Annotated in this window: 106 protein-coding genes (2 of these 106 only partly in view); 54 read left to right on the forward strand and 52 right to left on the reverse strand. The window is 67.3% G+C overall.

The annotated features are described in order from the left end of the window. The 5 genes from V7S63_RS15475 to V7S63_RS15495 form a co-directional block, all read left to right on the forward strand. Positions 1-36: the end of a Bug family tripartite tricarboxylate transporter substrate binding protein gene (locus V7S63_RS15475; protein WP_336530858.1), read on the forward strand. 939 nt of this gene lie to the left of the window's left edge; only the last 36 of its 975 coding nucleotides appear in the window; its start codon lies beyond the left edge, outside the window; the stop codon is at positions 34-36. Between the two features lie 8 nt (positions 37-44). After that, a complete protein-coding gene (locus V7S63_RS15480; RefSeq protein WP_336530859.1) occupies positions 45-638 on the forward strand; it encodes a histidine phosphatase family protein in 594 nt (197 codons plus the stop codon). Positions 639-663: 25 nt separating this feature from the next. Further along, the gene (locus tag V7S63_RS15485) at positions 664-1,968 is read left to right on the forward strand and encodes an NAD(P)H-dependent oxidoreductase (protein WP_336530860.1); all 1,305 of its coding nucleotides are present in this window, start codon (positions 664-666) and stop codon (positions 1,966-1,968) included. Positions 1,969-2,044: 76 nt separating this feature from the next. Then, positions 2,045-3,031, forward strand: coding sequence for a phosphatase PAP2 family protein (locus tag V7S63_RS15490; protein WP_336530861.1), 987 nt, complete (start codon positions 2,045-2,047; stop codon positions 3,029-3,031). 94 nt (positions 3,032-3,125) lie between these two features. Beyond that, positions 3,126-4,244: a PQQ-dependent sugar dehydrogenase gene (locus tag V7S63_RS15495; protein WP_442896471.1), complete on the forward strand. Its 1,119-nt coding sequence runs from the start codon at positions 3,126-3,128 to the stop codon at positions 4,242-4,244. Between the two features lie 3 nt (positions 4,245-4,247). Here V7S63_RS15495 and V7S63_RS15500 read toward each other — a convergent pair whose 3' ends face one another. From V7S63_RS15500 to V7S63_RS15515, 4 genes are read right to left on the reverse strand one after another with little or no spacing between them, the layout of a single operon-like run. Beyond that, on the reverse strand, positions 4,248-4,550 hold the full coding sequence (locus V7S63_RS15500) for a hypothetical protein (RefSeq protein ID WP_336530863.1): 303 nt from the start codon (positions 4,548-4,550) through the stop codon (positions 4,248-4,250). 32 nt (positions 4,551-4,582) lie between these two features. Then, a complete protein-coding gene (locus V7S63_RS15505) occupies positions 4,583-5,344 on the reverse strand; it encodes a class I SAM-dependent methyltransferase (RefSeq protein WP_336530864.1) in 762 nt (253 codons plus the stop codon). A 3-nt stretch (positions 5,345-5,347) separates the two neighbouring features. Then, positions 5,348-5,704 carry a DMT family protein gene (locus V7S63_RS15510; RefSeq protein ID WP_091831451.1) on the reverse strand — a complete coding sequence of 119 codons (357 nt, stop codon included), beginning with the start codon at positions 5,702-5,704 and terminating at the stop codon, positions 5,348-5,350. 41 nt (positions 5,705-5,745) lie between these two features. Next, on the reverse strand, positions 5,746-6,006 hold the full coding sequence (locus V7S63_RS15515) for a SemiSWEET family sugar transporter (protein ID WP_091831449.1): 261 nt from the start codon (positions 6,004-6,006) through the stop codon (positions 5,746-5,748). Positions 6,007-6,150: 144 nt separating this feature from the next. On the opposite strand from V7S63_RS15515, the gene V7S63_RS15520 reads away from it, so the two are divergent. After that, positions 6,151-7,332 carry a lytic murein transglycosylase gene (locus V7S63_RS15520; protein WP_336530865.1) on the forward strand — a complete coding sequence of 394 codons (1,182 nt, stop codon included), beginning with the start codon at positions 6,151-6,153 and terminating at the stop codon, positions 7,330-7,332. A gap of 80 nt (positions 7,333-7,412) precedes the next feature. Continuing rightward, positions 7,413-8,522, forward strand: a complete 1,110-nt coding sequence (gene leuB, locus V7S63_RS15525) for a 3-isopropylmalate dehydrogenase (RefSeq protein ID WP_091831445.1) — start codon at positions 7,413-7,415, stop codon at positions 8,520-8,522. A 179-nt stretch (positions 8,523-8,701) separates the two neighbouring features. Here leuB and V7S63_RS15530 read toward each other — a convergent pair whose 3' ends face one another. Next, a complete protein-coding gene (locus V7S63_RS15530; protein ID WP_336530866.1) occupies positions 8,702-10,426 on the reverse strand; it encodes an ABC transporter ATP-binding protein in 1,725 nt (574 codons plus the stop codon). Between the two features lie 175 nt (positions 10,427-10,601). Between V7S63_RS15530 and V7S63_RS15535 the strand changes: the two genes are divergently transcribed. Next, the gene (locus V7S63_RS15535; RefSeq protein ID WP_336530867.1) at positions 10,602-10,874 is read left to right on the forward strand and encodes a hypothetical protein; all 273 of its coding nucleotides are present in this window, start codon (positions 10,602-10,604) and stop codon (positions 10,872-10,874) included. Between the two features lie 4 nt (positions 10,875-10,878). Here the strand turns inward: V7S63_RS15535 and V7S63_RS15540 are convergent, their stop codons facing one another. The 4 genes from V7S63_RS15540 to V7S63_RS15555 all read right to left on the reverse strand — a co-directional run bounded on the left by V7S63_RS15540 (position 10,879) and on the right by V7S63_RS15555 (position 16,139). Continuing rightward, the gene (locus V7S63_RS15540; protein ID WP_442896472.1) at positions 10,879-12,837 is read right to left on the reverse strand and encodes a bifunctional 2',3'-cyclic-nucleotide 2'-phosphodiesterase/3'-nucleotidase; all 1,959 of its coding nucleotides are present in this window, start codon (positions 12,835-12,837) and stop codon (positions 10,879-10,881) included. Between the two features lie 155 nt (positions 12,838-12,992). Then, positions 12,993-13,826: an HTD2 family dehydratase gene (locus tag V7S63_RS15545; RefSeq protein ID WP_336530869.1), complete on the reverse strand. Its 834-nt coding sequence runs from the start codon at positions 13,824-13,826 to the stop codon at positions 12,993-12,995. A 5-nt stretch (positions 13,827-13,831) separates the two neighbouring features. Next, entirely contained in the window at positions 13,832-14,989 is a 1,158-nt protein-coding gene (locus V7S63_RS15550; protein WP_336530870.1) for an acyl-CoA dehydrogenase family protein, read from the reverse strand. A 7-nt stretch (positions 14,990-14,996) separates the two neighbouring features. Beyond that, positions 14,997-16,139 (reverse strand): CaiB/BaiF CoA transferase family protein, encoded by a 1,143-nt coding sequence (locus tag V7S63_RS15555; RefSeq protein WP_336530871.1) that lies wholly within the window; start codon positions 16,137-16,139, stop codon positions 14,997-14,999. Between the two features lie 225 nt (positions 16,140-16,364). Between V7S63_RS15555 and V7S63_RS15560 the strand changes: the two genes are divergently transcribed. From V7S63_RS15560 to V7S63_RS15590, 7 genes are all read left to right on the forward strand, one after another. Continuing rightward, the gene (locus V7S63_RS15560; protein WP_100965433.1) at positions 16,365-17,660 is read left to right on the forward strand and encodes an ABC transporter substrate-binding protein; all 1,296 of its coding nucleotides are present in this window, start codon (positions 16,365-16,367) and stop codon (positions 17,658-17,660) included. Positions 17,661-17,822: 162 nt separating this feature from the next. Further along, entirely contained in the window at positions 17,823-18,728 is a 906-nt protein-coding gene (locus V7S63_RS15565) for a branched-chain amino acid ABC transporter permease (RefSeq protein ID WP_336530872.1), read from the forward strand. Next, complete coding sequence (locus V7S63_RS15570) at positions 18,728-19,678, forward strand: branched-chain amino acid ABC transporter permease (RefSeq protein WP_100965434.1); 951 nt, start codon at positions 18,728-18,730, stop codon at positions 19,676-19,678. Before V7S63_RS15565 ends, V7S63_RS15570 begins: the two co-directional genes overlap by 1 nt. Continuing rightward, positions 19,675-20,424 carry an ABC transporter ATP-binding protein gene (locus tag V7S63_RS15575; protein WP_336530873.1) on the forward strand — a complete coding sequence of 250 codons (750 nt, stop codon included), beginning with the start codon at positions 19,675-19,677 and terminating at the stop codon, positions 20,422-20,424. The genes V7S63_RS15570 and V7S63_RS15575 overlap by 4 nt, the downstream gene beginning before the upstream one ends. Before the next feature lies 1 nt (position 20,425). Continuing rightward, complete coding sequence (locus tag V7S63_RS15580) at positions 20,426-21,121, forward strand: ABC transporter ATP-binding protein (RefSeq protein ID WP_336530874.1); 696 nt, start codon at positions 20,426-20,428, stop codon at positions 21,119-21,121. Positions 21,122-21,159: 38 nt separating this feature from the next. Beyond that, positions 21,160-22,593, forward strand: a complete 1,434-nt coding sequence (locus V7S63_RS15585; protein WP_336530875.1) for an aldehyde dehydrogenase family protein — start codon at positions 21,160-21,162, stop codon at positions 22,591-22,593. Positions 22,594-22,699: 106 nt separating this feature from the next. Further along, positions 22,700-23,428: a class I SAM-dependent methyltransferase gene (locus V7S63_RS15590; protein WP_100965438.1), complete on the forward strand. Its 729-nt coding sequence runs from the start codon at positions 22,700-22,702 to the stop codon at positions 23,426-23,428. Positions 23,429-23,431: 3 nt separating this feature from the next. On the opposite strand, the gene V7S63_RS15595 is transcribed toward V7S63_RS15590, so the two are convergent. Then, positions 23,432-23,986 carry an Lrp/AsnC family transcriptional regulator gene (locus tag V7S63_RS15595; protein WP_091831419.1) on the reverse strand — a complete coding sequence of 185 codons (555 nt, stop codon included), beginning with the start codon at positions 23,984-23,986 and terminating at the stop codon, positions 23,432-23,434. Between the two features lie 48 nt (positions 23,987-24,034). Between V7S63_RS15595 and V7S63_RS15600 the strand changes: the two genes are divergently transcribed. Continuing rightward, positions 24,035-25,228, forward strand: coding sequence for an MFS transporter (locus V7S63_RS15600; protein ID WP_336530876.1), 1,194 nt, complete (start codon positions 24,035-24,037; stop codon positions 25,226-25,228). 3 nt (positions 25,229-25,231) lie between these two features. On the opposite strand, the gene V7S63_RS15605 is transcribed toward V7S63_RS15600, so the two are convergent. Beyond that, entirely contained in the window at positions 25,232-26,356 is a 1,125-nt protein-coding gene (locus V7S63_RS15605; RefSeq protein ID WP_336530877.1) for a zinc-dependent alcohol dehydrogenase family protein, read from the reverse strand. Between the two features lie 73 nt (positions 26,357-26,429). Then, positions 26,430-27,392 (reverse strand): LysR family transcriptional regulator, encoded by a 963-nt coding sequence (locus tag V7S63_RS15610; protein WP_336530878.1) that lies wholly within the window; start codon positions 27,390-27,392, stop codon positions 26,430-26,432. A gap of 189 nt (positions 27,393-27,581) precedes the next feature. Between V7S63_RS15610 and V7S63_RS15615 the strand changes: the two genes are divergently transcribed. Further along, entirely contained in the window at positions 27,582-28,568 is a 987-nt protein-coding gene (locus V7S63_RS15615) for an MBL fold metallo-hydrolase (RefSeq protein WP_336530879.1), read from the forward strand. Here the strand turns inward: V7S63_RS15615 and V7S63_RS15620 are convergent. Next, entirely contained in the window at positions 28,535-28,873 is a 339-nt protein-coding gene (locus tag V7S63_RS15620) for a winged helix-turn-helix transcriptional regulator (RefSeq protein ID WP_442896478.1), read from the reverse strand. The genes V7S63_RS15615 and V7S63_RS15620 overlap by 34 nt on opposite strands. A gap of 188 nt (positions 28,874-29,061) precedes the next feature. Here V7S63_RS15620 and V7S63_RS15625 point away from each other — a divergent pair, with 188 nt between their 5' ends. Beyond that, positions 29,062-30,051: an NADPH:quinone reductase gene (locus tag V7S63_RS15625; protein ID WP_336530880.1), complete on the forward strand. Its 990-nt coding sequence runs from the start codon at positions 29,062-29,064 to the stop codon at positions 30,049-30,051. Positions 30,052-30,124: 73 nt separating this feature from the next. Here the strand turns inward: V7S63_RS15625 and V7S63_RS15630 are convergent, their stop codons facing one another. From V7S63_RS15630 to V7S63_RS15660, 7 genes are all read right to left on the reverse strand, one after another. After that, entirely contained in the window at positions 30,125-30,862 is a 738-nt protein-coding gene (locus V7S63_RS15630; protein WP_091831405.1) for an ABC transporter ATP-binding protein, read from the reverse strand. Positions 30,863-30,873: 11 nt separating this feature from the next. Further along, a complete protein-coding gene (locus tag V7S63_RS15635; protein ID WP_091831403.1) occupies positions 30,874-31,617 on the reverse strand; it encodes an ABC transporter ATP-binding protein in 744 nt (247 codons plus the stop codon). Continuing rightward, positions 31,614-32,630 carry a branched-chain amino acid ABC transporter permease gene (locus V7S63_RS15640; RefSeq protein ID WP_199777604.1) on the reverse strand — a complete coding sequence of 339 codons (1,017 nt, stop codon included), beginning with the start codon at positions 32,628-32,630 and terminating at the stop codon, positions 31,614-31,616. The genes V7S63_RS15635 and V7S63_RS15640 overlap by 4 nt, the downstream gene beginning before the upstream one ends. Further along, positions 32,627-33,505, reverse strand: a complete 879-nt coding sequence (locus V7S63_RS15645; RefSeq protein WP_091831401.1) for a branched-chain amino acid ABC transporter permease — start codon at positions 33,503-33,505, stop codon at positions 32,627-32,629. Before V7S63_RS15645 ends, V7S63_RS15640 begins: the two co-directional genes overlap by 4 nt. A 275-nt stretch (positions 33,506-33,780) precedes the next feature. After that, positions 33,781-34,917 carry an ABC transporter substrate-binding protein gene (locus tag V7S63_RS15650; protein ID WP_091831399.1) on the reverse strand — a complete coding sequence of 379 codons (1,137 nt, stop codon included), beginning with the start codon at positions 34,915-34,917 and terminating at the stop codon, positions 33,781-33,783. 65 nt (positions 34,918-34,982) lie between these two features. Continuing rightward, positions 34,983-35,858, reverse strand: a complete 876-nt coding sequence (locus V7S63_RS15655; protein WP_336530881.1) for a shikimate dehydrogenase — start codon at positions 35,856-35,858, stop codon at positions 34,983-34,985. Between the two features lie 117 nt (positions 35,859-35,975). Beyond that, entirely contained in the window at positions 35,976-36,890 is a 915-nt protein-coding gene (locus tag V7S63_RS15660; protein ID WP_336530882.1) for a LysR family transcriptional regulator, read from the reverse strand. Positions 36,891-37,042: 152 nt separating this feature from the next. On the opposite strand from V7S63_RS15660, the gene V7S63_RS15665 reads away from it, so the two are divergent. Continuing rightward, on the forward strand, positions 37,043-37,498 hold the full coding sequence (locus tag V7S63_RS15665; RefSeq protein WP_336530883.1) for a hypothetical protein: 456 nt from the start codon (positions 37,043-37,045) through the stop codon (positions 37,496-37,498). A gap of 10 nt (positions 37,499-37,508) precedes the next feature. Continuing rightward, on the forward strand, positions 37,509-38,741 hold the full coding sequence (locus V7S63_RS15670; RefSeq protein WP_336530884.1) for an HlyD family secretion protein: 1,233 nt from the start codon (positions 37,509-37,511) through the stop codon (positions 38,739-38,741). Between the two features lie 18 nt (positions 38,742-38,759). Here the strand turns inward: V7S63_RS15670 and V7S63_RS15675 are convergent, their stop codons facing one another. Both V7S63_RS15675 and V7S63_RS15680 read right to left on the reverse strand, forming a co-directional pair. Then, the gene (locus V7S63_RS15675) at positions 38,760-39,359 is read right to left on the reverse strand and encodes a metallophosphoesterase family protein (protein ID WP_336530885.1); all 600 of its coding nucleotides are present in this window, start codon (positions 39,357-39,359) and stop codon (positions 38,760-38,762) included. A 32-nt stretch (positions 39,360-39,391) separates the two neighbouring features. Further along, entirely contained in the window at positions 39,392-40,078 is a 687-nt protein-coding gene (locus tag V7S63_RS15680; RefSeq protein ID WP_336530886.1) for a GntR family transcriptional regulator, read from the reverse strand. Positions 40,079-40,322: 244 nt separating this feature from the next. Here V7S63_RS15680 and V7S63_RS15685 point away from each other — a divergent pair, with 244 nt between their 5' ends. From V7S63_RS15685 to V7S63_RS15720, 8 genes are all read left to right on the forward strand, one after another. Next, positions 40,323-41,357, forward strand: coding sequence for a 4-hydroxythreonine-4-phosphate dehydrogenase PdxA (locus tag V7S63_RS15685; protein ID WP_336530887.1), 1,035 nt, complete (start codon positions 40,323-40,325; stop codon positions 41,355-41,357). A gap of 69 nt (positions 41,358-41,426) precedes the next feature. Next, a complete protein-coding gene (locus V7S63_RS15690; protein WP_100965452.1) occupies positions 41,427-42,422 on the forward strand; it encodes a Bug family tripartite tricarboxylate transporter substrate binding protein in 996 nt (331 codons plus the stop codon). 155 nt (positions 42,423-42,577) lie between these two features. Continuing rightward, a complete protein-coding gene (locus V7S63_RS15695) occupies positions 42,578-43,066 on the forward strand; it encodes a tripartite tricarboxylate transporter TctB family protein (RefSeq protein WP_336530888.1) in 489 nt (162 codons plus the stop codon). Between the two features lie 21 nt (positions 43,067-43,087). Next, entirely contained in the window at positions 43,088-44,605 is a 1,518-nt protein-coding gene (locus V7S63_RS15700; protein WP_336530889.1) for a tripartite tricarboxylate transporter permease, read from the forward strand. A 99-nt stretch (positions 44,606-44,704) separates the two neighbouring features. Then, positions 44,705-44,899, forward strand: a complete 195-nt coding sequence (locus tag V7S63_RS15705; protein ID WP_336530890.1) for an antitoxin MazE-like protein — start codon at positions 44,705-44,707, stop codon at positions 44,897-44,899. Positions 44,900-44,919: 20 nt separating this feature from the next. Next, entirely contained in the window at positions 44,920-45,231 is a 312-nt protein-coding gene (locus tag V7S63_RS15710) for a type II toxin-antitoxin system PemK/MazF family toxin (protein ID WP_336530891.1), read from the forward strand. A 98-nt stretch (positions 45,232-45,329) separates the two neighbouring features. After that, the gene (locus V7S63_RS15715) at positions 45,330-45,863 is read left to right on the forward strand and encodes an O-acetyl-ADP-ribose deacetylase (protein WP_336530892.1); all 534 of its coding nucleotides are present in this window, start codon (positions 45,330-45,332) and stop codon (positions 45,861-45,863) included. Between the two features lie 40 nt (positions 45,864-45,903). Beyond that, complete coding sequence (locus V7S63_RS15720) at positions 45,904-46,821, forward strand: dihydrodipicolinate synthase family protein (protein WP_336530893.1); 918 nt, start codon at positions 45,904-45,906, stop codon at positions 46,819-46,821. Between the two features lie 44 nt (positions 46,822-46,865). On the opposite strand, the gene V7S63_RS15725 is transcribed toward V7S63_RS15720, so the two are convergent. Next, the gene (locus tag V7S63_RS15725; RefSeq protein WP_280141468.1) at positions 46,866-47,000 is read right to left on the reverse strand and encodes a hypothetical protein; all 135 of its coding nucleotides are present in this window, start codon (positions 46,998-47,000) and stop codon (positions 46,866-46,868) included. Positions 47,001-47,184: 184 nt separating this feature from the next. On the opposite strand from V7S63_RS15725, the gene V7S63_RS15730 reads away from it, so the two are divergent. Together V7S63_RS15730 and acuI are read left to right on the forward strand one after the other, a co-directional pair. Next, positions 47,185-48,420, forward strand: coding sequence for an MFS transporter (locus V7S63_RS15730; protein WP_336530894.1), 1,236 nt, complete (start codon positions 47,185-47,187; stop codon positions 48,418-48,420). 87 nt (positions 48,421-48,507) lie between these two features. Next, positions 48,508-49,494: an acrylyl-CoA reductase (NADPH) gene (gene acuI, locus V7S63_RS15735; protein WP_336530895.1), complete on the forward strand. Its 987-nt coding sequence runs from the start codon at positions 48,508-48,510 to the stop codon at positions 49,492-49,494. A gap of 3 nt (positions 49,495-49,497) precedes the next feature. Here acuI and V7S63_RS15740 read toward each other — a convergent pair whose 3' ends face one another. After that, positions 49,498-50,406 carry a LysR family transcriptional regulator gene (locus tag V7S63_RS15740; protein WP_336530896.1) on the reverse strand — a complete coding sequence of 303 codons (909 nt, stop codon included), beginning with the start codon at positions 50,404-50,406 and terminating at the stop codon, positions 49,498-49,500. An 81-nt stretch (positions 50,407-50,487) separates the two neighbouring features. Continuing rightward, positions 50,488-51,462, reverse strand: coding sequence for an L-threonylcarbamoyladenylate synthase (locus V7S63_RS15745; protein ID WP_336530897.1), 975 nt, complete (start codon positions 51,460-51,462; stop codon positions 50,488-50,490). Positions 51,463-51,629: 167 nt separating this feature from the next. Between V7S63_RS15745 and V7S63_RS15750 the strand changes: the two genes are divergently transcribed. After that, positions 51,630-53,405: an acyl-CoA dehydrogenase gene (locus V7S63_RS15750; protein WP_091831362.1), complete on the forward strand. Its 1,776-nt coding sequence runs from the start codon at positions 51,630-51,632 to the stop codon at positions 53,403-53,405. A 20-nt stretch (positions 53,406-53,425) separates the two neighbouring features. On the opposite strand, the gene V7S63_RS15755 is transcribed toward V7S63_RS15750, so the two are convergent. Further along, positions 53,426-54,217, reverse strand: a complete 792-nt coding sequence (locus tag V7S63_RS15755; protein ID WP_336530898.1) for a class I SAM-dependent methyltransferase — start codon at positions 54,215-54,217, stop codon at positions 53,426-53,428. Between the two features lie 68 nt (positions 54,218-54,285). On the opposite strand from V7S63_RS15755, the gene V7S63_RS15760 reads away from it, so the two are divergent. Further along, a complete protein-coding gene (locus tag V7S63_RS15760; protein ID WP_336530899.1) occupies positions 54,286-55,143 on the forward strand; it encodes an SDR family NAD(P)-dependent oxidoreductase in 858 nt (285 codons plus the stop codon). Between the two features lie 14 nt (positions 55,144-55,157). Continuing rightward, positions 55,158-56,018, forward strand: a complete 861-nt coding sequence (locus V7S63_RS15765) for an SDR family oxidoreductase (protein WP_336530900.1) — start codon at positions 55,158-55,160, stop codon at positions 56,016-56,018. A gap of 10 nt (positions 56,019-56,028) precedes the next feature. Here the strand turns inward: V7S63_RS15765 and V7S63_RS15770 are convergent, their stop codons facing one another. Then, on the reverse strand, positions 56,029-58,524 hold the full coding sequence (locus V7S63_RS15770) for a methyl-accepting chemotaxis protein (protein WP_100965464.1): 2,496 nt from the start codon (positions 58,522-58,524) through the stop codon (positions 56,029-56,031). A gap of 218 nt (positions 58,525-58,742) precedes the next feature. Between V7S63_RS15770 and V7S63_RS15775 the strand changes: the two genes are divergently transcribed. The 3 genes from V7S63_RS15775 to V7S63_RS15785 all read left to right on the forward strand — a co-directional run bounded on the left by V7S63_RS15775 (position 58,743) and on the right by V7S63_RS15785 (position 63,105). After that, entirely contained in the window at positions 58,743-59,732 is a 990-nt protein-coding gene (locus V7S63_RS15775) for a magnesium transporter CorA family protein (RefSeq protein WP_091831352.1), read from the forward strand. A gap of 38 nt (positions 59,733-59,770) precedes the next feature. Further along, complete coding sequence (locus tag V7S63_RS15780; protein WP_336530901.1) at positions 59,771-61,549, forward strand: SLC13 family permease; 1,779 nt, start codon at positions 59,771-59,773, stop codon at positions 61,547-61,549. A gap of 188 nt (positions 61,550-61,737) precedes the next feature. Continuing rightward, a complete protein-coding gene (locus V7S63_RS15785) occupies positions 61,738-63,105 on the forward strand; it encodes a dicarboxylate/amino acid:cation symporter (protein ID WP_336530902.1) in 1,368 nt (455 codons plus the stop codon). A 10-nt stretch (positions 63,106-63,115) separates the two neighbouring features. Here V7S63_RS15785 and V7S63_RS15790 read toward each other — a convergent pair whose 3' ends face one another. Then, positions 63,116-63,520, reverse strand: a complete 405-nt coding sequence (locus V7S63_RS15790; protein WP_336530903.1) for an MOSC domain-containing protein — start codon at positions 63,518-63,520, stop codon at positions 63,116-63,118. Positions 63,521-63,627: 107 nt separating this feature from the next. Further along, positions 63,628-64,671 (reverse strand): cysteine synthase A, encoded by a 1,044-nt coding sequence (locus V7S63_RS15795; protein WP_336530904.1) that lies wholly within the window; start codon positions 64,669-64,671, stop codon positions 63,628-63,630. 203 nt (positions 64,672-64,874) lie between these two features. Between V7S63_RS15795 and V7S63_RS15800 the strand changes: the two genes are divergently transcribed. After that, positions 64,875-66,119: a class I SAM-dependent RNA methyltransferase gene (locus V7S63_RS15800; protein ID WP_336530905.1), complete on the forward strand. Its 1,245-nt coding sequence runs from the start codon at positions 64,875-64,877 to the stop codon at positions 66,117-66,119. Positions 66,120-66,137: 18 nt separating this feature from the next. After that, positions 66,138-67,544 carry an FAD-binding oxidoreductase gene (locus V7S63_RS15805; protein ID WP_336530906.1) on the forward strand — a complete coding sequence of 469 codons (1,407 nt, stop codon included), beginning with the start codon at positions 66,138-66,140 and terminating at the stop codon, positions 67,542-67,544. On the opposite strand, the gene V7S63_RS15810 is transcribed toward V7S63_RS15805, so the two are convergent. The 3 genes from V7S63_RS15810 to V7S63_RS15820 are packed head-to-tail and all read right to left on the reverse strand — an operon-like array spanning position 67,522 to position 71,185. After that, positions 67,522-68,700: an AGE family epimerase/isomerase gene (locus V7S63_RS15810; protein ID WP_336530907.1), complete on the reverse strand. Its 1,179-nt coding sequence runs from the start codon at positions 68,698-68,700 to the stop codon at positions 67,522-67,524. The two genes, V7S63_RS15805 and V7S63_RS15810, sit on opposite strands and share 23 nt — an antisense overlap. Before the next feature lie 56 nt (positions 68,701-68,756). Further along, positions 68,757-70,379, reverse strand: coding sequence for a gamma-glutamyltransferase family protein (locus tag V7S63_RS15815; RefSeq protein WP_336530908.1), 1,623 nt, complete (start codon positions 70,377-70,379; stop codon positions 68,757-68,759). A 47-nt stretch (positions 70,380-70,426) separates the two neighbouring features. Further along, positions 70,427-71,185 (reverse strand): SOS response-associated peptidase, encoded by a 759-nt coding sequence (locus V7S63_RS15820; RefSeq protein ID WP_336530909.1) that lies wholly within the window; start codon positions 71,183-71,185, stop codon positions 70,427-70,429. A gap of 88 nt (positions 71,186-71,273) precedes the next feature. Between V7S63_RS15820 and V7S63_RS15825 the strand changes: the two genes are divergently transcribed. Continuing rightward, positions 71,274-71,759: a hypothetical protein gene (locus tag V7S63_RS15825; RefSeq protein WP_158673655.1), complete on the forward strand. Its 486-nt coding sequence runs from the start codon at positions 71,274-71,276 to the stop codon at positions 71,757-71,759. Here the strand turns inward: V7S63_RS15825 and V7S63_RS15830 are convergent. Both V7S63_RS15830 and dxs read right to left on the reverse strand, forming a co-directional pair. Then, a complete protein-coding gene (locus V7S63_RS15830) occupies positions 71,756-72,502 on the reverse strand; it encodes a TlyA family RNA methyltransferase (RefSeq protein WP_336530910.1) in 747 nt (248 codons plus the stop codon). The two genes, V7S63_RS15825 and V7S63_RS15830, sit on opposite strands and share 4 nt — an antisense overlap. Positions 72,503-72,506: 4 nt before the next feature. Beyond that, complete coding sequence (gene dxs / locus V7S63_RS15835) at positions 72,507-74,417, reverse strand: 1-deoxy-D-xylulose-5-phosphate synthase (protein ID WP_336530911.1); 1,911 nt, start codon at positions 74,415-74,417, stop codon at positions 72,507-72,509. 183 nt (positions 74,418-74,600) lie between these two features. Here dxs and V7S63_RS15840 point away from each other — a divergent pair, with 183 nt between their 5' ends. Beyond that, positions 74,601-75,830 carry an MFS transporter gene (locus V7S63_RS15840; RefSeq protein WP_336530912.1) on the forward strand — a complete coding sequence of 410 codons (1,230 nt, stop codon included), beginning with the start codon at positions 74,601-74,603 and terminating at the stop codon, positions 75,828-75,830. A gap of 10 nt (positions 75,831-75,840) precedes the next feature. Here the strand turns inward: V7S63_RS15840 and V7S63_RS15845 are convergent, their stop codons facing one another. Then, on the reverse strand, positions 75,841-76,785 hold the full coding sequence (locus V7S63_RS15845; RefSeq protein ID WP_336530913.1) for a DMT family transporter: 945 nt from the start codon (positions 76,783-76,785) through the stop codon (positions 75,841-75,843). Positions 76,786-76,795: 10 nt separating this feature from the next. Continuing rightward, positions 76,796-77,716 carry a pirin family protein gene (locus V7S63_RS15850; protein ID WP_336530914.1) on the reverse strand — a complete coding sequence of 307 codons (921 nt, stop codon included), beginning with the start codon at positions 77,714-77,716 and terminating at the stop codon, positions 76,796-76,798. Positions 77,717-77,828: 112 nt separating this feature from the next. On the opposite strand from V7S63_RS15850, the gene V7S63_RS15855 reads away from it, so the two are divergent. Both V7S63_RS15855 and V7S63_RS15860 read left to right on the forward strand, forming a co-directional pair. Next, positions 77,829-78,497: a GntR family transcriptional regulator gene (locus tag V7S63_RS15855; RefSeq protein WP_336530915.1), complete on the forward strand. Its 669-nt coding sequence runs from the start codon at positions 77,829-77,831 to the stop codon at positions 78,495-78,497. 164 nt (positions 78,498-78,661) lie between these two features. Continuing rightward, positions 78,662-79,243 (forward strand): biotin transporter BioY, encoded by a 582-nt coding sequence (locus tag V7S63_RS15860; protein WP_336530916.1) that lies wholly within the window; start codon positions 78,662-78,664, stop codon positions 79,241-79,243. Positions 79,244-79,269: 26 nt separating this feature from the next. Here the strand turns inward: V7S63_RS15860 and V7S63_RS15865 are convergent, their stop codons facing one another. Next, positions 79,270-79,818, reverse strand: coding sequence for an NAD(P)H-dependent oxidoreductase (locus tag V7S63_RS15865; protein WP_336530917.1), 549 nt, complete (start codon positions 79,816-79,818; stop codon positions 79,270-79,272). An 85-nt stretch (positions 79,819-79,903) separates the two neighbouring features. Between V7S63_RS15865 and V7S63_RS15870 the strand changes: the two genes are divergently transcribed. Next, positions 79,904-80,824: a LysR family transcriptional regulator gene (locus V7S63_RS15870; RefSeq protein ID WP_336530918.1), complete on the forward strand. Its 921-nt coding sequence runs from the start codon at positions 79,904-79,906 to the stop codon at positions 80,822-80,824. On the opposite strand, the gene V7S63_RS15875 is transcribed toward V7S63_RS15870, so the two are convergent. From V7S63_RS15875 to V7S63_RS15890, 4 genes are all read right to left on the reverse strand, one after another. After that, on the reverse strand, positions 80,808-81,377 hold the full coding sequence (locus V7S63_RS15875; protein ID WP_336530919.1) for a hypothetical protein: 570 nt from the start codon (positions 81,375-81,377) through the stop codon (positions 80,808-80,810). The genes V7S63_RS15870 and V7S63_RS15875 overlap by 17 nt on opposite strands. After that, positions 81,374-82,627 (reverse strand): YcxB family protein, encoded by a 1,254-nt coding sequence (locus V7S63_RS15880; RefSeq protein WP_336530920.1) that lies wholly within the window; start codon positions 82,625-82,627, stop codon positions 81,374-81,376. The genes V7S63_RS15875 and V7S63_RS15880 overlap by 4 nt, the downstream gene beginning before the upstream one ends. Positions 82,628-82,650: 23 nt before the next feature. Then, a complete protein-coding gene (locus V7S63_RS15885) occupies positions 82,651-82,908 on the reverse strand; it encodes an exodeoxyribonuclease VII small subunit (protein WP_091831309.1) in 258 nt (85 codons plus the stop codon). Between the two features lie 313 nt (positions 82,909-83,221). Next, positions 83,222-83,686 carry an Lrp/AsnC family transcriptional regulator gene (locus tag V7S63_RS15890; protein ID WP_193219601.1) on the reverse strand — a complete coding sequence of 155 codons (465 nt, stop codon included), beginning with the start codon at positions 83,684-83,686 and terminating at the stop codon, positions 83,222-83,224. Positions 83,687-83,974: 288 nt separating this feature from the next. Between V7S63_RS15890 and V7S63_RS15895 the strand changes: the two genes are divergently transcribed. Then, positions 83,975-84,562: a thioesterase family protein gene (locus V7S63_RS15895; RefSeq protein ID WP_336530921.1), complete on the forward strand. Its 588-nt coding sequence runs from the start codon at positions 83,975-83,977 to the stop codon at positions 84,560-84,562. Here the strand turns inward: V7S63_RS15895 and V7S63_RS15900 are convergent. The 3 genes from V7S63_RS15900 to V7S63_RS15910 all read right to left on the reverse strand — a co-directional run bounded on the left by V7S63_RS15900 (position 84,524) and on the right by V7S63_RS15910 (position 89,015). Then, positions 84,524-84,994: an HPP family protein gene (locus tag V7S63_RS15900; RefSeq protein ID WP_336530922.1), complete on the reverse strand. Its 471-nt coding sequence runs from the start codon at positions 84,992-84,994 to the stop codon at positions 84,524-84,526. The two genes, V7S63_RS15895 and V7S63_RS15900, sit on opposite strands and share 39 nt — an antisense overlap. Positions 84,995-85,004: 10 nt before the next feature. Beyond that, positions 85,005-88,580 carry a PAS domain-containing hybrid sensor histidine kinase/response regulator gene (locus V7S63_RS15905; protein WP_336530923.1) on the reverse strand — a complete coding sequence of 1,192 codons (3,576 nt, stop codon included), beginning with the start codon at positions 88,578-88,580 and terminating at the stop codon, positions 85,005-85,007. 78 nt (positions 88,581-88,658) lie between these two features. After that, a complete protein-coding gene (locus tag V7S63_RS15910; protein WP_091831302.1) occupies positions 88,659-89,015 on the reverse strand; it encodes a winged helix-turn-helix transcriptional regulator in 357 nt (118 codons plus the stop codon). 96 nt (positions 89,016-89,111) lie between these two features. Between V7S63_RS15910 and V7S63_RS15915 the strand changes: the two genes are divergently transcribed. From V7S63_RS15915 to V7S63_RS15930, 4 genes are all read left to right on the forward strand, one after another. After that, complete coding sequence (locus V7S63_RS15915; RefSeq protein WP_336530924.1) at positions 89,112-90,125, forward strand: zinc-binding alcohol dehydrogenase family protein; 1,014 nt, start codon at positions 89,112-89,114, stop codon at positions 90,123-90,125. Between the two features lie 226 nt (positions 90,126-90,351). After that, entirely contained in the window at positions 90,352-90,771 is a 420-nt protein-coding gene (gene mscL / locus V7S63_RS15920; protein ID WP_336530925.1) for a large conductance mechanosensitive channel protein MscL, read from the forward strand. A gap of 152 nt (positions 90,772-90,923) precedes the next feature. Beyond that, entirely contained in the window at positions 90,924-92,114 is a 1,191-nt protein-coding gene (locus V7S63_RS15925) for a pyridoxal phosphate-dependent aminotransferase (protein ID WP_336530926.1), read from the forward strand. 102 nt (positions 92,115-92,216) lie between these two features. Continuing rightward, positions 92,217-93,287, forward strand: coding sequence for an AbrB family transcriptional regulator (locus tag V7S63_RS15930; protein WP_336530927.1), 1,071 nt, complete (start codon positions 92,217-92,219; stop codon positions 93,285-93,287). 42 nt (positions 93,288-93,329) lie between these two features. Here the strand turns inward: V7S63_RS15930 and V7S63_RS15935 are convergent, their stop codons facing one another. From V7S63_RS15935 to V7S63_RS15955, 5 genes are all read right to left on the reverse strand, one after another. Next, positions 93,330-94,919 (reverse strand): ABC transporter substrate-binding protein, encoded by a 1,590-nt coding sequence (locus V7S63_RS15935; RefSeq protein WP_100965489.1) that lies wholly within the window; start codon positions 94,917-94,919, stop codon positions 93,330-93,332. 92 nt (positions 94,920-95,011) lie between these two features. Further along, positions 95,012-95,941, reverse strand: a complete 930-nt coding sequence (locus V7S63_RS15940; protein WP_336530928.1) for an SMP-30/gluconolactonase/LRE family protein — start codon at positions 95,939-95,941, stop codon at positions 95,012-95,014. Positions 95,942-96,254: 313 nt separating this feature from the next. Continuing rightward, a complete protein-coding gene (gene glcF, locus V7S63_RS15945; RefSeq protein WP_336530929.1) occupies positions 96,255-97,622 on the reverse strand; it encodes a glycolate oxidase subunit GlcF in 1,368 nt (455 codons plus the stop codon). 116 nt (positions 97,623-97,738) lie between these two features. Further along, positions 97,739-98,926: an FAD-binding protein gene (locus tag V7S63_RS15950; RefSeq protein ID WP_336530956.1), complete on the reverse strand. Its 1,188-nt coding sequence runs from the start codon at positions 98,924-98,926 to the stop codon at positions 97,739-97,741. After that, a complete protein-coding gene (locus V7S63_RS15955) occupies positions 98,923-100,359 on the reverse strand; it encodes an FAD-binding oxidoreductase (RefSeq protein WP_336530930.1) in 1,437 nt (478 codons plus the stop codon). Before V7S63_RS15955 ends, V7S63_RS15950 begins: the two co-directional genes overlap by 4 nt. Before the next feature lie 113 nt (positions 100,360-100,472). On the opposite strand from V7S63_RS15955, the gene V7S63_RS15960 reads away from it, so the two are divergent. From V7S63_RS15960 to V7S63_RS15985, 6 genes are all read left to right on the forward strand, one after another. After that, on the forward strand, positions 100,473-101,378 hold the full coding sequence (locus V7S63_RS15960; protein ID WP_336530931.1) for a LysR family transcriptional regulator: 906 nt from the start codon (positions 100,473-100,475) through the stop codon (positions 101,376-101,378). Between the two features lie 97 nt (positions 101,379-101,475). After that, positions 101,476-102,603, forward strand: coding sequence for a hypothetical protein (locus V7S63_RS15965; RefSeq protein WP_336530932.1), 1,128 nt, complete (start codon positions 101,476-101,478; stop codon positions 102,601-102,603). A gap of 159 nt (positions 102,604-102,762) precedes the next feature. Continuing rightward, positions 102,763-104,313, forward strand: coding sequence for a histidine--tRNA ligase (gene hisS / locus V7S63_RS15970; RefSeq protein ID WP_336530933.1), 1,551 nt, complete (start codon positions 102,763-102,765; stop codon positions 104,311-104,313). Positions 104,314-104,577: 264 nt separating this feature from the next. Next, positions 104,578-105,684, forward strand: a complete 1,107-nt coding sequence (locus V7S63_RS15975; protein ID WP_336530934.1) for an ATP phosphoribosyltransferase regulatory subunit — start codon at positions 104,578-104,580, stop codon at positions 105,682-105,684. Continuing rightward, complete coding sequence (gene hisG / locus V7S63_RS15980) at positions 105,681-106,676, forward strand: ATP phosphoribosyltransferase (RefSeq protein ID WP_336530935.1); 996 nt, start codon at positions 105,681-105,683, stop codon at positions 106,674-106,676. The genes V7S63_RS15975 and hisG overlap by 4 nt, the downstream gene beginning before the upstream one ends. 283 nt (positions 106,677-106,959) lie before the next feature. Next, the gene (locus tag V7S63_RS15985) at positions 106,960-107,439 is read left to right on the forward strand and encodes an META domain-containing protein (protein WP_091831274.1); all 480 of its coding nucleotides are present in this window, start codon (positions 106,960-106,962) and stop codon (positions 107,437-107,439) included. Positions 107,440-107,607: 168 nt separating this feature from the next. Here the strand turns inward: V7S63_RS15985 and V7S63_RS15990 are convergent, their stop codons facing one another. The 3 genes from V7S63_RS15990 to V7S63_RS16000 form a co-directional block, all read right to left on the reverse strand. After that, on the reverse strand, positions 107,608-109,707 hold the full coding sequence (locus tag V7S63_RS15990; RefSeq protein WP_336530936.1) for an ABC transporter ATP-binding protein/permease: 2,100 nt from the start codon (positions 109,705-109,707) through the stop codon (positions 107,608-107,610). A 131-nt stretch (positions 109,708-109,838) separates the two neighbouring features. After that, on the reverse strand, positions 109,839-110,273 hold the full coding sequence (locus V7S63_RS15995; RefSeq protein ID WP_336530957.1) for a DoxX family protein: 435 nt from the start codon (positions 110,271-110,273) through the stop codon (positions 109,839-109,841). A gap of 65 nt (positions 110,274-110,338) precedes the next feature. Then, on the reverse strand, positions 110,339-111,633 hold the 3' portion of the coding sequence (locus tag V7S63_RS16000) for a TAXI family TRAP transporter solute-binding subunit (protein WP_091831268.1). The gene runs 34 nt beyond the window's last position; only the last 1,295 of its 1,329 coding nucleotides appear in the window; its start codon lies off the right edge, out of view; the stop codon is at positions 110,339-110,341.

Here is a 111,633-nt window from a genome sequence, read left to right on the forward strand (position 1 = left end):
AAGATCATCAGGGAAGCCGGCGTGAAGCCGGAGTGAGCCTTCCGATGGGCGTGCCCGCGTCGCTGCCGCGCCGGCTCGTGCTGGTCGCGCTCGCCACGCTGCCGTTTGCGGCGACTGCGGCGGCGCGTGAGAGTGCAGACGCCCTGTGGGATGCGCTTGCCACGCCTGGGCACATCGCGCTGCTGCGTCATGCCGACGCTCCTGGGGTCGGCGATCCGGCCGGCTTCCGGATCGGCGACTGCGCGACGCAGCGCAATCTTGGCGAGCAAGGCCGCGCACAGGCCCGCCGGATCGGGGATGAGTTTCGCCGGCGCGGCGTGCGCGTCGGCCTCGTGCTCACGAGCCAGTGGTGCCGGGCGCGCGACACCGCGCAGCTCATGAGCCTGGGGGCCGTCGAGGACGCACCCGAGGCGCTGAACTCCTTCTTCGGCCGCTCCGGCGAGCGCGAGTCCGCAACGAATGCGCTCCGACGGCGGCTGTCCGGCCTGCCGCGCGATGCGGGAACGGTCGTGATGGTGACCCATCAGGTCAACATCACCGCGCTGACCGGAGTATTCCCCAGGTCGGGCGATGTCGTGGTGCTGCGTCGCGAGTCTGACGGAGGCATCAGGGTACGCGGCACGATCCCTGCGCCGTGACGGCCAGCGAGAAAAGGGCGATGCGATGAACCTGATGCCGAAGCTCGCCGTCCGCGCCGAGGCCGGCCGTCCCGTTCGCTGCGCCCTGATCGGCGCCGGCAAGTTCGGCTCGATGTTCCTGGCCCAGGTCCCGCATATCGAGGGGCTGGAGGTCGCGGCGATCGCCGATCTCGATCCCGAGCGGGCGCGTCAGGCCTGCCGCACGGTCGGCTGGGACGAGGCCCGCATCGCCGCCACGCGCTTCGTCGACAGCGGCGTCGCCGCCGCGGAAATGGACGGTGTCGAGGTGGTGATCGAGGCGACCGGGCATCCGGCCGCCGGCGCCCGCCATGCGCTCGCCGCGATCGCGGCCGGGCGCCATGTCGTCATGGTCAATGTCGAGGCCGATGTGCTGGTCGGCCCCGTCCTTGCCGCAAGGGCCAGGGCGGCCGGCGTGGTCTATTCCATGGCCTATGGCGACCAGCCGGCGCTCGTCGCCGAGATGGTCGACTGGGCGCGCGCGACCGGATTCACGGTCGCGGCCGCCGGCAAGGGCACGAAATACCTGCCGGCCTATCACCGCGTCACCCCGGACGAGGTCTGGAGCCATTACGGTTTGACGCCGGAGGCGGCGAAGGCCGCCGGCATGAACCCGCAAATGTTCAACTCCTTCCTCGACGGTACCAAGTCCGCAATCGAGATGGCGGCGATCGCCAATGCCAGCGGCCTCGACGTGCCGGAGGGTGGCCTCGCCTTCCCGCCCTGCGGTGTCGATGATCTCGCTCATGTGCTGCGGCCGAAGGCGGTCGGCGGCCAGCTCGAGCATGACGGCATGGTCGAGGTCGTCTCCTCGCTGGAGCGCGACGGCCGGCCGGTCTTCCGCGACCTGCGCTGGGGCGTCTATGTCGTACTGAAGGCGCCGAACCCCTACGCCGCCGCCTGCTTCAAGCAATACGGGCTGCCGACCGATGCCACCGGCCTCTATGCGGCGATGTACAAGCCCTTCCACCTGATCGGGCTGGAGCTCTCGATCTCGGTGCTGAACGCTGCGCTGCGCGGCGAGCCGACCGGCACGACCAAGAGCTGGCGCGGCGATGCGGTCGCGACCGCCAAGCGCGATCTCGAGGCCGGCGAGATGCTGGATGGGGAGGGCGGCTACACCGTTTATGGCAGACTGATGCCAGCCGCCGCCAGCCGCGCGGCGAAGGCGCTGCCGATCGGACTGGCGCATGGCGTGACATTGAAGCGCGACGTCGCGGCAGGGGCCGTGGTCACCAGTGACGATGTTACACTCGACGAGAGAGCGGAGATCGTGCGGCTCCGGCGTGAACTCGAGGCGGCTGACCGGTAAACGCCCTTGCGACGAATGCACGACTCGGTCCGTTTCGAGGATAGTGTTGACCCGGCTTTAAGGGCCCGAGGGCATGATGGCGGCAAAGCCGCTGGAGTGTGCGATGTCGGGACATGGGGTGATCGCGGATCGGGCCAACCGTCTGGCCTGGATCCTGACTGGGAGCTTGCTCCTGGTCGATCTCGCCTGGCTGGCGTTCTCGCAAATCTCGGTCGTGCCGCTCTCGCTTGCCGGACCCGTCGCGGTGGGAGCGGGCCTAGCGTTCGCCGCTCGCTACTACCGATACCGTCGCGGCGAAGCACGCCTCGCAGATGCGCTGGACCTCTGTGGTCAGATGACGGCGTTTATGACGGTCGGGGCGCTGTTTTCCTATCTCGCCGCGACCTTGGGTATGCCGATGCAGGATGCGGCTCTGTCCGCGATCGACCAGGGCCTCGGGCTCGATTGGCTGGCCTATCTCAAGGTCGTCGACCAGCGCCCATTGCTGGGTGTCCTGTTTCGCGTGGCCTATCAGAGCTTCATCCCGCAAGTGCTGGTTCTGATGCTCGTGCTGTCGTTCTCGGGCCTGGGACACGCGGCACGCGTCATGATTCTGGCCATGATGCTGTCCGGCATCGTAACGATAGCGATCTCAGGCTTGCTGCCGGCGATGGCGATGTTCGTCCATCTCAACCTGAGCCCCGCCGATTATCCCAATCTGTCGCCCTCGGCTGCCTTCGTGCATGTCAAGGACATGCATGCCCTGCGGGCTGGGCTGCCGCTCGAGCTCGACCTGTCGAAGGCCGAGGGCATTATCACCTTTCCGTCGTATCATGCTGCGCTAGGCCTCCTGATGTTGCTGGCCGCGTTGTCCCATTCCGTGCTGCGCTGGCCTTTCGGTGCGCTCAATCTGGCCATGATCGCGGCCACGCCGATCGATGGCGGGCACTATTTCGTCGATGTCGCCGCCGGACTGGTCATTGCCGTTCTGTGCTATCTGCTCGCACGGCGCCTGCTGCGTGTGCAGAGCGGCGTCGCACGGCAGAATTCGCTTGCTGCGCCCGTTGCTATCGCGAAATCATGAAGAGCAATCCAGGCCGCTAGGCGCAAAACAGCTGGCGAGGCGCTGTCCGGGACCTTATCTCGTTTCCAGGCGAAACGGAGGAGAGGTGCGGATGATGCGGGTTTTTCGAGCGCTCGTTCTTGCTGCAACGCTTCTTCCGGGCTGGGCTTTCGCCCAGCAACGGCACCCATCGAGCGCCGGAGAGCTCGTGGTTGAAACCGTTGCGAGCGGGCTGGAGAACCCCTGGGGCCTCGCCTTCCTTCCCGACGGGCGCATGCTGGTGACCGAGCGGCCAGGCCGGCTGCGGATGGTCGGCAGCGATGGCAAGCTCTCGGCGCCGATCTCCGGCGTGCCCAATGTCGTGGCGCGTGGGCAGGGCGGCCTGCTCGATGTCGTGCTCGATCCGAACTTCGCCCAGAACCGCTATCTCTATCTCTCCTTCGCCGAGCCGCGCCCCAACGGCAACGGCACCAGCGTCGCTCGCGCCAGGCTGAGCGCCAACGGCACTGCGCTTGAGGGCCTCAGCGTGATCTTCCGGCAGATGCCGACGATCGCGAGCAACATGCATTTCGGCTCACGGCTGGTCTTCGACCGGACCGGCGCGCTCTTCGTCACAGTCGGCGACCGCTACAGCCAGCGCGACCAGGCGCAGAACCCGGAGAACCATATCGGCAAGGTCCTGCGCATCAAGCCGGAGGGCGGCGCGGCTGAGGGCAATCCGAAGAAGCCGGGCTGGCAGCCGGAGATCTGGTCGATTGGCCACCGGAATGTCCAGGGTGCCGCCCTTCACCCGCAGACCGGCCAGCTCTGGACGGCCGAGCATGGCGCACGCGGCGGCGACGAGATCAATACGCCGAAGGCCGGCCTCAACTATGGCTGGCCGGTCATCACCTATGGCATCGACTATTCCGGCGTGAAGATCGGCGACGGCACGTCCAAGCCCGGGATGGAACAGCCGCTGTTCTACTGGGACCCGTCGATCGCGCCTTCCGGCGCCGCCTTCTACACCGGCGATCGCTGGCCGGCCTGGAAGAACTCGCTCTTCGTCGGCGCGCTCGCTGGCCAATTGCTGTCGCGGCTCTCGACCGATGGCGAGAAGGTCACCGGCGAGGAACGCCTGCTGAGCAATCTCGGCGAGCGCATCCGCGACGTCCGGCAAGGGCCGGACGGCTTCCTCTACCTGCTCAGCGACGATTCGAACGGCAAGGTGCTGCGGGTCAGGCCGGCACGCTGAGCGTCACGGCCCGCAATCCCATTCGCGCTCGACGACGAAGACCTTGCGGGTCGCAAGATGCCCGTTGGTGTCGTAGAGATCGCCGACATAGTACTCGGTCCCGGCGGCGTCTCGCACGCTGCGGTCGACCTGCAGCGACCAGCCATAGCCGACCTGGTTTCCGCCCTTCCAGTCGCGATGGAGATTGCCGGTCGAGGCCGAGGCGAGGATGCGGGCGCGCTCGTCGCTCGGCGAGCAGGTCGGTCCGGCAAGGGCGGCGCCGGACAGGGCGGCAAGGCAAAGGGCGAGCGGCATCGGTTTGAGCAAGGCAGTCATCCTCAGGGAAACATCGAGCAGAATCAGATGATCTCGGCGAGCCGCGTATCGAGCGACAGAACGAGGCACCAATGTGGCTCGAAGTCGGCTCCCAGCGGCCAGACCTGCTCTTTGAAGATCGTCAGCATGGCCGCCTGGTAGCGCTCGAACCAGTCGCGCTGGCAAAGCACAAACTTGGTCGCGCCGACAATGGTCTCGCGGTCGATGATGCACAGCGGAACGATGTCGGGATTGGCCGCAAGATAGTCCTGCACCGCGACCATCAGCGTCGGGTAGCCGGGATGCAGCATGTCGTCGAGCACGATGAGGCCGCCCTCGGCGAGGCAGGCGGTGGCGAGCGCCAGATCCTTGCTCAGCGCCGCGCGCGAATGCTCGCCGTCGACATGGATGAAGCGCAGCTTCTCGCCGCGGGCATGGCCGATCAGTTCTGCCGGCGACATCGTGCCGGCATCGGCCTTGACGGTGACACGGCGCTCGGGCGCGATGCCGTGCTTCAGGCAGTTCGCCTCGAAGCGATCCTTCACCTCAGGATTTGGCCATTCGAAGATGTCGATGCCGAGGGCAAGCTCACTAGGCTCCAGCGCATGCGCCAGCGCGATGAAGAAGCGACCCTCGAAAGCGCCGATTTCGGCGATCGGCCCGCCGATGCCTTCCGCCGTCTGCAGCCGCAGCAGCCGCGCGCAGATCGCTGCCGCAAAGCGCGAGGACATCCCGACGACGCTGTTATAGCCCTCGGCGAGATAGGCTTCGACGGCAGGGTGGCCGGAGTGCGGGATCGGCGCCATCGCTCAGGCCTTGGCGTGGAAGATGAAGAAGGCGCCGGCCGCGATCAGCGCAAAGCCGATCGCATGGTTCCAGGTCAGCTGCTCCTTGAGCCAGAACACGGAGAAGCCGGCGAAGACGCACAGCGTGATCACCTCCTGCATCGTCTTCAGCTCGGCGGCCGAATAGACGGCGGAGCCGATGCGGTTGGCCGGCACCGCGAGCATGTATTCCGGCAGCGCGATCATCCAACTCGCCAGGATCGCCAGCCAGATCGCCGTGCTCTTGTAGGAGAGATGGCCGTACCAGGCGAAGGTCATGAAGACGTTCGAGCCGATCAGCATGGCGATCGGCAAGAGATGGGCGGCGCTGAGGGTTGGCATGGCAGGGTCCGGATTTGCGCAGGATCGGCGGGATCAACGGCTCAGCCGTAGCGGAGTTTCATCGTCAGGATGATCAGCACCAGCGCGAGCGTCACCGTATTGGCGCCGATCAGCGGCCATGAGGCGATCAGTACGCCATAGATCAGCCAGAGCACGATGCCGGTGGCAAAAAGCGCCTGCGTCCACAGCGAGATGCCGCTGGTGTCGCGCGTCTTGATCGTCTGCCAGGCCTGCGGCAGCCAGCAGAAAGTGGTGAGCAGGGCGGCGCAGAAGCCGAGCGCTTCGATGGCGGCGGTGGACATGCGGGCCTGCGGCGATTCGCGCGAGAGTCGAGGTCGATCAGACATAGCCGGTTTCGGCGTTCCGCGCGCGGCAGGCCTCGCATGGTTAACCTCCGTTAACCGCAGCGCCCTAGTTTTGCGTCAATCCTGCGATTCGGTGGACTTATGCGCACATTGATCCTGGCCTTGCCTCTCGTCCTCGCCGCCGCGACCGCGGCCCGGGCCGATTTTGACTCCTGCGTCGCCGGCCTGCGTTCGGCCGCCGCGGCCAAGGGCGTCTCCGGCGCCACCTTCGATCGCGCCATGGCGGGCGTCACGCCCGACATGAAAGTGATCGAGGCGATGAACAACCAGCCGGAGTTCAAGACTCCGATCTGGGACTATCTCGGCACGCTGGTCGATGACGAGAAGGTCGCGGAAGGGCGCTCGATGATGCGCCAGCACGCGTCGACGCTTGCCGCCGCCGAACAGCGCTTCGGCGTCGACCGCCACACCATCGCGGCGGTCTGGGGCGTCGAGAGCGATTTCGGCAAGGCGCGGGGCAAGATGCCGCTGGTCCAGGCGCTTTCGACCGGTGCCTGCCTGGCGCCGCGCCGCAATGCCTTCTTCAAGGGCGAATTGATCGCTACCCTGCAGATCATCCAGCGCGGCGATGTCCGCCCCGAGCGGTTGTTCGGCTCCTGGGCCGGCGCTTTTGGTCACACCCAGTTCATCCCCTCGACCTACCTGCGGCTCGCCGTCGACGGCGATGGCGACGGCCGGCGCGACCTCGTCGACTCCATTCCCGACGCGCTGCATTCGACCGCGAACTTCATGGACAAGGCCGGCTGGGTCACCGGCGCGACCTGGGGCTACGAGGTCCGCGTGCCCGGTGGCTATTCCGGCCCGACCGGGCGCAACCCGAAGCAGCCGGTCTCGTCCTGGGCGGCGCGAGGCATCGTCAAATTCGACGGCTCGGCGCTGACCGGTTCCGGCAATGCCGGCTTGCTGATGCCGGCCGGCCGTAATGGCCCGGCCTTCCTCGTCTTCAAGAACTATGACGCCGCCTACAGCTATAACGGCGCGGATTCCTATGCCCTTGCGATCTCGCTCCTGTCCGATCGCTTGCGCGGCCGGCCGGGTGTGCAGGGCGAATGGCCGACCGACGATTTGCCGCTCTCGCGCGAGCAGCGCCGCGAATTGCAGCGCCTGCTGATCCAGCGCGGCTACAACGTCGGCGAGCCCGATGGCGCGGTCGGCGCGCTGACGCGGGCGGCGATCAAGGACATCGAGGGCAAGGTCGGCATGCCGCAGACGGGTCGCCCCGGCGAGAAGGTCTTGCGCGCGCTGAAGGGCGGGCGCGTCTGAGGCGCAGCCGTCCTGTGCTTGCGCACGAACGCTGCGCCTCGTAAGCAGCCAGCGCATTTCTGTTGCGCGAGGCTCAATCGATGGCGAACCACAAGCTCCTGCTGCTCCCCGGCGACGGCATCGGCCCCGAGGTGATGGGGCAGGTCGAGAAGATCGTCTCCTGGTTCGAGAAGCAGGGCCTCGGCTCGTTCTCGCTCGAGCGCGGCCTCGTCGGCGGCATCGCCTATGACACCCACAAGCAGGCGATCTCGGAAGGCGACATGAAGCTCGCCCAGGAAGCTGACGCCGTGCTCTTCGGCGCGGTCGGCGGCCCGAAATGGGCCGATGTGCCCTATCAGCACCGCCCCGAGGCCGGCCTGCTGCGCCTGCGCAAGGATCTCGGCCTGTTCGCCAATCTGCGCCCGGCGATCTGCTATCCGGCGCTGGCCTCGGCCTCGTCGCTGAAGCCGGAAGTCGTCGAAGGGCTCGACATCCTGATCGTGCGCGAGCTCACCGGCGGCGTCTATTTCGGCGAGCCGAAGGAGATCGTCACGCTCGAGGACGGCTCCAAGCGCGGCGTCGACACCCAGCTCTACACCACCGGCGAGATCGAGCGCATCTGCGCCGTCGCCTTCGAGCTGGCCCGTACCCGCCGCAACAAGGTCTCCTCGGCCGAGAAGCACAACGTCATGAAGACCGGCGTGCTCTGGAAGCAGACGGTCACCGCCCAGCACGCCCGCGACTACAAGGATGTCGAGCTCGAGCATGTGCTGGCCGACAACTGCGCCATGCAGCTGGTGCGCTGGCCCAAGCAGTACGACGTCATCGTCTGCGACAACCTCTTCGGCGACATCCTCTCCGACGTCGCGGCGATGCTGACCGGCTCGCTCGGCATGCTGCCTTCCGCCTCGCTCGGCGCCGAGGATCCGGCGACCGGCAAGCGCAAGGCGCTGTACGAACCCGTCCATGGCTCGGCGCCCGACATCGCCGGCAAGGGCCTCGCCAACCCGATCGCGATGATCGGCTCCTTCGCCATGGCGCTGCGCTATTCCTTCGGCGCCGGCGAGGCGGCGGACCGGCTCGAAGGCGCGATCGCCGACGTGCTCGGCGCCGGCACCCGCACCAAGGACATCGCCGCGCCCGGCGCCAACGCGGTCTCGACGACCGAGATGGGCGACGCCATCGTCAAGGCGCTCGAAGCGCGGGGCTGAGGTTCGTCATTCCGGGGCGCTGGAGAGCAGCGAGCCCGGAAACCATGAACACCACGCTGCTCCACTACGTCATGCTCGCCCTTGTGGCGAGCATCCACGTCTTGAACACCGCCTTCAATCAGCGAAGACGTGGGTGGTCGGGGCAAGCCCGACCATGACGAGGTAGGCTCTTCAGCCCCTCAGCTTGCCCTGCCCCCATACTGCGCCTCATGCAGGCGCCGGTAGATCCCGGGCCGCTGCACCAGCTCCTGATGCCGGCCCTGCTCGGCGACTCCGCTCTCGTCGATGACGATGATGCGGTCGGCATCCTGGATCGTCGCCAGGCGATGCGCGATGACGAGTGTCGTCCGGCCCTTCGAGAGCTCGGCGAGCGAGGCCTGGATGGCGCGCTCGGTCTCGGTGTCGAGCGCCGAGGTCGCCTCGTCGAGGATCAGGATCGGCGGGTTCTTCAGGAACATGCGGGCGATGGCGAGGCGCTGCTTCTGCCCGCCCGAGAGCTTGACGCCGCGCTCGCCGATCACCGTATCGAGCCCGCCGGGCAGGCGCGCGATCATCTCGTCCAGCCGCGCGCGCCGGGCGGCCTCGACGACCTCCTCCTCGCTCGCCGTCAGCTTGCCATAGGCGATGTTCTCGCGCAGCGTCCCGGCGAAGAGGAAGACGTCCTGCTGGACGATGCCGATCTGGCCGCGCAGCGAGGCCAGCGTCATCTGGCGGACATCGATGCCGTCGATGGTGATCTGGCCGCCATCGACATCGTAGAAGCGCGGCAGCAGCGAGCAGATCGTGGTCTTGCCGGCGCCTGACGGGCCGACGAAGGCGATGGTCTCGCCGGCGCGGATCGCAAGGTCGATACCGTTCAGGATCTTGCGGTCGGGCGTGTAGCCGAAGCTGACGTTCTCATAGGCGATGTCGCCCTTGAGGCCGGAGACTGCGATGGCGCCGGGCAGGTCGGCGATGTCGGGCCGCGTATCCAGGAACTCGGTATAGCGCCGGAAGCCGGCGATCCCCTTCGGATAGGTCTCGATCACCGAGTTGATCTTCTCGATCGGCCGGAAGAACACCGTGACCAGCAGCAGGAAGCCGACGAAGCCGCCGGCGCTGAGATCGCCGGTCAGCACGTAATAGGCGCCGGCGATCATCACCGCCATTTGGGTCAGGCGCATGCCGAAATAGGAGAGCGAGGTCGAGGCCGCCATCAGCCGGTAGGCGTCGAGCTTGGTGCGGCGATAGCGCTGGTTGTCGACCGCGAACAGGCTGCGCTCGTGCTCCTCATTGGCGAAAGCCTGGACGACGCGGATGCCGCCGACATTCTCCTCGATCCTGGCGTTGAAGGAGCCGACGCTGCCGAACAGTTTTTGCCAGTTCGCCGTCATCCGCCGGCCATAGCGGCTGGTCAGCCAGGCGATCAGCGGCACGATCGTCGCGGTGATCAGCGCGAGCTGCGGGTGCACCATCAGCATCAGCGCGAAGGCGCCGATGAAGGTCATCACCGCGATGAACAGGTCTTCCGGCCCGTGATGGGCGACCTCGCCGATCTCCTCCAGGTCCTTGGTCAGGCGCCCGACGAGATGGCCGGTCTTCTGGTTGTCGAACCAGCCGAAGGAGAGCTTTTGCAGGTGGTCGAACGCCTTGCGGCGCATCTCGGTCTCGATGTTGATGCCGAGCATGTGGCCCCAATAGGTCACAACCACCATCAGGCCGGCATTGATCAGGTAGATCGCGAGCAGGCCGAGCGAGGCCAGCACGATTAGGCTCCAGTTCCCGCTCGGCAGCAGCTGGTCGACGAACAGCTTCACCGCGATCGGAAAGCCGAGCTCGAGCAGGCCCGAGATCACGGCGCAGCCGAAATCGAGCAAGAATAGGCCGCGATGGGGGCGATAATAGGCGAAGAAGCGGGCGAGCATGCCGGGGCTGTTAGCATATTGGCGGCAAGCTGGTCAGGTGGAGACGAACGGAGCGTCACGCACCGGTCGCATTGCGGCGACGGGGCGAGGCGGTTCGGCGGAGGTACCGACCTTGCTTCGTTGACGCGCCCATCGTGCGCGTCACGATCGCTGCTCTGTCGCGGAGGGGGTGCGCATGAATAGATTGGCGATCATGACAGGCATGGCGGCGTCGCTCGTCATGCTTCTGAATGGCCCCGTGCAGGCTCAGGAGGGCTGCAAGCAGGTCAGCACCTCCTGCTCCGCCATGTTCAGGAGCTGCGAGCAGAACTGCAACAAGGTCGGCAGCAACCCTTCAGCCTGCATCGCCCGCGTCTGCACGCCGCCGCTCGACGGCTGCAAGGCGAACGGCGTCTGGCGCAGCGTCCAGAGCGGCTCGGCCTGCTGGGCGACGAAGAACAGGTCCTGAGCGGCTAGCCGCCCAGCCGGTATTTCACGAAGCCTTCGCCGGCATCGCCGACCGGCTGCGCCTTCAGCGTCTCCGGCTTCTTGCTGACGGCGGCCGGGGAGGTCGGGAAGGTGACGTTGACGGTCGCCGGCAGCGGCTTCAGCGACCAGTTGTTGTCGGCCGCCGGATTGATCGTCTTCTTCTCGATGATGTAGCGCACGATCACGTCGCGGTTGAGGTCTGGCGCCTCCAGCACCAGCGTCGTCTTGGTGCCCGGGAAATTGCCGCCGCCGGAGGCACGGTAATTGTTGGTGACGACGATGAACTCAGCCTTCTCGTCGATCGGCTTGCCCTGATAGGCGAGGTCGACGATGCGATGGGCGTCTGGCGCCACCAGCTTGCCGTCGCCGTCATAGCGCGAGGCCTGCGTCACGTCGATCTGGTAGCTGACGCCGTCGATCACGTCGAAATTGAAGGCTGGGAAGCCGGGATTGATCAGCGGCTGCTCCTCGGTCCTGGCGATGTCGATCTGGTTGAAGATGCCGGCCGAGCGCTCCAGCCATTCGCGGATCTGCGCGCCGCTGACTTTCACGACCTGCACCGTGTTCGGGTAGAGATAGATGTCGGCGACGTTCTTGATCGCGATCGGCCCGGCAGGGATATCGGTGAAGAAGGCCGGCCCGGCGCGCCCGCCCGATTTGAAGGGCGCTGCGGCCGACAGGATCGGCAGGTCCTTGTACGGCGTCTGCAACATCAGCGGCTTGGCATAGGCGATCTGCGCCTCCGCCACGATCTGTACGGAAGGATCGTCGGCGACGAGGGCAAAATAGCTGTTGATCGGCGCGCTCGTGGTGCCGACCGGCTCGCGCATATAGCTCAGCGTCGCCTCGTGGTCGGCCTTCACCGTCGCCAGCACGGCGGCTTCGACCTCGGCCTTCGGCACGATCTTGCGGTCGGGCGTGCGCTCATAGATCGGCTTGGGGTCGACCTTGAAGTCGGCGATGCGCCAGCGCCCGTCGCGCTTCTCCAACTCGAGGTCGACGATGCCGACATGCGAGCCCCAGAAGCCGGGCTGGCAGGCCGGTTTGCCATGCAGCGAGCCCTTCTTGTTGTCGACGCCGGGAATGCCGTCGAAGGCCTTGCCGCCAGGGAAGACGAGATGCTGATGGCCGGTCAGGACGACGTCGATGCCGTCGAGCTTGGCGAGGTGCAGCGCCGCATTCTCCTCGCCGCCCTTGCGTTCGCCGCCGGCGATGCCCGAGTGGCAGAGCGCGATGGTCAGGTCGGGATGGGCCAGCGCGATCTCCGGAAGGTATTTCTGCGCGGCATCGACGATGTCGATTGCGGTGACCTTGCGGTCGAGATTGCCCTTGTCCCATTGCATGATCTGCGGCGGCACGAAGCCGATCACCGCGATGTTGAGGACATGCTTCGTGCCGGCCTCGTCCTCGAAGCTCTGCTCGAAGATGCGCCAGGGCTCGATCAGCGTGCCGCCGCCGACCCGGTCGACATTGGCGCAGACGATCGGGAACTCGGCACGGGCGAGGCCGTGCTCGAGGAAATCGAGGCCGTAATTGAACTCGTGATTGCCGAGCGTGCCGCACTGATAGGGCAGGGCGTTCATCGCGGCGATCATCGGATGGGTCTCGCCGGCTTTCAGCCCCTTCTTGTAGGCGACAAAGTCGCCGAGCGAGGAGCCCTGCAGGAAGTCGCCATTGTCGAAGAGCAGGCTGTTCCTGGCTTCCGCCTGCGCCGCCTTGATCAGGTTCGCCGTCTTGGCGAGGCCGACCGTGTCGTCGGGCGCGTCGCGGAAGTAGTCGTAAGGCACGACGTTGACGTGCAGGTCGCTGGTCTCCAGCAGCCGGAGCTTGAGCTTGGCCGGGGCCTGCGCCGCGACCGGGCTGGCCAGCGCGCCGGCCGCGGCGATGGCGGCCCCGGCCTTGAGCGTGTCACGGCGGCTGAAACTGCGGGCGCGGTCCATCATCGGCTCCTGAAGCGAGGTGCTGCGACAGACGCTAGCACCATGGCAGGACCGTGACACGGGGACTTTCGTCATTGCGCGCGGTGGGAAGCAATCCTGGGGACGTTGTGCCGCCCTTGGATTGCTTCGCCGCTGCGCTCCTCGCAATGACGCGCGTGTTACCGGCTCACGCCCTCCATCCGCACTCGCCCGTCGGCGCCCTCGGTCCAGGCGGCGATGGCGCCGTCCGGGAGCCGTTTCGCCTTCACCTGGAACGCCTCGCCGGCGATCAGCGGCGCGAGCCCGCGATAGTCGAGCCGGATCGGCTCGCCGCCGGAGAGCGTCGCGATGATGTTCATGATCAGCGTCGCCTGGATCGGCCCGTGCACGACGAGGCCGGCATAGCCTTCGACGCCGGTGACATAAGGCTGGTCGTAATGGATGCGGTGGCCGTTGAAGGTGAGCGCCGAATAGCGGAACAGCAGCACCGGGTCTGCCTCGACCGTCCAGGTCAGATCGGCCGGGCGGGGCTCGGCTGGAGCCGGCGCCGGCTGGGCTCCGGGCTTGGCCGCCTCGCGATAGACGATATCATGGCGCTCGCGCAGCGCGACGCCGCGCGCCGTGACGAGTTCATGGTTGACCGCGACGAAGCAGAGCGGGCCGGCGCGACCTGCCTTGTACGTGACGTCACCGATGATCGAGCGGCGGGTGACCTCGTCGCCTGTGCGCAAGGGAGCGAGCGTTTCGATCCGCCCGCCCGCCCACATCCGCCGCGGCAGCGGCACCGGCGGCAGGAACTTGCCCTTGGCAGCGTGGCCGTCATCACCGAGCGCGGCCATCGGCGAGATCGGCGGGGCCAGGCACCAGTGCAGGGCGAGCGGCGCTTCGCCCTGCGGGTATGGCGCCAGGTGAGGGGAGAATGTCGCCTCATAGCTGGCGACGAGCCGCGGCGTGATCAGGTCGGACGCCTCTTCCGAGCGGCCGATCCAGGATTTCAGATGATCGATATCCATTGCGCTCAGTAGCTTCTCGGCATGCCGAGGACGTGCTCGGCGAGATAGGACAGGATCAGGTTGGTCGAGATCGGCGCGACCTGGTAGAGCCGCGTCTCCCTGAACTTGCGCTCGATGTCGTATTCCTCGGCAAAGCCGAAGCCGCCATGCGTCTGGATGCAGGCGTTCGCCGCTTCGAAGGAGGCGTCCGCCGCCAGCATCTTGGCCATGTTGGCCTCGGCGCCCGGATTGGCCCCGGCCTCGTAGAGGCGGATCGCCTCGCGCACCATCAGTTCAGCCGCGCGCATATTGGCGTAGGCCCTGGCGATCGGGAACTGGATGCCCTGGTTCTGGCCGATCGGCCGGCCGAAGACCTGGCGCTCCTTCGCGTAATTGGAAGCCTTGTCGATGAACCATTTGGCGTCGCCGACGCATTCGGCCGCGATCAGGATGCGCTCGGCGTTCATCCCGGAGAGGATATAGCGGAAGCCCTTGCCTTCCTCGCCGACGAGGTTGGCCGCCGGCACCTTCACATTGTCGAAGAAGACCTCGGTGGTGGCGTGGTTCATCATCGTGCGGATCGGCCGGATCGTGAGGCCATCCCTCGAGGCTTCGCGCATGTCGAGGATGAAGACCGAGAGCCCGTCAGTACGCTTTTGCACCTGATCGCGCGGCGTGGTCCGGGCGAGCAGCAGCATCAGGTCCGATTGCGCAGCCCGGCTGGTCCAGATCTTCTGGCCATTGACGACGTAGTGGTCGCCTTCGCGGCGGGCGGTGGTGCGCAAAGCGGTGGTGTCGGTGCCGCTGGTTGGCTCGGTGACGCCGAAGGCCTGCAGGCGCAATTCGCCCGAGGCGATTGCTGGCAGATAGCGCTGCTTCTGCTCGGCGCTGCCATGGCGCAGCACTGTGCCCATCACATACATCTGGGCATGGCAGGCGCCGCCATTGCAGCCCTGGCGCTGGATCTCCTCCATGATCGCCGCCGCGGCCGAGAGCGTAAGTCCTGCCCCGCCATACTCCTCCGGGATCAGCGCAGAGAGGAAGCCGCTGTGCGTCAGTGCCGTCACGAACTCGCTGGGATAGGCCATCTCGCGGTCGAGCTTGCGCCAGTACTCGCCGGGGAAGTCGGCGCAGAGCCTTGCCACCGCCTCGCGGATGTCGGTGTGATCGTTGGCTGTGGTCATGCTCATCTCAGGCCGATCGCGCCGCTTTCGCCATGAACTCGCGGCGTAACGCTTCATCATGTTCGCCGAGGCTAGGTGGCGCCCGCATCAGGGCGCGCTCGCCGTCGACCAGCACCGGTGGCGCCAGCACCTCGATCGGGCCGTTCGGGGTCGGGACGGGCAGGGCGGTCGCGGCCGGATGGTCGATCAGGTCGGCCATTGTCGAGACCGTGCCATAAGCGATGCGGGCGGCATCGAGCCCTGCTGCCGTCTCGGCATAGGTTCGGGTGGCGAGCGTCGCCTGGATCGCGGCATCGAGGGCAGGGCGGTTGCGCACGCGCAGCACATTGCTGGCAAAGCGTGGGTCGTCGAGCAGGCCGTCATTGCCGAGCACGTCGCGGGCCAGGATCTGCCATTCGCGCTCGCTCTGGATCGAGATCAGCACCTCGGCATCGGCGAGGCGGAACACGCCATAGGGCGCGATCGAGGGGTGGGCTAGACCGAGCCGCGGCGGTTCGATCCCGCCATAGCGCCGGGTGAGATAGGGCACGTTCATCAAATCGGCGATGGTGTCGAACAGCGAGAGCTGGATGCGCGACCCTTCGCCGGTGCGACCGCGCCGGATCAGCGCTTCGAGGATCGCGGCATAGGCGGCATTGCCGGTGGCGATGTCGGCGATCGAGATGCCGATCCGCGTCGGGCCGGAGTCGGGGCTGCCGGTCACGGCGGCAAGGCCGGCTTCCGCCTGGATCAAGAGGTCATAGGCCTTCTTGGTGTAGTGCGGCGTACCGGGCGCATAGCCGGAGATGTCGCAGGTGATCAGCCTGGGATGGCGCTGGCGCAGCGCCTCGCTGCCGATCCCGAGCCGGTCGGTCGCGCCGGGCGCGAAGTTCTGGATGAAGACGTCGGCCTCCGCCAGCATCGCTTCGACCAGAGCGAGGTCATTCGGATCCTTGAGGTCGACCCGGCAGGATTCCTTGCCACGGTTGATCCAGACGAAATAGGAGGACAGGCCTCCGGCATAGTCGTCATAGCCCCGCGAGAAATCGCCTTCCTCACGCTCCAGCTTGATGACGCGGGCCCCGGCATCGGCGAGCCGGCAGCTCGCCAGCGGAGCGGCCACCGCCTGCTCCAGCGCCACCACCAGGATTCCATCGAGAGCATTCGTCATCAGACCGTCGCGCGCCTTCCGTTCCGCGCGAGAGATCGTCGTCGGCCCGATGAAGTCAAATAGCGTTTCGCGATGGCGGCCATAGCGCCCGGCTCCATAGAAAAACCCTATGGCCTTCATCGCTTTATCCTTCTTGTCCGAGTGCTGGCTCTATGCGCCCTTTTTCGCCGGACGAGGCGCCGCTCAAGAGCGCCCGATGTCATGCGAGGTTCTGGGAGGATGCTCATGAAGACGATGAAACTGGCGCTGGCCGCGCTGGCCGGCACGCTGTTCGCAGGCTCGGCTCTGGCACAGGACAAGCCGAAGGAACTGGTGGTCGGCATCGCGACCTTCCTGTCGGGGCCGGCCTCGGTCTTCGGCGTGCCCGGCCGCAATGCCGCCGACCTCCTGATCGCGGAGATCAACGCCAAGGGCGGCGTGCTCGGCGTGCCCCTGAAGCCCGTCTATGTCGATGAGGGCGCCGGCACCAACCAGCTGCTCTCCGAATATCGCCGCGTCGTGCAGGAGCAGGGCGCGCAGGTGATGCTGGGCGCGATCTCGTCCGGCTCCTGCAATGCGCTCGCACCCGTCGCCGAGGACCTCAAGGTCGTCAATGTGATGTGGGATTGCGGCACGCAGACCATCTTCGAGGACGGCAAGTGGAAGTATTCCGTCCGCACGCAAGCCCATGCCGGCGCCGAGATGATGGCGACCTTGCTCTACCTGATGAAGGTCAAACCCGACTTCAAGAGCGTCGCGGTGGTCAACCAGGACTATGCCTGGGGCCGTGAATCCTGGGCGCTCCTGCAGGCCGGCCTCAAGGCTCTGAAGCCCGATGTGAAGGTCGTCGCCGAGCTCTTCCCCAAGTTCGGCGCGCCTGATTTCTCCACCGAGATCACCCGCCTCTCGGCGCTGCGGCCCGACGTCGTGATCTCGACCTCCTGGGGTGGCGATCTCGACACTTTCGTCCAGCAGGCGGCGGCGCGCGGCCTGCTGAAGCAGTCGACCTTCGTGCTGCCGCTGGCCGAAAGCTCGCTGGAGCGGCTCGGCGCCGTCCTGCCGGAGGGCGTGATCGTCGGCTCTCGCGGCGACCATTACTGGCGCCATCCCAAGCACAAGGACACGCCGGAGATGCAGTCCTTCGTCAAGGCGTACAAGGACAAGACCGGCGTCTATCCGATCTACCCGACCTTCCACATGCAGCAGGCCCTGACCGGGTTGACCAAGGCCTATGAGAAGGCCGGCGCCGGCGGTAAATGGCCGAGCAAGGAAGAGGTCATCGCCGCCTTCGAGGGACTGGAATTCAAGTCGCTGACGGGCACGGTCACCATCCGGCAGGACCATCAGGGGCTCGAGGACCAACTGCTCGGCACGACCAAGCGCGTGCCCGACTATCCCTTCGCGGTCTACGACAAGATGGCGCTCTATCCCGGCAAGCTGGTGACCACGCCGCTCGGCGAGAAGTCGCTCGACTGGTTCGCCAAGGTGAAGCCGGACCTCGTCACCGACAAGTCGATCGAGACCTTCGACTACGCGAAGTGACGTCGCTTTCCTCGCACTGGTCGTCCCGGACAAGCCGCGTCAGCGGCGCTGATCCGGGACCCATGCCGGAACGGTTCAGGCATGGGTCCCGGGTCTCCCTCCGGTCGCCCGGGACGACACGTGCTGAAAGCAACCGTCCAAAAAATCTCAAGAACGGACCGCATGCCTCCTGAAATGCTCCTCCTCGCTGCACTCGACGGCCTGGCCTATGGCTCGCTGATCTTCCTGGTCGCGGTCGGGCTGTCGCTGATCTTCGGCGTGCTCGGCATCGTCAATGTCGCCCATGGCTCGTTCTATGCGATCGGCGCCTATGTCGCGGCGGCCGGCGTGCTCGCGCTCGGCGCCGCCGGGCTGCCGACCTGGCTCGCCTTTCCGGTGCTGCTGCTCGCGGCCGCGCTGGTCGGCATCCTCGTCGGCGGCCTTGTCGAGATCGCCCTGCTGCGCCGCGTCTACGGCAAGGAGGAGGTGCTGCAGCTGATCGTCACCTTCGCCGTCTTCATGATCCTGGAGGACGCGCAGAAGGTCGTCTTCGGCGTCCAGCCCTATTTCGCCAACGCGCCGATGAACTGGCTCGGCACCGTCGAGGTCTTCGGCATCTTCTACACCACCTACCAGCTCGTCCTGATGCCGCTGGTGGCGCTCGCGGTGCTGCTCGGCCTGCGCTTCTTCCTGCGCCGCACCAGCTTCGGCCGCGCCATCGTCGCGGTGACGCAGGATCGCGAAGCCGCGACCGCCATGGGCATCGACGCGACGCGGGTCTACCTGATCACCTTCATCATCGGGGCATCGCTGGCGGCGCTCGGCGGCGCGCTCGCCTCGGCCACGACCTCGCTGACCCCCGGCATCGGCGCCGGCACGCTCGTCCTCTCCTTCGCGGTGGCCGCGACGGCTGGGCTCGGCCGCATCGAGGGCGCGGCGGTGGCGGCGCTGCTGATCGGGCTCGGGCGCTCGGCCGCGGTCTATTTCGCTCCCGAGTTCGACGTGCTGATCCCCTATCTCATCATGATGCTCGTGCTGCTGGTCCGTCCGCAGGGCCTGTTCTCGACCGTGCAGACGAGGAAGGTGTGATGGCGCGCCAGCTCGTCTTCGGCCTTGCGCTGATCGCGGCGCTCGCGGTCTTCCCGCTGTTCTCGCCCTGGTCGACCGTGATCCTCACCGTGGCGCTCTGCGAGGGCCTTGCGGCGCTCGGCATCATGGTGCTGCTGCGCGCCGGCCAGGTCTCCTTCGGCCATGGCCTGTTCTTCTCGTTCAGCGCCTATGCCGTCGCCTTCCTGGCGGCGGCCAAGGTCGGCCATGAGGCGCTGATCCTGATCCCGGTCGGCATGGCGGCCTCCGGCCTGCTCGCCGCCATCGTCGGCCTCTTCATCGTGCGCTACCGAGCGATCTTCTTCGGCATGCTCAACCTCGCCATCTCCATGGTGTTCTTCTCGCTGCTGGAGAAGCTGTTCTCGATCACCGGCGGCGCCGACGGCAAGCGCGTGCCGCGGCCGACCTTCGCCGGCATCGAATTCGGCCGCGAGCAGTTCGAGCTCGCGACCTTCTATGTCACGCTCGTGCTCTGCATCCTCGCGGCGCTCTTCGTCGCGCGTTACCTGCTTTCGCCCGGCGGCAAGGCGCTGGAGGCGATCAAGTCGAACGAGACGCGGCTCGAATATCTCGGCGTCTCCCCGCGCAAGGTGCTCTACGGCGCCTATCTGCTCTCCGGCCTGCTGGCGGGGCTGGGCGGCGCGATCATCGCGCTCGTCTCCGGCCATGTGACGCCGGAGCTGGCCTATTGGGTGCGTTCCGGGGAATTCGTCTTCATCGCGATCCTGGGCGGCATCGGCGGCGTCGCCGGGCCCTTCCTTGGCGCGCTGATGTTCCAGATCATCCGCGGCTATGCGGCGGTCTATGCGCCCGAGACCTGGCATGCCGTCCTCGGCGTCATGCTGCTGGTCATCATCTTCTTCGCCCCGGCGGGCCTCTACGGCATCGTCGCCGGCAAGAGCAGGCCGCAGCGCGAGGAGGGCGGGCGATGAGCGGCGTCATCCTCGAGGCGGACGACCTCCACCTGCGCTTCGGCGGCGTGCAGGCCGCGAACGGCGCCTCGCTCAAGGTCGCGGCGAATGAGCGCATCGCCATCATCGGCCCGAACGGCGCCGGCAAGACCACCTTCATCAATCTCTGTACCGGCTATCTCAAGCCGCAATCCGGCCGCGTCGTCTTCAATGGGCAGGATGTGACGCGCCTCTCGCCGCAGGCGATCACCCGTCTCGGCATCGGCCGCTCCTTCCAGATTCCGCAGCTGTTCCTCGACAACACCGTGATCGAGAACCTGCTGCTGGCGCTCTCGGCGCGCGAGGGCTCCTGGTCGCCCTTCCTCGCCATGCAGCGCCACCCCAAAGCCGAGGAGATGTGGGCGCTGCTCGATCTGGTCGGCCTGAAGGCGACCGGCAACCGCATTGTCCGCGAACTGCCCGAAGGCATGCGCAAGCTGATCGACATCGCCGTCGCGCTCGCGCTCGAACCGAAGCTGATCTTCATGGACGAGCCGACCAGCGGGGTGTCCTCGACCGAGAAGTTCCAGGTGATGGACACGCTGACCCGCGTGCTCGACGCCCGCGCCACCACCGCGGTCTTCGTCGAGCACGACATGGATGTGGTCGCCCGCTACGCCAATCGCGTCGCGGTCTGGACCGGCGGGCGCATCGCCCATCAGGGCACGCCGGACGAGATCCTCAGCCATCCGGAGGTGCGTGAGACCGTGATCGGGGTGGGGGTCTGAGATGCTGGAGATCAGGGAGCTCTCGGCCGAGATCGAAGGCGTGCAGGTGCTGCGCCGGGCCTCGCTGTCGCTGGAGGAGGGTGCGACCGTCGCGCTGATCGGCCGCAACGGCGCCGGCAAAACCAGCCTGCTGCGCGCCATCATGGGCTTCATGACGGTGACCGGCGGCGCGATCAGCTTCGACGGCAAGCCGCTCGATACGGTGAAGGCGCATGAGCGGCCGCGCCTCGGCATCGGCTATGCGCCGGAGGATCGCCGGCTGTTCTCGACCTTCACCATCGAGGAGAACATCCGCCTGCCGGCCGAGGTGATGAAGCTCGGCGAGGCCGAGATCGAAAGAAGGTTGGAGCGCATCTATGCTGTGCTGCCCGAGCTCGCCGATCTGCGTCAGCGCCCGGCGGCGGGGCTATCCGGCGGGCAGGGCAAGATGGCGGCTCTTGCCCGGGCGCTGATGATCGGCAGCCGCGTCATCCTGCTGGACGAGCCCTTCCAGGGCCTCGCCCCGGTTCTGGCCAACCGCTATGCCGCCGCCCTGCGCGCTCTGCGCGACAGCCATCCCGACATCGCCTTGCTGATCACCGAATCCAACCCCAGTCTGCTGCGCAACTTCGCGGCCAAGGCCTATGCGATCGAGCGCGGCGAGGTCAGCGAAACCCAATTGGCCGAAAGCTCGCTCGCCGCAGCCGGGCTGCAATGAGACAAGACGAGACGGCATCGCCGTATACGGAGACCATCATGACCCAGCACTTCATCAACGGCCGGCATGTCGCCGGCCGCACCGGCGAGACCATGGCGGTGCTCGCTCCGGCGACCGGCGAGGAATTCACCCGCATTGCCTGCGGCACGGCCGAGGACATCGATGATGCGGTGCGCGCTGCCCGCGCCGCCTATGAAGGCTCCTGGGGCAGGTTGACCGCGGCCGAGCGCGGCCGGCTGATCTCCAGGCTCGCCCTCAAGGTCCAGGACCATTTCGACGAATTGGCGAAGATCGAGGCGCAGGACACCGGCAAGCCGATGGCGCAGGCGCGGGCCGACATCGACGCGACCGCCCGTTATTTCGAGTTCTATGGCGGCGCCGCCGACAAGGTGCACGGCCACGTCATCCCGTTCCTCAACGGCTACAGCGTCAATGTCGTGCACGAGCCCTATGGCGTCACCGGCCACATCCTGCCCTGGAACTATCCCGCGCAGATGTTCGGCCGCTCGCTGACCGCCTCGCTCGCAATGGGCAATGCGGTGGTGCTCAAGCCGGCCGAGGATGCCTGCCAGACGGCGCTGCGCCTCGCCGAGCTCGCCACCGAGGTCGGCTTCCCCGATGGCGCCATCAACATCGTCACCGGCCGCGGCCATGAGGCGGGCGAGGCGCTCTGTCGCAATCCCGGCGTCGGCTTCATCTCCTTCACCGGCTCGCCGCAAGTCGGCCAGATCATCCAGAAGGCCTGCGCCGACAACTTCATCACCTGCACGCTCGAACTCGGCGGCAAGTCGCCCCAGATCGTCTTCGACGACGCCGATTTCGACGCCGCCGTGCCGATCGTCTGCAAGGCGATCGTCCAGAACACCGGGCAGACCTGCTCGGCCGGCAGCCGCGTGCTGGTCCAGAAGACCATCTATGACGATTTCGTCGGCGCCGTCGCCAGGCAGTTCTCCAAGCTGCGCGCCGGCACGCCCGAGATGGATCTCGATTGCGGCCCGGTGATCAACGCCAAGCAGCGTGGCCGGGTGCAGAGCTTCGTGGATCAGGCCCGCGAGCAGGGCATTCCGGTCCTCGCCGAGGGCGCGATCGCGCAGGGCGTGCCCAATGGCGGCTTCTATGTGACGCCGACCCTGTTCGGCCAGGTGCCGCGCGGCAACCGGCTGGAGCAGGAGGAGGTCTTCGGTCCCGTGCTCGCCGCCTTCTCCTTCGACGACGAGGAGGACGCGGTGAAGCTTGCCAACTCGACCCCCTATGGCCTCGTCGCCGGCGTCTGGACCAATAATGGCGGACGCCAGCAGCGTGTCGCCAAGCGCGTCCGCGCCGGGCAGGTCTTCATCAACGGCTATGGTGCGGGCGGCGGCATCGAACTGCCCTTCGGCGGCACCGGCAAGAGCGGCCATGGCCGCGAGAAAGGCTTCATGGCGCTGGAGGAGTTCGCCGTCGCGAAGACGATCGTGCACAAGCACGGGTGAAGCGGAACAGGTGAATCGCGGCCAGGTTGTTCGCCCGTAAGGAGTAGCTTGGGATCGTACGAGAACAGGTCTTGCGCCCCGCTGCGGGCGCAAGCATTGATTGACCATGTGGACGCTGCCGGCAGGCGATACCGTCGATATCCTGGGAGGATTACTTGCGCCCCTGCAAGGCCGGCGCATTCTCGATATCGGCTGCGGTCGGGGCAATCTGCTGCAGGCGCTGGCCGAGCGAGGCGCAAGCGTCGCCGGGCTCGATCCGGACGAGGCGATGCTGGAGGTCGCGCAGGCTCTTGTGCCCAAGGCCACGCTGAAGCAGGGCTGTGCCCAGCTCGTGCCCTGGGGCGATGCCAGCATGCACGCCGCGATCTTTCTCAACAGCCTGCACCATATCCCTGTCCCCGACATGCTGCTGGCACTGGAGGAGGCCGCCCGCGTCGTCGGCAGGGGTGGCAGCGTCATCGTCATCGAACCCCTGTCGGAAGGATCGTTCTTCGATGCGCTGCGGCTGATCGAGGACGAGACCGAGGTCCGGCAGGCCGCACAGGATGCGATTGTCAGGGCGAGGCGCCGCGGCATCGTCAACGAGATCAGGCGGATCGAATACGACCGTATCGAAACGTTTTCCGATGCCGAAGCCTTCCTGGAGCGTGCCGTAGTGATCGATCCGTCGCGCGAGGAGCGGGCGCAGGCGGCGCGCAGCAAGCTGCTCGCCCGCTTCGAGGCGCTGTCGGACCATGACAAGGGCGGCTATGTCCTGCACCAGCCGCTGCGGATGCACCACCTCAAGGTGCCATTCGCGGCCAAGCCGGCGAGCACCTCCGCCATGTTCGGCTGAGGCTCAGCCCGCGCCGGCTGGGGCCGGCAGCCGAGGGGCCTTCACCCGCCCCGGCCATTCGCCGGTGATGCCAGGCTGGACCGGCCGTTCCAGGTAGGTCGAGAGCACGACATAGCTGCGCGTCGCGGTAACGCCGGGCACGTCGTAGATCTTCGCCAGCAGGCCCTCGAGCGCGTGCGTGCTCTGCGTGCGCACCTTCAGCATCATGCAGGTGTCGCCGGCGACCGAATGGATCTCCTCGACCTCGGGATGGGCCTCGATCGCCAGCAGCGTCGTGGTCTTGCCCCAGCCGGTGGTGTCGACATGGACGAAAGCGAGCAGCGTCTTGCCGGTCGCCTCCGGCTCGATCAGCGCCGCAACCCGCTTGATCGCACCCGAGCGCCGCAACCGCTTGACCCGCTCATGCGCCGCCGGCGGCGACAGGCCGACACGCTCGCCGAGATCGGCGTAGCTGATCGTCGCGTCCTCGACCAGGACGCCTAACAGCTTTCGGTCCATCGCATCGAGTTCGCGCTCGGACCCGCGGTTGCGCCGAACGCCATCTGTTTTTTCGAGCATTCGCTGATCCTCGATTGAAGCTGAATCAAATTCGGACATTCTGTCGAAATGACGAATGAAAATCAAACAGCAGCCGGCATCGCTCGCATCCCCGCCGCGGCCTATGCACTCTGCCTGTGCATCGGCCTCGTCGGCGCCAACTCGCTGGCGCTGGGGCCGATCGCGCCGCGCGTGGCGGAGAGCTTCGCCAGCGGCGTGCCGGCGGTGATGGCGGCCTCGGCAGCCTTCGGTATCGGCACGGCGGCGAGCGCCCTGCTGCTCGCCGGGCTGATCGACCGCTTCGGCGCAGGCCGGGTCCTGCGCTACGCGTTGCTTGCCTTCCTGGCGGCCCTCGCGGCGAGCGGGGCGGCACCGGCCCTGCCGGCTTTCGTCGGCGCGCAATTGCTGGCCGGGCTCGCCGCCGGCCTTGCGCTGCCGGCGATCTACACACTCGCTGCGCTGGCAGCACCCGCCGGCCGCGAGAGCGACACGCTCGGCGTCGTCCTGTTCGGCTGGACGCTGAGCATGGTCGCCGGCGTCTCGCTCTCGGCCGTGATCGCCGATGTCCTCGGCTGGCGCATGGTCTACGCCATCGTCGTGGTCGCCGGGCTCGCCGCCATGGCCGGGACAACGAAGCTGACAGCCGGCGGCAACCCGACCAGGCGCACCGCGCCGTCGCCGCTCTCGGCGCTGAGGGTTCCCGGCATCGCGCCGCTGCTATTCGCCTGCGCCGCCTTCATGGCCTCGTTCTACGGCGTCTATGGCTATGTCGGCGACCATCTGCATCGCGGGCTCGGCCTGCCGGTCAGTGCCGGTGGCCTGCTGGCACTGTGCTATGGCCTCGGCTTCGGTGCGACGACCTTCCTCGACCGCTGGATCGACCGGCTCGGTCCCGCCCGGTTGCTGCCGCTGTTCTTTGCGGTGGTCGGTGCTGTCTATCTGGCGATGACCGCTGCCTCCGCCTCCTATCCGGCACTGCTCGCCGTCGTCTTCTGCTGGGGCATGGCCAATCACGCCGCGCTGAACGTGCTGATCCTCCGGCTGGCGGCACTCGATCCCAGCCGCCGCGGCGCGATCATGGGCCTCAACAGCGGCGTCACCTATCTCGCGCTCTTTGCCGGAACGACAGGCTTCGGGCCGCTCTATGCCAGTGCCGGCTTCTCGGCGCTCGCAGGGCTCGCGGTTGCGCTGATGCTGATTGCGGCGCTTGCCGCGGCGCTGGCGCCCCGCGCCGCGACGGTGAGAGACCAGCCCGCCGCCTGAGCCTCACATCTGGATGACGTGCCGGATCGTCCGGCCTTCGTTAAGGGCGTCGAAGCCTTCGTTGATTCCCTCGAGTGGGCTCGAGCTGGTCCAGAGCTTGTCGACCGGCAGCCGGCCGCGCTGATAAAGGTCGATGAAGCGGGGAATGTCGCGCACCGGAATGCAGGAGCCGACATAGGAGCCCTTCAGCGTCCGCTCTTCGCCGACGAGCCGAACCGGCGCCAATGACATCGTATGAGCGGGGTTGGCGAGGCCCGCCGTCGTCGTCGTGCCGCCGCGCCGCGTGATCTGGTAGGCGAGCTCCAGCGCCTTCACCGAGCCGGCCATTTCGAGACCGTGGTCCACGCCGCCCTTGGTCGCGGCGCGGATCGCCTCGACGACATCGGGCGCGCCGGCGTTGAAGGTGTCGGTCGCGCCGAGCTCGCGGGCGATCTTCAGCTTCTCGTCCGAGAGGTCGACGGCGATGACGCGCGAGGCGCCGCATGCGACGGCGCCGAGCAAAGCGGAGAGGCCGACACCGCCGAGCCCGACGACCGCCGCCGTCTCGCCGGCCCGGACCTTCGCCGTGTTCACGGCCGCACCGACTCCGGTCAGCACGGCGCAGCCGAACAGCGCGGCGATCTCGTGGGGAATGTCGGCCTCGATCTTGACCAGCGAATGGCGCGACATCACCGTGTGCTCGGCGAAGGCGGAGACGCCGACATGATGGTGCACCGGCTGGCCGTTCTGCGAGAGCCGGCGCCCGCCCGCCATCAACTCGCCGACGCCGTTTGCGGCGTTGCCGGGTTCGCACAAGGCAGGGCGCCCCTCGCTGCACGGCGCGCAATGGCCGCAGGATGGCACAAAGACCATGATGACACGGTCACCCTTCCTGAGGTCGGTGACGCCGGGGCCGACCTCTTCGACCTCGCCGGCGGCCTCATGGCCGAGCACCATCGGCACCGGGCGCGGCCGGTTGCCGTCGATCACCGAGAGATCGGAATGGCAGAGGCCCGCGGCGCGGACCTTGACCAGCACCTCGCCCATGCCGGGCGGGGCGAGCTCGACCTCCTCGATCCGGAGCGGCTTCGACTGCGCATAGGGCGCGGTGACGGGGCTGGCGTGCAGTACGGCGGCGCGGGTCTTCAAGGCGTGTCCTCGTGAGCTGATTTGCCGGCGAGTGTTCGGCTCGCCGCGCCGCCTGTCAAAGACGAAATCCCGATCAGCCGTATAAGGCGGGCGGATCGGTCTCGTCGCCCAGCGTCGCGGTCCAGCGCTCGTCGGCGACGAGGCCGCGCAGGATCTCCCAGGAGAGCTGGCCGATGGCGCGGGCTGCGGCCGTCATCGGCCGCTCGGTCGAATATGCCAGGTAGACCTTGCGATAGAGCGAGGGTTCTTCCAGTGGCCAGGTCTGGAAGATGCCGGCCTTCTCCTGCGCCCTGACCGCCATGCGCGGCAGGATGCTGTAGCCGAGGCCGCGCTCGGCCAGGCGCTTGATCTGCGAATAGGATTCGATCTCGACCGCGGCATGGACGGTGGCGTTGATGCCGGCCGCCGCCTCGTCGATCTGGTCGCGCAGGCCGTGGCCCGGCCCGGGCAGGATCAGGTCGAGCCCGGCGGCCTCGGTCAGCGTCACCGCCTTGCCGGCAGGCGCTTTCAGCGCCGTCAGAGCCGGGATACCGAAGAGGCAGAGTTCCTCGGTCAGGACGTGGTGGATGCCGAGCCCCTTCGGATCGGAGGTCGAGTAGATCACTGCGAGATCGACCTCGCCCTTGCGCAGCCAGTCGAGCACGAAGCCGCTCATCGCCTCGGCGACGCGGATGCGCACATCCGGGAAGCGCTCCTGCGTCGCCTCGATCAATGGCACGCTGAACTGCTCGCTGACCGTGCCTGGCAGGCCGATCCTGACCTCGCCGGCCGGCGCCGCCTGCTCGCCGCGCACGCTGTCGCGCAGTTCGGCGAATTCGGCGAGGATGGTACGTGCCTTGGCGAGCAGGCGCTCCCCCGCCTCGGTCGGCTGCACCCCGCGCGTGCCGCGATGCAGCAGGGCGACGCCGAGCTCGTCTTCCATATGGCGCAGGTGCTGGCTGAGCGCCGGCTGCGCCACCCGGAGCTTGAGCGCTGCCTTGGAGAACGAGCCCTGTTCGACGATGGCCGTGAAATAGCGCAACTGGCGCAGATCCATCGTCGTCCCGTTCCCCTTAATTGGCCCGCGAGCGCGAGCTTTCGCTTATGCAGACTAGAGCGAAGCCTTATTGGCCGTCCACTCCACAGGCGTGCATCCTTTCCTTCCGGCAAGGCCTAACGCGACGCAAGGCCGCCCGGCGAAGAAGACGGCGCCCGACGCCGCTCCCTTTCCACGCGGAGGAACGCCATGTCGAACCTGCTCATCCCGTCCACCAGCCGCCGCGGCTTCCTGTCCGGTGCGGCCGCGCTCGCCGCCGGCGCGGCCTTGCCCGGCGGCGCCTTGGCCAAGGCCCCGCTCGCGAACAGCCAGGTGCCCTATTACTACCGCTTCGGGCTCGGCCAGGCCGAGGTCACTGTGGTTTCGGACGGGCCCTTGCCGCTCGGCGATCCCGGCTCCAGCTTCCTCGGCCTGCCGAAGGAACAGGTCTACGGCCTGCTCGAAACGAACTTCCTGGCCAAGGACAATGTCGTGCTCGAGCAGAACATCCCGATCGTCAATTTCGGCGACCGGCTGGTGATGTTCGATACCGGCATGGGCTTCTCCAAGGCTTTCGGCCCGACGACCGGCCGGCTGCTGAAAAGCATGCAGGAGGCCGGCATCGACCCGGCTTCGATCGACGCCATCGTCTGCAGCCACGCCCATATCGACCATACCGGCGGCATCTGTTCGGCCGAGGGCAAGCCGAACTTCCCCAATGCGCAGATCTATATCAGCCAGGTCGACCATGATTACTGGCTCGACGACGCCCGCCTCGGCACGCCGTTCAAGGCCTTCGGCGACCATGCCCGCGCCAATTTGCGGCCGGTGCGCGACCGCATCGTCTTCTTCAAGGACGGGCAGGAGTTCCTGCCGGGCATCACCGCGATCTCGGCGCCGGGCCACAGCCCCGGCCATACCATCTTCAACGTCTCCTCGGCGGGCAAGTCCTTCGTCTTCCTCGGCGATCTCACCCACCACCCGATCCTCCTGACCGAGAATCCCCGGGTCGAGTTCGCTTATGACTGGGACCCGAAGATGTCGGTGCAGTCGCGGGTGAAGCTGCTCACCATGCTGGCCGAGCAGAAGACGCCGGTAATGTCCTATCACTTCGCCTGGCCGGGCTTCGGCAACCTCGCCAAGGCCGGTGACGGCTTCCGCTACTATCCCGCTGCGATGCAGATGCTGCGCGGCTGAGCTGATCCTCCCCCAGGCTCGGCCTCGGCAGCGTCCATGCGCGCCTGGAAGCTCTGGCCCCAGGCGCGCATGGCGAGCAGCACCGGCTCCAGCGATTGCCCGAATTCGGTCAGCTCGTATTCCACCTTGGGCGGCACTTCCGGATAGACGATCCGGCGCACCACGCCGTCCGCTTCCAGCTCGCGCAATTGCAGGGTGATCATCCGCGGCGTCGCGCGCGGCGTCAGCCGGCACAGCGCATTGAAGCGCAATTTGCCCCGCAGCAGCTGGAACAGCAGCACCGGCTTCCAGACACCGCCGATCACCGACAACGTCGCCTCTACGCCGCAGCCCGTGCGGGCCGCCGGCTCGCGGCGCGGTCGTGTTCCTGTGGCGTGAATGGGCTCAACGACACTTACATCCATGATAGTACATGTTCTCTTTGTACGTACTTGTGCCAGATGAGCTATGACGACACTTGCCTGCTTTCGCAACCACGCAAGGAAGCACGGCAGTGAAGGCAGCATGGTATCAGCGCAAGGGACCGGCGAACGAGGTCCTTGAAGTCAGCGAGCAGCCTCAGCCGATCGCCGGCCCGGGCGAATTGCTGATCAGGGTCCACGCCAGCGGCATCAACCCGTCCGATTGGAAGGCGCGCGCCGGCTGGCTCGGCCGCAGTGAGATGCCATTTCCGCTGGTCATCCCGCATCAGGACGGCGCGGGGGAAGTGGTCGCAGCCGGCTCGCCCGAGCTGGAGAGCCGCATCGGCGAACGGGTCTGGTTCTATGAAGCCGCGCTCGGCCGGCCCTTCGGCGGCGCGGCCGAGTATGTTGCGTTGCCGGCGCGGCAGGTCCAGCCGCTGCCGGCAAGTGTCACGTTCGAGGAAGGCGCCGCTCTCGGCGTACCCGCGATGACGGCACATCGCTGCGTCCTCGCCGATGGCTCCGTTGCCGGCAAGGTCGTGCTTGTCACTGGCGGGGCCGGCGCAGTTGGCCGCTACGCCATCCAGTTCGCCAAGCAGAGCGGGGCGCGGGTGATTGCGACCGTCAGCCGCGAGGAGCAGGCGCGTTCCGCCAAGGCGGCGGGCGCCGATCTCGTGCTCAACCGCCACAATGACGATCTCGCGGCGCGCATTCGGGACTTCACCGGCAAGGAACGTGGCGTCGACCGCGTCGTCGAGGTCGCCTTCGGCGCCAATCTCGACCTGACCATGCAGGTGCTGGCGCCGCGCGGCGTGATCGCGACCTATTCGTCCGATGCGGTTGCCGAGCCCGTCCTGCCCTACTGGCCGCTGCTTCAGCTCGATGCCGCGATCCGCTTCGTGCTGGTCTATGTCATGGATGCGGCCGCGCATGATGAGGCCGCGGCTGCGATCGGGGAGGGGCTGCGAGGCGGTTGGCTCAGCCACGAGATCGCCGCGCGCGTCCCGCTCGACGAGATCGCGCAGGCACATGAACTGCTCGAGAGCGGCCGCGCGGTCGGCAAGGTTGTGATCATCAGCTAGTCGATGAGCAGCGGGCGCGACGCCGTCTCGCCCGCTGCTCAAAATAGCGAGATCGGAGGACGCTGCGGTGTTCTCAGGCCGCTTCGGTCATCGCTCCGCCGAGGAAGAGCTGGGCGACGCGGGGATCTGCGAGAATGGTGGCTGCCGGGCCCTGCATGCGGGTCTGGCCGAGCTCCAGCACCAGGCCTTCGTCGGAGATTTCCAGCGCCGAGCGGGCGTTCTGCTCGATCATCAGGATGGTGACGCCCTTGGCACGCAGCTCCTTCAGGATGTCGAAGGTCTCCTGCACCAGCATCGGCGAGAGCCCGATCGAGGGCTCGTCGATCAGCACCAGCTTGGGGTCGAGCAGGAGCCCGCGCACGATCTCGAGCTGCTTCTGCTGGCCGCCGGAGAGCGTCGAGGCCTGGACATCGGCCTTGGCGCGCAGCGACGGGAAGCGGTCGAGCGCCGCCTCGATGCGCCTGGGCATGTCGGTGATCTGGCTGCCGGCCGCGACCGCGCCGAGCTCGATATTGTGGCGCACCGAGAGCTCGGGGAAGATGTTGCGGCCCTGCGGCACGTAGCAGATGCCGGCCTCGAGCAGCTTGCGCTGGTTCCAGTTGGTGATCTCCTGGCCTTCCAGCCGGATATGGCCCTCGCGCACCTTGAGCAGGCCGAAGATCGCCTTGAACACGGTCGACTTGCCGGCGCCGTTCGGGCCGATCACAGTGGTGATCGCGGCTCGCGGCACCTTGAATGTCGTGCCGTTGAGGATGGTCATGGCGCCGTAGCCGCCGACCACGCCGTCGAGTTCGAGGATGGGAGTGGTCATGGCATCGCTCCTCAATGCCCGAGATAGGCTTCGATGACCGCCGGATTGGCGCGGACTTCGGCCGGTGTGCCCTCGGCCAGGACCTTGCCTTCGGCCAGCACGATGACGCGCGAGCACAGCGACATCACGAAATCCATGTTGTGCTCGATCACCACGAAGGTCGCGCCCTGCTCGGCATTGATGGCACGCAGGCGCTCCTTGAGATCGCCCAGCATGGTGAGATTGACGCCGCCGGCCGGTTCGTCGAGCAGGACGAGGCGCGGCCCGGCCATGAAGGCCATGGCGGCGTCGAGCAGCTTCTGCTGGCCATAGGAGAGCCCGCCGGCCTTGGCCTCGGTGAGGTGGCCGAGCTTGAAGAAGCCGATCATCTGCTCGGCCTTGGCCGAAAGCCCGGCGTCGCGCGCGCCGAAGAAGCGCGACAGCATCGTGCCTTCATGCTCCTGCCCGGCGAGGATCAGGTTCTCGCGCACCGAGAGCTCGGGGAAGACCTGCAGCAGCTGGAAGGTGCGGCTGACGCCGAGCCGGTTAAGCTCGGAGGGACGCATGTTCGTGACGTCGCGGCCGTCGAGCTTGACCGCGCCCTCGGTCGGCTCGAGCTGGCCGAGGATGCAGTTGAACAGGGTCGACTTGCCGCAGCCATTGGGGCCGATGATGCCGAGGATCTCGCCTTCATTGACCTTGAAGGAGACGCCGTTCACCGCCTTGATGCCACCGAAGGCCTTGTGCAGGTTGGAGACCTCGAGGACTTCGGTCATCGCGCGCCCTCCTTCTTGCCGGTGAGCTTCGCCCAGCCGCGTTCGAGCAGGCCGCTCATGCCCTGGGGGCAGGCGATCAGCAGCAGCATGACGATCGCCGCGAAGATGATCAGGTAGAGCGAGCCGGCAAAGCGCAGCCATTCCGGCAGCACGACACCGAGCAGCGCCCCGATGAACGGGCCGAGCAGATAGCCGGCGCCGCCCGCGACCACCATCAGCAGCAGGAAGAAGCTCTGCGACAGCGAGAAGGGCGAGGGGTCGATGAACTCGACCAGCGGCGCATAGAGCGCCCCGGCGAAGCCCGCATAGGCCGAGCCGATCGCGAAGGCGAGCAGCGTGTACATGCGGGTGTCGATGCCCAGGCTCGCGGCGCGGATCGGGTTCTCGCGCAGCGCCGTGAAGGCGCGGCCCCAGGGCGAGCGGATCATCCACCAGAGCACGACGGCGAGCAGGAAGGTGACCACGACGACGAAGCGGTGGAAGGCGAGCGCGCCGTCGAGCTTGAGCCCGAAGAAGCTCGGCCGCGGGATGTTGGAGAGGCCGAAGACGCCGCCGGTCAGCCATTGCTCGTTGCGCAGGATGAGCCAGATCAGCGTCGAGAAAGCCAGCGTCACGAAGGCGAGGTAATGCGCCTTGACCCTGAGCGCCGGGAAGCCGAGCACGAGCCCGACCGCGAAGGTGATGAGGCCCGAGATCGCGAAGGAGGCGTACCAGTTCAGCCCAACCTTGCTGGTCAAAAGCGCCGTCGCATAGGCGCCGATGCCCATGAAGGCGGCCTGCGCCAGCGACTTCAGGCCGGCATAGCCGAGCGTAAGGTTGAGCCCCATCACCGCGACGCTCATCACCAGCCAGAGCGAGAGCACATAGGTGCCGTAGCGGCCCATGCCGGAGGGAGCGAACCAGAGGATGACCGCGGCGATGACCAGCGTCAGCAGCGTGCCGTCGACGAAGCCGGGCAGGGGCAGGCGGCGCGCCGCGGAGGTCGCGGCGCCGTGGGTTGCGGGCGCGGTCATACGCGGCGCTCCTCTTTGCGGCCCATCAGGCCTTCCGGCTTGACGAGAATGACGACGACCAGGAGCACGAGGGGCACGGCGAGGCGGTACGAGGTCGAGATGTAGGCGGCCGCCATGCTGTCGACGATGCCGACGATCAGCCCGCCGACGAGGGCGCCGCGGACCTGGTTGAAGCCGCCGACGATCGCCGCGATGAAGGCGAACAGGCCGATCACCTCGCCATTGGAGAATTTCGCCAGATAGATCGGCGAGATCAGCACCGAGGCGACGACCGCGAGCGCCGCGTTGATCACGAATGTCAGAAGCACCATGCGCTCCACGGGTATGCCGAGGATGCGCGCCACCGTCGGGTTCTGCGCGGTCGCCTGCATCTGGCGGCCGAGCCGGGTGCCGCCGACAAACCATTGCAGAAGCCCGATGACGGCAAAAGCGACGGCGATGATCGCGACATGCTGCAGCGAGATCGCCGCGCCAAACACCGAGATCGTCTCGGTCGGCACGAAGGAGGGGAATTTCTGCGCCTCGGCCGAAAAGCCATCCTTGGCGCCTTCCTTCATGATGATCGACAGCGCCATGGTGGCGATGGCGAGCGGCAGCACGCCGTGCCGGATCATCGGATCGACGATGGTCAGCTTGAAGCCGACGCCGAAGATCAGGATGAAGGCGGCGATGCCGATCAGCGCTCCCAGCCAGATCGGCGCGCCGAACAGCTTGATCGCGAGCAGGACCAGCACGGCCGGCAGCATGACGAACTCGCCCTGGGCGAAGTTGATCGTCTGCGAGGTCTGCCAGACCAGGGTGAAGCCGATCGCGGCGAGTGCGTAGATCGCGCCCGTGGCGATGCCGGCGATGAGATAGGCGAGGAATTCGGCCATGGCTTTGCTCGCTCGGTGTTGGGCCGTGGGCTGGAAAGCTTGTTGAACCGAGGCTTTCCAGAAAATGCCGACTGTTGAACATCCGCAGGGAACCCTTCTCCCGTGTGGGAGAAGGGCAGGGATGAGGGCCTGCCCTTTCCGCAGAAGGCGGAACGGAACCGTAGTGCCTTTACGATCGGCGGCGGTCCCTCACCCCTGCCCCTCTCCCATCCGGGAGAGGGGTTCCCTGTGCTTGTCCTGTCTGCCGCTCGCAATGACGATGCGGCTCGTCGTTCTTACGGGTTGATCTTCGGCAGCGTCGCCGTGATCACCTGCTTGCCGTCCTTGACCTCAGCGAGGAAGCTCTCGCGGTCGAGGTCGCCGTTCTTCTCGATCGTGGTCTCGATCAGGATGCCCGGCTCGTCCGAGGTCTTGATTGTGGCGCCGCGCAGCGTGTCGGCGACGCCCTTCTTGTCGAACTTCTTCTGCTTCTCGGTCGCCCACTTGACCATGTAGACGGCCATGTAACCCTTCATGCCGTTATGGTCGGAGGCGTAGTTGTACTTGGCCTGGAACTTCTTGCCGAACTCCTGGAAGGCCGGGATCGGCGCGTCGATCGAGAGGCCGACATGGCCCTTGACGCCGTTGGCGGCGTCGCCCGCGAGCTCGATCACCTTGGCGCCGAGCAGGGTGGTCTCGCCGACCATCGGCTTGGTGATGCCCTGCTGCTTGGCAGCGCGCAGGAAGCGGGCGCTCTCCTCCTCGTTCAGATAGACGAAGATCGCGTCGGCATTGGAGTTCTTGACCTTGATCGCATCGGCGGCGAAGTCGGCCTGGCCCTGCTCGGTGGCAACGTCGGCGGCGAGCTTGATGCCGGCCTTCTCCAGCTCGGGGATGATCGCGTCGCGGCCGCCCTTGCCGAAGTCGTTGTTGACCCAGACGACGGCGACCGAGGCGGCCTTGACCGTGTCCTTCAGGTATTTGGCGATCTTCGGCATCGCCGCGGTCTGGCTGAGCGAGGTCCGGAACAGGTACTGGTTGCCCTGCTTGGTCAGGCCGGCCGCCTCGCCGCCGACGAGCTGGGCGATCTCGGCGCGCTGGGCGATCTGCATGGAAGCGCCGATCGGGCCGGAGAAGACCGGGCCGAGCACGGCATAGGTGCCCTCGTCGATGGCGCGCTGCACGGCGGCGCGGGTGTTCCCCGGATTGGTCTGGGTGTCGTAATGGACGATCTCGATCTGCTTGCCGAGGATGCCGCCCTTGGCGTTGATGTCGGCGACGGCGAGATCGATGCCGTTCTTCCAGTTGGTGCCGGCGGTCGCCCCCGCGCCCGAGAGCTCGACGACGTCGACCAGCTTGACCTTGTCCTGCGCCAGGGCCGGCAGGCTGACGGCCATGCCGAGCGCGGCAGCGATGATCCAGTGCTTCTTCATGCTCGTTTCCTCCACTTGTCCCTAGTCTCCAAAATCCCCGCCCGGTGTTGTCCGGGTCGTCTTGCTCAGGCGGCGTGTTCGGTCGTCTCGCCCGCCGCGGTCACGGAGTCGAAGGCGGCGCCGATCACCGCCTCCGATGCTTCCAGGCCGGTGAAGAGCCGGAAAGCATCGACCGCCTGGTGAATCGAGAGCTCGCGCCCGGTCATCACCGTTGCGCCGGCTTTTTGCGCCGCTTTCAGCAGCGGTGTCCAGAGCGGGTGATAGACCGCGTCCGCGACCCATTGCGAGGCCTGGATCGCGCTTGGCTCGATCGGGATGCCGCGGTCCGGCAGCATGCCGACCGGCGTGCCGTTGACGATGCCGGCGGCCCCCTCTGCCGCCGCCTCGGCGCTGGCGGCGATCTCGACGCTCGCGCGGGTGCCGAGGAGCCCGGCCAGCGCTTCGGCCCGGCTGCGATCGACGTCGCAGAGCCGCAGCCGGGTGACGCCGCAGCCGGCGAGCGCGAAGGCGATCGCCTTGCCGACGCCGCCGGTGCCGATGATCGCGACCGGCTTGTCGCCATCCTGCCGGCCGAGCCGGCGATAGGCGGTGGCGAAGCCCGAGGCATCGGTGTTGTGGCCGATCAGGCGGCCGTCGTCGACGACGATCGTGTTGACCGCGCCCATGGCCGCAGCCTGCTCGGACAGCCCGTCGAGCAGCGGCACGACCGCTTCCTTGTAGGGATAGGTGACGTTGATGCCGGAGAAGCCGAGCCGCCGGATGCCGTCGAGCATGGCGGCGAGGTCCTCGCGGCCGGCGCCCGCAACCTCGATCAGATGGTAATGCGCCTCGATCCCGGCGGCTCGCGCCGCAGCTTCCTGCGTCGTCGGCGTCGCCGAATGCGCGATCGGGAAGCCGATCAGCCCGAGCAGCACCCGCTTGCTCTTCCTGGCGATGACCATGGTCGGTATTCCATCCCTGTCACGGCCCGTCTCGGCAGGCTTGTGCATGAGCCCGCAGCTAAACCGATTTGCCGCCGTAACGCGATAACCAATTCGTCGCTGCCGCCTAACATGATGTTATCTTTCTGCGGCAAGCCGCGGCGAAACCACCGCGTTCATCTCCTCGCGCAGCAACTTCACGAAAGTCTCGGCATAGAGCGAGAGCGCCTTGTCGTTCTTCATCGCGACATAGGTCTGGAATTGGGTCGGCTCCTCGATCGGGATCGTGGCGATGCCTTGCATCGAGCCATGGGCGACGGTGAACTGGTCGATGATGGCGATGCCGAGCCCGGCGCGCACCAGCGAGCAGACGGTGGTGCCGAAGCGCGCCTTGATCGCCATCTCGTACTGCAGCCCCTGGCGCTGGAAGATCTCGCTCATGATCCGGCCATAGGGGTCGGTCGGGTCGATGCCGATCAGCTGATGCTGGACGATCTCGCGGGCCGAGATGCTGCTGTAGCCGGCGAGCGGATGGTTCTGCGGCACGATGCAGAGCAGCTCGCCCATGGCGAGAGGCACGAAGTCGAGGCCTGGATGATCCAGCTTGTAGCTCATCGCGACGATCTCGCCCTTGCCGAGCAGGAGATAGTCGAGCGCTTCCTCGATCTTCAGGATGTTGATGTCGATGCGCAGGTCGGGATGCTTGCGCCTGAGGCGCTCGATCGCGCGCGGCACCATGACATGGCAGATGCTCGGAACCGAGCCGAGCTTGAAGTCGACGTCGCCGCCGCGTTCGATCCGGGCCAGCATCGAGTGCAGGTCGTCGACCTTGCGGTAGACGCCGTTGATCTGCTCGAAGATGTCCTTGGCCTCCGGCGTCGGCACGTAACGGCCCTGCCGGCGCTCGAACAGCTTGAGCCGGAGCGAGCGCTCGGTGTGTTTCATCAGCCGGCTGATGCCGGGGGCCGAGACGTTGAGCAGCTTCGCCGCGCCGGCGATCGTGCCGGTGATCATGATCGCCCGGATCACCTCGATCTGGCGCAGGGTAAGCATGGCTGACCGTTCCTCGCCGGCTTCTTGCCCCAAGCGGAGGCGAGGGCTGCGGACCTGTCAAGACGCCAAGCCTAGCTCGCTCGGGCTGATTGACTTTCGCAGGATTTGGCTCTCACCTGACCTCAAGTCGTCAATCGCTCCGGGGGGATGCAATGGCGGACCAGGTTCACCCGGCGGCGGCGTCTCACCTGCCGGCTTTCATCACAAGTCCGGGCAGCACGGACATCCTGATGGTGGTCGCGGCGATCATTCTGCTCGCTGCTGTCCTGGGCGTCGGGTTGCTCTTCCTGCGCCTGCACACCTTGCCCGAGCGCATCGCGCATAAATCCCACAAGCTGCAATTCGAGATCGTCGCCGTGCTCGGGCTGCTAGCCCTGTTCACGCATGTGCATCTGTTCTGGGTCATCGGCCTGATGCTCGCTTTGATCGACGTCCCCGATTTCTCCGGCATGTTCAGCCGCATGGCGGGCTCACTCGAGAAGATCGCTGGCATCGCGCCGGGCCGCGGTGGCGAGGCGGCGTCGGATATCGAGCACGGCATCGTGCCGCCGGACGACAAGCCGGCGCCTCCGCCAGCCGTGGCCGCCGCGCCGGCTGGCCAGCACTGAGGAGGCCGCGATGCTCGAACTCCTCGTCTGTGCCCTCTTCACCATCGTCCCGGACTATCTCTATCGCCGCTACGGCCAAGGCAGGCGGCTGGGCAAGGAGATCACGCTCTATTCGGTCTGGTTCGAACTGCGCTGGGGCATCGTCACCTGCGTGATGCTGACGGTCGGACTGATTACGGTGATCTTCTACAACCACCCCTCCACCACCAGTGCGACCGTGTTCTTCCGCAGCGTCCCGATCATTCCGGAGATCAACGGCCGCGTCGCGCAGGTGCATGTCGGCGTCAGCGGCAAGGTCGCGCAGGGCGCGCCGATCTTCACCCTCGACAGCACCAGCCAGCGGGCGGCGGTCGAGACGGCGCGGCGCAAGCTCGCCGAGGTGGATGCCGCGCTCGTCGTCGCGAAGGCCGACATCCTCACTTTCGACGGCAAGATCCAGGAGGCGAAGAGCGCGCTGCAGCAGGCGCTCGACGAATTGCAGACCAAGCGCGAGCTGAAGCGGCGCAACGACGACATCGTCGCGACCCGCGAGATCGAGCGGCTCGAGAACATCACGGCCGGGCGCGAGGCCGCGGTCGCCTCGACGACAGCGTCGCAAGCGGCCGCCCAGACGAAGATCTCGACCTTGCTGCCGGCCGAACGCGCCAGTGCCGAGGCGGCCTTGGCGCAGGCCGAGGTCGAACTCGCCAAGACAGTGGTACGGGCCGGCTTCAACGGCCATGTCGAGCAGTTCACCCTGCGGCCTGGCGACATCGTCAACCCGTTCATGCGCCCGGCCGGCGCGATCATCCCGGAAGAGGCCGGCCGCGGGCGTCTGCAAGCCGGCTTCGGCCAGATCGAGGCGCAGGTGATGAAGGTCGGCATGGTCGCCGAAGTGACCTGCATCTCCAAGCCCTGGACGGTCATCCCGATGGTCGTGACCGGCGTCCAGGACTTCATCGCGGCCGGCCAGGTCCGCAGCGGCGAGCAGCTGATCGACGCCCAGCAGGTCGTGCGGCCGGGAACGATCCTGACCTATATGGAGCCGCTCTATCCGGGCGGGCTCGACGGGGTGACGCCGGGGTCGAGCTGCATCGCCAACGCCTACAGCAACAACCACGACATCATCGCCGCCAAGGATACCGGAACGCTACGGCGCGTCGCCTTGCACGCGGTCGACGCGACCGGGGTGGTGCACGCCATGCTGCTGCGCATCCAGGCGCTGGTCCTGCCGATCAAGACGCTGGTCTTCAGCGGGCACTGAGCTGCGGGCGGTCGAGCTTCAGATCTCGAACCAGTGCGCTGCGGGGCCGAGATTATGCACCGCAGAGTGGCCGATGGCGCCCATCGTGCCCCAGGCGTGATGGATATGCCCACAGAGCACCAGTCGCGGCTGGTGCCGCTCGATGGCGGCCCGGATTGCTCTGCTGCCCTCATGCCGGCCGTTGCGCTGCAGGTCCGCCACCCCATAAGGCGGTGAGTGCGTGACGAGCACGGCCTTGTCCGGACAGGCCGCGAGCAGTTCTTCTGCTTCGGCCTCCGGGAGGCGCTGGTTCCAGGATGCTTCGTTGGTCGCCGGTATCTCGTAGCCGAGGCCGAAGAATGGAGTGCCGCCGACCGCAACACCACTTCCGTGCAGGACATGCAGATGCGGCCATCCCCGGTTGGCGGCCTGCATCTCAGCGAGATTGTCATGATTGCCGGCGACGACCAGGACGGGGACCGTGATGTCACGCAGGATGTCGAATGTATCGGCCAGGCCTTCGCCTCTCGTCCCGAAATCGCCTGCTCCGATGACGACGTCTGCGGCTCGCGCAGCGTCTCGCAGTGACCAGGCGGCGTTCTTGTCGCGATGCAGATCGCTGAAGGCCAAGATCTTCATCGACATCCTCCCGGCCGCTCGATCCGAGCGGCTCAGAGCACGTCGCGCACGCGCACCAGCGTCGAGTCCATGTGCTTGCCGATGATCGCGGCGAGCGCGTCGCCGTCGCGCTTCAGCAGCGCCGCGATCATCTCCTCGTGCTCGGCCACCGCGCCGGCCCATTTCTCCGGGCCCTCATTGCCGATGAAGCGCAGCCGCTTGATCCTGGCCTGCAAGGTGCCGTGCATCTCGACCAGCACGTCGTTGCCTGAGGCGGCGACGATGGCGCTGTGGATCGCCTGGTTGAGCTTGAAATAGTCGAGCCGGTTGCGGGTCCGATAAAGCTCCATCATCTCGTCATGGAGCGCCTTGATCGCGGCGATGGTCTCGTCGCTCGCCTGCGCGCAGGTCATCCGGCCGCCGAGCTGTTCCAGCGTCTTCAGAACCTCGAGGATCTGCAACAGGTCACCGGCCGAGAACTTGCGGACGATCGCCCCCTTGGCCGGCTGGATCTCGACCAGCCCCTCGCTCGCCAAGGTCTTGATGGCTTCCCGGAGGGGCGTGCGCGAGACGCCGAGCTGGCCCCCGACGGCGCCTTCGTTGATGCGCTGCCCGGGGCCGAGCCTGCCCTCGATGATCATGTCGCGCAGTCGCTCCAGCACTTCCTCATGCAGGGTGCGGCGGGTGATGCGCGGATAGGTATCCTGCGCCTCGCTCGACATGCCGGCCTCGTTCGTCATCGCGGCTCTCCTTTGTCTTTCTGTACGGCATGGCGCTTTCGCGCTGTCAACGCGAGCGGCCCGGCTCCGGCGACGACCTCCCGACCGGACGTAGCGAGACCTGTGGACAGGTGAAGCCGTCGCCGGACTCGCGGCAGAGTAGTGCAGGAATGTTATGCTGCATACAGCATACTTGCTTTCGCGGCGGCCCCCATGATAGGCCGGAAGCCAAGCAGCCGGCGGTGGCCGGCCTCGGGAGGACGAGATGGACATCAAGGCGCAGGCTTCCTTGCCGGTGATCGCGGTCGCGATGGGCGATCCCTCCGGCATCAGCCCCGAACTCACCGCCCGCATCCTGGCCGAGCCCGATCTGAGCAAGGCTGCCCGCTATATCGTCTTCGGCGACTACCGCCTGTTCCAGCTCGGCGCCGACGATGCCGGCCTCACGCCTGATCTTCGCGTCATCGGCGAGGGCGATGCCCTGCCGGCCGACGCCGGCAAACCGGTCTTCGTCGACCTCAGGAATCATGATCCGGCCGATCTCCAGCGCGGCACGGCGACGCTCGCCGGCGGCAAGGCCGCGACCGACAATTTCCGCCGCGCGCTGCGTCTCGCCGCGTCCGGCAAGGCCGATGCGGTGTTCTTCACCCCGTTCAACAAGGCGGCGATGCGCTTTGCCTATCCCGGCTATGACGACGAGATCCGCTTCGTGCGCGACGCGATCGCGTTCGAGGGGCCGGCCAGCGAATTCAACGTGCTGGACAAGCTTTGGAACGCGCGCGTCACCTCGCATATCCCGCTCTCCGAAGTGGCGCAGAACATCACCCAGGAGCGCATCCTGCGGGCGCTCGAGCTCGCCGAGAAGAATCTGCGTGCCGCCGGCTTCAACCCGCCGCGCATCGCGGTCGCCGGCATCAACCCGCATGCCGGCGATGGCGGCAATTTCGGCCGCGACGAGATCGAGACGATCGAGCCGGCGGTGAAGACCGCCAAGGCCAAGGGTTACGTGGTCGAGGGTCCGTTCCCGTCCGACACGGTGTTCCTGCGCGCCAAGAACGGTGACTTCGACGCGGTGCTGACGATGTATCACGACCAGGGCCAGATCGCGATGAAGCTGATGGGCTTCGACCGCGGCGTCACGCTGATCGGCGGCTTCCCGTTCCCGATCTGCACGCCAGCTCACGGCACCGCTTATGAGATTGCCGGCAAGGGCATCGCCAATCTCGGCGCCACCCGCGCGGCGCTGTCGCTCGCGATCAAGATGGCGAGCGAGGGCAAGGCGGCGCGCAAGGCCGCCTGACGCAGATTTCCCGGCGCAGCGGCCGAGAAGAGCCGCGCCAGTTCCAACGATCATCCAGGGAGAGACAGCATGAAACGTTTCTGTATTGCGGCCGGCGCCGCGTTCGCTTCCGTCATTGCCGCGGTGGTTCCGGCCGCGGCCTGGCAGCCGACCAAGCCGATCGAGTTCGTCGTGACCTCGGGGCCCGGCGGCGGCACCGATAATTTCGCCCGCATCGTCCAGTCGATCATCACCAAGCACAAGCTGATCGAGCAGCCGGTCGTGGTACTCAACAAGGGCGGCGGCAGCGGCGCCGAGGGCTACATCTACGGCAAGGGCGCCAAGGGCGACGCCCACAAGGTCGTCTTCGGCACCAACAACGCCTATCTCCTGCCTTACGTCGCCAAGCTCGGCTACAAGCTCTCCGACCTGACGCCGGTTTCGGCGCTGGCGCTCGACGAGTTCCTGATCTGGGTGAAGGGCGACGCGCCCTATGCCGACGCCAAGGCCTATATCGAGGCCGCGAAGGCCAAGCCAGGCAGCCTGAAGATGGCCGGCAGCCAGTCCAAGGACACCGACCAGACCCTGACCGCGATGATCCAGGAGGCGACCGGCGCCAAGTGGATCTACGTGCCCTTCCAGGGCGGTGGCGCGGCTGCAACCCAGCTCGCCGGCGGCCATGTCGATTCCAACACCAACAACCCGAACGAAAACATCGGCCAGTGGAAGGCCGGCCAGGTGAAGCCGCTCTGCGTCTTCTCACCGGTCCGCCTCGCCAAGAGCGAGCCGATCCATGATGGCAAGGGCTGGGGCGACATCCCGACCTGCAAGGAAGCCGGCCTGCCGCTCGAATCCTTCCAGATGCCGCGCACCGTCTGGCTGCCGGCCGAGGTCCCGGCCGACGCGGTCACCTTCTATGCCGACGTGATGGAGAAGGTCAGCAAGACCCCGGAATGGGCCGAGTTCATCGCCCGTACCGCGCAGACCGCCCGCTTCATGAAGGGCAAGGAGCTCTCCGACTTCGTCGCCAAGGACGAGGCCGCCAACGCCAAGGTCTTCAAGAGCGAAGGCTGGGTCGTAAACTGACCTCGTCAATCTCCGGTCATCCCGGACAAGCGGCGAAGCCGCGCTGATCCGGGATTCCATGCCAGAACCGTTCCGGCATGGGTCCCGGGTCTCCCTTCGGTCGCCCGGGACGACATGGCCGGGCTGGGCGTCCGACGTTTGCAGGAGGAAAGCCGATGATCAGCCGTTTCCAGGCCGAGATCGCGACAGCTTTGGCGACGCTCGCCTTCGGCCTCGTCATCGTCAACGGCGCCCGCGAGTTCGGCATCGGCTGGGATTCCTCCGGCCCGCAGCCCGGCGCCTTCCCGTTCTATTGCGGGCTGCTGATCGCGCTTGCCAGCGCGGGCACGATCGTGACCACGATCGGCCGGCGTATGGGCGGCTCGGCGGCGCTCGCCGGGACTTTCCTCGACAGGGAGCAGGGCAAGCGCGTGCTGTCCTTTTTCCTGCCGATGCTGGCCTTCGTCATCCTGACCGTCACGCTCGGCATGTACGTCGCGATGCTGCTCTATCTCGTCTTCGCGATGCGCTTCCAGGGCCGCTATGGCTGGCTGCCCTCGCTCGCGACGGCCTTCGGCACCGCCGCCTTCTTCTATTTCGGCCTTGAGAAATTCGCCCAGGTCGGCCTGCTCAAGGGGCCGGTCGAAGCGATGCTCGGTCTTTAGAGCCGCGAGCCGGAGCATCTCATGGAAAACTTCGCCTCGCTTCTTCACGGCTTCCAGATCGCGCTGACCACGCATCACATCGCGCTGATGTTCGCCGGCGTGCTGCTCGGTATCCTGGTCGGCGTCCTGCCGGGCCTGGGCGCGCCCAACGGCGTCTCGCTGATGCTGCCGCTGACCTTCAGCATGGACCCGGTCTCGGCGATCATCCTTTTGACCTCGCTCTATTGGGGGGCGCTCTTCGGCGGCTCGACCACCTCGATCCTGTTCAATATCCCCGGCGAGCCCTCTTCGGTCGCGACCACCTTCGACGGCCACCCGATGGCCAAGCAGGGCAGGGCGACCGAAGCGCTTTCCTTTGCCTTCCTGTCGGCCGGCATCGGCGCCATGGCCGGCGTCATCCTGATCACGCTGCTTTCCGGCTGGGTCGCGCGCTTCGCGCTGAAATTCTCCTCGCCGGAGTATTTCGCTGTTTATTTCATGACCTTCGCCAGCTTTGTCGGGCTTGGTGGCGCTTCGCCCTTCAAGACCATCGTCTCGATGGCGATGGGCTTCGCCTTCGCCTCGATCGGCATGGACTCGGTCTCGGGTAATGTCCGCCTGACCTATGAGTTCGACGTGCTGCTCGCCGGCGTCAGCTTTCTGATCGCGGTGATCGGGCTGTTCGGCCTCGGCGAACTGCTGCAGACCATGGAGGAGGGCCTGCGCTTCGATGGGGTCAAGGCCAAGGTCAGCCCGCGCGACGTGCTCGCCACCGCGCTGAAGCTGCCGCGCTACTGGCTGGCGCTGATACGCTCCAGCATCATCGGCATCTGGATGGGCATCACGCCGGGCGGCCCGACCGCGGCCTCCTTCATGAGCTATGCGATGGCCAAGCGCTCCTCGCGCAATCCCGAGAAGTTCGGCAAGGGCGAGCCCGAGGGCGTGATCTCGCCCGAGACAGCCGACCATGCCGCCGGCTCCTCGGCCATGCTGCCGATGCTGGCACTCGGCATCCCCGGCTCGGCGACAGCTGCGGTGATGATGGGCGGGCTGATGATCTGGGGCCTCAACCCCGGCCCGATGCTCTTCGTCGAGCGGCCCGACTTCGTCTGGGGCCTGATCGCCTCGATGTATCTCGGCAACGTCGTCGCGGTCATCGTGGTGCTGGCGACGGTGCCGCTCTTCGCCTCGATCCTGCGCATCCCGTTCTCGATCATTGGCCCGGCGATCGTCGTGGTCTGCTTCATCGGCGCCTATACCGTCGGCAACAAGGAATTCGACATCTGGCTGGCCCTCGCCTTCGGCATCGTCGGTTATCTCTTCAAGAAGCTCGACTATCCCATCGCGCCCCTGGTGCTGGCCATGGTCATCGGCGACAAGGCGGAGGACGCTTTCCGCCAGTCGATGATCTTCAGCCAGGGCTCGCTCTCGATCTTCTGGTCGAACGCCCTGGTCGCGAGCCTGATGGCGATCGCTCTTGCGCTCCTGCTCTTCCCGCTGATCGGCTCGACAAGGCGCGGTATCCGCAAGCTGGTGACGGCGCGCGCGGCGAAGGCGTGACGGTGGCGGCATGGCGGGCGATCTTGCCGGCAAGCTCGTAACGCGTTACGTCTTCCGCTCGTTACCGGATGTCTCGCCGTGGCAGCGGTTGCAGAGCGGATGCGCGACATGCGTCGTAGACGGCGCGAGCAAAACTTGCGCGAGGTGCGCCTGCTCGTTCCCGATGCGCGTTCGCCGGCTGTCCGTGCTCGGATCGTGCGGCAGGTCGCGAGGCTCGATCTCGCCGCAGAGGACGACGCCTTGCGCTGGATCGAATCGGTGTCCGAATTTGACAGCCCGGCGAGGGACGATTGAGCTTGAGCCGGGGCGCTGTCGTGATCGTCGCGGCTGCCGGAGATTCTGGCAAGCCACGGCCAGCGGTCATCGTTCAGAGCGATGCGATTCCAGCCGCGCATCCCTCCGTTGTGGTCTGTCAGATGACGTCGACCTTGGTCGATGCGTCGGACCTTCGTGTCATGATCGAACCGTCGCTGGAGAATGGCTTGCGCGAGCGATCGCAGGTGATGGTCGACAAGCCGGTCACCCTCATGCGCAGCCGGGTATCCGGCCCCATCGGACGCTTGACCGCCGCCGAGATGGCGCGCGTGACGGCCGGGCTGGCTTTCGTCATCGGTGTCGCCGACTGACGCATCGTTCGATGGAGAGCCGGTGGCGATCGATCACCACTGTGCTTGTATCGTCGGCAGGGCGGGGCGATCCGATACCAGCGGAAGGACAGCCAGCCATGAGAATTGCCGGCAGACTTCAAGCCATCCAGGCCGACATCACCACGCTTGCCGTCGACGCCATCGTCAACGCCGCCAACAATTCGCTGTTGGGGGGAGGCGGCGTCGACGGTGCGATCCATCGCGCCGCAGGGCCGGAATTACTCCAGGAATGCCGCCGGCTCGGCGGCTGCCAGACCGGCGACGCCAAGCTGACCCAGGGCTATCGCCTGCCGGCGCGCTTCGTCATCCATACGGTCGGGCCGGTCTGGCAGGGCGGCGGCCGGAGCGAGGCTGAGCTGCTCGCCTCCTGCTATCGCCGCTCCCTCGCGGTCGCGGCCGGCGCAGGCGTGCGAACCGTCGCCTTCCCGAGCATCAGCACTGGGATCTACTATCTGATCGCGGCTGCGGCGGATATCGCCGTGGCGACGGTCGCGGAAGCCCTGAAGGCCGGCGCTTCCTTCGACGCAGTCATCTTTTGCTGCTTCTCGCCCGAGGACCTCGCCATCTACCAGCGCGGGCTTCCCGGCGGTGGCGATTGGCAGACGCAATGAGCTCCACCCCCTCCCAGCCACGAACAGCCGAGGCCTTGCCATGAGCGAACCCTATAAGGGCATCATCCCGATCGCGCCGACGATCTTCCACGAGAACGGCGACGTCGATCATGAGGGCAATCGCCGGGTGATGGACCTGATGGTCGACCAGGGCGTCGATGCCATCTGCATCCTTGCCAATTTTTCCGAGCAGTTCCTGCTGACCGACGCCGAGCGCGACGAGGTCATGCGGCTTTCGATCGAGCAGGTCGCCGGCCGGGTGCCGGTTTGCGTCACCACCTCGCATTTCTCGACCCGCATCGCCGCGCAGCGCGCCAAGGCGGCGGCCGAGGCCGGCGCGAAGATGCTGATGATGATGCCGCCCTATCATGGCGCACTGCTCAAGGCCGACGAGCAGGGCATGATCGAGCATTTCAAGATCGTGGCGGATGCAGCGGGAATCCCGATCATTCTCCAGGACGCGCCGCTCTCCGGGGTGACGATGACCGTGCCGTTCATGGTCAGGCTCAACAGGGAGGTGCCGCTCGTGCGCTACTTCAAGCTCGAGGTGCCGGGCACGGCGGGCAAGCTGCGCTCGCTGATCGAGGCGGGCGGCGACGCCATCGTCGGCCCGTTCGATGGTGAAGAAGCGATCACGCTGATGGCCGATCTCGACGCCGGCGCCACCGGCACGATGACCTCGGCAATGATCCCCGACCTGATCAAGCCGATCCTCACCGCCCATGCCGCGGGCGACCGCAGGCAGGCGGCGGCGCTCTATGCCCGCGTGTTGCCGATCATCAATTACGAGAACCGCCAATGCGGCCTGCGCTCGGCCAAGGCGGTGATGAAGGCCGGCGGCGTGATCAAGTCGGACGCGGTGCGCCATCCGCTGACGCCGCTGCATCCGCAGACGCGCGAAGGCCTGCTCGAGCTCGCGCGCGAACTCGATCCGCTCGCCTTGCGCTGGGGCAAATAGCCCAGCTGCTCTCGCTGCCCGCCGTCGAAGGCGGGCAGCGACCGTCAATAGGCGCCGATGCCGCCGGAGGGCGGCGGCATGTTGCCCCGTCGATCTTTGGTGATGAACTCCGGTGTCACCAGAAGCATCCGGGACAGCCAGGCGCTGTAGTCAGCTAGCAACTCTATGACGGCACGCATTGGTCGCCTCCAAGATTGCAGAGGCGATCCTAGCAGATAAACAGCTGTTTGCCGACGAAATCCGATGAATTTGCTGCGTGGCGATCATGCAATCCTGTGATGCGCAACGTAACGGAATCGCGTTGGCATGCTCGGGTTGCACGCCCTATCGTGCAGACACACGATTCTCGCTCCGGAGCCCGTCATGACCGCAACCGCCAGGCGCGGCTACGCGCCGGAGATCATCGTCGCCGCCGGCTGTCTGATCGCGCTGATCAGCTTCGGCCCGCGCGCCAGCGCCGGCCTGTTCCAGATCCCGATGACCTCTCAGTTCGGCTGGGGCCGCGACACGTTCAGCCTGGCGCTGGCGATCCAGAATCTGCTCTGGGGCCTGGGCGCGCCCTTCGCCGGCGCGATCGCCGATCGCTTCGGCATGGTGCGGGTGCTCTGCGCCGGCGCGCTGCTCTATGCCGCCGGGCTCGTCACGATGTCCTATGCCTCGACGCCGCTGCAGCTTCATCTCGGCGCCGGCGTGCTGATCGGCTTCGGGCTCTCGGCCTGCTCCTTCAACCTGATCCTCGCCGCCTTCGGTAAACTCCTGCCTGAGCAATGGCGCCCGCTCGCCTTCGGCGCCGGCACTGCCGCCGGTTCCTTCGGCCAGTTCCTGTTCCCGCCGATCGGCAACATCCTGATCGAGACGCTCGGCTGGCAGCAGGCGTTGATCGTCTTCGCCTTCACCCTGCTGCCCGTGCTGCCGCTTTCGGTGATGCTGGCGATGCGGGGCACCAAGCAGCCTGCGGCTGCGCCCGGCGCGGTTGTGGCGCCGAACCAGAGCATCGCGCAGGCACTGGCCGAGGCCTTCAAGCACCGCTCCTATGTCCTGCTCGTGCTCGGCTTCTTCACCTGCGGCTTCCAGCTCGCCTTCATCACCGTGCACATGCCTGCCTATCTCAAGGACACCGGCCTGCCGGCCTGGGTCGGCGGCTGGACGCTGGCCGCGATCGGCCTTGCCAATGCGGTCGGCTCGCTCGGCTCCGGCTGGCTGACGGCACGCATGCCCAAGCGCCATCTGCTCGCATGGATCTATCTCGGCCGGGCCGTCGCCATCGCCGCCTTCATCCTGCTGCCGCCGAGCCCGACGACCGCGATCGCCTTCGGCATCGTCATCGGCGTGTTCTGGCTCTCGACCGTGCCGCCGACTTCGGCGCTGGTCATGCTGATGTTCGGCACCAAGTACATGGCGATGCTCTACGGCTTCGCCTTCTTCTCGCATCAGGTCGGTGGCTTCCTCGGCGTGTTGCTCGGCGGCATCCTCTATGAGCAGTTCGGCTCCTACACCATCGTCTGGTGGCTCTCGGTCGCGCTTGGCGTCGCCTCGGCGCTGATCAACCTGCCGATCGTCGAGAAGCCGGTGGCGCGCGCCGTGCCGCAGCCGGCCTGACTAAAGCCGCACGAGCTTGCCGCTTGCAGGCGGCGGCCGGGCGGGTCACTCCTAGGGAAAGTTCGATCGCGTCCCGGGAGTGAGTTCATGTCGACCTTCAAGGCCCTCATAGCCAACAAGGGCGAAGCCGGCACCAGCGTCGCCTTCGGCGAGTTCGCCGAAGCGGACCTGATGGAAGGCGACGTCATCGTCCGCGTCACCCATTCGACGCTGAACTACAAGGACGGCCTTGCCATCACCGGCCGCGCCCCGGTGGTGCGGCGCTGGCCGATGATCCCCGGCATTGATTTCGCCGGCCGGGTCGAGACCTCCGACAATCCCGAATTCAAGCCCGGCGACCTCGTCATCCTCAACGGCTGGGGCACCGGCGAGACGCATCTGGGCGCCTATGCTCAGAAGAGCCGGGTCAAGGGCGATTGGCTGGTGCCGCTGCCCGACGGAATGACCCCTGCCGAGGCGATGGCGATCGGCACCGCTGGCTACACCGCCATGCTCAGCCTGCTCGCGCTGGAGCGCCATGGCGTGAAACCGGCCGACGGCCCGGTCGTCGTCACCGGCGCGGCCGGCGGCGTCGGCTCGGTGGCGACCGCGCTGCTCGCCAAGGCCGGCTGGCATGTGATCGCCTCGACCGGTCGGCCGGAGGAAGCGGATTATCTCAAGGGTCTCGGCGCGGCCGAGATCATCGATCGGAACGAACTCTCCGGGCCTGGGCGCCCGCTCGGCAAGGAGCGCTGGATCGCCGGTGTCGATGCCGTCGGCTCGCACACGCTCGCCAATGTCCTGTCGATGACCAAGTACGGCGGCGCTGTCGCCGCATGCGGCCTGGCGCAGGGCATGGACCTGCCGGCCTCGGTCGCGCCCTTCATCCTGCGCGGCGTCGCGCTGCTCGGCATCGATTCGGTGATGTGCCCGAAGACGCGCCGGCTCGAAGCGTGGCAGCGTCTCGCGCGCGATCTCGACCGTGAGAAGCTGGCGGCGATGACGACGACGATCCCGCTCGAGGATGTCGTCGAGACCGGCCGCGCTCTGCTCGACGGCAAGGTGCGCGGTCGGGTGGTCGTCGAGATCGGGTGAGGCTCAGCCGGCGCCTTCAAGCAGCGCCTTCCGTTTCGCCAGCTCGCCGCCGACGAAATCCATGAAGGCGCGCACGCGTGGCGCATGCCTGATGTCGGGGTGGGTCAGGATCCATAGCCCGGTGGAGAAGTCCGGGTCCGGTGGCAGCAGCCGCACGAGCCCCGGCCGCTGGTCGGCAATGAAGCAGGGCAGGGGGCCGATGCCCATCCCCTGCTCGACGGCTTCCGTCAGCCCGAGCACGGCCGAGGAACGCAGCGCGATCCGTTCGGCCGGGACATGGTCGCGGACATAGCGGGCAGCCTTGACATAGCCGAGCGGGTCGCCGAGCGCGACCCAGTCGCGCCGGAACAGCAGCTTCGGATCATGCGACTCGGCCTCGGTCGCCGGCGCGTCGGCGCGGGCGTAGACGGCCCAGTTCAGGTTGGCGAGGCGGCGGCCGACCAGCGTCTCGCCCGGCGAATCGCTGGCGCGGATGGCGACGTCGGCGTCACGGCGCGAGAGATTGAGGGTCTGGCTGGCCATGACGACGTCGAGCCGGATCAGCGGATGCGCTGCCCGGAACGCTGCGAAGATCGGCAGCAGCACATGCAGATAGAGCGTGTCGGTGGTGGTCACGCGCAAGTCACCTGACGGAGCGAGGTCGCGCCCAGCGAGCCTGCGCCCGAAAGCGGTGACGTCCTCATCGATGCGCGAGGCCAGCGTCGTCATCTCCTCGCCAGCCGAGGTCGCGACATAACCGGTCTTGCGGCGCTCGAAGAGAGCGTGGCCGAGCTGCTCCTCGATCTGGCCGAGCCGGCGGAACACCGTGGAATGATTGACGTTGAGGGCGGCTGCCGCGCCGGTCAGCCCGCCTGCATCGGCGATCGCCTTGATCAGGCGGAAATCATCCCAGGCGAGCTTCGACGTCGACAATGGTCACTCTCCAGCAACTCCGCGCGCAGCATTGCCAGATCTTGCGGAATTGCAAGCGGATCTCGGGCGATAATGCCGACTTCAACGCGGCGCCGCGGCGCGGCGCAGCCGGTCGTTGATCGCTTCGCCAAGGCCTCGCATCGGGATCGGCGCGATGGCGATCGTCGCCGGGCGTTGATCGTCGAGATGGCGCATCGCGGCGAAGAGATTGGCGGCGGCCTCGGTCAGGTCGCCTGACGGACTCAGGTTGAAGGCGAGCGCGGGCAGGGCGCCATCCGGTCCCGGACCGAAGCCGAGCCAGGCTTCGCCCGGTCGCGGCGCCTCCGCATCCAGCCTGACCGCGGCCCGCGGCGCGTAGTGCGAGGCGAGTAGGCCTGGCGCGAGCGGGGCCGTACCGCCTTCCTCGACGATGACGAGGGCCTGCCCGATCGCAGCCTCCAGCGCCGCACGCGGCACGCCGCCCGGACGCAGCAGGCGCGGCGCCCCGCCGAGGCAGGCGACGATGCTGGATTCGACGCCGACCGCCGTCGGCCCGGCATCGAGCACGGCGTCGATCCGCCCGTCGAGATCGGCGAAGACATGCTCGGCCTGCGTCGGGCTGACCCGGCCCGAGCGATTGGCCGAGGGCGCCGCGATCGGCCGGCCCGCTGCCTGCAGGACAGCGCGCGCCACCGGATGCGACGGCACCCGCAGCGCGACGCTGTCGAGCCCGGCGCGGGCGAGGCTGCAGACCGTGCACGAGCTCGAAGCCGGCACGACCAACGTCAGCGGGCCCGGCCAGAACGCCTTCGCCAGCGCCAGCGCCGGCGCATCGAACAGGCCCTGGCGCCTGGCAGCATCGACATCCGGCAGATGCGAGATCAGCGGGTTGAAGCTCGGGCGCTCCTTGGCGGCATAGATCGATGCGACGGCGCGGTCGTCGCTTGCGTCGGCGGCGAGCCCGTAGACCGTCTCGGTCGGCAGCGCGACGAGCTTGCCGGCGCGCAGCAGCTGCGCGGCGGCGGCGATGCCGGCGTCGTCGGCGAAAAGGCGCTGGGTCTGACGAGGTCCTGTCACGGTCGCTCTTGAAAGTTCACATGTAAACTATAACAATGCCGACGCGGCATGCGCGAACCTGCGCCGGCTTGCGCGTGGCGGCGGGCATAGTTCGTCGCTAACATCGCCGTCAAACGCAACGAGCAGAATGCCCGGTTCGAAAGTGCGGGCGCCGAGGGAGGTAAGCGATGTCGTACCGTGCTCCGGTCGAGGATATCCTGGCGACGATGCGCCATGTCGCCGGGCTCGACGCCCTGATCTCCGAGGGGCTCGCACCGGAACTCGCGGATGGCGTCACCGAGGCCGTGCTGGAGGAGGCCGCGAAGTTCGCCGGCGATGTCCTCGCGCCCCTGAATGTCGTCGGCGACCGCGTCGGCTCGAAGCTCAAGGATGGTACCGTCATCACCCCGCCGGGCTGGAAGGAAGCCTATCACGCCTGGGCGCAAGGCGGCTGGAACGCGCTGCCGGGGCCGGAGGCCTATGGCGGCCAGGCCCTGCCGACCTTGGTGCAGTCGGCTTGCACCGAAATGTGGAATTCGGCTGCCTTCGCCTTCGCGCTCGGCCCGCTGCTGACGGTCGGCGCGATCGAGGCGCTGCATGCCCATGGCTCCGACTATCTGAAGGAGACCTACCTCGCCAAGCTCGTCTCCGGCGAGTGGATGGGCACGATGAACCTGACCGAGCCGCAGGCCGGCTCGGACCTCAACGCGCTGCGCTCCAAGGCCGAGCGCGCCGGCGACGGCACCTACCGCATCAGCGGCCAGAAGATCTTCATCACCTATGGCGATCACGAGATGACGGACAATATCGTCCATCTCGTCCTCGCCCGCCTGCCCGACGCTCCTCCCGGCACGCGCGGGATCTCGCTCTTCCTGGTGCCGAAATTTCTGGTCAATGCCGACGGCTCGCTCGGCGCGCGCAACGATGTCCGCTGCACCGGCGTCGAGCACAAGCTCGGCATCCATGCCTCGCCGACCTGCGCGATGAGCTATGGCGACGAGGGCGGCGCGATCGGCTGGCTGATCGGCGAGGAGAACCGCGGCCTCGCCTGCATGTTCACGATGATGAACAATGCCCGCCTCAACGTCGCGGTGCAGGGCGTCGCCATCGCCGAGCGCGCCTACCAGCAGGCGCTTTCCTTCGCGCAGGAGCGCAAGCAGGGCACCGCGCTCGATGCGCCGAAGGGCGCGCCGATGAGCCCGATCATCGTCCATCCCGACATCCGCCGCATGCTGATGGAGATGCGCGCCAAGACGCAGGCTGCGCGTACGCTCTCGCTGCTGCTGGCCGCACTGCTCGACCGCTCGCATCGCGACCCCGACGAGGCCAGGCGCAAGGCGGCGGCCGAGCGGGCGGCGATCATCACGCCCATCGCCAAGGCCTACGCCACCGATATCGGCGTCGAGGTCGCCTCCACCGGCGTCCAGATCCACGGCGGCATGGGCTATGTCGAGGAGACCGGCGCCGCCCAGCACCTGCGCGATGCCCGCATCGCCACGATCTACGAGGGCACCAACGGCATCCAGGCGATCGACCTCGTGCTGCGCAAGCTGCCGCTCTCCAATGGCGATGCCGTCAAGGCGCTGATCGGCGAGATGCGCGGCGTCGTTGCGCAGGTGCGCGAGGCCAATACGCCCGGCTTCGGCCACAGCGCGGCCCGGCTCGGCGCCGCCGTCGACTCGCTCGAGCGTGCGACCGAATGGATGCTCGCGACCATGGGCATCGACCAGGCGAGCGCGCTCGCCGGCGCGACGCCTTATCTCAAGCTGTTCGCGCTCGCCCAGGGCGGCACCGGCCTCGCCAAGAAGGCGCTGGCGCTGCAGGGAGAGGATCAGGGTGCCGCGGCGCTCGCCACAGCCCGCTTCTATGCCGAGCACCATGTCGGCGAGGCCACGGCGCTGGAGCTGGCGGTGACCGAGGGCGCCGGCGCGGTCGAGGATTCGGCTGCGGTCTTCGCGGCGTGACGCCGCTTGCCGCGCCTGACCTATCGCACCGGCTTCCGCACCCGCATGTGCAGGAACAGCGGCGCGATATAGGTGTCGGCGAGATAGGGCACGGCCTTGGCCGTCTGCGCATCGACGCCCGGCTCGTGCATGTGCTCGATCCGGAGGCCGCTCGCGACGAGCAGGTTGATCCAGTCGCTCAGCGTGCGGTGGAAGCGCGGCACGCGGAACGGCTCGACCTTGGCCTTCTCCTCGGGCGGCGCGGCGCCGAAGCGCCAGCTCTCGATCTCGCCGTCGGTGACGCGAAAGTACTCGCGCACCTCGATGCCGAGCACAGTGCCCGTCTCGTCGCGCATCACCTTGCGACCGGGCGTGGCGAAGCAGGGATGCAGGATCGAGAACTGCAGGAAGCCGCTCGGCTTCAGCACCCGCTTGGCCTCGGCCAGCACGCGGTCCTGATGCGGCATGTCCATCAGCGACATGAAGGCGGTGGCGAAATCGAACGAGGCATCGGCGAAGGGCAGGGCCATGCCGTCGGCGACGCGGTAGTCGATCCCGAGCGGGCTGGCGGCCTCGGTTTCCCGCGCATGGCGGATGAAGGTCGGCGCGATGTCGATCGCGGTGACGCTGGCGCCGGCCTCAGCGAGCTTGCGCGTGTTCGAGCCCTCGCCGCAGCCGATGTCGAGGCCGTCCAGTCCTTCGATATCGGGCAGGTGCGCAAAGAAGGCCGGGGTATTCTGGGCGTCCCGGTAGAGGTCGTAGCCGGCGCGCGCATGCCGGGTCCAGGTTTCGGCATTGGCCTCCCAGCAGGCCGCGACATCGCTCGCTTCCATGACCGTCCTCGCCGTTCGGGGGAGGGGGCTTCTAGCGGAGCTGCTCGCATTGCGCCAGCGGTATCCGAATGACCGATGACAGCCCGCAAAAGCCGCTAGCCGGCAAGGTCTGCCTCGTCGCAGGCGCCTCGCGCGGGCTGGGGCGCGGCATCGCCCGGGCGCTCGGCCAGGCCGGCGCCACCGTGATCGTCACAGGCCGCTCCAGCGAGGCCGGGCCGCGCACCGACCAGCGTTCGGAGACCTTCGAGGACACGGCCCGCGAGGTCGAGGCTTCAGGCGGCCGCGGCGAGCCCTATCGCTGCGACCATACCAATGAGCGCGAGGTCGATCAGCTCGTCGCCTGGTCCCTTCGGCGCTTCGGCCGGCTCGACTGCGTCGTCGATGCGGTCTGGGGCGGCAATGAGGGCTATGACGGCGAGCGCTATCCTGATGGCTCCGCCTTCGGCGCGCCGTTCTGGCGCCGCCCGGTGGCACGGCTCGGCGAGAGCTTCGAGAGCGGCGTCTACGCGCAATTGCTGCTGGCGCGTGCCGTCGCGCCCGCCATGGTCCAGATGCGGCAGGGGCTGATCGTCACGGTGAGCTTCGACACCGCCGGCGGCTATCTCGGCGATGTCTTCTACGACCTGTCCAAGACAGCGATGAACCGGCTGACGCTGGCGATGGCGCAGGAGCTGAAACCCTATGGCGTCACCGCGCTGGCCTTGTCCCCGGGCCATGTCCTGACCGAGCGCGTGCGTGATGCTGGCATGGCCGCCGAGACCAGCGAGACCCCGCTCTATGCCGGCCGCGCGGTCGCGGCGCTCGCCGCCGACCCTGATATCGCCCGCCATGCCGGCCAGGTGCTCCATGTCGCCGATCTGGCGCGCGCCTATGGCTTCACCGATGCCGACGGCAGTCAGCCGGACCGGTTCAGCTTGCAGAGTTAACGAGGGAGGACACCATGTCGCTCAAGGGCAAGACGCTCTTCATCACCGGCGGATCGCGCGGCATCGGCCTCGCCATCGCCATCAGAGCGGCGCGCGACGGCGCCAATGTCACCATCGCCGCCAAGACGGCCGAGCCGCATCCCAAGCTGGAAGGCACGATCTATACCGCCGCTGCCGAGATCGAGGCCGCCGGCGGCAAGTGCCTGCCGCTGATGGTCGACGTCCGCGACGAGCAGAGCGTGGCCGAGGCGATCGCCAAGACGGCCGAGACCTTCGGCGGCCTCGACATCGTCGTGAACAATGCCAGCGCGATCTCGCTGACCAATACCCAGATGACCGACATGAAGCGCTTCGATCTGATGCACCAGATCAACACGCGCGGCACCTTCATGGTCTCGAAATACGCGATTCCGCATCTGGAGAAGGCGGAGAACCCGCATATCCTGATGCTGTCGCCGCCGCTCGACATGAAGATGCGCTGGTTCGCGCCGCACCTGGCCTACACCATGGCGAAGTATGGGATGAGCCTGTGTGTGCTGGGCCTTGCCGGCGAGCTGGCGCCCAAGGGCATCGCCGTCAACGCACTCTGGCCGCGCACCACGGTCGCCACTGCTGCGGTGAAGAACCTCCTCGGCGGCGACAAGATGGTGCAGGCGAGCCGCACGCCGGAGATGCTGGCCGACGCCGCCTACATGGTCTTCAACAAGCCCTCGCGCAGCTTCTCGGGCAATTTCCTGATCGACGACAACTTCATGGCCGGCGAGGGCGTCACCGACTTCACGCCCTACCGGGTCGATCCGTCGGTGCCGCTGATGCCGGACTTCTTCGTGCCCGAGGAGATCAAGCCGCCTGAGGGGGTGAAGGGCGGCGTCTGAGCCGGAAGGCTCAGAACTCTTCCCACTCGCGGTCCCGCGCTCCGCCGTTCGCGACCTTGCGGGCGGGCATCGCAGCTGCCGGGGCAGGTTGTGCCTTCCTCGCTGGAGTGCGCGGCGCCGAGCGGGTTTCCGACATGGCGGCCGCGGCGAGGTTGCGCAGGCGCTCCGGCTCGCTGGTCGAGCGCGCTTCGCCGCCGGCGATGCGGAAGGCCGCGACGAGCTGATCCAGGCTGTGGATCTGGTCGGCGAGCGAAGCGGCCGAGGCGGCGCTCTGCTCGGCCAAAGCCGCGTTCGCCTGGGTCATCTCGTCCATATGGGCGACGGTCTGGCTCATCTCGTCGATGCCGTTGGCCTGCTCGCCTGCCGCTGCCGAGATTTCGACGACGGTCGCCGCGACCTGCCGGGAGGCCGTGACGATCTTGTCGAGCACCGTCCCGGCCGAGCGCACCAGCTTCACACCCTCCTCGATCTCGGTGGTCGAGGACTGGATCAGGGTCGTGATGTCCTTGGACGCTTCGGCGGAGCGCTGCGCCAGCGTCCGGACCTCCGAGGCGACCACGGCGAAGCCCTTGCCGGCATCGCCCGCGCGTGCGGCTTCCACCGCAGCGTTGAGCGCCAGCAGATTGGTCTGGAAGGCGATGCCGTCGATCACCGAGGTGATGTCGGTGATCTTGCGCGAGGCCGCCTCGATCCGCTCCATCGCCTCGACGGCGTTCTGCACGATCGCGCCGCCCTGCTGCGCCACGTTCGTGGCCTCGTCGGAGGACGATGCCGCCACCTTCGAGGAGCTTGCGCTAGCCTTGACCGAAGCTGCGAGTTCCTCGGTCGTCGCGGCCGTCTCCTCGAGCGAAGCGGCCTGCTCCTCGGTCCGCTTGGCGAGATCGTCGGCGCCCGCCTTGATCTCGCGAGCGGAGGCCGAGACCTGCGAGGTCGTCGCCTGGATGCCGCCGATCGTCTCCGAGAGGCGCTCGACCGTCTCGTTCACGGAGTGCTTGAGCTCGGCGAAGCGGCCCTGATAGCTGGTCGCGACCCGGCGGGTCAGGTCACCTTGCGAGACCGATGCGAGGATGTCGGCGAACTCGGTGGTCGCGCCGTCGACCACGGCGTTGATCTGGTTGATGCCGTCGACCAGCTGCTGCATCTGCGCATCGGCGCTTTCCAGGCGCAGGCGCGCGCTGAAATCGCCCGCAGCCGCAGCCGCGACGACCGTGCCGACATCGCTGACCACGGCGACCATGGCTTCGGTCCGCGCCGCCCGCTCGGCCGCGGCGGCGCGCTCCTGCGCCTCCAGCGCCTGGACACGCAAACCGTTCTCCTTGAACACCCGGACGGCGGCGGCCATGCCGCCGATCTCGTCATTACGGCCGCTGTCGATGACCTCGGCGGTGAAGTCGCCCTGCGCCAGCTGCTTCATCGAGGCGGTCAGCGCGGTGATCGGGCGCGTCACGCGGCTTTGCACCAGCCAGAGCCCGATGAGCGCGAGCGCCAGCGCGGCCAGCAGGAGGAGGCCGTAGACGATGAGCGAGCGCATTGCCGCATCGGCCTTCGCGTCCGCCACATCCGAGACGACGTCAATGGCGCGGCTCGCCACGGCGCCGACTGTCTCGGAGGCGGCGACGATCTGGTTACGCCATTGATCGGGATTGATCGCAGGCTTGCGGCCGCCCGTCACGTTGGCGACGAGATCGGCCCGCGTCGCCTTGAAGGTGCCGCCGAAATAGGTGTTCTCGGCGGTGGTGAGCGCGTCCTTGAGCGCCTGCGGGGTGCTGGCCTGGCCGATGAGCTGCCTCACCACGCCCCAGGCGAACTCCATGCGCGCATCGTTGACGAGGACGGCATTGCTCTCCTTGGCGTCCAGCGGCCGGTCCTGGGCGACGGCGTTGTTGAGGACGATCGTCGACGATCCGCTGAGCGAGCGTGCGGCCCAGGCCATCGAGCGGACGGAGGTCAGGTTGGCGAAGCTGGCGTCAAGCGCGAGAATGCGTTCCTCCAGCGTCGCCGAGGCAGCCTCGAGCGCGCTCAGGAACTTGCCGGTCTGGGCCATGCTGGCCCCGGCCAGCTCCTTCTCCCGCGACTCCAGTGGCAGCTTCCAGTTGCCGTCGACCTTCGCGCGCAAGGGCTTGAGCGCTGCGACATGGCCGTCGATCTCGGTCGAGACGGTCTTGGCGACCTCATAGCCGTTGTCCCGGACGATCGTCTGGGCCGTGGCGATGGCGTCGTCCAGACGCTTTCGGCGCGTCAGCACGTCCTCGATCATCCCGGCGTTCTTGTCGGTCGGCATGGTCAGCGCGCTCGCGCCATTGCCGCGCTCGTAGCGCAGGTTCTGCAGCGCCGTGAAATAGGCCTTGTTCAGATCGGCGAGAGCGGACACCTCGACGGCGGTATTGTGGCGCGTCCAGGCCTGCCAGAGCGCCTGCGACGAGAGCGTGACGATCGCTGCGCTGGCAAGGCCGAGCACAGTCAGAAGCATAGTCTTGATGCTGAGATTCTTTGCGGCGTTGAGCATGACAAGTCCGGAGGGGCGACGGATTCGTTCAGCTTCTCATCCGGCGATTGATATTGTGCTAACCCTGCCGCAGCGCTGCCAGATTTCTGGCCCGAGCGGGAATACCGCCGCGGGATCAGCCGCTGCCCCAGAACCGTCATCGGTTTGACACCGCCGGACGTTTGGAGTTGTTGCGGCACAAATCGCGCCTTGCGGTGCCCGATTCCGGACGACCGACCATGCTCCTGATCCACGGCATCTGCCAGACGAGCGGCGACAAGCTCGCGCCGCGCAACCTCATTGCCGAAGACGAGATCCCGCCGGGGTCGATCTGGATCGACCTGCTCAACCCGACGCCGGCCGAGGACGCCAGGGTCGAGCGCCATCTCGGCATCTCCATTCCGACGAAGGAGGAGATGCACGATCTCGAACCGTCCGAGATCATCTACGCCGAGAACGGCGCGCATTATATGACGGCGCGGATCATCTGCCAGTCCGACACAAACGTCCCGCGCCTCGCCGACGTCACCTTCATCCTGACCGAGAAGGCGCTGGTGACCGTGCGCTATGACGAGCCCGGCGCCTTCAACATCTTCAAGAACCGCGTCACCAAGCCGGGCGGCTGCGAGCTCGAGCCTGCCGGCGTGATCGAGGGGCTGATCGAGGCGATCGTCGACCGCGCCGCCGAGGTGCTGCGCGGCGTCGGCGATCGCGTCGACATGCGCTCGCGCCAGATCTTCGACGGCGACAGCGCCCATGTCGAGCAGGGCCGCGTCTATCAGGCGGTGGTGCGCAAGATCGGCCAGTACGAGCACATCATCTCGAATGTCCGCGAGAGCATGGTCTCGGTCGAGCGCGTGCTGCTCTACCTCTCCGCCAATTTCAAGCGCACCAAGAAGGCGGCCGGCGGTTTCAACCCGGAATGGCGCTCCGCCTTGCGCGACGTTCAGGCGATCGAGGAGCATGCCACCTTCCTATCGAGCAAGCTGCAGTTCATGCTCGATGCGACGCTCGGCCTCGTCAGCATCGAGCAGAACAAGATCATCAAGCTGTTCTCGGTCGTCTCGGTCGCGCTGATGCCGCCGACCCTGATCGCCTCGATCTACGGAATGAACTTCAAGACCATGCCGGAGTTGGAATGGCAGCTCGGCTACCCGATGGCAATCGGCCTGATGATCCTCTTCGCCGTGCTGCCCTACATGTTCTTTCGCTGGAAAAAGTGGCTTTGACCGCGCCCGGGGCGCGCCCCTTCGGATAGCTTGCCCGGATGACGCTGCCACAGATTCTGTCTTGCTCACTAGTCGCCGCGATGATGGCCGCCTTCGTCTGGGGCAAGCTGCGCTATGATGTGGTCGCGCTCCTGGCCCTGCTGGCGGGCGTCGCGCTCGGCGTCGTGCCGGCCAGGGAAGCCTTCAAGGGCTTCTCCGACGACATCGTCATCATCGTCGCCAGCGCCCTGATCGTCAGCGCCGCGGTGGCGCGCTCCGGGCTGGTCGAGACCGCGCTCGCCCGCATATCCCCCTCACTGCGCTCGACGCAGGCGCAGGTCGCGGTCCTCGTCTTCGTCGTCGCCGCCATGTCGGCGATCATCAAGAACATCGGCGCGCTCGCGATGATGCTGCCGATCGCCTACCAACTCGCCCGCAAGGACGGGAAGTCGCCTTCGGTCTTCCTGATGCCGATGGCCTTCGCCTCGCTGCTGGGCGGCATCGTCACGCTGGTCGGCACCTCGCCGAACGTCATCGTCGCGCGCGTGCGGCAGGAGCTCGGCGGCGAGCCCTTCGCCATGTTCGACTTCACGCCGGTCGGCATCGGCATCGCGCTCGCCGGCTGCGCCTTCCTCAGCGTCGCCTACAGGCTGCTGCCGAAGGATCGCCAGGGCTCGCGCTCGCTCGACCAGGCTGTCGGCATCAAGGACTATGTCACCGAGGCGCGTCTCCCCGAGAAGGGGGCGCTCACCGGCAAGACTGTCGCCGATCTCAGGAAGCCGGGCGATGGCGAGGTCGAGGTCGTCGCCATCCTGCGCGATGGCGAGCGCCGCCGGGCGCCGCTGCCCGATGCCAGCCTGCGCGCCGGCGACATCCTGCTGCTACGCGGCGAGCCCAAGGCGCTGGAACGCGTTGTCGCCGCGGGCGAACTCGAGCTCACCGGCCAGCATCGCTCGACGCAGAAGGAAGGTTCGCTCGATCCCGCGCGCACCGGCGAGGCGATCGTCACGCAAGGCTCGCTCCTTGAGGGATTGAGCGCTGCCGAGATCGACCTGCATGCCCGCTTCCACATCAACCTGCTCGGCATAAGCCGCGCCGGCGAGCGCTTCACCGAGCGCTTGCGCGACATTCGCCTGCGCGCCGGCGACGTCGTGCTGCTGCAGGGCGATGAGGACCTGCTGCCCGAGCGCCTGCGCGAGCTCGGCCTGTTGCCGCTGGCGGCGCGCAGCCTCCAACTCGGCAGTACGCGTCGCCGTCTGGTCACCGGCACAATCGTCGCCGCGACGGTCATCGTCGTCGCGCTCGGGCTGCTGCCGGTGGCGATCGCCTTCTTCGCCGCTGCGGTGCTCCTGCTGGTGACGCGCGCCCTGACGCTGCGCGACGCCTATGACTCGGTCGAGGCGCCGATCTTGGTGATGCTGGCGGCGCTGATCCCGGTCAGCGACAGCCTGCGCGTCACCGGCGCGACCGATGTCTTCGCCGGCTTGCTGGCGCAAATCGGCGCCGGCCTGCCCGGCTGGGGCGCGGTCGGGCTGATGCTCGTCGCGGCCATGGCGGTGACGCCCTTCCTCAACAATGCCGCGACCGTGCTGGTGATGGCGCCGATCGGCGCGGGGTTCGCCAAGACGCTCGGCTACAACCCCGACGCCTTCCTGATGGCGGTGGCGATCGGCGCGGCCTGCGACTTCCTCACACCGATCGGCCACCAGTGCAACACGCTGGTGATGGGCCCCGGCGGCTACCGCTTTGGCGACTATGCGCGGCTCGGCGCGCCCCTGTCGCTGTTGGTCATCCTGCTCGCTGTGCCGCTGATCCTCTTCGTCTGGCCACTGCGCTGAACGGAGGCATTCGCGGACATCGATACGAGCTTGGAGAAAATTATTCTCCGCGGAGTAGTTTCATGGAGAAAGGTCCTGCTGCTCTATCGGTGCAATATGGCCGTGTCTGGCTTCCCGCAGTTTGGTGCGGTGCTTATATAAGCGGCAGACATGTGCAGCCGCGCTGCGGCGATTGACGAGTTCCTGCCATGACCACAGTGACGCCCCGAGCCGGCGCGGCGACCGCCGGCCCCAAGCCATTTTTTGCGAGCTTCGGCTTCCAGGTCCTGGCCGCCATGGTGATCGGGCTCGTGCTCGGCTGGATCGCGCGCAATATCGGCCCCGATGCGGCCGGCCAGCCGAACTGGCTGACGACGACTTTGGCGACGACCGGCTCGATTTTCGTGCAACTGCTGCAGGCCTTGGTGCCGCCCCTGATCTTCACCGCGATCGTCGCCTCGATCAGCAATCTCCGGCAGCTCTCAAACGCGGCTGCGCTCGTCTGGCAGACGCTGCTCTGGTTCGCTGTCACGGCCTTCATCGCCGTGCTGATCGGCATCGCGCTCGGCCTGATCATCCAGCCCGGCATCAATTCCGGAGTGCTCGCCGCCAGCGCCAAGGCGCCGGGCGCGGTCGGCTCCTGGCTCGACTTCCTGAAGGGCCTCGTTCCCGCCAACATGTTCGCCCTGCAGGCTTCGACGCGGATCGATGGCGGGGCGGCGACCACCCGCCTCGGCTTCAACGTGCTGCAATTGCTCGTCATCTCGATCGTCGTCGGCGTCGCGGCGCTGAAGGTCGGCGAGCGCGCCGACAGCTTCCTCGCCTTCAACGAGTCGCTGCTGGCGATCACCCGCAAGATCCTGTGGTGGGTGATCCGCCTGACACCGATCGGAACCATCGGCCTGCTCGGCAATGCCGTCGCGCAATATGGCTGGCAGACGCTGCAGCAGCTCTCCTGGTACGCCTTCGCGATCTATCTCGGCCTCGCCATCGTGCTGCTGATCGTCTACCCGGCGCTGCTCATCCTGCACGGCCTCTCGCCGCTGCGCTTCTTCGCCGGTGCCTGGCCGGCGATCCAGCTCGCCTTCGTCTCGCGCTCCTCGGTCGGCACCTTGCCGGTGACCGAAGCCGTGACCGAGAAGAGTCTCGGTGTGCCCAGGGAATACGCCGCCTTCGCTGTGCCGCTGGGCGCCACCACCAAGATGGATGGCTGCGCCGCGATCTACCCGGCGATCTCGGCGATCTTCGTCGCGCAGTTCTACGGCGTCCCGCTCGGCATCCAGGAATATGTGCTGATCGCCTTCGTCTCGGTGATCGGCTCGGCCGCGACCGCGGGCCTGACCGGCGCTACCGTGATGCTGACCCTGACCTTGTCGACCCTCGGCCTGCCGCTCGCCGGTGTCGGCCTGCTGCTGGCGATCGACCCGATCCTCGATATGGGTCGCACCGCCGTGAACGTCGCCGGCCAGGCCCTGGTGCCGACCATCGTCGCCAAGCGCCAGGGCATGCTCGACCAGGCGCAGTACGACCGCGCCGGGGACATCGAGGCGATCGACGCTGGCGCGCAGGTGGCATGACGTCGCCCAGTTACAGGCTGGTTGCGGGAAGCCGCTCCAGCCTGTCGCCGATCGCGATCGCTCCGCTTTCGATCACCCGCGCCGTGATGCCGCCATGGCCGCGCACGGCGTTGTAGCCGCCCTGGCCGAGAACCTCCTCCATCCGTGAGCAGGGATGGCATTCGCCGGTCCAGGCGAGGATGGCGCCGCCGAGGCGAAAGTGATGGCCCTTCAAGGTCGCGAGGTTGATGCCTTCGACGACGATGTTGCGGCGCAGCTGCTCCGCAGCGACCCGGTCCAGCCCGAGATGGCTGGCGATCGCTGCGAGATGTTCTCGCTGGATCAGCGTGACCTGCCGCGAACCGCTCCGGCCGCTGTAGCGATCACCGACGAGCCCTTCCGCCGCACTCGCCGTGGCCGTCTCGACGCTGGTCATCGCCGTGCGTCGTGCCGGTCGCAATCCGATCCAGACGACCCGACCTTGACGGATCGGCGCGTTCAGCAGCGCGGAGAGAAGTGATCCGGTCGGCGGGCGCACGGCGTCTAGGCCATTACCTTCGTCAGCACGTCCTTCAGCCCGCCATCGCGCTCCAGCCAGCCGGGCACCGGCAGGTTCTTCGAGCGCAGGAACTCCGGGTTGAACAGCTTCGACTGATAGCGCGTGCCGTAGTCGCAGAGGATGGTCACGATGGTGTGGCCGGGCCCCATCTGCTTCGCCAGCCGGATCGCGCCGGCGACGTTGATGCCGGAGGAGCCGCCGAGGCACAGGCCCTCTTCCTCAAGCAGCTGGAAGCAGAGCGGGATCGCTTCCTCGTCGGTGATCTGGAAGGCGACGTCGATCGGCGCGTCCTTGAGATTCGCCGTGATCCGGCCCTGGCCGATGCCCTCGGTGATCGAGGAGCCCTCGGCTTTGAGTTTGCCGGTGGTGTAGTAGGCGTAGAGCGCGGCGCCCATCGGGTCGGCGAGGGCGATGCGGATCTTCGGGTTGAAGCCCTTCAGCGCGATGGCGACACCGGCGAGCGTCCCGCCGGTACCTACGGCGCAGGTGAAGCCGTCGACCTTGCCCTGCGTCTGCTGCCAGATCTCCGGACCAGTCATCTCGACATGGCCCTGGCGGTTGGCGGTATTGTCGAACTGGTTGGCCCAGATTGCGCCGTTCGGCTCGGTTCTGGCCAGTTCCTCGGCGAGGCGGCCGGAGACCTTCACGTAATTGTTCGGGTTGACGTAGCCGACCGCCGGGACCTCGACCAGCGTCGCGCCGGCGAGCCGCAGCATGTCCTTCTTTTCCTGGCTCTGCGTCTCCGGGATGACGATCACCGAGCGATAGCCGAGCGCATTGCCGACGAGCGCGAGGCCGATGCCGGTATTGCCGGCCGTGCCCTCGACGATGACGCCACCGGGGCGCAGCGCGCCGCTCTTCTCGGCCTCGCGGATGATGGCGAGCGCGGCGCGGTCCTTGACCGACTGGCCGGGGTTCATGAACTCGGCCTTGCCGAGGATCTCGCAGCCGGTTTCCTGCGAGGCGCGCTTCAATTTGATCAGGGGTGTGTTGCCGATCGCTTCGACGACGCCGTTGCGGATAGTCATGTCAGGCAACTCCAGCCATTTCCCTGTCGCTCGCCACCTGATAGGCCAAACCCGCAATCACGTCACGAGCCGCGAGCCGGATCGCATCAGGATAGGATATCCTGATGCGTGAATCCGCCTCGCAACATTGAGTGGACCATGATCAAACGGAAAACCGCATGACACTTTTCCTGATCATGGTCTGACCAATGTCCGCCCTCGCCATGAATGAAACGCTCACGATCGCGCGGCTCGGCCAGCGCGGGGACGGCGTCGCCGAGACGACGGGCGGCCCGGTCTTCGTGCCTTTCGCCTTGCCGGGCGAGAGTGTGCGGGCCGTGCGCGATGGCGATCGCGCGCAGGTCGTCGAGATCCTGACACCATCCGCCTCGCGCATCGCCGCGATCTGCCCGCTCTTCACGCGCTGCGGCGGCTGCGCGGCGCAGCATATGGGCGAGGGGCTCTATGCCGAGTGGAAGCGCCAGCAGGTGGTGACGGCGCTCTCCCGCGCCGCGCTGGAAACCGAAGTCGGTCCCCTACTCGATGCCCATGGCGCTGGCCGCAGGCGCGTCACCTTCCACGCCAGGCGTGAGGATGAAGGCATGCGCGTCGGCTTCATGGTGGCAGGTACACACGACCTGATCGAGGTCGAGGCCTGCCCGGTGCTGGCGCCGGGGCTGGAGCGGGCGCCGCTCGTGGCGCAGCATCTCGCCAACCGCCTGCGCGCCTCGAACAAGCCGCTCGACATCCAGCTCACCGCCTCGCAGGCCGGGTTGGACGTCGATATCCGCGGCCACGGGCCAGCCGGCGACAGCCTGCGCCGGCAACTCACCGAAGCGGCCGAGCGGCTCGATCTCGCCCGGCTCGCCATGCATGGCGAGATCATCGTCGAGCGGCGCGCTCCCTTCCAGCTGATGGGCAAGGCCGCGGTGACGCCAGCCCCCGGCGGCTTCCTGCAGGCGACCGCGGAGGGCGAAGCGATCCTGTCGCGCCTCGTACTCGAGGCGATCCCGAAGGCGAAGCGCGTCGCCGATCTCTTCGCCGGCTGCGGCCCGTTCAGCGTCCGGCTCGCCGAAAAGGCGCAGGTTTCGGCTTTCGAGAGCGACAAGGCCGCGATTCAGGCGCTGAGCCGGGCCGCCAACCATACGCAAGGCCTGAAGCCGGTTGCTGCGGAGGCGCGCGACCTCTTCCGCCGCCCCTTGCTGGAGCACGAGCTCAACGTGTTCGATGCCGTCGTGCTCGATCCGCCGCGCGCTGGCGCGGAGGCGCAGGTCAGGCGCCTCGCGGCCTCGAAGGTGCCGCTCATCGCCTATGTCTCCTGCGATGTCGGCAGCTTTGCCCGCGACGCAGCGCTTTTGGTCGCAGGCGGCTATGCGCTTGAGCGCGTGACGCCGGTCGACCAGTTCCGCTATTCCGCCCACATCGAACTCGTCGGCGTCTTCCGCAAGGCCGCCGCCGGCCGCAGATAAGATCGCCTTGGAGGCAGGATGAGCGCGTCCGTTATCGAAGCTCTGGCCGGTATCGTCGGTGCCAGGAACGTCATCAGCGACCCCGACGCGATGGTGCCCTATCTCAAGGAATGGCGTGATCTCTTCCGCGGCAAGGCGCAGGCTGTCGTCCGGCCGGGCTCCGTGGCCGAAGTCTCGGCCGTGATGAGGTGGGCAAGCGAAAACGACGTGACCGTCGTGCCGCAAGGCGGCAACACCGGCCTGGTCGGCGGGCAGATCCCGATCGCCGAGGGCCGGGAGATCATCCTCTCGCTGCAGCGGCTCGATAAGGTGCGCTCGGTCGATCCCGCGGGCGACACCATGACGGTCGAAGCCGGCGTCTCCTTGCAGCGTGCGCAGGAAGCCGCCGAGGCCGCAGGCCGGCTCTTCCCGCTTTCGCTGGCCTCCGAGGGCTCCTGCACGGTCGGCGGCAATCTGTCCACCAACGCCGGCGGCACGGCGGTGATCGCCTATGGCAATGCCCGCGAGCTCTGCCTCGGCCTCGAGGTGGTGCTGGCCGATGGCCGCATCTGGAACGGCCTGCGCCAGCTCCGCAAAGACAACACCGGCTACGACCTCAAGAACCTCTTCATCGGCTCGGAGGGTACGCTCGGCATCATAACCGCCGCCGTGCTGAAGCTCTTCCCGCTGCCGGCGGCGCGCGCCACCGCCTTCCTTGCCGTGCCCGATCCAGTGGCCGCGCTCGCCTTGCTGAACAAGGCAAAGGCCAGTGCCGGCGGCACGCTCACCACCTTCGAGATCATGCCGCGCATCGGCCTCGACTTCGTCGTCCGCCATGCCAGCGGCGCCCGCGATCCGCTCTCCGAGCCATCGCCCTGGTATGTGCTGATGGAGGTCAGCGCCCAAGCCGAAACCGGGCTTAGCGACGCCGTCGAGGCTTTCCTCGGCGAGGCGCTCGAGGAGGGTCTCGTGACCGATGCCGTGCTCGCCGGCTCGCTCGGCCAGCGCGCCGATCTCTGGAAGCTGCGCGAGATGCTCTCGGAGGTGCAGACCCATGAGGGCGGCTCGATCAAGCACGACGTCTCCGTGCCGATCCAGGCGACGCCGGAGTTCCTGAAGCGCGCGATCGCCGCTGTCGAGGCGCTGGTGCCGGGCTGCCGGCCGGTGCCCTTCGGCCATCTCGGCGACGGCAACATCCATTTCAACGTCAGCCAGCCGGTCGGCGCCGACAAGGCCGCCTATCTCGCCGGCTGGAGCGCGATGAACGAGGCGGTGCATGCCATCGTCACCGAGCTCAAAGGCTCGATCTCGGCCGAGCATGGCATCGGACGCCTCAAGCGCTCACTCCTGCCCGGCGTGAAGGACCCGGTCGAGCTCGACCTGATGCGGACGGTGAAGGCGGCGCTCGATCCCAAGGGCCTGCTCAATCCCGGCTCGGTGCTGTAGCGGGCGAAGTTCGTTGGAAGGCCGCGTCGCGCTTGGTGACGCGGCAGACCTCGGCGAGCGCCAGCACCAGATGGTAGAGCACCCGGACAGGGACCCTGTCGCTGATCGGCTGCCCCCGGTCGTCGAGCTGGTTGACCCAGATTCCGCTCTCGCGATCGACGAAGTGCCGGAACATCAGGCGCAGATGCTGGTCGAGCCGTGCTGCGGCATCGGCGTCGCCCTCGAATTCGATGCGCGCGACGAGCGCCTTTAGGTATTCAGTCTGCGGCCAGAGCAGCGCAGCGCCGTTCAGCACGCGCCCTGCCGGGTCCACCTCGTTCACGACGAGCCGCGATGAATTGGCGGTAGCGTCGACCTGACGCTGCCCGAACGCATGGAGCTTGCGCGCCGTCTCGCGAGCTTCGGCCGACCCGGTCAATCGCTCATGGTGATAGAGCAGCCACGTCCACTCGAAATGATGGCCGGGCTCGCGGATCAGTCCGCGCGAGCCGGGGAAGGCCGCCCAGTCCTCGCTGAAAAACTCGCCAAGCGTGCCATTGCCGTCCAGCATCCGCTCCCGCATCAGCTGCACGAGCCTGTCGGCCGTCGTCAGCCAGCGCGGGTCGTGCGACACCGCCGCGAGGGCGTGGCAGGCCTCGAGCAGATGCATATGCGGGTTCTGCCGCCGCGGCTGCGTGCCCAGCGTGTCCTCGCGAAAGCCCCCGGCGGGGTCGGCCAGCTCGCCATCAAGGAAGTCCAGCACCTCGCCGGCGATTGCCAGCACGTCCGTCTCGCCGGTCGCCTTCGCGAACCAGCCGAGCGCGAAAAGCACGAAGGCGAGGTCGTAGAAGTCGGTCTTGCCGTCGACGATTTCGCCACGCTCAGTGCAGGAATGGACGAAGCGCCCGTCGGCGCGCCGGCAGGCGCCGGTCAGGAAGGCGAGGCCGTGGCGCGCGGCGGCAAGCGCCCCCGGGACCCCCAGCAGATGCGCGTGGCTGAAGACATAGGTCAGCCGAGCCGTGACCAGCGTCGTGCGCAGATCGCCGGCCTCGGGCGTTCCATCCGGCCTGAGATATTCGACGAAACCGGGCCGCGCCGGGTCGTAGGCGCGGGCGATCCAGCCCGGCAGCAATGCATCCGTCAGCCAGGACTGAAGATCGTCGGGGGCCGTGCTCACAATGCTTCCATCCTTGGCGCCGCCGGCGAAGGGCCTCGACCTGGCGCTGTGGCCGCTCAGGGCGTCGCGACATAGCCGTCGCGGCGCGGATCGCAGGCACCGGTCAGCCGCCCGCTCGCTGGATCGCGCGACACCGCCTGCATGCCGCCGACACGCATCGTCCAGCCGCCTTCATTGGCGAAGATGCCGTGCCCACGCTCGGCCAGCGCCGCGATCGTCCCGGCAGGAATGCGGTTCTCGACTTCGACCTCGCGGCCGTCCCAGAGCCGGGCGCGCGGGGCCTCGATCGCATGCTGCAGCGGCAGCCCGAAATCGACATGCTGGACCATCGCCTGCACCTGCGTCTGCATGATGCCGTAGCTGCCGGGCGTGCCGAGCGCGAGGACCGGCGCACCGTCCTTGGTCGAGAGCGTCGGCGACATGCACATCGGCAGTTCCGAGCCGGGCAGCGAGCGGTTCGGGCTGCCGGGCTGGACATCGGCCCAGTAGAGGAAGTTGTTGAGGGTGATCCCGGTGCCCGGCACCACGACGCCGCTGCCGAACGGGCTGCCGATGCTCTGCGTCACGCAGATCAGGTTGCCCTCGCGATCGGCGATCGAGAAGGAGGTGGTGTGGCCGGGGTCTTCGCCCGCTGGCGCCTGCGGCATCCATTGCTCGGTCGGGCCGTCGATCGGCTTGCCGTCGCGCACCCGCGCCCGTAGCCGTTCGACGAAGGCGTCGGACAGGATCTCGGCGAGCTTCTCGGGATTGGGGTTGTTGTTGTTGATCCGGACGCCGGCGGCGAGGCGGATGGCGCGGTAGACGATGTCGAGATGCTCGGTGCCGTTGCGTTCGAGCTTGCCGAGGTCGAAGCCGTCGAGGATGCGCAGGGTCAAGAGGAACTGGAAGCCCTCGCAGGCGGGCGGCGGCACGTGCACCTGCCGGCCGCGATAGTCGGCGGCGAGTGGCTCGCGCCAGCGCGGGGCGACCTTGGCGAGATCGGACATGGTGAGCGTGCCGCCCTGCGCCTTGAGATGGCTTGTGATCGTCTCGCCGAGCGCGCCCCGATAGAGATGATCGGGGCCCTTGGCGGCGATGTCGCGCAGGGTCGCGGCCAGCTCGGGCTGGCGCAGGATCTGCCCGAGCGTGACGCTCGTCCCGCCGTCGCGCAGATAGTTTCGCGCCCAGTTCTCGTAGAGATCGGGCCGTTCGCGCAGCAGGGGCGCCTGCTCGTTGAACTCGATCACGCCGAACTCGGCGATCGGGAAGCCGTCCTGCGCGAGCGCGATCGCCGGCGCGAATATCTGCTCCAGCGACAGCCGTCCATAGGCGCGGTTGAGCTCGCACCAGCCGGCGAGGTTGTCGGGCGGAGCGACGGCGAGCGCCCCGCGCTCGAGCTCGGAGCGCTGCGTGAAGCGTTCGAGCGGGAAGCTCGCCGGCACGGGCGGCACGAAATCGAGCACGCGGACGCGTTTCTCGGCAGCGACCCACATGATCGCCGACCCCATGCCGGCGAGGCTCGACATGAACGGCTCGACCACGTTGAGGGCGGACGCGACCGCGCCGACGGCATCGAAGACATTGCCACCCTGGCTGAGGATGCGCGCGCCGGCCTGCGCTGCCAGCGGGTGGGCAGCGGCGACCATGCCGTGCAGGGAGCTCATCGTCGGGCGGCGGCCATCCATATCGTGCGTTCCCACTGTTGGTCTCGTTTGGAACCAGAGTAAGCGCGCGGCTATGGCCAGCGCTAGAACAGGCTGCCCTGTGCATCGTCGGGGCCGCCCCGACGGGAACGCATGGCAGGCTTGGGAGCAGGTGCCGGTTCCGAAGCAGGGTCGAACGGCTCCTGCACCTCCGGGCCGTCATTGGCGACCTTGTTCACGCCTGCGCCGAGCCGGAACATCTCGAAGAAATCGTCTGGCGGCGGGCGCATCAGGCTCTGCACGGCGGCAGGCTCCGCCGAAGGATCGAGCCAGGCGTCGAATGCCTCGGGCGGTACGACGACCGGCGAGCGGTGATGGATCGCCGCCATCTGCCCGTTCGCCGGGCCGGTGACGATCGCGACCGTGTCGATCTCGGAGCCGTCCTGGCTGTGCCAGGTCTCCCACAGCGCCGCGAAGGCGAAGATACCGCGATCCGGCCTGCGGAAGAGATAGGGCCTGTTTTCCTGCTGGCGGCCCTCACCGAGGCGGTGCCATTCATAGAAGCCGTCGGCCGGCATCAGGCAGCGCCGGCGGGTGAGGGCGGCGCGGAAGGACGGTTTTTCGCTGGCGCTCTCGCTGCGGACATTGATGACCAGAGGGTAGTCCTTGGGATCCTTGACCCAGCCGGGAATGAAGCCCCAGCGCATCAGGATGAACTGGCGCCGGCCCTCGTCGAGACGCACCACCGGCACCGGCTGCGTCGGCGCGATATTGTAGCGCGGCGGGAAGTTCGGCTGCTCGCGATAGGCGAAGGCTTCGCGCATCGCCTCCGGCGGCAGGGTAACGGCATAGCGACCACACATCCTCCGGTGTGTTCCGCCTTATCGTGACCGGATCAAGACTTTGTTTGCGGTTGGCACAGCATAGTCGCGGTGCTTCCGGGGCCTCTTCATGTCTGCTTCCGCCACCGAGACATCACCGACTGCGGTGAGCGGAGCTGCTCCGCAACTCTCGACCGACTACCTCAACCGGCACAGCGAGGCGCTGATGCTGCTGGAGATGGTGCCGATCGACCGCGAGATCGTCGGCGACCTCAAGGCCTGGCGCGCCCTCGGCTATGTCGAACACTTCGCTGGCTCGCCGCTGCGTTGCGCCAGTGAGGCCATGGCGGCCTATCGCGGGCTCGATCAGAGCCATGCCCGCAGCTTCGATGCGCTCTGCGCCGCCATGGACCGCCTGATCTACACGGCGACGGCGCTGCTCGACGAGATGCCGGCGGAGGAGGATCCGGGGCTGATCGTCGACGTCGCCAGCCTGTCGCTGCGCCGCCTGATCGCCCGCGCCACCGCCTTCATCAACGCCAATGGCCAGGGCGAGGCGGCCTATATCGATCCAGATGCGGTACAGGCCGATATCGACGCCGTGATGGCGAGCTAAGCTGTTCGCTCGCCGCCAAGCAGGAATTCGCGGTTGCCGTCGCCGCCCTCGATCGGGGAGGGGATGAGTCCTGCAATGGCGAAGCCGAGGCCGGCGGCAGCGTCTGCGATCTCCATGCATATCTGTTGCTGCAGTGCTTCGTCGCGCAGCACGCCCTTCTTCAGCGCCGAACGCTTCGTCTCGAATTGCGGCTTCACCAGCGCGACCAGCCGCGCGTCCGCGGCGAGCAGCGGCGCCACCGCCGGCAGCACGAGCTTCAGCGAGATGAAGCTGACATCGATCACAGCGAGCGCCGGTGCCTGTCCGAACAGGCCAGGATCGAGCGTGCGGATATCCTGACTCTCCAGGCTGGTCAGGCGCAGATGGCCGTGCAGGCTCTCGTGCAGCTGCGCCTGGCCGACATCGACGGCATAGACATGCGCCGCCCCACGCCGGAGCAGCACGTCGCTGAAGCCGCCGGTCGAAGCGCCGACATCGAGGCAGGTCAGTCCGTTGGGATCGAAGCCGAAGGCATCGAGCGCTGCGGCGAGCTTCACCCCGCCGCGTGAGACGTAAGGATGCGCCGCCTGCGCTTCGATTGCGGCCGTGTCGGGGACAGTCTCCGAAGCCTTTCGCAGCACGACACCGTCGGCGCGGACCAGGCCGGCGGTGATGGCAGCCTGCGCCCGCGCCCGGCTTTCGAACAGGCCGCGCTCGACCAGCAGCAGGTCGGCGCGCACCCGGCGTGGCAGGCCGGTGGTCACGGGTTCAGGCGCGGCGAATGATGCTGGCGGGGCCGAGCGCCTGTTCGACGGTGCGCACGATGCCCGCCGCATCGAGCCCGGCTTCGGCGTACATCGCCTCGGGTTTGTTGTGGTCCTGGAAGATGTCGGGCAGCACGAGGCTGCGGATCTTCAGGCCGCGATCGAGCGCGCCCTCGCGTGCCAGCAATTGCAGGACGTGGCTGCCGAAGCCGCCGACCGAGCCCTCCTCGACCGTGACCAGCACCTCGTGCTCCCTGGCGAGGCGCAGGATCAGCTCCTCGTCGAGCGGCTTGGCGAAGCGGGCATCTGCGACCGTGGTCGAAAGTCCGCGCTGGCCGAGCTGTTCGGCGGCGGACAGGCATTCGGCGAGGCGCGTGCCGAGCGAGAGCAGGGCGACCTGCGTGCCCTGCCTGACGATCCGGCCCTTGCCGATTTCGAGTGGAACGCCGTGCTGCGGCATCTCGACCCCGACGCCTTCGCCACGCGGATAGCGGAAGGCGATCGGCCCGTCGTCATAGGCGGCCGCGGTCGCGACCATATGGGTCAGCTCGGCCTCGTCCGCCGCCGCCATCACCACCATGTCGGGCAGGCAGCCGAGATAGGCGATGTCGAAGGCGCCGGCATGGGTCGCGCCGTCGGCGCCGACCAGGCCGGCCCGGTCGAGCGCGAAGCGCACCGGCAGCTTCTGGATGGCGACGTCGTGCACGACCTGGTCGTAGGCACGCTGCAGGAAGGTCGAGTAGATCGCGCAGAACGGCTTGAAGCCTTCCGTCGCCAGCCCCGCGGCGAAGGTCACGGCGTGCTGCTCGGCGATGCCGACATCGAAGGTGCGGCCGGGGAATTCCTTGCCGAAGGCATCGAGCCCGGTGCCGGACGGCATTGCGGCGGTGACGGCGACGATCTTCTCGTCCTCGCGCGCCGCCTTGATCAGGGCGTTGGCGAAGACATTGGTGTAGCTCGGCGCATTCGCCGGCGCCTTGGCCTGCAGGCCGGTGACGGGATCGAACTTGACGACGCCATGGTATTTGTCGGCGCTCGCCTCGGCCGGGGCGTAGCCCTTGCCCTTCTGCGTCACGACATGGACGAGGATCGGCCCGGTCTGCGCATCGCGGACATTGCGCAGCACCGGCAGGAGATGGTCGAGATTATGCCCGTCGATCGGGCCGACATAGTAGAAGCCGAGCTCCTCGAAGAGGGTGCCGCCGGTCCAGAAGCCGCGGGCATATTCCTCGGTACGCTTCGCCTTCTCATGGAAGAAGCGCGGCAGCCTCTCGGCGAGGTACTTGGCGACCTCGCGCAGCGAGCGATAGGTCCGGCCGGAGACGAGACGGGCGAGATAGGCCGACATCGCCCCGACCGGCGGCGCGATCGACATGTCGTTGTCGTTGAGGATGACGATCAGCCGCGAGCCGGTCGCTCCGGCATTGTTCATCGCCTCATAGGCCATGCCGGCCGACATGGCGCCGTCGCCGATCACGGCGATGACGTTGTTCTTCCCGCCCGCGAGGTCGCGCCCGACTGCCATGCCGAGCCCGGCCGAGATCGAGGTCGAGGAATGGGCGGCGCCGAACGGGTCGTACTCGCTCTCCGCGCGCTTGGTGAAGCCGGAGAGCCCGCCCGGCTGGCGCAAGGTGCGGATCTCGGCGCGCCGGCCGGTCAGGATCTTGTGCGGATAGGCCTGGTGGCCGACATCCCAGATCAACCGGTCCCGCGGCGTGTCGAAGACATGATGCAGCGCGACGGTGAGCTCGACCACGCCGAGGCCGGCGCCGAGATGGCCGCCGGTGACCGAGACGGCGTCGATCGTCTCGGCCCTGAGCTCGTCGGCTAGCTGGCGCAATTGCGCATCGTCGAGCCGGCGCAATGCGGCCGGATCGGGCACCTTGTCGAGGAGCGGCGTGTTGGGGCGAGGCACGAGGCTGTCGGATCCTTCGCTGAGATGATCTGGAAATAGAGCCTGAGTGGCGCGCTGGCAAACCGGAGTTGGAAATCCGGCCCGTCATCAGCGCGAGCGCCCTGCCTTCCCACGAAACGGGTGGCTCCCATGCCGGCAAGGCATTTTGGTGTCCTCACAACCGCTTCCGAGGACACTAACGTCATGCAACCGGCCGATATCACGCCATTGCCGACGGCATTTCGCCGCATCGGCTGGTCCAATCTCTTTGCCCAGTTCTCGGAGCAGATCGCCTTGGCCGCGGCACCGCTGGCGGCGGTCCTCCTGCTGGCGGCGGGCCCGGCCGAGACCGGCTGGCTGCAGACGGCGCAGACCTTGCCCTTTCTGCTGCTGTCGATCCCGGCCGGCCTGATGGTCGATCGCGCCTCGCGACGTCGGCTCATGGTCGGCACGGAAGTGCTGCGCGCGGCGTCGCTGCTGGCGATCCCGCTGCTGCTCGCTCTGGGCAGTCTCGACCTGACCTGGCTCGGCGTCCTCGGTGCGCTCGGCGCCGTCGGCACGGTCTGCTACAGCGTCGCCGCCCCGGCATTCGTCCCCTCGGTGGTGCCACGCGCGCGGCTCGCCGACGCCAATCGCTGGCTGGAGCTGGCGCGCAGCGCCGCCTATGCCGGCGGTCCGGCGCTCGGCGGGGCACTCGTCGGCTGGATCGGCATCTCGAGTGCCTATGGCCTAGCGGCCGGGCTCTCCATCTTCGCCGCGCTCATGCTGGCCGGCCTGCCGAAGGATGAGGCGCCGTCCGGCCCGCGGCGCGACCTGCTGCATGATCTCAAGGAAGGCGCGCGTTTCGTCGCCGGCCATGCTCTGCTCAGGCCGATCCTGATGACGGCGGTGTTCTTCAACGTCTCCTGGTTCATCTTCCAGGCAGTCTATGTCGCCTACGCCGTCCAGAATCTCGGCCTCAGCGCGACTGAGGTCGGCATCACCCTGGGCATCTACGGCGCGGGTATGATCGTCGGCGCCGCATGCGCGTCCCATGTCGCCCGCCGGGTCTCCTTCGGGACATTGATCCTGCTTGGCCCGTTCGCCGGCCTCTGTGCAGCCGGCGTGATGCTCGCGACGCTCTGGTTTCCCTCCATCCATCTGGTCGCGGCGAGCTTCTTCCTGTTCGGCGTCGGGCCGATCATCTGGTCGATCTCGACGATGACCTTGCGCCAGGCGGTCACGCCGAATGCGATGCTCGGCCGCGTCTCCGCGCTGATCATGACCGCGACCTTCGGCGCGCGCCCGGTCGGCGCCGCGATCGGCGCTACCGTGGCAACGCATCTCGGCATCGCCGCGTGCCTGCAGCTGGCGACCGCCGGCTTCCTGATCCAGTTGCTCCTCATCGGCTTTTCACGGGTGCCGCGCTTGCGCGACATCTCAGAGCTCGCCTGAGAAGGCGGGCTCAACCTCGGCCAGAGGCTGGCGTCGGCCGCGTCGCCAGCAGGACGCCAGCGACGATGAACGCGATCGAGATACCCTCTGCCGCTGTGGGGATTTCGCCAAGGACGATGATGGCGAGCAGCGAGGCGATGACCGGCACCAGCGCGATCATCGCCGCGGCGGCCGAAGCGCCGAGCAGCGTCACGGCGCGGTTGAAACTGATCAGCGCGACGATGCTCATCAACACGCCTTGATAGACGCCCTGGACTGCGATCTCGGCTGTCGGCGCCTGCCCGAGATGGCCGATGCCGAGGACGACATAGAGCGGAACGAAGATCAGGCCTGACCAGAAGCAGATCAGCGCTGCCGACTGCATCGGGTTGAGGCCGCTGCCACGCAAGAGCAGCGTGTAACCGGCCCACATCGCCGCTGCCAGCGCCAGAAACCCGAGGCCGAGCAGGCTCGGCGCCGCCCCGCCGCTGGATGCCGTGACGACCAGGCCGCAGAGTCCGGCGGCAATGGCGGCATAGCCGGCGAGCCTGGCCCTGCCGGGAGGCTGGCGCAGCAGCAGCCAGCCGAGCAGCCCGGCGAAGACCGGCATCAGGGTCGGCGTCACCGAGGCGGCGCGCCCGGCCGAGGTCATCTGCACGCCGAGCGCGACCAGGGCCGCGAAGGGAGCGCCCCATAGGACGCTGAAGATGAAGCCGTTGCGCCAGGCCTTTGGTGGCAGATCGCGCAGCAGCACCGGTGCCAGCAGGATCGCACCGATGCCGTAGCGCAGCGCGGTCAGGTCCCAGACGTTCAGGCTGCGGGTCACGCTGAAGCGCGTGACCACGAACCAGCCGGCGAAGATCGAGACCGTCAGCACCGCCCAGACAAAGCCGATCAGCCGCTTGCGTGACGAACGCGCGCCATCCGCCGCATCCGGCGCGCCGCCCGGAGAGCGATCGGGAGATTCGGCCGGCATGTCGGTACGTTCAGCGCTCCGGCAGCGGAATGAACTCCTCCTCGTCGCCGGGGACGGTGTCGAAGCGGCCGGTCTTCCATTCCTGCTTGGCCCGGTCGATCCGCTCCTTCGATGAGGAGACGAAGTTCCACCAGATATGGCGCGGGCCGTCCATCGGCTCGCCGCCGATCAGCATCAGCCGGCTCTGGTCGACGGCGAGGATGGAGATCCGGTCGCCCGGCTTGAAGATCAGGAGCTGGCCGGCGCCGAACTCGTCGCCGGCGATGTCGATCTTGCCGGTGACGATATAGACGGCACGTTCGTGATAGTCGGGATCGAGCGGCAGGATCGCGCCCGGCGCCAGCACGGCCTCGGCGTAGAGCGTGTCCCAGGGGAATTTCACCGGAGAAGTCTCGCCGAAGGCCGAGCCCATGATCAGGCTGACGCGCTTGCCCTCGCCGACGATGCGCGGCAGCTCGGGCGCTGCGTGATGGATGAATTCCGGCGCGATCTCCTCATGCGTCTTCGGCAGAGCGAGCCAGGTCTGGATGCCGTAGAGCTTGGGCGCCTTCACGCGCTCTTCCGGCGCGGTACGCTCTGAATGGACGATGCCGCGCCCCGCCGTCATCAGATTGACCGCGCCCGGCCGGATCGGCAGCGCCGTGCCGAGCGAATCGCGATGCATGATCTCGCCGTCGAAGAGATAGGTGACGGTGGAGAGCCCGATATGCGGATGCGGGCGCACGTCGATGCCTTCGCCGAGCAGGAACTCGGCCGGGCCCATCTGGTCGAAGAAGATGAAGGGGCCGACCATCTTGCGCCCGATTGAGGGCAAGGCGCGGCGGACGGAGAAGCCGCCGAGATCATGCGCACGCGGTACGATGACCTGCTCGAGCGCCTCGCAGGAGCGTGTATCGCCCGCGACCGGGTCATGATCGGGCAGCTGCGACATGGCGATGTCCTCCTGTGAAGGAAGGGAGACTGGCCCCGGATGCTGTGTACGGCAAGGGCACAACCGGGCGCACGGGCTCGACGCGGCTGCTGCGGGAAATTATCGATAATGCATGGCCAAAGAGAAATCAGAGACCCTGCCGGTCCGCATCAGCCGCATCCTCGCCGAGCGGATCATCTCCGGGCAGATCGAGCCGGGCGCGCGGCTGCGGCAGGACCATATCGCGGTCGAGTTCGGCGCCAGCCATGTCCCGGTGCGCGAGGCCTTCCAGCGGCTGGAAGCACAGGGGCTCGCCGTCAGCGAGCCGCGTCGCGGCGTGCGCGTCGCCGCCTTCGACCTGCGTGAGGTCCGCGAGGTCGCCGAGATGCGCGCGGCGCTGGAGGTTCTGGCGCTGCGCCATGCGGGCCCGCATCTGACGCGCGCCATCCTCGACGAGGCCGAGGAAGCGACCCGCGCCGGCGATAATTCTCCGGACGTCCGCGCCTGGGAGGAGGCGAACCGGCGCTTCCACCGTTTGATCGTGACGCCCTGCGCCATGCCGCGGCTGCTCGCGGCGATCGACGATCTCCATGCCGCCAGCGCGCGTTTCCTGTTCTCGGCCTGGCGCTCGGACTGGGAAGCGCGCACCGACCACGACCACCGCGCCATCCTCGCCGCGCTGCGCGCCGGGCAGGTGGATGAGGCGGCAGCCATCCTCGCCCGCCATGTCCAGTGGATCGGCTCCAAGCCGGTGCGGACCGCCGCCGGCGGAACGCGGGACGTCTTTGCGATCCAGGGCTGAGGCCGGCTCGTCTGTTGGCGGGCAGGATCGCAGCGGGAGCTGTGCAGCGATGCGCTCACGGATGAGCGCGCCGGACGCGCTTGCATTCCTGGCGCGGCTGTGGACTCTACGATAGATCAAGTTACAAAATTATCTATAATTATGGAATCGATGGAGACGATCTCGTGAGTGACCTCAGCTACGTTCCGCCTGTCCGCTTCAGCCCGCTCGGGCTGCAGGCGCGTCCGGTCCATATCAAGGCCGCCGCCGTCCTGCTCGGTACGCTCGTCCTGGCGATCGCCTCGCAGATCAGCGTGCCGATGCTGCCGGTACCGATGACCATGCAGACGCTGGCGGTGATCCTGATCGGCGCGCTCTATGGCTGGCGGCTCGGCGCGCTCACCATCCTCGCCTGGCTCGGCGAGGCGGCGACCGGCCTGCCCGTGCTCGCCAATGGCAGCGGCGGCCTCGCCCCCTTCATGGGCCCGACCGCCGGATACCTTGCTTCCTTCCCCCTCGTCGCCGCACTGGTCGGCTGGCTTGCCGAGCGCGGCTGGAATGGCAACCGGCCGGCTTTCGCCTTCGCCGCGATGCTGCTCGGCCACGCGCTCTGCCTGCTGTTCGGCGGCCTCTGGCTCTCCTCCCTGATCGGTGCGGAGAAGGCCATGCTCGTCGGTGTCGTGCCCTTCCTGCTCGGCTCGCTGGTCAAGTCGGGCTTGGGCGCCGCGATTCTCATGGCGCTCGTCCGCACGAACAAGGCCGAATAGGCCTAAGCTGACGCGATCCCGGCCGATCAAGCGTCCTGTCGCGCTTCGAGCCGGGCAAGCCGCGCGACATAGTGCGCGGCTGCCGCCGCCAGCGCCTCGGCGTCGGCCCGGCGCGCATTATAGATCAGGAACGGCTCCTGCCAGGCGAGGGCGCAGCGATGCGCCGTCGCCTGCAGCGGTTTCAGCAGCTCGCGCAGCGAGAACAGGTTGGCCCCGCTCGGCGTGTAGGCCTCGGGAACGTTACCGGCGGTCGCGGCGACCATGAGCGGCCGGCCGGCGAGCCTGGCGCCCTCAGCCTCGTAGTGGATGTAGAACATCCGGGTCAGCACCGCGTCCTGCCAGGCCTTGAGCAGCGGCGGCGTCGAATACCATTGCACCGGGAACTGCAGCACGATGCGCTCGGCGGACAGCAGCCGCGCGACCTCCACGTCACCTTCGATCCGCCCATCCGGATAGATCGCCTGCATGTCGATGACCTCCGTGCCGGGGCAGCTCTTGGCGGCCTCCGCCAATGCCCGGTTGGCGCGCGAGCTCTGATAATCGGGGTGGAAGAGCAGGATCAGCGTCTGCGTCATGGCGATCTCCTTCGGTTCGAAAGCAGGATGTCGCTGACCAAGAAATTACTCCAACGGATGATCGATATATCGTATTATCGATATCATGAATTTACGGGCGATCGATCTCAACCTGCTCGTCATCCTCGACGCCTTGCTCGACGAGGCGCATGTCTCGCGCGCCGCCGAGCGGGTCGGCCTCTCGCAACCGGCTGCCTCCAGCGCCCTCGAACGCTGCCGCCATCTCTTCGGCGATCCGCTGTTGCTGCGGGGCAGGGGGCGGATGCGCCTGACCGCGAAGGCGCAGGCCCTGCAGCAGCCCTTGCGTGATATTCTCGGACAGGTGAGCGCGCTGCTTGACGCGCCCGAGCCCGACCTCAAGAGCTTGGTGCGGACCGTCCGGGTTATGACGGCCGAACTGCCGCCGGCTCTGGTGACGGGCCGCGTCTATGAGCGGTTGAGACAGACCGCGCCGGGCCTGACCCTCGCCATCCTGCCCTGGCAGGGTGCGCCGGCGACTCTGGAGGCCCTGGCGCAGGGGCGGGCCGACCTCGCCATTTCGGTCTTCCCGACGATCGACGCCGATTTCACCCGCCGGGGGCTGTTGCGCGAGCGTTATGTCGTGGCGATGCGCCGGGATCATCCGGCGGCAGCCGGCTTCGATCTCGACCGCTGGCTCGCCTTTCCGCATGTGCTGGTGTCCGGCCGCGGCAAGACGCATGGCCCGCTCGACGAGGCGCTCGCCCGACTCGGTCGCACACGCCATATCGGCCTGGTGGTGCCGAGTTTCCTCAGCGTGCCGCCCTTGCTGTTGGGCTCCGAGCTGATCGCGCTGCTGCCGAGCCGAATCTTGCCGCCGGAGGAGGCCGACCGCTTCGTCACCTTCGAGCCGCCGGTCGCAATCGAGGGCTTTCCGCTGCATCTTGCCTGGCATCGGCGCAGCGAGCGTGATCCGGCCGTGCAGCACGTTGCTCGACTGATCGAAGCCGTGCTCGGCGAAGCCGCTGCGGTCAGTCCGCCGGCCTGATGCTCGTCATGATGGCGCGGCCGGCCTGGTGGCGCTCGCTACCGGTCTCGCAGGTCTTGCAGATCACGCCGAGATAGCGCCCGTCGATCACCGTCTCGGCGAACAGCCCGGATTTGTAGTTGTGGCGGGCGTCGGTCTCGATCATCCACCAGTCGCGCGTCCCAAGTGATACGCGCCCGAGTGGCTGCAGCACCTGCGCATCCTTGCTCGTGCTGCGCAAGACCGCGCGGATGCGGAAATAGCGGTCCATCGGTGCAGCATAGAGCGAGGCGAGCCGGGCGGCGTCATCTGCGCCGGCGACGGGCTGAGGCCGCATCAGGATCGTGCAGGTCTCCTGCGTGCGCTTGCAGGCCTCCGCCTCGCACACGAGCTGGACGCGGGTGCGCCCATCCTTGCCGGTCTCGCCTTCGGCGGTGCCGTCGATCCGCCAACCCTGCGGCAGGTCGAGCATCAGGCCATCCGGCAGTGGCAGGGGCTCTGCGCTCGCGGGGCTGGCCAGCAGCGCGCTGCCTAGCAGGGCGATGCAAAGCGCAATATCGCGGCGTCCGCTCATGCAGTGCCTCCAGCGCGGCCGATATGCGTGGCCGCCAGCCGATCGAAGAGCTGCATCTGGTCGGAATTGAGGACGCGCGCCGGCAGCAGCAGTGGATCGCCGCGGCGCAGAACGACGAAGATATGGTCGCCGCGCCGCTCGATGCCGGTGAACGCCGCCCAGTCATAACGGCTCTCGATGCCGCGTTGCCGGCTCCTGATGCTCTCCGGCGAGATCAGGACCCGGACCTCATTGTCGCTGGCCCGTCGATGCAGGGTCTTGCCGAGGCTCTTGGCATTGAGGCGCATGAGCAGCGGCGTCGCGACATGGCCGACCAGGACCAGGCCGCAGAGCCCGGCCGTGATCGGCCAGAACGTCTTAACCGCCATCTCGGCGAAGAGCGGCAGGGCGAATGCGAAGGGCACGCGATCGGGATCGATGCTCCACAGCAGCAGCATGACCGCCGGCACCAGCAGCAGCGCGAAGACGAGGCCGAATGCCGTCCGGCGCAGCAGGCGGCTGCGCGGCCAGAACCGCTCCTGCTGGCGGAGGGCCATCGCCGTGCGATCCTCGGGCGTCAGGCGAAAGCGCAGATCGAGAGGCGCTTCGTCGGCCGGTTCCTTTGCCGATTGCTCCGCTGCGTCGGTATCCGAAGGCTCCGCCTGGCCGATGCAGAACCCGGCCCAGTCCCGAAGATGCGCCTGCTGTTCGGCCGACAGGTCTCGCCTCGGCAGCGCGACGAGATCGTCGACCCCTTCGATCTCGATGAAGAAGTGCTCGGGACCTTCGGCCAGCTGGCGCAGGCGCCAGGCCGGGATATGGCTGCGGTGGTGCGGCTCGCTGCTGTCGAGGCCGGCTTCATGAAGGCGATAGCTGCAAGGCGTCGCGGTCGTGAGGCCCTCGTTCCGATACCAGCGCCGCAGGCGACGGCGCGTGGAGAGGCCGAAGAACGCGTAGGCCATGACGCCCGCCAAGGCGAAAATCGCCAGGAGGATGCCGGTCGGACCGAGCAGTGCGTCGAGGAAATTGCGGCCCATCAGGGCGTAGTCGCCGCGGCCGCTCCCACCCCAGGAGGTCGAGAGCTGCCCGAGGACGATCAGGAGCAGCGCGATGCCGGTGATGATCAGGACGTTGCGGCGCCGCGTCGCGATCAGGTCGCGGTAGAGATGCATCGCGGCTGCGACGCGGTCCTCGCCGGTGAGCGAGATCGCAAGCTCGAAAGGCGGCGGGGCCGTGAGCGGCCTGCTCGCTACGGAAGGCGTAGTCCGCATCTCGCGGCGCGCCAGTTGCGCTCCTAGTTCCCGACGTCGAGCGGCTGGGTGCCGGTCGGCTTGCCGTCGGCGCCAAGCGTGATCTTCTCGATCCGGGCTTCAGCCTGCTTCAGCAGCGTATCGCAGCGCGCCTTAAGCGCTTCGCCGCGAGTGTAGATGTCGATCGATTCTTCCAGCGCGACGTCGCCGCGTTCGAGCCGGGCGACGATGGCTTCCAGCTCCTTCAGGGCCGCCTCGAAGGGCAGGCCGGCGACATCGGCATTGGTCTTGGCGTCGGTCACGGGCGCGATTCCTGTTGGGGGCTCGTTATCGACTGTGATGCCTGCTCCCGCAACCCTTTCGGGGCAGCAACCGCCAAGGCCGTCATCGCTCCTCAGAGCGTCACCGCAAATGAACGCAACGGTTCGAAGGGCTCTTTGACCGCTAAAGAAACGCAGGTCGTCCCGGGCGACCGCAGGGAGACCCGGGACCCATTCCGGAACTTTTATCGGTGAGGCTCAGGAATGGGTCCCGGATCTGCGCTTCGCTCCGTCCGGGATGACCGCGTCATGGATATCGAAGCCTGCCCCCTGAAAACCTGCGCATCATTTTGCCTCACATCGGCAGGGCCGAGGTCTTCTTGATCGTGCGCAGCGTCAGCGTCGACTGCACCCGGGTAACGCCGGGCAATTGCGTGATAATGTCGGTGTGGATGCGCTCGAAATCGGCGCTGTCGCGATAGATCACCCGCATCAGGTAATCATGCGCGCCGGCGAGCAGATGGCATTCGAGGATCTCCGGCAGGTCCTGCACCGCCTTCTCGAAGCTCTCCAGCGAGGCGCGGCCCTGCTGGTCGAGCGTGACGAAGACGAAGGCGGTGCCGGGGAACCCGGCGATGCGCTCGTCGAGCATCATCACATAGCCGCGGATCAGCCCGCTCTCCTCGAGCTGGCGCACGCGGCGCAGGCAGGCGGAGGGCGAGAGGTGGACCTTGTCGGCGAGGTCCGAATTGGTGATCCGGCCATCCTTCTGGAGGATGCGCAGGATCGTCTTGTCGCGGGAATCGAGTTCGATCTGCATCGCTGGAGCGTCGTCCCGTGGGCCGGTACCGTCTGACGCGGTCACCGGAAAGCGCAGATGCTTCTGCGCAAAAAGCGCAGTTGGCAAGCATGATCTTGCGCGTGATCCCGCCAAATCCGCATGGCGGCGCTGTCGCGGCGTCTGAAGCCGCAGGATCGTGCGGCGCAGCATTCGCATTTTTTCTGCCTGGATCGCGGTGAAGCGGCGCGTTCGAAGCCACTGGACAGGCGGGTCTGGCCGTGGCGGCAAAATAGTTTACAACTGAACTATTCCATCCGGGACGCCGTCATGAATCTCTGGTTCCGCCTGATCTGGCTGCTGCTGACGCGGCCCTTCCAGCCGCAGCTGAAGCCGCCCTTCGAGGCCTCGATCCTGCCTTTCCGGGTCTGGCCCCATGATCTCGATACCAGCCTGCACATGAACAATGCGCGCTATTGGGGGCTGATGGATCTCGGCCGCACGGACCTGATGTTGCGCAGCGGCCTGTGGCGCGCGGTCCTGCGCCATGGCTGGGTGCCGGTGGTCAATTGCGGCACGATCCGTTTCCGCCGCGAGGTTCGCCTGTTTCGCGCCCTCCGGCTGGAGACGCGATTGCTCTGCTGGAGCGAGAGCTGGGTCGTGATCCAGCACCGTGTCCTGGCGGACGGGCGCGACGGCAGCGAGATCGTCGCCGCGGTCGCGCTCGTGCGGGCGGCGCTCTACGACCGCAAGGGCAGAGCCTATGTGCCGGCCGAGCGCCTCTTCGCCGAGATGGGCTTCACTGCCCAAAGCCCGGAGCCGAGCCCGGAGGTTGCCGCCTTCCTTGCGGCTGAGGAAGCGCTGCGGCAGGCGGGGGGCTCAACCGGACAGACGCCGGCCGAGCCTGTGCCAGAGTGAGGCGAAGGCCGCCAGCGCCAGTGCGCCAGGCAAGACGACGAGCACAAGGAAGTCGAAGCCGAGCTGCTGGTCGACGATCAGCAGGGGATCGATGCCCGCCGGCGGATGCATCGTCCGGGTGACGTGCATCAGGAAGGCGGAGAGGCCGACGGAAATGGCGATAGCAAGGCTCGAATGCCCTGCCACCGATAGCACGGCGTAGCCTGCCAGGCTGGCGACGAGGTGTCCGCCGATCAGGGCGCGAGGTCTGGCCGGCGCCGCGTCCGGCAGCGACAGCACCAACACGATCGATGTGACGAAAGGAATGAGGCCTAGCGGCCGCCCGGCAATGGCGGCAGCCTGTTCCATCGCGGCGATGGCAAGGGTCGCCCCGGCGCCCGCCAGCAAGCCGAAGGGCAGCGTGCGCCGCAGAGCGGTGAGAAGGGATTCCATCGCTGTCAGATCACTCCGCCGCCAGCCTTGTCGCGCGCCATTGCGCCAGCAGCGCCCGCAGCGCGCCTGGCTTGAGCGGCTTGTTCAGCACATGGATGTCGAGCGCTGCCGCCTCCTCGCGCACCTCGGGCGAGCGGTCTGCTGTCAGCAGGATCGCCGGCAGCCCGCCGACGCTTTGTCGCAGCGCCGAGATCACTGCGATCCCGTTTTCGCCATGGTCGAGATGGTAGTCGGCGATCAGAACATCCGGCGCGCCGGTCGTGGCGATGAGCGCCGAGGCTTCGTCGAGACCACCGGCGGTCTCGACCTTGCAGCCCCAGCCGCCGAGCAGCAGGCGCATGCCGTCGAGAATCGTCGGCTCGTTGTCGATGGCGAGCAGCTTGAGGCCCGCGAGTTGGCTGCTGGACGGGGTGCCGCGCGCAGCCGATGCCGTTGCCATCGCCGGCAGCGGCGCGGCCCGCGGCACCAGGATGGAGAAGCGTGTGCCGCGCCCGGGCGTCGAGGCGAGAGCGAGCTTGTGGTCAAGGGTGCGCGCGATCCGCTCGACGATCGAGAGGCCGAGGCCGAGGCCGCGCGCCACCTTGGCGCCCTGGTCGAGGCGCTGGAACTCGCGGAACACGGTCTTCTGCTTGCTCGCGGGGATGCCGAGCCCGGTATCGAGCACCTCGATCGAGACTTGCCCGTCGCGCCGGCGGCAGCCGACCAGCACCTTGCCATTCGGCGTGTATTTGATCGCGTTCGAGACGAGGTTCTGGAGCAGGCGGCGCAACAGGCGCCGATCGGAGCGGACGGTCGCAGCGGTCGTCACGAAGACGAGCTGGAGCCCCTTCTCCTGGGCGCTCGGCTCGAATTCGCGCTGGAGCTGGCGCATCAGCTCGTCCAAGCGGAAGGCGCTGATCTCCGGCTTGAGCGCGCCGCCGTCGAGTCTCGATATCTCGAGCAAGGCGGTCAGGATCTCCTCGACCGCGTCGAGCGAGGCGTCGATGTTCTCCGCGAGATCGGGCTGCGCACTGCTGCGATCGCGCTCGACCAGGGCGGATGCGTAAAGCCGCGCGGCGTTCAGAGGCTGCAGGATGTCGTGGCTGGCGGCGGCGAGGAAGCGCGTCTTCGAGGCGTTGGCCTCGTCGGCCTCGGCCTTGGCGCGCTGCAATTCGGTGTTGACGTGCCTGATCTCCTCGGTGCGCTCGGCGACGCGCTTTTCCAGGGTCTCGTTGGTCCGCTCCAGCTCCTCCTCGGCCGCGACCGCATCGGTGATGTCGGTATAGGTGGTGACGATGCCGCCATCCGGCAGCGGGTTCGAGCGGATCTCGATGACATTCTTCGACGGGTAGAGCTTGAGGCGAACCGGTTCGCGGTCGTTGACGAAGCTCTCCAGCCGCGCCGCCATCAATTCGTCGTGCCGGCCGGCGCCATAGGCGCCGCGCTGGGCGTTGTAGCGCACGATCTCGTCGAGCCCCGTGCCGAAGCGCACCAGCGAGGGCGGCAGGTCGTAGAGCTGGATGAAGGCCTTGTTCCAGGCGAGCAGCCTGAGGTCGCGGTCGAGCACGGTGATGCCCTGGCCGGCATGGTCGAGACCGTTCTGGAGGATATCGCGATTGTATTGCAGCGCCGCCGAAGCGTCGTCCAGCAGCTTGAAGGCGGCCTCTGTCGAGAGATTGCGCCGCTTCAGCAGCAGCGACAGCACGAGGCGGGAGGATGCGGCGCCGATCGCGGAGGAGAGCAGGTGCTCGCCGAAGCGCAGCATGTGGATGTCGGCCTCGCGCGTGCCGGTCAGCACCTCGCCGCGCGAATGGGCGAAGCCTTCGAAGGCGCGCTGCGTCCGTTCCTGGCCTAGATAGCGGCCGATCGTCGATTGCAGCTCGGCTTCGGTGACGCTGGAGCGCCAGAGCGAGAAGGACTGGGCCATGGTCGCCCGGTCCGACTCGACGAAGGCGTTGGCCTGCAGCCGCTCCATCGCGCTTGCCGGCCGCAGCATGGAGAAGCCGAGATAGCAGGCGAGGTTGATGCCGAGGCTCCAGAGCACGCCATGCGGCAGGGCCGGCAGCGACAGGCCGAACAGCGCCTCCGGCCGCAGGGCGGTGATGCCGAGCGGCCCGTGCGCGACGATGTCCGCCCAGTAGCCGCCCGGATTGGCAAGGCTCGGTATCAGCAGGGTGTAGAGCCATGTCAGCAGGCCGGCCGACAGGCCGGCTGCCGCGCCAAGCGCGGTGCCGCGCCGCCAGATCAGCCCGCCGAAGAAGGCCGGTGCGATCTGCGCCGTGGCGGCGAAGGAGAGCAGGCCGATCGAGACCAGCGCCGCCTCGCCGGCGGCGCGGTAATAGGCATAGCCGAGCAGAATCACGGCGACGATCGCGCCCCGCCTGATATGCACGACCTGCGAACCGAGATCGCCGCCGGTCGGGCCGCTGCGGCCTTCGCCGCCCTCGATCAGCGCAGCGGCGCGCTCGGGATCGACGCTGACGCCGCGCCCGCGCAGCAGCAGCGGCGTGACGAGATGGTTCGAGATCATGATCGCCAGCGCGACCGAGGCGACGATCACCATCGCGGTGCCCGCCGAGAGCCCGCCGATGAAGACCAAGAGGGCAATCAGGCCGGCCTGCTTCTCCAGCGGCAACAGCAGCACCGTCATGTCGCGGTCGACGCCCGAGCCGGGGAGCAGCACCTCGCCGGCGGCCGCCAGCGGTAGCACGAACAGGTTGATCAGCACGAGGTAGAGCGGGAACATCCAGGCGGCGCGGCGCACGTCGCGGACGTCGCGGTTCTCGACGATCGCCATGTGGAACTGCCGCGCCAGCAGCAGCGCGGCGCAGGAGGACAGCGCCGTCAGCGTCAGGAACATCGGCCAGCTCGATGTCCGCTCCCAGATCGGCGGCCTGTCGCCCGCGGCCCGGGCCGCCTGGGCGAAGAGATCGCCGGCCCCGTCGAACAGGCCGTAGACGACGAAGACGCCGAGCGCGAGGAACGCGACGAGCTTGACCAGCGACTCCGCCGCGATCGCCAGCACCAGCCCGTCCTGGTGCTCGGTCGCGTCGATATGGCGGGTGCCGAAGGCGCAGGCGAAGCCGGCGAGCACCAGCGCGACGAGGAAGGCAAGGTCGCTCAGCACCGGTATGTCGGTCATCGGCGGCGGTCCGCCGGCCGCGGCGAAGAACACCGAGAGCGAGTTCGCCACCGCCTTCAATTGCAGGGCGATATAGGGCAGGGCGCCGACCACCGCGACGATGCAGACCAGTGCCGCGACCCGCTCGCTCTTGCCGTAGCGGGCGCCGACGAAGTCGGCGATCGAGGTGATGTTCTGCGACTTGGCGATGGCGACGATGCGGGCGACGAAGCGGTGCCCGAGCCCGATCACCAGCGCCGGGCCGACATAGATGCCGAGGAAGTCGAAACCGGCCCGGTTGGCGAAGCCGACCGAGCCGTAGAAGGTCCAGGAGGTGCAGTAGACGCCGAGCGCCAGCGCATAGATCGTGGTCCGCGCCCGGCCGCTCATCAGCCGGCGCCCCGCCGTGTCCGCGAGATGGGCGATCGCGAACAGCACGCAGAGATAGCCGAGCGCGCTCAGGACGACGGACCAGGCCGGTAGCATCCCACCTCCTTGCAACGGCGATCGCCGGCAAATCTATCGCCGCGGCGCTGCCGCCGCCATCGGCCTTTCGGCCTGTCCTCAGGCGGCTGCCTGGACCTGCGCCAGCCGTTCCAGCCGCCGCTCGCCCCAGGCATGCATGGCGCGGACGATCTCTTCGAGCGAACGGCCTTCCTCGGTCAGGGCATAGTCGACCCGCGGCGGAACCTGCGCATAGACCGTCCGTAGGACGAGTCCACACTCCTCCAGCTCGCGCAATTGCCGGGTCAGCATGCGCTGCGTCGCGCTCGGAAGCTTGCGCCGGATCTCGTTGAAGCGCAGCGTGCCGGAGAGCAGGTGGTAGACGATCACGCCCTTCCACTTGCCGTCGATCAGGTCCAGCGTCACCTCGACGGGGCAGCCGGCGGCGCAGTCGTAGCGCTTCTTCGTCTTCAACATCCGACAGTATCCATTGTGATACTACTGGTCCAATTTGTGCGTATTGCAGCTCCTGAGCCTAACAGTATGTCTGGGCCTGCAACAGGAGATTTTCCGATGAAGGCCGTCGGCTACCGCGCATCCCATCCGATCGAGCATCCCGAGGCGCTGCTCGACCTCACCCTCGACAAGCCCGAAGCAGCCGGTCGTGATCTGCTGGTCAGGGTCGAGGCGGTCTCGGTCAATCCGGTCGACACCAAGATGCGCCTGCGCTCGCAACCCGAGGCTGGTGGCGTGAAGGTGCTCGGCTGGGACGCCGCCGGCACTGTCGAGGCGGTCGGCCCGGATGCGACGCTGTTCAAGCCGGGTGACAAGGTCTTCTACGCCGGTGCGATCGGCCGTTCCGGTACGAATGCCGAATACCATCTGGTCGATGAGCGCATCGTCGGACGCCGGCCGGCCTCGCTCTCGGTCGCGGAGGCGGCGGCGCTGCCGCTGACCGCGATCACCGCCTGGGAGGCGCTGTTCGACCGGCTCGACATCCGCAAGCCGGTTGCTGGCGCTGCGAACGCGTTGTTGATCGTCGGCGGTGCCGGCGGCGTCGGCTCGATCGCGACCCAGCTCGCCAAACAGCTCAGCAGCGTCACGGTGATCGCGACCGCCTCGCGGCCGGAAACGCAGGACTGGGTCAGGGAGCTCGGCGCCGACCACGTCGTCGACCACACCAGGCCGTTGGCCGCTCAGGTCGCCGGGCTCGGCATCGGCGCGCCGGCCTTTGTCTTCTCGACCACGCAGACCGACCGGCATTTCGACGAGATCGTCGAACTGATCGCGCCGCAAGGCCGCTTCGGCCTGATCGACGATCCCGCGCCGATCGACGTGATGAAGCTGAAGCGCAAGAGCGTCTCGCTGCACTGGGAGCTGATGTTCACGCGCTCGCTCTTCACCACCCCCGACATGATCGCTCAGCACGAACTGCTCAACGAAGTCGGCGCCATGGTCGATGCCGGCAAGCTCCGGACCACGCTCGGCGAGCATTTCGGCAGGATCGACGCGGCAAACCTGAAGCGCGCCCATGCCTTGCTCGAAAGCGGCAAGGCCAAGGGCAAGATCGTGCTCGAAGGCTTTTGACGGAGGCGTCGCGGCAGGACCGGGTCGCTGCCGCAACGTTCGTCGTCGCGCGACCTTCGCAGATTGGATGATTGCAGCCTGGAATCGGTCTTTTCCGTGAGAAAATGCCGAGGAAAACGGCCGGAAGCCTGCTTCCACCACGAGTGTCGCTGGTCTAGCGTGCGCGCGGGGGCGGCATTGCGCAGCGTGATGCCGAAGACTGGCCAGGCATTCGGAAAGGCGCGCCATGATCAAGGAATTCAAGGAGTTTGCCCTGAAGGGCAATGTCGTCGATCTCGCCATCGGCGTGATCATCGGCGCTGCCTTCGGCAAGATCGTCGAATCGCTCGTCGGCGACATCATCATGCCGCTTATCGGCGCCATCGGCAGCGTCGACTTCTCCAACTACTTCATCGGGCTCAACAGCGCCGTCACCTCCCCGGTCCTCGCCGATGCCAAGAAGCAGGGCGCCGTCCTTGCCTATGGCAGCTTCATCACCATTGCCGTCAATTTCATGATCATCGCCTTCGTGCTGTTCATGGTCGTCAAGGGCATCAACCGGCTCAAGCGCAAGGAAGCCGCTGCTGCTCCGGCCGAGCCGGCGGCCCCGGCGCAGGATGTCGTCCTGCTCGGCGAGATCCGCGACCTGCTGAAGCAGAGGGCCTGACGCACTTTTCGAGGGGTGCCGGCTCGTCGGCACGCCTCGCGATCCATCACTGCGACCGATCGGGTCGATCTCGTCAATTCATGCCGCCAGGGCGCGATCTGCGTTAGATTGGCCTGCATGTTTCTCGCGACGGATCGCCTGAAGGATCGCTCATGAACATGCACGCACCGGCCGGCACCAGCCTGATCGCCGATTTGCGCCCCGAGGCGCGCAACGCGCCCGAGAGCGGCATCGTCGAGGTCGTCAATCATGGCCGGCTCAAGCCAGGGCTGATCCCGCTCTGGGTCGGCGAGGGTGATCTGCCGACGCCGGACTTCATCGTCCGCGCCGCCAACCAGTCGCTGGCCGACGGCGAGACCTTCTACACCTGGCAGCGTGGCATTCCGGAGCTGCGCGAGGCGCTGGCACGCTATCACAGCGCGCTCTATGGCCGCCCCTTCGCCATGGACCGCTTCTACGTCACCGGCTCCGGCATGCAGTCGGTCCAGATCGCGGTCCGGCTGATCGCCGGCGTCGGCGACGAACTCATCATACCGACCCCGGCCTGGCCGAACTTCGCTGCTGCCATGGGCATTGCCGGCGCCAACCCGGTCTGCGTTCCCATGCAGTTCAAGGATGGGCGCTTCACGCTCGACCTTGAGAAGCTCGAAGCGGCGATCTCGCCGCGCACCCGCGCCTTCGTCATCAACTCGCCGGCCAACCCGACCGGCTGGACCGCGACGCGTGACGAGCTCGCCGCGATCCTCGCCATCGCTCGCAAGCATGGCATCTGGATCATCGCCGACGAGATCTATGCCCGCTTCGTCTATGACGGTTCGGCGCGTGCGGCCTCGTTCCACGACGTGATGGAGCAGGAGGACCGCATCCTCTTCGTCCAGACCTTCTCGAAGAACTGGGCGATGACCGGCTGGCGCGTCGGCTGGATCGAGGTGCCGCCCGCTTTCGGCCAGATCGTCGAGAACCTGATCCAGTACTCCACCTCCGGCTCGCCGGTCTTCGTCCAGCGCGCCGCCATCGCGGCGCTGGAGGAGGGCGAGCCCTTTGTCGCGCAGCAGATCGCCCGCGCCACCGAAGGGCGCCGCATCGTCGCAGAGGGGCTGAAGGCGACCAACCGCGTCGAGCTGCAGGCACCGGACGGCGCCTTCTACCAGTTCTTCAGCGTCGACGGCTGGACCGATTCCCGCAAGCTGGCGATCGAGCTGGTCGACACGGCCAATGTCGGCCTGGCGCCGGGCACCGCCTTCGGGCCCGGCGGCGAGACCGGCCTGCGCTTCTGTTTCGCCCGCAAGGCTTCGGATCTCCATGATGCGGTGGCGCGGCTGCAGAAGGCGCTGGCGGGCTGATATCGGCGGCGGTCATGCCCCGCTTGCGTCAGGGGCGTTTGACCTGAGCGTCAGCCGCCTCCATTGATGCCCGATGCGTCCTGACGGCGCATCGCGAGCCTCATGCCTGTCCCAAGCTATATCCCCTATCATCTGCGCACCTTGTCGCGTGAAGCGGCGGTGATCGCTTGTGCGGCGGTCGGCGGCACGCTCTTCACCTTGCTGGGGGTACCGGCGGCCTGGCTCTCGGGCTCGATGCTGGTGGTCTCGATCTTCGGCATCACCCGGCCGCTGCCGGACCTTCGCCGCCCCTGGTTCGATTCGACCATGGTGATGTCCGGCGCGCTGATCGGCTCGGCGGCGACGCCCGAGGCGCTCGCCGCGACGGCGCGTTATCCCGGCTCACTCTTGGTGCTGGTTGTCGGCCTCCTCGCCATCATGCTGGCGACCGGCGCCTATCTGCGCTTCGTCGCACGCTGGAGCTGGATCGATTCGCTCCTCGCCGCCGCGCCTGGCGCGCTCTCGGCGGTGATCTCGGTGGCGCAGGACAAGGGCGCCAATATCGGCCGCATCGCCGCGATCCAGCTCTTCCGCATCCTCGTCCTGGTCGCGGTGCTGCCCAGCATCATGAAGCTGAGCAGCGGCGGCACCCCGCTCTCCTTGCCGCCTCCGGTCGCGATCGCCAGCGTCGGCGACCTGGCGCTGCTGCTCGGCAGCGGCCTGGTGACGGGACTGATCTTCGAGCGCATCGGTATCACCGCGCCCTTCATCCTCGGGGCGACACTGGCGAGCGCCGTGTTGCACGGCACCGGCCTCGTCCACGGCACCATGCCGCCGGAGATCGCGATCGCGGTGATGGTCATGCTCGGCGCCGCGATGGGCGGGCGCGTTTCCAATCTGAAGCGGGGCGAGATCGCGGCGCTGTTCCCGCTCGCGATCGGGGGCTTCGTCGTCTCGATGGCGGTGGCTTTCGCCTTCGCCTGGCCGGCGGCCTGGCTCGCCGGCGTGCCCTATGCCAGCGCCATGGCAGCCTTCGCACCGGGCGGGCTCGAGGCGATGGCGATGCTTGCCTTCGCCATGGGGCTCGACCCGCTCTATGTCGGAGCGCATCACCTGACACGCTTCATGCTGCTCGGGCTCCTGATGCCCTTCCTCGTCGGCTGGGTGCAGCCGGAGAAGCCTCCTGCGCCATAGCGGCGGCCCGGAGCCTGCGAAGGCCGGCTCCGGGGGCAGGGGTCAGTCCAGGCTGATCGTGGTCAGGTCCTGGAACCAGTGCTGGGCCAGCACGAACTGCTTGATCTTCGGCGAGAGCACATGCGGGTTGGTGTCGTGCACGACCCAGACCAGAACCGCGTCGTCGACGATCTGCGCATGCGCCCTGGCCAGCAACGCGTCCTGCCGGGCGACGTCGAAGGTCTTCATCGCCTCGTCGAGCAGCCCGTCGACCACGGGGCTCGCATAGCCACCCCAGTTCACACCGACCGGCGCTGCCTGGTTCGAGTGGAAGAACCGGATGATCGCATAGAGCGGATCGGAGGTGACATAGGCGATGTTGTTCGAGCTGATGCCCGCGTTGATCTCGTCCTTCGCCCCCTTGCGCCAGTGGGTGTACAAGAGTTCGAGCTCGACCACCTTGAAGTCGATCTCGATGCCGACCTCCTTCAGGTTCTGCTGGATGAACTCGTTCATTGGCAACGACAGCATCTGGCCGGTGCCGCCCTGCGCGATCACGAAGGTCGCCTTCAGCGGCTTGGCGGGCGAGTAACCGGCTTCCGCCAGCAACTTCTTGGCTGCTTCCGGATCGTACTTGATCTCGAAGCCCGGCTTTCCGAACCACGGGCTCGCCGGATCGACCTGGCCGACGGCAGGCTTGGCGAGGCCGTTCATCAGCGCCACCACGCCGTTGCGGTCGATCGCCAGGTTCATCGCCTTGCGCAGCCGAATATCGGTCCAGGGCGAGCCGGGAAGCACGCTGAGATGGTAGTTCCAGACATGCGGCGTGACGTTCTCGACGATGCGCATGCCGGCCCGCTTCAGCTGCGGCACGGTGTCGGGAGCCGGCGTCTCGATCAGGTCGACCTGGCCCGCGATCAGAGCATTGGTCCGCGCCAGCACCTCCGGCATCGGCACGAGCACCAGCTTGTCGACCTTGGCCAGCCTGTCCTTGTTCCAGTAATCCGCGTTCTTGCTGAGCTCGGCGAGTTCGCGCGGCACCAACCGGGTCAGCCTGAACGGGCCTGTGCCGGAAGGCTCGCGAGCGAACTTGTCCCAGTCCCGGCCGAGCTTCTCGTATTGCGCCGGGCTCGACACCAGGAACCAGAGCATCTGGTAGGGAAAGAAGGAGTCGACCGCCTTGGTGGTGATCTCGACCGTCTTGGCGTCGACCTTGCGCCAGCTCGCGATCGAGGGCAGGCGCGGTTTGACCTGCGCCGCCTGGCGCCGGTCGTAATGCGCCGCCTTCTCGTCGAGCACCTTGTCGAGATTCCAGACGACGGCGTCGGCGTCGAAGGCGCTGCCGTCATGGAACTTCACGCCCTCGCGTAGCGTGAACAGCCACTTCGTCGGGTCGGCAGGATCGACCTTCCAGCCCGTGGCAAGCCCCGGAACCAGCTTGCCAGGCCGGTCGCCGATATTCATCTCCCAGGCGACCAGCGGATCGTAGAGCGTATAGCCCGTGAATTTATAGGCGCCCGCACCGCGATCGGGCTGGCCGGAGGTCAACGGTATGTCCGCCATCGAGATGCCGTAGCGGACGACCGTCTCGGCCAACGCCGGACTGGTCAGGAAAAGGGCGATGAGGGCGGACCCCGCCAAGCGTTTGAGCATTGCGCGCACCGGTGTGAGGAGTGGTGCGCCATCTCGGCAAAAGCCGTGCCATCTGGAACCTTCGGTCGGGCGACTATGGCCCTCGTCAGCGCTCAGCCGACGCCGTTGGTGTGGGTCATCAGCGCATAGAGCGATGTGGTCCCGCAGATGAACAGCCGGTTCCGCTTCGGGCCGCCGAAGCAGAGATTGGCGACCACCTCCGGCACCAGCACCTTGCCGATCAGCGTGCCGTCCGGGTCGAAGACGTGGAGACCGTCGGCGGCGCTGCTCCAGAGCCGGCCTTCGACGTCGAAGCGGAATCCGTCGAACAGCCCGCTCGTGCAGGTGGCGAAGACCGAGGAAGCGCCTAGCGTTGCGCCGTCGCCGGTCACCGCGAACTTGCGGATATGGCGCGGCCCGTTCTCCGGATCATGGCTCGCCCCGGTGTCGGCGATGTAGAGCGCGCTTTCGTCGGGCGAGAAGGCAAGGCCATTAGGCTTGACGAAATCATCGGCGACGATGGCGATCTCGCCGCTGTGCGGATCGATGCGATAGACATTGCAGCGGCCGATCTCGCTCTGCGCCTTGTCGCCCTCATAGTCGGTCAGGATGCCGTAATCGGGGTCGGTGAACCAGATCGAGCCGTCCGACTTCACCACCACGTCGTTGGGCGAATTCAGGCGCTTGCCCTGGTAGTGGCTCGCCAGCACGGTGACGGAGCCGTCATGCTCGGTGCGCGTCACCTGTCGCCCGCCATGCTCGCAGGTGACGAGCCGGCCCTGCCGGTCGACGGTGTTGCCGTTCGAATTGCGCGCTGGCTGGCGGAACGTGCCGACCTCACCGGTGAGGGCGTCGTAGCGCAGCATCCGGTTGTTGGGGATGTCGGACCAGACCAGCGTCTGGTGCGCCGGGAACCAGGCCGGGCCTTCCGACCAGCGCGCCCCGGTCCACAGCCGCTCCATCCGGGCCGAGCCGGGCACGATCCGATGGAAGCGCGGGTCGAGCACCTCGACGCGAAAACCCTCGATGAAGCCGAATGTCATGCCTGTCCTCCCTTGGTGGCGGGAGGATCGGCGATCATAGCCGTGGAGGCAATCGCGTGAAGAACACAGCCAGCATGCTCGGGCGTCATTCTCGGGCTTGGCTAGGAGCGTCCGAAGGTGACGGCCTGCCGACGCAGGCTGGCTCGCGCAGATGACGGGCGCGGGGAACCCTTCTCCCGTGTGGGAGAAGGGCAGGGATGAGGGCCTGCCCTATCCGATTGAGGTCGCAGCGGTGCCGTTGCGTTCAGATGATAAGCGGCGGTCCCTCACCCCTGCCCCTCTCCCATCCGGGAGAGGGGTTCCCCGCGCTTAATCACTCAGCCGCGACGAGCTCCGGTGCCACCGCTTCCCCGATCCCTGCCTTGGCCAGCTTCTCCGGCAAAGGCCCGCCGGTCGCCCAGTCGAGCAGTTCGGCGGTGTGCAGGATCGGCGTCGTGGCGCCGCGGTCGGCAAAGCCCTTCGCGATCTGGGTGATGCAGCCGATATTGCCGGTGGCGACGAGGTCCGGCCTGGTGCGCTGAATGTTGCCGACCTTGCGCTCGCGCAGCTGCCCGGCGATCTCCGGCTGGAGGATGTTGTAGACGCCGGCCGAGCCGCAGCAGATATGGCCCTCCGGCACCTCCTTGACGCGGAAGCCGGCCCGCGCCAGCAGGCGCTTCGGCCCGTCCTTGAGCTGCTGGCCGTGTTGCATAGAGCAGGCGGAGTGGTAGGCGACGGTGAGGTCGAAGCTTCGGGTTGGCGCGATCTCCAGCGTCTCGACGAACTCGGTCACGTCCTTGGCGAGGCCGGCGACTTTCGTCGCCTTCTCCGCATAGGCCGGCTCATTGCGGAACATGAAGCCGTAATCCTTGATCGTGGTGCCGCAGCCCGACGCCGTGATCAGGATCGCATCGAGACCCTCGCCTTCGATCTCCGCCATCCAGGCGTCGATATTGGCGCGGGCGAAGGCGAGCGCGTCATGCTCGCGGCCCATATGGTGGACGAGCGCGCCGCAGCAGCCCTCGCCCTTGGGCAGTATCACCTCGACGCCATGTCGGGTCAGCAGGCGGATCGTCGCCTCGTTGATGCCGGGATCGAGCACCGGCTGGGCGCAGCCGGAGAGGATGGCGACGCGCTTGCGATGCTCGCCCTCGGCCGGGAAGGAAGCTGGCCCTTCCATCGAAGAGCGATCGGGCAGGCTCCAGGGCGCCAGCGCCAGCATTGCCTTCAGCCGGTCGCCGACGACAGGCAGCGACCCGAGCAGGCCCGCCAGCGGCTTGCCAAGCCGCGCCGCCAGCATGGCGAGACGGAAGCGGCCGGGATAGGGCAGTATCGCCGACAGGACCGCACGCAACGTCCGGTCGACGACGGGCCGTTCATAGGTCTCCTCGATGTGGGCGCGGGCATGGTCGACCAGGTGCATGTAGTGCACGCCCGAGGGGCAGGTCGTCATGCAGGACAGGCAGGAGAGGCAGCGGTCGACATGCTTGACCACGTCCGGCGTCGCCGGCTTGCCGCTCTCCAGCATGTCCTTGATCTGGTAGATGCGCCCGCGCGGCGAATCGAGCTCGTCGCCGAGCAGGAGATAGGTCGGGCAGGTCGCGGTGCAGAACCCGCAATGCACGCAGGTGCGCAGGATCTTCTCGGAGGCCGGAAGACGCGGGTCGGAGGCGAGAAGCTCGGGCGTGAAGTTGGTCTGCATGATCCTACACCGTCATGCTCGGCCTTGTGCCGAGCATCCACGTCTTGAACACCGCCTTCGCGAAAGGAAGACGTGGATGGTCGGGACAAGCCCGACCATGACGACGACACGCCATCTCACACCCCCGCATACATCCGGCCAGGCTCGAACACGCCCTCCGGATCGAAGCTCTTCTTGATGCCCGCCGTCACCCGCATCAGCGGCTCGGAGAGCGGCTCGAAGACGGGAACCGCTGCCCGCACCGCATCGGGCGCCCGCACAAGCGTGGCATGGCCGCCGAGCGGCTTCAGCGCGGTGCGGATCGCTGCCGCTCCGGCATCGCCGTCGGCTGTCACGGCGAGCCAGATGAGGCCGCCGCCCCAATCGTAGAACCAGCGCGCGCCGGGTACCATGCGCGCGATCGCGGCGGTCGCTTTCGGCCCGTTGGTCGGTGCAAGCGAAAGCCGCCAGACAGCCTCCGGCGTGCCGGCGAAGAAGGCTGCATCCCTGACCTCGCGCCAGAGCGCGTCCGAGGCGCGGCCCTCGATCAGCTGCGGCCGGCCGTAGCCTTTGAGCAGGCGCGCGAGCTCGGCGGCGCGGTAGCTGATCGAAGCGGAGAAATTCTCGAGCCTGAGCAGCGTGCGCGCGTGCTCCGCGCCGACGCCGGCCGGCAGATGCGCTGCAGCCATCGGCTCGAAGGGCGAGCCGAGCGCCCCCGACAGCAGCGCCACCGCGGCCTCGTCGGCGAGGTCCTCCCAGATCAGGGTGACGATGCGCTCCGGCCGCGGCAGCACGCGGAAAGTCACTTCGGTCAGGAAGCCGAGCGTGCCGAAGCTGCCGGAGACGAGCTTGACCAGATCGAGGCCGGTGACGTTCTTCATCACCCGCCCGCCGGATTTCACGAGCTCGCCGCGTCCGTTGATCAGCTTGATGCCGATCAGGGAGTCGCGAGCGGCGCCGGCATTGATCCGCCGTGGGCCCGAGATGTTGCCGGCCGCGATCGCGCCGATCGTCGGCTCGCCCTCAGTGCCGAACAAAGCGCGATGATCCATCGGCTCGAAGGGTAGCATCTGGCCGCGGCTTGCCAGCGTCTCCTCGATCAGCTTCAGCGGCGTGCCGGCTTTTGCGCCGATCACCATCTCGGAGGGTTCGTACAGGGTGATGCCGGTGAGTTCGGCGCTCGAAATCGTGCTGACGGCGTTGTCCGGCCGGCCGAGACCGGAACGGGTGCCGCCGCCGCGGATGGCGAGCGGAACGCGCGCCTCGACGATCGAGGCGACGACGGCGCAGGCCTGCGCCTCTGTGGTGGGGGTGTGGAGCATCAGGCCGCGATCCGCCCTTCCAGCGGGAACACTTTCGCCGGGTTCATCAGCCAGCGCGGATCGAACACTGCCCTGACCCGTTGCTGCTGGTGCAGATCGGCCTCGTTGAACTGGACCGTCATCAGGTCTCGCTTCTCGATGCCGACGCCGTGCTCGCCGGTCAGGCAGCCGCCGACCTCGACGCATAGCTTGAGGATGTCGTTGCCGGCGTCCTCCGCCTTCTGCGCCTCGATCGGGTCGTTGCAGTTGTAGAGGATCAGCGGGTGGAGATTGCCGTCGCCGGCGTGGAAGACATTGGCGACGCGTAGGCCATAGCCCTTGATGATCTCGTCCATGCGCTCGAGCACGAAGGGCAATTGCCCGGTCGGGATCGTGCCGTCCATGCAGATATAGTCGGCAATGCGGCCGGTGGCGCCGAAGGCGGATTTGCGGCCCTTCCAGATCGCCGCCGTCTCCATCGCCGACTTGCTCTCCTTGACCGTGCCGACGCCGTGCTCCCGGGCGATCGCGACAATGCGGGCGAGCTGGGCATCCATCTCGGCCTCCGAGCCCTCGACCTCGATGATCAGCAGCGCGCCGCAATCCATCGGATAGCCGGCATGGGCGAAGGCCTCGCAGATCTCGATCGCCGGCTTGTCCATGAACTCCATCGCCACAGGAATGATGCCGGCGCCGATGATGGCTGCGACCGCCGCACCGGCCTCGACGCTGGTCGGGAAGCCGAACAGGACGGGCCGCGCGCCTTCCGCCGAGCGCAGGATACGCACCGTCGCTTCGGTGACGATGCCGAGCTGGCCTTCCGAGCCGACGATCAGGCCGAGCAGGTCGTAGCCGGGGGCGTCGAGGTGACCACCGCCGATCTCGACGATGCTCCCGTCCAGCATGACCAGGGTGACCCCAAGCACGTTGTTGGTGGTGACGCCGTATTTCAGGCAATGGGCGCCGCCCGAGTTCATCCCGATATTGCCGCCGATCGAGCAGGCGAGCTGCGAGGACGGATCGGGCGCGTAGAAGAACCCGTCTGCCGAGACGGCGCCGGTGACGGCGAGATTGGTGACGCCGGCCTGCACCTTTGCCACCCGGTTGGCGTAGTCGATCTCCAGGATGCGGTTCATCTTGGAGACGCCGATCACCACCGCGTCCTCCTGGGGGATCGCGCCGCCGGCTAGCGAGGTGCCGGCGCCGCGCGGCACCACCGGCACGCCCTGTTCGGAGCAATAGCGCAGCACCGCCGCGACCTCCCGCGTGGTCGAAGGCAGCACGACCGCGAGCGGCATGCGGCGATAGGCGGTCAGCGCGTCGGTCTCATAGGGCCGCCGCTCGTCCTCGGAGGTGATCAGCGCGTCGCGCGCGACCAGTTTGGCAAGGCCCGAGATGATGGCGTCGCGGCGGGCGAGGATGCCGGCATCGGGCGCCGGAAAGGCGATCGCACTCATGACACTCCGTCCTCACCCTCTCCGGTTCTCGCAGGACTCTAGAATACTTCCACAGGGGATGCAGCGGGGCTAACGTGCATGATTATTTCCAAAACGGAAAAGATGGTGGACGCATGGACAGATTCGGCGACCTCGACGTCTTCGCCCATGTCGTCACCGCCAGGAGCATGTCCGCCGCCGCACGCGAACTCAATCTCTCGCCGGCCGTCATTTCCAAGCGCATCCGCCGCCTGGAGGACCGGCTCGGCGTGCGCCTGCTCCAGCGCACCACCCGGCAACTCTCGCTGACAGAGGCCGGCCAGGGCTTCTATGAGCGCGTCGTCTCGATCCTCGGCTCGATCGAGGAGGCGGAGGCCTGGGTCGCCAGCGGCACAGGGCAGGCCCGCGGTACCCTGCGCGTCTCGGCGCCGACCTCGTTCGGGCGGATGCATGTCGCGCCGCATCTCAAGCCCTTCCTCGACGCCAACCAGGCGGTGAATGTCGAGCTGATCCTCAGCGACGCCTTCGTGGACATCGTCGCCGACGGCTTCGACGTCGCGATCCGGATCGCAGACTTGCGCGATTCCAGCCTGGTGGCGAAGCGGCTGGCGCCGAACCACCGCGTGCTTTGCGCGACGCCGGGCTACCTCACCGCCCGCGGCATACCCGGGACGATCGAAGACCTCGCGCGCCACACCCTCATCGCCCACAATGCCGACCAATGGCGTCTCGACGGACCGGAGGGCCAGGTGACGGTCAAGATCAACGGCCAGCTGCGCACCAATTCCAGCGAAGTCGTGCGCGAAGCCCTGCTGGCGGGCGTCGGCATCGCCCTGCGTTCGACCTGGGATGTCGGGCCGGAGCTGAAATCGGGCGCCCTGGCGCGGGTGCTGCCGGCCTATTCGGTCGGCAAGCGCGTCGCGGTCTACGCGGTCTATCCGAGCCGCCGGCACATGGAGCACAAGGTCCGCGCCTTCGTCGATTATCTCGCCGAGCTTTACGGGGCGACTCCGTACTGGGATGAAGGATTGGCGTTGTAGAAAGCGCTTGCGCCGGGAGGATCGTGGCCGCCAATATCATCGTTAATATTGGCCGGAGTGCCTCTATCCTTTCCATGCCGCAACGGAATTGATGCCCATGACGGATTGTCTCAGCTCGCGTTTCGTCGCTTTGGCGTGTCTCACCCTGCTTTCTGCTGCCGCGGCGACACCGGCAGCCGCACAGATTCGGATCGACAGGGACCAGACCGGGCGCGTCGTCGCGATCACCGGCCTGCCGACCGGCTCAGGCTGTGTCCGCGGCACAGGCACGGGGCAGGTCGTCGACCGCGTGGTCGAGAAGGGCGAGCTGCAAGGCTTCACATTCAACGAGCCGCCTTACGACGACAGCTACATCAATCTGCCTGCGGCCTACGATATCAGGGATCGTGCGGCCTATGCCCGCCTCCAGGCCGCGTTCGACGACCTTTTCCGCAAGGGCGCCCGCCTCAAGATCAGCTCCGTCGCATGCGGGGCTGCCGGCAGGATCGTCAAGCTGGTGTCGGCCACGCTCATCGACGGTCCTCCGGCGCCAAAGGCAGTGGCTGTCCCGGCTCCAGCTCCGGTTCCCGCTCCCGCCACACCCGTTGCTCCGCAGCCAGCTCCCGTCGCGGCCGAGCCTGTCGATGCCCTGCTGCGATCCCCCGACAGCCCCGCAAAGCCAGCCGAGGTCCCGAAGGTCGACGTGCCACCCGCTGCTGGCGTCAGCCAGCCGAAGCATGCGGCCGAGCAGCCACCGGCTGCGGCGAGCGAACCAAAGCCGGCGGCGGAAACTCCGCCGGCCGCTCCGCGCAAGCCCTCGCGCTGGCGGCTGACCCAGCCGACGAAAGTCCAGGTCGACATCTCGATCAGCTCGAATGACCGGGCTTTCAGCCTCTCGCTCAGTTGCAGCAAGGGTTCGAAGGGTGGCGTTGACATCAGCAACTGGTTCCTGCCGCCCGGCAACTGGTCGATCTCGAACTCGCCGACGCCGGTCTCGATCGACGGGCGCCCGCAGCGCTGGGAAGTCGGAGGCGCGGATGAGGGCCTCGTGTTCAGCGATGGCGAATTCAATGGCATGGCGACGCTTTCGCCCGGCGCGCGCGACCAGCTCGCACGCGGCCAGCGCTTCGTCGTGAGCGGCCGCATGGATCGCGGCGGCAGGCCGCGCGAGGCCGTTTTCGACATATCCAACAGCGAAGAGGTTTTCGCCGCCTTCGATGCGCGCTGCCGGGCGTTCCGTCGCTGAGATCCTGCTTATGGCTGGTGACCCTGCGAGGGCGAGTGCCGTCGCAGCGGCCCGCGAATGATGCGCTTGGCCGGATTGCGCCGCCGTGCTTGCCCCAAGCGGCGGTCCGGTCTAACCCGCTCGGACATCGATCAGCATTGACTTACCGAGTTCCCCGCCATGTCCGCCGACAAGTCCGCCCCTGCCAAGCTGAAGGCCCGCCAGCCGCGCGGTTTCGTCGATCGCGGCCCGGCCGATGTCGCCGCTACCGAGCGCATGCTCGCCGTGATCCGCGAGAGCTTCTCGCTCTACGGCTTCGATCCGGTGGAGACGCCCTTCGTCGAATACACCGACGCGCTCGGCAAATTCCTGCCGGACCAGGACCGGCCGAACGAGGGCGTCTTCTCCTTCCAGGATGATGACGAGCAGTGGCTCTCGCTGCGCTATGACCTGACGGCGCCGCTCGCCCGCTATGTCGCCGAGAATTACGACGCGCTGCCGAAGCCCTATCGCAGCTACCGCGTCGGCTATGTCTTCCGCAATGAGAAGCCGGGCCCGGGCCGCTTCCGCCAGTTCATGCAGTTCGATGCCGACATCGTCGGCAGTGGTACGGTCGCCGGCGATGCCGAGATCTGCATGCTCGCCGCCGACACGATGGAGAAGCTCGGCATCAAGCGCGGCGACTATGTCGTCAAGGTCAACAACCGAAAAGTGCTCGACGGGGTGATGAAGGCGATCGGCCTCGGCGGCGACGCGAATGTCGGCCGCCGGCTGACGGTGCTGCGCGCCATCGACAAGCTCGACAAGTTCGGACCCGAGGGTGTGCGCCTGCTGCTTGGCGAGGGTCGCAAGGACGAAAGCGGGGATTTCACCAAGGGGGCGGGTCTGGACCAGACCCAAACTAACTACATCATCCAAGTGGTCACTTCAGCGCCTGAAATGTGGGCTGACAATCGGACCGAGCAGCAACGCGCAAACGCTTGGAATGAGCAAAGTCCAGAATTTACCGCTGAAGGCTTCAAGGAACTCAGTCAAATCAATGACTTGGTTCGCGCTGCCGGTTATGGTCCCGACCGCATTCGTATTGACCCGTCGATCGTCCGCGGTCTCGAATACTACACTGGCCCGGTCTACGAGGTGGAGCTGACCTTCCCGGTCACCAATGAGGACGGACAGGTCGTCCGCTTCGGCTCGGTCGCGGGCGGCGGGCGCTACGACGGCCTCGTCGGCCGCTTCCGGCCCGAGCCCGTGCCGGCGACCGGCTTCTCGATCGGCGTCTCCCGGCTCTATTCGGCGCTGAAGGCGGTGAAGTCGCCGATCGTCGACCAGAAGAACGAATTGCCGCTCGTCGTCGTCACCGCGATGGACAACAAATCGCCGGAGTTCATGCCGGCCTATCAGGCTTTCGTCGCGCAGCTTCGGCAGGCCAAGGACGAGCATGGCAGGGCGCTCTGCCGGGCCGATCTCTATCTCGGCTCCTCCGGCTTCAACGCCCAGATGAAATATGCCGACCGCCGCGGCGCCGTCTGCGCAATCATTCAGGGTTCCTCGGAGCGCGAGGCCGGCACGGTGGTGATCAAGGACCTGATCCTCGGCGCCGAACTCGCTGCAGCGGGCCGCGACGTCAAGGACTCGGCCGAGCACAAGGAGCGCCAGGCGCAGGCGCAGTTCTCCGTGCCGAAGGGCGAACTGGTCGAAGGAGTGAAGCGGGTGTTGGCGCGACATCGCTAGCTCCCTTCTCCCCTTGCGGGAGAAGGTGCCGGCAGGCGGATGAGGGGTCGCGCTGCGCTTGTTCCGTGGCGCTCCACTCGCTCCTTCTGGAATGTGGCGCGACCCCTCATCCGTCTCGGCTTCGCCGAGCCACCTTCTCCCGCAAGGGGAGAAGGGAAGGGCGGTCTCCGGATTCCCGTTCACCCAATTCCCTAAAAACCGTCGAAAATCGCGGGCGTCCCTGCTAGGACGGCGCCGCAACAGGGTTTTTGTAAAGTGCCGGCCATGCGCTCAAAGCTCGAGACCGTGATCGCGCCGTTCGAGCGCGAGGGCTACAGGCGCGCCGAGCCGGCGATCCTGCAGCCCGTCGAGCCCTTCCTCGACCTCTCCGGCGAGGATATCCGCCGCCGCATCTTCCTGACGCAGGACGATGACGGGCGCGAATGGTGCCTGCGGCCGGAATACACCATCCCCGTCGCGCTGGCGCATATCGCCGTCCATGCCAGCGAGCCGGCGTCCTACGCCTATGCCGGCCCGGTCTTCCGCATGCGCGGCGCCAACGAGCCGAGCGAGTTCGCCCAGGCCGGCCTCGAATCCTTCGGCCGCAGCGATTTCGCTGCCGCCGATGCCGAGATCATGGCCCTGACGGTCGAAGCCGCCGCCGCACTCGGCCTGAGCCGGCCGCGCCTGTTGATGGGCGATGTCGCGCTTCTGACCGCGCTGCTCGATCGGCTCGGCGTGCCGCAGGCCGCCCGCCGCCGGCTGATGCGCGCTGTGGCGCAAGGCAAGGGCGCCGACGCCGTCGCCGCGCTCGAGCCGCCTGTGAACGAGGTCGAGCACGCCCATGCCGGCCTGCTCAAGGCGCTGGAGGGGCAGGATCCCAAGGCAGCGCGCGCTTTCGTGGAGGACGTGCTCTCGATCGCTGGCATCTCGACCGTCGGAGGCCGCTCGGCCGGCGACATCGCCGAGCGCTTCCTGGCGCGCGCCGCCGAGCGCGACAATCCGGTCAATGGCGAGGCGAGCGGCGTGATCGCGCATGCGCTGGCGATCGGCGGCGATCCGGACAGCGCCTCCGCCGCCCTCCGTAAGCTTGCCGGCGAGGCCGGGCTCGATCTCTCCGCCGCGCTCGACGCCTTCGACGAGCGCACCGGCTTCCTCGCCGCACGCGGCGTCGATGTCGGCAGCATCTCCTTCTCGGCCGGCTTCGCCCGCAATCTCGACTACTACACCGGCTTCATCTTCGAGTTGCACGATCCGGCTCGGCCGGATCTGAAGCCGATCGCCGGCGGTGGCCGCTATGACGGCGTGCTGCAGCGCCTCGGCGCGCCCGCGCCGGTGCCGGCCGTCGGCGCCTCGCTCTGGCTCGATCGTCTCGCGGGAGGCAAGGCATGAGCGGGACGGACAAGATGACCAACGACGCGCCGCTGGTTCTCGCAGTGCCCTCCAAGGGCCGGCTGCAGGAGAACGCCACCGCCTTCTTCGGCCGCGCCGGCCTCTCCTTCGTTCAGGCACGCGGCCAGCGCGAGTACCGCGGCCAGATCGCCGGGCTCGGCGGGGCCGAGGTCGCCTATCTCTCGGCCTCCGAGATCGTCGCGCAGCTTTCGTCCGGCGCTGCTCATCTCGGCATCACCGGCGAGGACCTCGTGCGCGAGCAGGTCGCCGATGCCGATGCCAGCATGGTCATGCTGGCGCCGCTGGGCTTCGGCCAGGCCAATGTCGTCGTCGCCGTGCCACAGGCCTGGATCGATGTGCGCACCATGGCCGATCTCGACGACGTCGCCGCGACCATGCGCGCCCGCACCGGCCGTAAGCTGCGCGTCGCCACCAAATACGTGAACCTGACCCGGCGCTTCTTCGCCAATCACGGCCTCGCCGACTACCGCATCGTCGAGAGCCTGGGCGCGACCGAGGGGGCTCCGGCCGCAGGCACCGCCGAGATCGTCGTCGACATCACCACCACCGGCGCGACGCTGACGGCGAATGCGCTGAAGGTGCTGGACGACGGCGTGATCCTGGCCTCGGAGGCCAATCTCGTCGCATCCGTACGTGCGCCATGGGGCAAGCAGGCGCGCGATGCCGCCGCCGCCATCCTGTCGCGCATCGCGGCCGAGGAGGAGGCGCGCTCGGTGCGCGAGGTCCGCGCCGTGCTCAACGCCGTCTCGCCGCAGCGGCTCGGCGAGATCGCGCACCGGCTCGGCGCGCGTCTGCCCTTCGGCACCGCCAGTGGTGATGGTGTCGTCACCTTGCACTGCCCGCGCAAGGCGGTGTTCCCGCTGGTCGAGGAACTGAGCAAGGCCGGTGCCGACGACATCACCGTACGGGCGCTCGACTATGTCTTCCGCCGTTCCAACCCGCTGATCGAGCGGCTGCTGGCGAGAATCTGACGCGCTTTCCGTTCGGCTGGTAACAGCCGAACGAACAGAATTCGCGCAAACTCAAAGACGAACATGTTCTCATCGCAAAAGTGGTGCCCACTTTTGCGGAACATGTTCAGACGCCGGATTCCCGACGCAATGTCCGGGTAGTTCGGCCGGGCGAGGCGATTTCGGTGCAAGGCGTGCCAAAAGCGGTGGGATCGAGACTTGCGCTCGCCACCACGATCGGTGCAGTGGAAAGTATCGGGTTCTCCTACGGGCTGTCGCTCTTTCCAATCGGGGTCTGGACCAGTTGAATACGCAGTCGCGCCTTGGCCTCCTGGCCGCTCTCGCTCTCTCCCTCTCGCCGGTTCTGGTGAGCGATGCGCTCGCGCAGCGTCGCCAGCAGATGCCGTCTCGTAGTGAGCAGCCGCAGGACGCTCCGCCGCCGAAGCAGGAGAAGAATTTTCCGTTCGACGCCTCCTGGACGGCGACCCAGCTGAACGGCAAGCCGATCAACAGCTTCAAGGCAACGCTGAAGGTCGATTCCAATCTGCGTGGCACCGGCTTTGCCGGCTGCAACACCTTTTCGGCCTCGGCCTATCCGCTGCGCCAGCAGGGCTTCGCCGTCGGCCCGATCGCGGTGACCAAGGCCGCCTGCGACAAGAGCGTCGCGGATTTCGAGCGCAGCTATCTGATGGCTCTGCGCACCGCACGGCAATGGGACCTGGTCGAAGGCCGTCTCGTCATCAAGACGGGTGCTGGCGAAATCCGCTTCGACCGCGGTATCTGAGGCGGCACCCGCCCTTCTCCCTTGCGAGAAGGTGGCCCGAAGGGCCGGATGAGGGTTCGCTCAGGTTGGGAGGGGGCCGCCTCCACACGACGCACGGCCAGCGACCTGCGTTGCGAGACCCCTCATCTTCACCCTATCCCGCCAGGGGAGAGGGACAGGTCGCTGTGGTTACCTCGCCTCCGCCATGGCCTTCGCCTTCGGGCTGAAGGTGCCGTCGGCGTTCTTTTCCATCGCGACCAGCCCGTCGTGCAAAGCGCGCAATGTCGAGCGGTGACCGATCGAGACGATGCTGGTCTGCGGCAGTTCGCGCCGGATCATCGCATAGATCTCGTTCTCGAGCGTCTCGTCGAGCGAGGCGGTCGCTTCGTCGAGGAAGAGCCAGTCGGGCTTGGCCAGCAGCGCACGGGCGACCGCGAGCCGCTGCTGCTCGCCGCCTGAGAGGCGCTGGCCCCAGAGGTCGACCTCATCGAGCCGATCGGTGAGATGGCCGAGCTTGACCTTCTCCATGGCTGCGCGGATGTCGGCATCGCTGAAGGCGTTCGGCTCTGCGGGGTAGGACAGCACCGCCCGCAGGGATCCCTGCGGCAGATAGGGCCGCTGCGGCAATAGCAACATGGTCTGGCCGGCGGGCGCCGCTACCTTGCCCTTGCCGAAGGGCCAGATGCCGGCAAGCGCCCGGAACAGGGTCGACTTGCCGGAGCCCGAGGGGCCGACGACCAGCGTCGACTGACCCGCAGGCAGGGTCAGGTCGGATGCGCTCACGATCGGCTGGCCATTCGGCAGGGTGAGCGACAGCGTCTCGATCGTCGTGTCCGTGCCGGCCTTCTGCGCGATGTCGATCCCGGCGTCTGCGCCGCCGGCTCCCTGCGCTTCCGCCTGGGCGATCGCAGCCTCGAAGGTGGTGAGGCGGTTGATCGAGGCGACATAGGAGGCGATCGACTGGTAGCGGTCGATGAAGAACGACATCGCCGTCTGCACCCGGTCGAAGGCCGAGGCGACCTGGGTCATGATGCCGAGCGTGATCTTGCCCGAGAAGTAATGCGGCGCGAGCAGGATGTAGGGCACGACGACATTGGCTTGCGCGAAGGACAGGGTGAAGGTCGTCAGCCGCACCCGCGCCCAGACCAGCCGGTAGAAGTTCTGGACGATGTCGCCGAAGCGTTCGGTGAGGTGGCGCTGCTCGGAGGTCTCGCCGCGCATCAGGGCGATCTGCTCGGAATATTCGCGCAGGCGGGCCAGCGAATAGCGGAAATTCGCCTCGCGCCGCTCCTGTTCGAACTCCAGGCCGATCATCGGCCGGCCGATGAGATGGGCGATCCAGGTCGCGGCGACCGAATAGATCAGCGCCATCCAGAAGATGAAGCCGGGAATGCTGATCTCGGTCCCCGGCACGACGCTGGCAACCGGGATCGACCAGAGGATGATCGAAAACGAGACCAGCGTCGATACCTGCGTCAGCAGCGGCAGGGCGAAGCTGTAGGTCTGGTTGACGAAGGCGCGCGTGTCTTCGGCGATACGCTGGTCGGGATTGTCCGCGGTGTGGGCGAGCGAGACCCGGTAGTGATTGGCGTTGCGCAGCCAGGCCGCGCTGAAGCTCTCCGCCATCCAGCGGCGCCAGCGGATCAGGAGCGTGTAGTTGGCGATCATCTCGATCAGGTTGGAGATGACGAAGATCGCGGCCCAGACGCTGAAGACGTAAATCAGCTGGTACCAGAAAGTCGCCGCGTCCTTCTCCTGGATCGCGTTGTAGAAATCGCGGTTGAAGAAGGAAAGGCGCAGCGAGATGCCGACCTGGATCTGGTTGAGCACCACGAGGAAGACCAGCAGCGCGATGCCGAGGCGGCCCGTGCCGATCGAGAAGGGCTTCACCGGCCAGAGCTGCGCCGTGGTCGCTTCCGGCGCCTCGAAATAGGGCGAAGCCAGCCGGGCGATGCGCCGGATCGCCGGGATGAACGAGATCGCATAGACGAGGATGCCGAAGACGGCGATCGTCGTCGGCAGGCTCGCCGGCGGTGCGATCGCCTGCCAGCCGGCCGGCCAGAAGCCGACTTGCGCCAGCACCGCGCCGGCACCGGTCGCGACGTATTCCACCGCGAAGATGACCGAGAAGATTTTCAGGAAGGTGCTGATCTCGGTAGCCCGGAAGGTGGCGAATGCTAGCAGCAGGCCGACGGCGCCGAGGCCGAGGATGCCGTGGCTGCCGCTTTGCTGGCCGACCACGAGCGCGATCACGGCAAGCGCGGCGACGGCGAAACTCAACAGGCGCATGGCATCGTCCTTGTCGGGGAATCAGCGCGGGAGACGCGCTGCCTAGTAGAAAGCGTTGTAGATCAGCCCTGCGCACAAAAAAGGCCCGGCTCAAGTCCGGGCCGCGCTTTTTCAGCGTTTTGTGATGGGCTTCAGTCCTTGTCGACCGAATAGGCGCCTGCGCCGGCCGCGAACAGCACGAGGAAGCCGCCGGCCACGGCAAGGTTCTTCATGAACATGAGCTGCTGCATCGGCTGCGCCCAGTTCATGTGGAACAGCACCGAGGCTGCGATGGTGAAGGCGAACAGGGCGAGGGCGACGAGGCGGGTCTTGAAGCCGACGACGATCATCAGGCCGCCGATCAGCTCGACGATGATGACGAGTGGCAGCAGGATGCCGGGCACGCCGGCCGAGGCCATGTAGGCTTGCGTGCCGGCATAGCCGCTGATCTTGGACCAGCCGGCGAGCACGAACATCAGGGCGAGCAGGATGCGGCCGATCAACTTGGCGGCATCGCCCAAAGCAGGGTTGTTCATGAAAGGGACCCCCGAAAGCAGAGCGCGGCAGGATGCCGCACCAGCTGCGATCTAGGGCCTACAACCAAAGTCGATGCAAGCGCGTGGCTTCACATGCCTGTGCAAAGTCGAGCCGCCTAGGCAGCTACTCGCTTGCCGGCCTGCCCGGACGCGCGCGCTTCGCCTATCGCTTCGGCGATCGAGGCGCGCACGGCCTCCCAGCTCAACGAAAACACGTGGAAGCCCTGGTCGGAGATCCGCTCTTCCGAGAAATCCTTCATCACCCGCTGGATCAGCAGGTTGAGATCCTTACGGCAGCCGTGCAGCGTCGCAAGGTCATCTGCCTCCTGCGCCCGCGACGCGATGTCGATCAGCTTGTCATTGTAGGCGCTGACCCGAACCTTGCGCCGGTTGCGGATCTGCAGCCGCAGCATCATCACGCCGGAATACGCGATGGTCAGCATCGAGATCATGAAGGTGATCTCATCGCGATAGCGCACCAGAAGGAACGGCCTGGCGCCGTCGTAATAGGCTTTTGCGCCGGCATGGATCGCCACGGACGGGCCGTTCTGTGCCGGCCGCGCGATACCCGCGGCGAGTGGTGTCCGGAAGGCGAGACGCAACTGCTCTTCGAACAGGATCCGTGTCAGTTCCTCGACGGCGGCGTCCGGCACTTTGACGCCCGCTACAAGATTGATTCCGATCGCCAGCGTCGGCGTGTCCTGCTCGGGGACGGGCGGATATCCCTGATAGGTCCCCTGGCTGATGCTGCTTTCGCTGACATAGGGCTTCACCAGTTTGATCGCTGAGGCCTGCTCGACCGGCACGAAGAAGAGCCCGTCGCCGCGTTGCTGCAGGCGCCGCATGACCTCGACAGTGGCGGGATCGCGTAGTGCCCTGACGAAGGCGATCGCGTCGATCTCGCCGCGCTCCAGTGCTGCGAAGTTGTCGTTGACGGGGCCGGCGCTGACCTTGATCTCGGCCAATGGCAGGTCGTGATGCTGCGCGAGTGCGAAGAAGTTCTGATTGCCCGAGGTGCCTTCCGGCGGAAGGGCGAGGCGCTTGCCGGCAAGATCCCGCAGGCTCCGGATGCCGGACGAGCGGCGCGCGATCAGCTGGAAATGTTCGCGCGCAACGACTGCGACGGCCCTGACGGTCGGCGCGGTCATGATGTCGGCCTGCACCGAGGCGAGGGCCGCCTTGCCGTCGGCAACCAGGCGCGCATTCGTCGCCGAGCCGTCGGTATGTACGATCTCGAGGCGGATGGTCTTCGACTGCGTCGCGACAAGATCGCGGACCTCGCCCATCAGCTGATCGACATTGCCGCCCTTTCCGCCAACTGCGACCGACAGGATGGTGGGCGGGGCGTCTCGGAAGGCGTACCAGCCGCTCGCGGCCGCGGCCGCTACCGCCAGGAAGCCGATCATGGCGT

The sequence above is a fragment of the Allobosea sp. CCNWLY174 genome, from assembly GCF_037120455.1.
Taxonomy (GTDB): Bacteria; Pseudomonadota; Alphaproteobacteria; order Rhizobiales; family Beijerinckiaceae; genus Allobosea; species Allobosea lupini.

Bases quoted from the DNA above. Each gene is read 5' to 3' on its own strand.
- V7S63_RS15965 (WP_336530932.1), top strand. From the start codon at position 101,476: ATGACGGATTGTCTCAGCTCGCGTTTCGTCGCTTTGGCGTGTCTCACC.
- V7S63_RS15510 (WP_091831451.1), bottom strand. From the start codon at position 5,704: ATGCCAACCCTCAGCGCCGCCCATCTCTTGCCGATCGCCATGCTGATC.
- V7S63_RS15875 (WP_336530919.1), bottom strand. From the start codon at position 81,377: ATGAGCGGACGCCGCGATATTGCGCTTTGCATCGCCCTGCTAGGCAGC.
- V7S63_RS15775 (WP_091831352.1), top strand. From the start codon at position 58,743: ATGCTCCTGATCCACGGCATCTGCCAGACGAGCGGCGACAAGCTCGCG.
- V7S63_RS15720 (WP_336530893.1), top strand. From the start codon at position 45,904: ATGAGCGAACCCTATAAGGGCATCATCCCGATCGCGCCGACGATCTTC.
- V7S63_RS15630 (WP_091831405.1), bottom strand. From the start codon at position 30,862: ATGACCACTCCCATCCTCGAACTCGACGGCGTGGTCGGCGGCTACGGC.
- V7S63_RS15540 (WP_442896472.1), bottom strand. From the start codon at position 12,837: ATGATGGACCGCGCCCGCAGTTTCAGCCGCCGTGACACGCTCAAGGCC.
- V7S63_RS15505 (WP_336530864.1), bottom strand. From the start codon at position 5,344: ATGGCGCCGATCCCGCACTCCGGCCACCCTGCCGTCGAAGCCTATCTC.
- V7S63_RS15545 (WP_336530869.1), bottom strand. From the start codon at position 13,826: ATGGATATCGATCATCTGAAATCCTGGATCGGCCGCTCGGAAGAGGCG.
- V7S63_RS15570 (WP_100965434.1), top strand. From the start codon at position 18,728: ATGGCGCGCCAGCTCGTCTTCGGCCTTGCGCTGATCGCGGCGCTCGCG.
- V7S63_RS15990 (WP_336530936.1), bottom strand. From the start codon at position 109,707: ATGCGCCTGTTGAGTTTCGCCGTCGCCGCGCTTGCCGTGATCGCGCTC.
- V7S63_RS15880 (WP_336530920.1), bottom strand. From the start codon at position 82,627: ATGCGGACTACGCCTTCCGTAGCGAGCAGGCCGCTCACGGCCCCGCCG.
- V7S63_RS15515 (WP_091831449.1), bottom strand. From the start codon at position 6,006: ATGTCCACCGCCGCCATCGAAGCGCTCGGCTTCTGCGCCGCCCTGCTC.
- V7S63_RS15870 (WP_336530918.1), top strand. From the start codon at position 79,904: ATGAATTTACGGGCGATCGATCTCAACCTGCTCGTCATCCTCGACGCC.
- V7S63_RS15660 (WP_336530882.1), bottom strand. From the start codon at position 36,890: ATGCTTACCCTGCGCCAGATCGAGGTGATCCGGGCGATCATGATCACC.
- V7S63_RS15645 (WP_091831401.1), bottom strand. From the start codon at position 33,505: ATGGCCGAATTCCTCGCCTATCTCATCGCCGGCATCGCCACGGGCGCG.
- V7S63_RS15940 (WP_336530928.1), bottom strand. From the start codon at position 95,941: ATGACATTCGGCTTCATCGAGGGTTTTCGCGTCGAGGTGCTCGACCCG.
- V7S63_RS15485 (WP_336530860.1), top strand. From the start codon at position 664: ATGAACCTGATGCCGAAGCTCGCCGTCCGCGCCGAGGCCGGCCGTCCC.
- V7S63_RS15520 (WP_336530865.1), top strand. From the start codon at position 6,151: ATGCGCACATTGATCCTGGCCTTGCCTCTCGTCCTCGCCGCCGCGACC.
- V7S63_RS15910 (WP_091831302.1), bottom strand. From the start codon at position 89,015: ATGTTGAAGACGAAGAAGCGCTACGACTGCGCCGCCGGCTGCCCCGTC.
- V7S63_RS15975 (WP_336530934.1), top strand. From the start codon at position 104,578: ATGCGCTCAAAGCTCGAGACCGTGATCGCGCCGTTCGAGCGCGAGGGC.
- V7S63_RS15900 (WP_336530922.1), bottom strand. From the start codon at position 84,994: ATGGAATCCCTTCTCACCGCTCTGCGGCGCACGCTGCCCTTCGGCTTG.
- V7S63_RS15850 (WP_336530914.1), bottom strand. From the start codon at position 77,716: ATGTCGCAGCTGCCCGATCATGACCCGGTCGCGGGCGATACACGCTCC.
- V7S63_RS15640 (WP_199777604.1), bottom strand. From the start codon at position 32,630: ATGACCGCGCCCGCAACCCACGGCGCCGCGACCTCCGCGGCGCGCCGC.
- V7S63_RS15495 (WP_442896471.1), top strand. From the start codon at position 3,126: ATGCGGGTTTTTCGAGCGCTCGTTCTTGCTGCAACGCTTCTTCCGGGC.
- V7S63_RS15785 (WP_336530902.1), top strand. From the start codon at position 61,738: ATGACCACAGTGACGCCCCGAGCCGGCGCGGCGACCGCCGGCCCCAAG.
- V7S63_RS15580 (WP_336530874.1), top strand. From the start codon at position 20,426: ATGCTGGAGATCAGGGAGCTCTCGGCCGAGATCGAAGGCGTGCAGGTG.
- V7S63_RS15840 (WP_336530912.1), top strand. From the start codon at position 74,601: ATGCAACCGGCCGATATCACGCCATTGCCGACGGCATTTCGCCGCATC.
- V7S63_RS15895 (WP_336530921.1), top strand. From the start codon at position 83,975: ATGAATCTCTGGTTCCGCCTGATCTGGCTGCTGCTGACGCGGCCCTTC.
- V7S63_RS15615 (WP_336530879.1), top strand. From the start codon at position 27,582: ATGTCGAACCTGCTCATCCCGTCCACCAGCCGCCGCGGCTTCCTGTCC.
- glcF (WP_336530929.1), bottom strand. From the start codon at position 97,622: ATGCAGACCAACTTCACGCCCGAGCTTCTCGCCTCCGACCCGCGTCTT.
- V7S63_RS15590 (WP_100965438.1), top strand. From the start codon at position 22,700: ATGTGGACGCTGCCGGCAGGCGATACCGTCGATATCCTGGGAGGATTA.
- V7S63_RS15650 (WP_091831399.1), bottom strand. From the start codon at position 34,917: ATGAAGAAGCACTGGATCATCGCTGCCGCGCTCGGCATGGCCGTCAGC.
- hisG (WP_336530935.1), top strand. From the start codon at position 105,681: ATGAGCGGGACGGACAAGATGACCAACGACGCGCCGCTGGTTCTCGCA.
- V7S63_RS15565 (WP_336530872.1), top strand. From the start codon at position 17,823: ATGCCTCCTGAAATGCTCCTCCTCGCTGCACTCGACGGCCTGGCCTAT.
- V7S63_RS15700 (WP_336530889.1), top strand. From the start codon at position 43,088: ATGGAAAACTTCGCCTCGCTTCTTCACGGCTTCCAGATCGCGCTGACC.
- V7S63_RS15705 (WP_336530890.1), top strand. From the start codon at position 44,705: ATGCGCGACATGCGTCGTAGACGGCGCGAGCAAAACTTGCGCGAGGTG.
- mscL (WP_336530925.1), top strand. From the start codon at position 90,352: ATGATCAAGGAATTCAAGGAGTTTGCCCTGAAGGGCAATGTCGTCGAT.
- leuB (WP_091831445.1), top strand. From the start codon at position 7,413: ATGGCGAACCACAAGCTCCTGCTGCTCCCCGGCGACGGCATCGGCCCC.
- V7S63_RS15595 (WP_091831419.1), bottom strand. From the start codon at position 23,986: ATGCTCGAAAAAACAGATGGCGTTCGGCGCAACCGCGGGTCCGAGCGC.
- V7S63_RS15755 (WP_336530898.1), bottom strand. From the start codon at position 54,217: ATGGAAGCGAGCGATGTCGCGGCCTGCTGGGAGGCCAATGCCGAAACC.
- acuI (WP_336530895.1), top strand. From the start codon at position 48,508: ATGTCGACCTTCAAGGCCCTCATAGCCAACAAGGGCGAAGCCGGCACC.
- V7S63_RS15805 (WP_336530906.1), top strand. From the start codon at position 66,138: ATGAGCGCGTCCGTTATCGAAGCTCTGGCCGGTATCGTCGGTGCCAGG.
- V7S63_RS15770 (WP_100965464.1), bottom strand. From the start codon at position 58,524: ATGCTCAACGCCGCAAAGAATCTCAGCATCAAGACTATGCTTCTGACT.
- V7S63_RS15575 (WP_336530873.1), top strand. From the start codon at position 19,675: ATGAGCGGCGTCATCCTCGAGGCGGACGACCTCCACCTGCGCTTCGGC.
- V7S63_RS15955 (WP_336530930.1), bottom strand. From the start codon at position 100,359: ATGAGTGCGATCGCCTTTCCGGCGCCCGATGCCGGCATCCTCGCCCGC.
- V7S63_RS15890 (WP_193219601.1), bottom strand. From the start codon at position 83,686: ATGCAGATCGAACTCGATTCCCGCGACAAGACGATCCTGCGCATCCTC.
- V7S63_RS15960 (WP_336530931.1), top strand. From the start codon at position 100,473: ATGGACAGATTCGGCGACCTCGACGTCTTCGCCCATGTCGTCACCGCC.
- V7S63_RS15790 (WP_336530903.1), bottom strand. From the start codon at position 63,520: ATGACCAGCGTCGAGACGGCCACGGCGAGTGCGGCGGAAGGGCTCGTC.
- V7S63_RS15800 (WP_336530905.1), top strand. From the start codon at position 64,875: ATGAATGAAACGCTCACGATCGCGCGGCTCGGCCAGCGCGGGGACGGC.
- V7S63_RS15610 (WP_336530878.1), bottom strand. From the start codon at position 27,392: ATGGATCTGCGCCAGTTGCGCTATTTCACGGCCATCGTCGAACAGGGC.
- V7S63_RS15480 (WP_336530859.1), top strand. From the start codon at position 45: ATGGGCGTGCCCGCGTCGCTGCCGCGCCGGCTCGTGCTGGTCGCGCTC.
- V7S63_RS15695 (WP_336530888.1), top strand. From the start codon at position 42,578: ATGATCAGCCGTTTCCAGGCCGAGATCGCGACAGCTTTGGCGACGCTC.
- V7S63_RS15725 (WP_280141468.1), bottom strand. From the start codon at position 47,000: ATGCGTGCCGTCATAGAGTTGCTAGCTGACTACAGCGCCTGGCTGTCC.
- V7S63_RS15555 (WP_336530871.1), bottom strand. From the start codon at position 16,139: ATGACGAATGCTCTCGATGGAATCCTGGTGGTGGCGCTGGAGCAGGCG.
- V7S63_RS15930 (WP_336530927.1), top strand. From the start codon at position 92,217: ATGCCTGTCCCAAGCTATATCCCCTATCATCTGCGCACCTTGTCGCGT.
- hisS (WP_336530933.1), top strand. From the start codon at position 102,763: ATGTCCGCCGACAAGTCCGCCCCTGCCAAGCTGAAGGCCCGCCAGCCG.
- V7S63_RS15685 (WP_336530887.1), top strand. From the start codon at position 40,323: ATGGACATCAAGGCGCAGGCTTCCTTGCCGGTGATCGCGGTCGCGATG.
- V7S63_RS15530 (WP_336530866.1), bottom strand. From the start codon at position 10,426: ATGCTCGCCCGCTTCTTCGCCTATTATCGCCCCCATCGCGGCCTATTC.
- V7S63_RS15795 (WP_336530904.1), bottom strand. From the start codon at position 64,671: ATGACTATCCGCAACGGCGTCGTCGAAGCGATCGGCAACACACCCCTG.
- V7S63_RS15915 (WP_336530924.1), top strand. From the start codon at position 89,112: ATGAAGGCCGTCGGCTACCGCGCATCCCATCCGATCGAGCATCCCGAG.
- V7S63_RS15905 (WP_336530923.1), bottom strand. From the start codon at position 88,580: ATGCTACCGGCCTGGTCCGTCGTCCTGAGCGCGCTCGGCTATCTCTGC.
- V7S63_RS15670 (WP_336530884.1), top strand. From the start codon at position 37,509: ATGCTCGAACTCCTCGTCTGTGCCCTCTTCACCATCGTCCCGGACTAT.
- V7S63_RS15780 (WP_336530901.1), top strand. From the start codon at position 59,771: ATGACGCTGCCACAGATTCTGTCTTGCTCACTAGTCGCCGCGATGATG.
- V7S63_RS15865 (WP_336530917.1), bottom strand. From the start codon at position 79,818: ATGACGCAGACGCTGATCCTGCTCTTCCACCCCGATTATCAGAGCTCG.
- V7S63_RS15935 (WP_100965489.1), bottom strand. From the start codon at position 94,919: ATGCTCAAACGCTTGGCGGGGTCCGCCCTCATCGCCCTTTTCCTGACC.
- V7S63_RS15655 (WP_336530881.1), bottom strand. From the start codon at position 35,858: ATGGTCATCGCCAGGAAGAGCAAGCGGGTGCTGCTCGGGCTGATCGGC.
- V7S63_RS15665 (WP_336530883.1), top strand. From the start codon at position 37,043: ATGGCGGACCAGGTTCACCCGGCGGCGGCGTCTCACCTGCCGGCTTTC.
- V7S63_RS15925 (WP_336530926.1), top strand. From the start codon at position 90,924: ATGAACATGCACGCACCGGCCGGCACCAGCCTGATCGCCGATTTGCGC.
- V7S63_RS15560 (WP_100965433.1), top strand. From the start codon at position 16,365: ATGAAGACGATGAAACTGGCGCTGGCCGCGCTGGCCGGCACGCTGTTC.
- V7S63_RS15690 (WP_100965452.1), top strand. From the start codon at position 41,427: ATGAAACGTTTCTGTATTGCGGCCGGCGCCGCGTTCGCTTCCGTCATT.
- V7S63_RS15825 (WP_158673655.1), top strand. From the start codon at position 71,274: ATGTCTGCTTCCGCCACCGAGACATCACCGACTGCGGTGAGCGGAGCT.
- V7S63_RS15535 (WP_336530867.1), top strand. From the start codon at position 10,602: ATGAATAGATTGGCGATCATGACAGGCATGGCGGCGTCGCTCGTCATG.
- V7S63_RS15680 (WP_336530886.1), bottom strand. From the start codon at position 40,078: ATGACGAACGAGGCCGGCATGTCGAGCGAGGCGCAGGATACCTATCCG.
- V7S63_RS15820 (WP_336530909.1), bottom strand. From the start codon at position 71,185: ATGTGTGGTCGCTATGCCGTTACCCTGCCGCCGGAGGCGATGCGCGAA.
- V7S63_RS15490 (WP_336530861.1), top strand. From the start codon at position 2,045: ATGGCGGCAAAGCCGCTGGAGTGTGCGATGTCGGGACATGGGGTGATC.
- V7S63_RS15675 (WP_336530885.1), bottom strand. From the start codon at position 39,359: ATGAAGATCTTGGCCTTCAGCGATCTGCATCGCGACAAGAACGCCGCC.
- V7S63_RS15760 (WP_336530899.1), top strand. From the start codon at position 54,286: ATGACCGATGACAGCCCGCAAAAGCCGCTAGCCGGCAAGGTCTGCCTC.
- V7S63_RS15765 (WP_336530900.1), top strand. From the start codon at position 55,158: ATGTCGCTCAAGGGCAAGACGCTCTTCATCACCGGCGGATCGCGCGGC.
- V7S63_RS15635 (WP_091831403.1), bottom strand. From the start codon at position 31,617: ATGACCGAAGTCCTCGAGGTCTCCAACCTGCACAAGGCCTTCGGTGGC.
- V7S63_RS15845 (WP_336530913.1), bottom strand. From the start codon at position 76,785: ATGCCGGCCGAATCTCCCGATCGCTCTCCGGGCGGCGCGCCGGATGCG.
- V7S63_RS15715 (WP_336530892.1), top strand. From the start codon at position 45,330: ATGAGAATTGCCGGCAGACTTCAAGCCATCCAGGCCGACATCACCACG.
- V7S63_RS15550 (WP_336530870.1), bottom strand. From the start codon at position 14,989: ATGACCACAGCCAACGATCACACCGACATCCGCGAGGCGGTGGCAAGG.
- V7S63_RS15600 (WP_336530876.1), top strand. From the start codon at position 24,035: ATGACGAATGAAAATCAAACAGCAGCCGGCATCGCTCGCATCCCCGCC.
- V7S63_RS15730 (WP_336530894.1), top strand. From the start codon at position 47,185: ATGACCGCAACCGCCAGGCGCGGCTACGCGCCGGAGATCATCGTCGCC.
- V7S63_RS15750 (WP_091831362.1), top strand. From the start codon at position 51,630: ATGTCGTACCGTGCTCCGGTCGAGGATATCCTGGCGACGATGCGCCAT.
- V7S63_RS15585 (WP_336530875.1), top strand. From the start codon at position 21,160: ATGACCCAGCACTTCATCAACGGCCGGCATGTCGCCGGCCGCACCGGC.
- V7S63_RS15855 (WP_336530915.1), top strand. From the start codon at position 77,829: ATGGCCAAAGAGAAATCAGAGACCCTGCCGGTCCGCATCAGCCGCATC.